The 115,343-nt window shown below is 28.6% G+C and carries 107 protein-coding genes, 1 riboswitch and 1 other annotated feature (2 of these 109 running past the window's edge); of the genes, 17 read left to right on the top strand and 90 right to left on the bottom strand.

Features of this window, described 5'->3' with window-relative positions; genetic code table 11:
• A protein-coding gene (locus tag T514_RS0107985) for a D-alanine--D-alanine ligase (RefSeq protein WP_027624303.1) crosses the window boundary here: on the bottom strand, positions 1–823 show its 5' portion. Its footprint begins 83 nt before the window's first position; only the first 823 of its 906 coding nucleotides appear in the window; it begins with the start codon at positions 821–823; its stop codon lies beyond the left edge, outside the window.
• Positions 824–999: 176 nt separating this feature from the next.
• Between T514_RS0107985 and T514_RS0107990 the strand changes: the two genes are divergently transcribed.
• The 3 genes from T514_RS0107990 (at position 1,000) to T514_RS0108000 (ending at position 3,667) form a co-directional block, all read left to right on the top strand.
• Positions 1,000–1,656, top strand: a complete 657-nt coding sequence (locus T514_RS0107990; RefSeq protein ID WP_027624304.1) for an ABC transporter ATP-binding protein — start codon at positions 1,000–1,002, stop codon at positions 1,654–1,656.
• Positions 1,653–2,414: an ABC transporter permease gene (locus T514_RS0107995; protein ID WP_027624305.1), complete on the top strand. Its 762-nt coding sequence runs from the start codon at positions 1,653–1,655 to the stop codon at positions 2,412–2,414. The genes T514_RS0107990 and T514_RS0107995 overlap by 4 nt, the downstream gene beginning before the upstream one ends.
• Before the next feature lie 107 nt (positions 2,415–2,521).
• The gene (locus tag T514_RS0108000) at positions 2,522–3,667 is read left to right on the top strand and encodes a 4Fe-4S binding protein (RefSeq protein WP_084284421.1); all 1,146 of its coding nucleotides are present in this window, start codon (positions 2,522–2,524) and stop codon (positions 3,665–3,667) included.
• A 161-nt stretch (positions 3,668–3,828) separates the two neighbouring features.
• Here T514_RS0108000 and brnQ read toward each other — a convergent pair whose 3' ends face one another.
• The 20 genes from brnQ to T514_RS0108100 all read right to left on the bottom strand — a co-directional run bounded on the left by brnQ (position 3,829) and on the right by T514_RS0108100 (position 29,856).
• Positions 3,829–5,133: a branched-chain amino acid transport system II carrier protein gene (gene brnQ / locus T514_RS0108005; protein WP_027624307.1), complete on the bottom strand. Its 1,305-nt coding sequence runs from the start codon at positions 5,131–5,133 to the stop codon at positions 3,829–3,831.
• Positions 5,134–5,235: 102 nt separating this feature from the next.
• Positions 5,236–5,503 (bottom strand) — a binding site (T-box leader).
• Positions 5,504–5,524: 21 nt separating this feature from the next.
• Complete coding sequence (locus tag T514_RS0108010; RefSeq protein WP_479723127.1) at positions 5,525–7,909, bottom strand: ATP-dependent DNA helicase; 2,385 nt, start codon at positions 7,907–7,909, stop codon at positions 5,525–5,527.
• A gap of 76 nt (positions 7,910–7,985) precedes the next feature.
• Positions 7,986–8,276 (bottom strand): hypothetical protein, encoded by a 291-nt coding sequence (locus T514_RS0108015; protein WP_027624309.1) that lies wholly within the window; start codon positions 8,274–8,276, stop codon positions 7,986–7,988.
• A 91-nt stretch (positions 8,277–8,367) separates the two neighbouring features.
• Positions 8,368–9,276 carry a hypothetical protein gene (locus tag T514_RS0108020; RefSeq protein ID WP_084284425.1) on the bottom strand — a complete coding sequence of 303 codons (909 nt, stop codon included), beginning with the start codon at positions 9,274–9,276 and terminating at the stop codon, positions 8,368–8,370.
• 39 nt (positions 9,277–9,315) lie between these two features.
• A complete protein-coding gene (locus T514_RS0108025; protein WP_027624311.1) occupies positions 9,316–10,494 on the bottom strand; it encodes an ROK family transcriptional regulator in 1,179 nt (392 codons plus the stop codon).
• Between the two features lie 198 nt (positions 10,495–10,692).
• Positions 10,693–12,228 carry a xylulokinase gene (xylB, locus tag T514_RS0108030; RefSeq protein ID WP_027624312.1) on the bottom strand — a complete coding sequence of 512 codons (1,536 nt, stop codon included), beginning with the start codon at positions 12,226–12,228 and terminating at the stop codon, positions 10,693–10,695.
• 115 nt (positions 12,229–12,343) lie between these two features.
• Positions 12,344–13,663 carry a xylose isomerase gene (xylA, locus tag T514_RS0108035; protein WP_027624313.1) on the bottom strand — a complete coding sequence of 440 codons (1,320 nt, stop codon included), beginning with the start codon at positions 13,661–13,663 and terminating at the stop codon, positions 12,344–12,346.
• Between the two features lie 34 nt (positions 13,664–13,697).
• Entirely contained in the window at positions 13,698–14,843 is a 1,146-nt protein-coding gene (locus T514_RS0108040; protein ID WP_027624314.1) for a sugar ABC transporter permease, read from the bottom strand.
• The gene (locus tag T514_RS0108045) at positions 14,833–16,365 is read right to left on the bottom strand and encodes a xylose ABC transporter ATP-binding protein (RefSeq protein ID WP_027624315.1); all 1,533 of its coding nucleotides are present in this window, start codon (positions 16,363–16,365) and stop codon (positions 14,833–14,835) included. Before T514_RS0108045 ends, T514_RS0108040 begins: the two co-directional genes overlap by 11 nt.
• 77 nt (positions 16,366–16,442) lie before the next feature.
• On the bottom strand, positions 16,443–17,501 hold the full coding sequence (xylF, locus tag T514_RS0108050) for a D-xylose ABC transporter substrate-binding protein (RefSeq protein ID WP_027624316.1): 1,059 nt from the start codon (positions 17,499–17,501) through the stop codon (positions 16,443–16,445).
• Between the two features lie 165 nt (positions 17,502–17,666).
• Positions 17,667–19,034, bottom strand: a complete 1,368-nt coding sequence (locus T514_RS0108055; RefSeq protein ID WP_027624317.1) for a response regulator — start codon at positions 19,032–19,034, stop codon at positions 17,667–17,669.
• Between the two features lies 1 nt (position 19,035).
• Positions 19,036–20,493 carry a sensor histidine kinase gene (locus tag T514_RS0108060; protein ID WP_207640924.1) on the bottom strand — a complete coding sequence of 486 codons (1,458 nt, stop codon included), beginning with the start codon at positions 20,491–20,493 and terminating at the stop codon, positions 19,036–19,038.
• 1 nt (position 20,494) lies between these two features.
• On the bottom strand, positions 20,495–21,484 hold the full coding sequence (locus T514_RS0108065) for a sugar-binding protein (protein WP_034868551.1): 990 nt from the start codon (positions 21,482–21,484) through the stop codon (positions 20,495–20,497).
• A 172-nt stretch (positions 21,485–21,656) separates the two neighbouring features.
• Positions 21,657–22,823, bottom strand: a complete 1,167-nt coding sequence (locus tag T514_RS0108070; RefSeq protein WP_027624320.1) for a glycosyltransferase family 4 protein — start codon at positions 22,821–22,823, stop codon at positions 21,657–21,659.
• Between the two features lie 182 nt (positions 22,824–23,005).
• On the bottom strand, positions 23,006–23,983 hold the full coding sequence (locus T514_RS0108075; protein ID WP_027624321.1) for a sugar ABC transporter substrate-binding protein: 978 nt from the start codon (positions 23,981–23,983) through the stop codon (positions 23,006–23,008).
• Positions 23,984–24,061: 78 nt separating this feature from the next.
• Positions 24,062–25,039 (bottom strand): ABC transporter permease, encoded by a 978-nt coding sequence (locus T514_RS0108080; RefSeq protein ID WP_242850571.1) that lies wholly within the window; start codon positions 25,037–25,039, stop codon positions 24,062–24,064.
• A 25-nt stretch (positions 25,040–25,064) separates the two neighbouring features.
• Positions 25,065–26,561, bottom strand: coding sequence for a sugar ABC transporter ATP-binding protein (locus tag T514_RS0108085; protein ID WP_027624323.1), 1,497 nt, complete (start codon positions 26,559–26,561; stop codon positions 25,065–25,067).
• A gap of 11 nt (positions 26,562–26,572) precedes the next feature.
• A complete protein-coding gene (locus tag T514_RS0108090; RefSeq protein WP_027624324.1) occupies positions 26,573–27,760 on the bottom strand; it encodes a hypothetical protein in 1,188 nt (395 codons plus the stop codon).
• Positions 27,761–27,792: 32 nt separating this feature from the next.
• Positions 27,793–28,728 (bottom strand): BadF/BadG/BcrA/BcrD ATPase family protein, encoded by a 936-nt coding sequence (locus tag T514_RS0108095; RefSeq protein WP_027624325.1) that lies wholly within the window; start codon positions 28,726–28,728, stop codon positions 27,793–27,795.
• Between the two features lie 3 nt (positions 28,729–28,731).
• Positions 28,732–29,856 (bottom strand): ROK family protein, encoded by a 1,125-nt coding sequence (locus T514_RS0108100; protein WP_027624326.1) that lies wholly within the window; start codon positions 29,854–29,856, stop codon positions 28,732–28,734.
• Positions 29,857–30,440: 584 nt separating this feature from the next.
• On the opposite strand from T514_RS0108100, the gene T514_RS0108110 reads away from it, so the two are divergent.
• Positions 30,441–31,115, top strand: a complete 675-nt coding sequence (locus T514_RS0108110) for a S41 family peptidase (RefSeq protein WP_027624327.1) — start codon at positions 30,441–30,443, stop codon at positions 31,113–31,115.
• A gap of 81 nt (positions 31,116–31,196) precedes the next feature.
• Here T514_RS0108110 and T514_RS0108115 read toward each other — a convergent pair whose 3' ends face one another.
• The 10 genes from T514_RS0108115 to T514_RS0108160 all read right to left on the bottom strand — a co-directional run bounded on the left by T514_RS0108115 (position 31,197) and on the right by T514_RS0108160 (position 40,370).
• Positions 31,197–31,901, bottom strand: coding sequence for a DUF1361 domain-containing protein (locus tag T514_RS0108115; RefSeq protein ID WP_027624328.1), 705 nt, complete (start codon positions 31,899–31,901; stop codon positions 31,197–31,199).
• A gap of 12 nt (positions 31,902–31,913) precedes the next feature.
• Positions 31,914–32,177: a late competence development ComFB family protein gene (locus tag T514_RS0108120; RefSeq protein WP_027624329.1), complete on the bottom strand. Its 264-nt coding sequence runs from the start codon at positions 32,175–32,177 to the stop codon at positions 31,914–31,916.
• Positions 32,178–32,417: 240 nt separating this feature from the next.
• Positions 32,418–33,095, bottom strand: coding sequence for a YfgM family protein (locus T514_RS0108125; RefSeq protein WP_027624330.1), 678 nt, complete (start codon positions 33,093–33,095; stop codon positions 32,418–32,420).
• A 77-nt stretch (positions 33,096–33,172) separates the two neighbouring features.
• Complete coding sequence (locus T514_RS0108130; protein ID WP_027624331.1) at positions 33,173–33,868, bottom strand: MgtC/SapB family protein; 696 nt, start codon at positions 33,866–33,868, stop codon at positions 33,173–33,175.
• A gap of 24 nt (positions 33,869–33,892) precedes the next feature.
• The gene (locus T514_RS0108135) at positions 33,893–34,969 is read right to left on the bottom strand and encodes an ABC transporter ATP-binding protein (protein ID WP_027624332.1); all 1,077 of its coding nucleotides are present in this window, start codon (positions 34,967–34,969) and stop codon (positions 33,893–33,895) included.
• Between the two features lie 20 nt (positions 34,970–34,989).
• Complete coding sequence (locus T514_RS0108140) at positions 34,990–36,693, bottom strand: ABC transporter permease (RefSeq protein ID WP_051541924.1); 1,704 nt, start codon at positions 36,691–36,693, stop codon at positions 34,990–34,992.
• 53 nt (positions 36,694–36,746) lie between these two features.
• Entirely contained in the window at positions 36,747–37,781 is a 1,035-nt protein-coding gene (locus T514_RS0108145; protein ID WP_027624334.1) for an ABC transporter substrate-binding protein, read from the bottom strand.
• 51 nt (positions 37,782–37,832) lie between these two features.
• Positions 37,833–38,648: an HAD-IIA family hydrolase gene (locus tag T514_RS0108150; RefSeq protein ID WP_027624335.1), complete on the bottom strand. Its 816-nt coding sequence runs from the start codon at positions 38,646–38,648 to the stop codon at positions 37,833–37,835.
• A 305-nt stretch (positions 38,649–38,953) separates the two neighbouring features.
• Positions 38,954–39,898 (bottom strand): SPFH domain-containing protein, encoded by a 945-nt coding sequence (locus T514_RS0108155; protein ID WP_027624336.1) that lies wholly within the window; start codon positions 39,896–39,898, stop codon positions 38,954–38,956.
• A gap of 13 nt (positions 39,899–39,911) precedes the next feature.
• Positions 39,912–40,370 (bottom strand): NfeD family protein, encoded by a 459-nt coding sequence (locus T514_RS0108160; protein WP_051541927.1) that lies wholly within the window; start codon positions 40,368–40,370, stop codon positions 39,912–39,914.
• 209 nt (positions 40,371–40,579) lie between these two features.
• Here T514_RS0108160 and T514_RS0108165 point away from each other — a divergent pair, with 209 nt between their 5' ends.
• A complete protein-coding gene (locus tag T514_RS0108165; protein ID WP_051541929.1) occupies positions 40,580–42,538 on the top strand; it encodes an NAD(+) synthase in 1,959 nt (652 codons plus the stop codon).
• Positions 42,539–42,748: 210 nt separating this feature from the next.
• On the opposite strand, the gene T514_RS0108170 is transcribed toward T514_RS0108165, so the two are convergent.
• From T514_RS0108170 to T514_RS0108180, 3 genes are all read right to left on the bottom strand, one after another.
• Positions 42,749–43,627 carry a radical SAM/SPASM domain-containing protein gene (locus T514_RS0108170; protein ID WP_027624339.1) on the bottom strand — a complete coding sequence of 293 codons (879 nt, stop codon included), beginning with the start codon at positions 43,625–43,627 and terminating at the stop codon, positions 42,749–42,751.
• A 390-nt stretch (positions 43,628–44,017) separates the two neighbouring features.
• The gene (locus tag T514_RS0108175) at positions 44,018–44,536 is read right to left on the bottom strand and encodes a peptidylprolyl isomerase (protein ID WP_027624340.1); all 519 of its coding nucleotides are present in this window, start codon (positions 44,534–44,536) and stop codon (positions 44,018–44,020) included.
• A 191-nt stretch (positions 44,537–44,727) separates the two neighbouring features.
• Positions 44,728–44,946 (bottom strand): helix-turn-helix domain-containing protein, encoded by a 219-nt coding sequence (locus tag T514_RS0108180; RefSeq protein ID WP_027624341.1) that lies wholly within the window; start codon positions 44,944–44,946, stop codon positions 44,728–44,730.
• Between the two features lie 302 nt (positions 44,947–45,248).
• Between T514_RS0108180 and T514_RS24160 the strand changes: the two genes are divergently transcribed.
• Both T514_RS24160 and T514_RS0108190 read left to right on the top strand, forming a co-directional pair.
• Positions 45,249–45,791: an RNA polymerase sigma factor gene (locus T514_RS24160; protein ID WP_084284433.1), complete on the top strand. Its 543-nt coding sequence runs from the start codon at positions 45,249–45,251 to the stop codon at positions 45,789–45,791.
• Positions 45,792–45,794: 3 nt separating this feature from the next.
• Positions 45,795–47,360 (top strand): DUF4179 domain-containing protein, encoded by a 1,566-nt coding sequence (locus tag T514_RS0108190; RefSeq protein ID WP_027624342.1) that lies wholly within the window; start codon positions 45,795–45,797, stop codon positions 47,358–47,360.
• A gap of 110 nt (positions 47,361–47,470) precedes the next feature.
• Here T514_RS0108190 and T514_RS0108195 read toward each other — a convergent pair whose 3' ends face one another.
• Both T514_RS0108195 and T514_RS24165 read right to left on the bottom strand, forming a co-directional pair.
• Positions 47,471–48,115: an HDIG domain-containing metalloprotein gene (locus tag T514_RS0108195; protein WP_027624343.1), complete on the bottom strand. Its 645-nt coding sequence runs from the start codon at positions 48,113–48,115 to the stop codon at positions 47,471–47,473.
• Positions 48,116–48,348: 233 nt separating this feature from the next.
• Positions 48,349–48,813, bottom strand: a complete 465-nt coding sequence (locus T514_RS24165) for an FMN-binding protein (protein WP_051541932.1) — start codon at positions 48,811–48,813, stop codon at positions 48,349–48,351.
• A gap of 172 nt (positions 48,814–48,985) precedes the next feature.
• Between T514_RS24165 and T514_RS0108210 the strand changes: the two genes are divergently transcribed.
• Complete coding sequence (locus tag T514_RS0108210) at positions 48,986–49,240, top strand: hypothetical protein (protein ID WP_156939842.1); 255 nt, start codon at positions 48,986–48,988, stop codon at positions 49,238–49,240.
• 1,103 nt (positions 49,241–50,343) lie between these two features.
• Here T514_RS0108210 and T514_RS0108215 read toward each other — a convergent pair.
• From T514_RS0108215 to ribD, 7 genes are all read right to left on the bottom strand, one after another.
• The gene (locus tag T514_RS0108215) at positions 50,344–51,027 is read right to left on the bottom strand and encodes an ABC transporter ATP-binding protein (RefSeq protein ID WP_027624345.1); all 684 of its coding nucleotides are present in this window, start codon (positions 51,025–51,027) and stop codon (positions 50,344–50,346) included.
• Between the two features lie 2 nt (positions 51,028–51,029).
• A complete protein-coding gene (locus T514_RS0108220; RefSeq protein ID WP_027624346.1) occupies positions 51,030–52,274 on the bottom strand; it encodes an ABC transporter permease in 1,245 nt (414 codons plus the stop codon).
• A gap of 2 nt (positions 52,275–52,276) precedes the next feature.
• Positions 52,277–53,368, bottom strand: coding sequence for an ABC transporter permease (locus T514_RS0108225; RefSeq protein ID WP_027624347.1), 1,092 nt, complete (start codon positions 53,366–53,368; stop codon positions 52,277–52,279).
• Positions 53,369–53,934: 566 nt separating this feature from the next.
• Positions 53,935–54,396, bottom strand: coding sequence for a 6,7-dimethyl-8-ribityllumazine synthase (ribH, locus tag T514_RS0108230; protein ID WP_027624348.1), 462 nt, complete (start codon positions 54,394–54,396; stop codon positions 53,935–53,937).
• Between the two features lie 46 nt (positions 54,397–54,442).
• Entirely contained in the window at positions 54,443–55,651 is a 1,209-nt protein-coding gene (locus T514_RS0108235; protein WP_027624349.1) for a bifunctional 3,4-dihydroxy-2-butanone-4-phosphate synthase/GTP cyclohydrolase II, read from the bottom strand.
• A 133-nt stretch (positions 55,652–55,784) separates the two neighbouring features.
• A complete protein-coding gene (locus tag T514_RS0108240; protein WP_027624350.1) occupies positions 55,785–56,435 on the bottom strand; it encodes a riboflavin synthase in 651 nt (216 codons plus the stop codon).
• A 228-nt stretch (positions 56,436–56,663) separates the two neighbouring features.
• Entirely contained in the window at positions 56,664–57,827 is a 1,164-nt protein-coding gene (gene ribD, locus T514_RS24170) for a bifunctional diaminohydroxyphosphoribosylaminopyrimidine deaminase/5-amino-6-(5-phosphoribosylamino)uracil reductase RibD (protein WP_084284438.1), read from the bottom strand.
• Positions 57,828–58,126: 299 nt separating this feature from the next.
• Positions 58,127–58,240, bottom strand: a riboswitch (FMN riboswitch).
• Between the two features lie 236 nt (positions 58,241–58,476).
• On the opposite strand from ribD, the gene T514_RS0108250 reads away from it, so the two are divergent.
• From T514_RS0108250 to T514_RS0108260, 3 genes are read left to right on the top strand one after another with little or no spacing between them, the layout of a single operon-like run.
• On the top strand, positions 58,477–59,799 hold the full coding sequence (locus T514_RS0108250; protein ID WP_027624351.1) for an amidohydrolase: 1,323 nt from the start codon (positions 58,477–58,479) through the stop codon (positions 59,797–59,799).
• The gene (locus T514_RS0108255; protein WP_027624352.1) at positions 59,799–60,620 is read left to right on the top strand and encodes a DUF3100 domain-containing protein; all 822 of its coding nucleotides are present in this window, start codon (positions 59,799–59,801) and stop codon (positions 60,618–60,620) included. Before T514_RS0108250 ends, T514_RS0108255 begins: the two co-directional genes overlap by 1 nt.
• Positions 60,621–60,622: 2 nt before the next feature.
• Positions 60,623–61,069 carry a LysO family transporter gene (locus T514_RS0108260; protein ID WP_027624353.1) on the top strand — a complete coding sequence of 149 codons (447 nt, stop codon included), beginning with the start codon at positions 60,623–60,625 and terminating at the stop codon, positions 61,067–61,069.
• 90 nt (positions 61,070–61,159) lie between these two features.
• Here T514_RS0108260 and T514_RS0108265 read toward each other — a convergent pair whose 3' ends face one another.
• The 5 genes from T514_RS0108265 to T514_RS0108285 form a co-directional block, all read right to left on the bottom strand.
• Positions 61,160–62,353, bottom strand: a complete 1,194-nt coding sequence (locus T514_RS0108265) for a membrane protein (protein ID WP_027624354.1) — start codon at positions 62,351–62,353, stop codon at positions 61,160–61,162.
• Between the two features lie 118 nt (positions 62,354–62,471).
• Positions 62,472–64,223 carry a sigma-54-dependent Fis family transcriptional regulator gene (locus T514_RS0108270; RefSeq protein WP_027624355.1) on the bottom strand — a complete coding sequence of 584 codons (1,752 nt, stop codon included), beginning with the start codon at positions 64,221–64,223 and terminating at the stop codon, positions 62,472–62,474.
• A gap of 150 nt (positions 64,224–64,373) precedes the next feature.
• A complete protein-coding gene (locus T514_RS0108275) occupies positions 64,374–65,720 on the bottom strand; it encodes a chloride channel protein (protein WP_027624356.1) in 1,347 nt (448 codons plus the stop codon).
• Positions 65,721–65,818: 98 nt separating this feature from the next.
• Positions 65,819–66,244, bottom strand: coding sequence for a YaaR family protein (locus T514_RS0108280; RefSeq protein ID WP_027624357.1), 426 nt, complete (start codon positions 66,242–66,244; stop codon positions 65,819–65,821).
• A gap of 107 nt (positions 66,245–66,351) precedes the next feature.
• Complete coding sequence (locus T514_RS0108285; RefSeq protein WP_027624358.1) at positions 66,352–67,518, bottom strand: WD40/YVTN/BNR-like repeat-containing protein; 1,167 nt, start codon at positions 67,516–67,518, stop codon at positions 66,352–66,354.
• 321 nt (positions 67,519–67,839) lie between these two features.
• Here T514_RS0108285 and T514_RS0108290 point away from each other — a divergent pair, with 321 nt between their 5' ends.
• Together T514_RS0108290 and T514_RS0108295 are read left to right on the top strand one after the other, a co-directional pair.
• Positions 67,840–68,955, top strand: a complete 1,116-nt coding sequence (locus T514_RS0108290; RefSeq protein ID WP_027624359.1) for an ABC transporter ATP-binding protein — start codon at positions 67,840–67,842, stop codon at positions 68,953–68,955.
• A gap of 14 nt (positions 68,956–68,969) precedes the next feature.
• Entirely contained in the window at positions 68,970–70,514 is a 1,545-nt protein-coding gene (locus T514_RS0108295) for an ABC transporter permease/substrate-binding protein (protein ID WP_034868560.1), read from the top strand.
• 255 nt (positions 70,515–70,769) lie between these two features.
• On the opposite strand, the gene T514_RS0108300 is transcribed toward T514_RS0108295, so the two are convergent.
• The 16 genes from T514_RS0108300 to T514_RS24205 all read right to left on the bottom strand — a co-directional run bounded on the left by T514_RS0108300 (position 70,770) and on the right by T514_RS24205 (position 94,150).
• Complete coding sequence (locus T514_RS0108300; protein WP_027624361.1) at positions 70,770–71,684, bottom strand: transposase; 915 nt, start codon at positions 71,682–71,684, stop codon at positions 70,770–70,772.
• A gap of 247 nt (positions 71,685–71,931) precedes the next feature.
• Positions 71,932–75,426, bottom strand: a complete 3,495-nt coding sequence (locus T514_RS24175) for a 5'-nucleotidase C-terminal domain-containing protein (RefSeq protein ID WP_051541936.1) — start codon at positions 75,424–75,426, stop codon at positions 71,932–71,934.
• Positions 75,427–75,624: 198 nt separating this feature from the next.
• On the bottom strand, positions 75,625–78,288 hold the full coding sequence (locus tag T514_RS0108310; RefSeq protein ID WP_027624362.1) for a cation-translocating P-type ATPase: 2,664 nt from the start codon (positions 78,286–78,288) through the stop codon (positions 75,625–75,627).
• A 428-nt stretch (positions 78,289–78,716) separates the two neighbouring features.
• Positions 78,717–79,238 carry a chromate transporter gene (locus tag T514_RS0108315; protein WP_027624363.1) on the bottom strand — a complete coding sequence of 174 codons (522 nt, stop codon included), beginning with the start codon at positions 79,236–79,238 and terminating at the stop codon, positions 78,717–78,719.
• Positions 79,239–79,775 carry a chromate transporter gene (locus T514_RS0108320; protein WP_027624364.1) on the bottom strand — a complete coding sequence of 179 codons (537 nt, stop codon included), beginning with the start codon at positions 79,773–79,775 and terminating at the stop codon, positions 79,239–79,241.
• 205 nt (positions 79,776–79,980) lie between these two features.
• Positions 79,981–80,763 carry a ComEC/Rec2 family competence protein gene (locus T514_RS24180; RefSeq protein ID WP_084284441.1) on the bottom strand — a complete coding sequence of 261 codons (783 nt, stop codon included), beginning with the start codon at positions 80,761–80,763 and terminating at the stop codon, positions 79,981–79,983.
• A 126-nt stretch (positions 80,764–80,889) separates the two neighbouring features.
• A complete protein-coding gene (locus T514_RS25630) occupies positions 80,890–82,413 on the bottom strand; it encodes a hypothetical protein (RefSeq protein ID WP_027624365.1) in 1,524 nt (507 codons plus the stop codon).
• Between the two features lie 93 nt (positions 82,414–82,506).
• Positions 82,507–83,280, bottom strand: a complete 774-nt coding sequence (locus T514_RS25635) for a DUF4489 domain-containing protein (protein WP_051541938.1) — start codon at positions 83,278–83,280, stop codon at positions 82,507–82,509.
• A gap of 109 nt (positions 83,281–83,389) precedes the next feature.
• The gene (locus T514_RS24195) at positions 83,390–84,232 is read right to left on the bottom strand and encodes a CsxC family protein (RefSeq protein ID WP_051541940.1); all 843 of its coding nucleotides are present in this window, start codon (positions 84,230–84,232) and stop codon (positions 83,390–83,392) included.
• Positions 84,233–84,355: 123 nt separating this feature from the next.
• Entirely contained in the window at positions 84,356–85,288 is a 933-nt protein-coding gene (locus T514_RS24200; protein ID WP_207640925.1) for a CsxC family protein, read from the bottom strand.
• A 467-nt stretch (positions 85,289–85,755) separates the two neighbouring features.
• Positions 85,756–87,225, bottom strand: a complete 1,470-nt coding sequence (locus tag T514_RS0108350) for an MDR family MFS transporter (RefSeq protein WP_027624366.1) — start codon at positions 87,223–87,225, stop codon at positions 85,756–85,758.
• A 312-nt stretch (positions 87,226–87,537) separates the two neighbouring features.
• Entirely contained in the window at positions 87,538–88,263 is a 726-nt protein-coding gene (locus tag T514_RS0108355; RefSeq protein ID WP_034868564.1) for a Bax inhibitor-1/YccA family protein, read from the bottom strand.
• Between the two features lie 87 nt (positions 88,264–88,350).
• Positions 88,351–89,652: a nitrogenase component 1 gene (locus tag T514_RS0108360; RefSeq protein WP_027624368.1), complete on the bottom strand. Its 1,302-nt coding sequence runs from the start codon at positions 89,650–89,652 to the stop codon at positions 88,351–88,353.
• Positions 89,618–91,810, bottom strand: coding sequence for a nitrogenase component 1 (locus T514_RS0108365; RefSeq protein WP_242850572.1), 2,193 nt, complete (start codon positions 91,808–91,810; stop codon positions 89,618–89,620). The genes T514_RS0108360 and T514_RS0108365 overlap by 35 nt, the downstream gene beginning before the upstream one ends.
• Before the next feature lie 279 nt (positions 91,811–92,089).
• Complete coding sequence (locus T514_RS0108370; RefSeq protein ID WP_027624370.1) at positions 92,090–92,932, bottom strand: CvfB family protein; 843 nt, start codon at positions 92,930–92,932, stop codon at positions 92,090–92,092.
• Between the two features lie 30 nt (positions 92,933–92,962).
• A complete protein-coding gene (locus tag T514_RS24205; protein WP_051541944.1) occupies positions 92,963–94,150 on the bottom strand; it encodes an MFS transporter in 1,188 nt (395 codons plus the stop codon).
• Between the two features lie 317 nt (positions 94,151–94,467).
• Between T514_RS24205 and T514_RS24210 the strand changes: the two genes are divergently transcribed.
• The 4 genes from T514_RS24210 to T514_RS0108395 all read left to right on the top strand — a co-directional run bounded on the left by T514_RS24210 (position 94,468) and on the right by T514_RS0108395 (position 97,742).
• Positions 94,468–94,890 carry a DUF2500 domain-containing protein gene (locus tag T514_RS24210; RefSeq protein ID WP_051541946.1) on the top strand — a complete coding sequence of 141 codons (423 nt, stop codon included), beginning with the start codon at positions 94,468–94,470 and terminating at the stop codon, positions 94,888–94,890.
• A 60-nt stretch (positions 94,891–94,950) separates the two neighbouring features.
• Positions 94,951–95,487, top strand: coding sequence for a 2'-5' RNA ligase family protein (locus T514_RS0108385; RefSeq protein WP_242850573.1), 537 nt, complete (start codon positions 94,951–94,953; stop codon positions 95,485–95,487).
• 295 nt (positions 95,488–95,782) lie between these two features.
• Positions 95,783–96,322 (top strand): sigma-70 family RNA polymerase sigma factor, encoded by a 540-nt coding sequence (locus tag T514_RS0108390; RefSeq protein ID WP_027624372.1) that lies wholly within the window; start codon positions 95,783–95,785, stop codon positions 96,320–96,322.
• A complete protein-coding gene (locus T514_RS0108395; protein ID WP_027624373.1) occupies positions 96,300–97,742 on the top strand; it encodes a DUF4179 domain-containing protein in 1,443 nt (480 codons plus the stop codon). The genes T514_RS0108390 and T514_RS0108395 overlap by 23 nt, the downstream gene beginning before the upstream one ends.
• Positions 97,743–97,792: 50 nt before the next feature.
• Here the strand turns inward: T514_RS0108395 and T514_RS0108400 are convergent, their stop codons facing one another.
• From T514_RS0108400 to T514_RS0108525, 26 genes are all read right to left on the bottom strand, one after another.
• Positions 97,793–98,194 carry a hypothetical protein gene (locus tag T514_RS0108400; RefSeq protein WP_034868567.1) on the bottom strand — a complete coding sequence of 134 codons (402 nt, stop codon included), beginning with the start codon at positions 98,192–98,194 and terminating at the stop codon, positions 97,793–97,795.
• Between the two features lie 12 nt (positions 98,195–98,206).
• Positions 98,207–98,968 carry an N-acetylmuramoyl-L-alanine amidase gene (locus tag T514_RS24215; protein WP_051541947.1) on the bottom strand — a complete coding sequence of 254 codons (762 nt, stop codon included), beginning with the start codon at positions 98,966–98,968 and terminating at the stop codon, positions 98,207–98,209.
• A gap of 13 nt (positions 98,969–98,981) precedes the next feature.
• Complete coding sequence (locus tag T514_RS0108410; protein ID WP_027624375.1) at positions 98,982–99,206, bottom strand: hemolysin XhlA family protein; 225 nt, start codon at positions 99,204–99,206, stop codon at positions 98,982–98,984.
• A gap of 96 nt (positions 99,207–99,302) precedes the next feature.
• Positions 99,303–99,437, bottom strand: a complete 135-nt coding sequence (locus T514_RS26075) for an XkdX family protein (RefSeq protein WP_169735811.1) — start codon at positions 99,435–99,437, stop codon at positions 99,303–99,305.
• Positions 99,430–99,903 carry a hypothetical protein gene (locus tag T514_RS0108420; RefSeq protein ID WP_027624376.1) on the bottom strand — a complete coding sequence of 158 codons (474 nt, stop codon included), beginning with the start codon at positions 99,901–99,903 and terminating at the stop codon, positions 99,430–99,432. The genes T514_RS26075 and T514_RS0108420 overlap by 8 nt, the downstream gene beginning before the upstream one ends.
• A 15-nt stretch (positions 99,904–99,918) precedes the next feature.
• Entirely contained in the window at positions 99,919–100,785 is an 867-nt protein-coding gene (locus T514_RS0108425) for a hypothetical protein (protein ID WP_027624377.1), read from the bottom strand.
• Positions 100,785–101,288, bottom strand: coding sequence for a hypothetical protein (locus T514_RS0108430; RefSeq protein WP_027624378.1), 504 nt, complete (start codon positions 101,286–101,288; stop codon positions 100,785–100,787). Before T514_RS0108430 ends, T514_RS0108425 begins: the two co-directional genes overlap by 1 nt.
• Before the next feature lie 11 nt (positions 101,289–101,299).
• Positions 101,300–101,917 carry a YmfQ family protein gene (locus tag T514_RS0108435; RefSeq protein WP_027624379.1) on the bottom strand — a complete coding sequence of 206 codons (618 nt, stop codon included), beginning with the start codon at positions 101,915–101,917 and terminating at the stop codon, positions 101,300–101,302.
• Between the two features lie 3 nt (positions 101,918–101,920).
• Complete coding sequence (locus tag T514_RS27150) at positions 101,921–102,820, bottom strand: hypothetical protein (protein WP_207640926.1); 900 nt, start codon at positions 102,818–102,820, stop codon at positions 101,921–101,923.
• Positions 102,821–102,823: 3 nt separating this feature from the next.
• The gene (locus tag T514_RS0108445) at positions 102,824–103,882 is read right to left on the bottom strand and encodes a baseplate J/gp47 family protein (protein WP_027624380.1); all 1,059 of its coding nucleotides are present in this window, start codon (positions 103,880–103,882) and stop codon (positions 102,824–102,826) included.
• Between the two features lie 371 nt (positions 103,883–104,253).
• Positions 104,254–104,436, bottom strand: coding sequence for a hypothetical protein (locus T514_RS24225; protein ID WP_034868569.1), 183 nt, complete (start codon positions 104,434–104,436; stop codon positions 104,254–104,256).
• A gap of 11 nt (positions 104,437–104,447) precedes the next feature.
• A complete protein-coding gene (locus T514_RS0108455; RefSeq protein ID WP_027624381.1) occupies positions 104,448–105,095 on the bottom strand; it encodes a hypothetical protein in 648 nt (215 codons plus the stop codon).
• 11 nt (positions 105,096–105,106) lie between these two features.
• Positions 105,107–105,487 carry a phage tail-collar fiber domain-containing protein gene (locus T514_RS0108460; protein ID WP_027624382.1) on the bottom strand — a complete coding sequence of 127 codons (381 nt, stop codon included), beginning with the start codon at positions 105,485–105,487 and terminating at the stop codon, positions 105,107–105,109.
• A gap of 1 nt (position 105,488) precedes the next feature.
• Positions 105,489–106,403 carry a putative phage tail protein gene (locus tag T514_RS0108465; RefSeq protein WP_027624383.1) on the bottom strand — a complete coding sequence of 305 codons (915 nt, stop codon included), beginning with the start codon at positions 106,401–106,403 and terminating at the stop codon, positions 105,489–105,491.
• Positions 106,404–106,410: 7 nt separating this feature from the next.
• A complete protein-coding gene (locus tag T514_RS0108470; RefSeq protein ID WP_027624384.1) occupies positions 106,411–107,733 on the bottom strand; it encodes an Ig-like domain-containing protein in 1,323 nt (440 codons plus the stop codon).
• On the bottom strand, positions 107,733–108,917 hold the full coding sequence (locus T514_RS0108475; RefSeq protein WP_027624385.1) for a baseplate J/gp47 family protein: 1,185 nt from the start codon (positions 108,915–108,917) through the stop codon (positions 107,733–107,735). The genes T514_RS0108470 and T514_RS0108475 overlap by 1 nt, the downstream gene beginning before the upstream one ends.
• A complete protein-coding gene (locus tag T514_RS0108480; RefSeq protein ID WP_027624386.1) occupies positions 108,910–109,341 on the bottom strand; it encodes a DUF2634 domain-containing protein in 432 nt (143 codons plus the stop codon). The genes T514_RS0108475 and T514_RS0108480 overlap by 8 nt, the downstream gene beginning before the upstream one ends.
• Positions 109,338–109,703: a DUF2577 domain-containing protein gene (locus T514_RS0108485; protein WP_027624387.1), complete on the bottom strand. Its 366-nt coding sequence runs from the start codon at positions 109,701–109,703 to the stop codon at positions 109,338–109,340. The genes T514_RS0108480 and T514_RS0108485 overlap by 4 nt, the downstream gene beginning before the upstream one ends.
• A gap of 2 nt (positions 109,704–109,705) precedes the next feature.
• Positions 109,706–110,701: an XkdQ/YqbQ family protein gene (locus T514_RS0108490; RefSeq protein ID WP_027624388.1), complete on the bottom strand. Its 996-nt coding sequence runs from the start codon at positions 110,699–110,701 to the stop codon at positions 109,706–109,708.
• Positions 110,698–111,306: a LysM peptidoglycan-binding domain-containing protein gene (locus T514_RS0108495; RefSeq protein WP_027624389.1), complete on the bottom strand. Its 609-nt coding sequence runs from the start codon at positions 111,304–111,306 to the stop codon at positions 110,698–110,700. The genes T514_RS0108490 and T514_RS0108495 overlap by 4 nt, the downstream gene beginning before the upstream one ends.
• 14 nt (positions 111,307–111,320) lie before the next feature.
• Positions 111,321–112,904, bottom strand: a complete 1,584-nt coding sequence (locus T514_RS0108500; RefSeq protein ID WP_027624390.1) for a hypothetical protein — start codon at positions 112,902–112,904, stop codon at positions 111,321–111,323.
• Between the two features lie 36 nt (positions 112,905–112,940).
• Positions 112,941–113,117: a hypothetical protein gene (locus T514_RS26545; RefSeq protein ID WP_156939848.1), complete on the bottom strand. Its 177-nt coding sequence runs from the start codon at positions 113,115–113,117 to the stop codon at positions 112,941–112,943.
• A gap of 23 nt (positions 113,118–113,140) precedes the next feature.
• On the bottom strand, positions 113,141–113,560 hold the full coding sequence (locus T514_RS24230; protein WP_034868573.1) for a phage tail assembly chaperone: 420 nt from the start codon (positions 113,558–113,560) through the stop codon (positions 113,141–113,143).
• 120 nt (positions 113,561–113,680) lie between these two features.
• A complete protein-coding gene (locus T514_RS0108515) occupies positions 113,681–114,118 on the bottom strand; it encodes a phage tail tube protein (protein WP_027624391.1) in 438 nt (145 codons plus the stop codon).
• 14 nt (positions 114,119–114,132) lie between these two features.
• Entirely contained in the window at positions 114,133–115,212 is a 1,080-nt protein-coding gene (locus T514_RS0108520) for a phage tail sheath subtilisin-like domain-containing protein (protein WP_027624392.1), read from the bottom strand.
• A protein-coding gene (locus T514_RS0108525; protein WP_027624393.1) for a phage tail terminator family protein crosses the window boundary here: on the bottom strand, positions 115,212–115,343 show its 3' end. Its footprint extends 321 nt past the window's final position; the window shows 132 of its 453 coding nt (coding positions 322–453); the start codon falls outside the window, past its right edge; the stop codon is at positions 115,212–115,214. The genes T514_RS0108520 and T514_RS0108525 overlap by 1 nt, the downstream gene beginning before the upstream one ends.

A 115,343-nucleotide genomic window follows, 5' to 3' on the forward strand; every position in this document is an offset into this window, starting at 1 on the left:
TAGGGAATAAACTGTTTTTAGTCATTCCTGGAAGAGTATTTATCTCTAAAACATATACTTCTCCATCTTTTATAATCATATCAATTCTTCCATAAACTCTCAACTTAAAACTTTCCCAGCACCTCTTACATATTTCCTCAACATTCTTTTGTAAAGGTTCTGGGAGTTCTATGGCATTTTCTTCTGCCCCATTATCATCATACTTTGAAGAATAGTTAAAAAATTCTTCTTTTGTCTTTATGGATAGTATAGGTAAAACCTCTCCATTAAGCATACAACAAGTTATTTCTTCGCCTTTTATATATTCCTCTATCATAACTTCTTCATCGTATTTTAAAGCTTCCTTTACCGCTTTATCTAATTCTTCTTTATGATTAACCAATGTTATGCCAATACTTGAACCACCATTATTAGGTTTGACCATAACAGGGTAACCCATATCCTCTATTTTAGCATAATTTATTTCTTCTTCTCTCCTTACCATAATCCATCTTGGTGTTTTTATATTTTCTGCAACAAACACTTTTTTACTTGTATCTTTATCCATACATAATGCACTACTTAATACACCACAACCTGAATATGGCACTCCTATACTTTCTAGAATTGCTTGAATCTGACCATCTTCTCCAAAACTGCCATGAAGCGCAATAAAAGCAAACTCTAAGCATTTTACTCTATCAATAAGTTCATATTTTGTATTTATAGGTATTGGTAAAATCTCATATTTATCTTTATCTAAACTTTCTATTATATACTTTCCTGTTAGGTAAGATACTTCTTTTTCGGTGGATATTCCACCCATTACAACTCCAATTTGCATATAAAAATCCTCCTTATATACATACTACCTCAGTTTTATTTTATTCATTAAGGGGGTATAATTAAAGTACCACTATGTATTTAATTTTATAACATAGTGGTAAACAATTTCAAAAAATTACTCCGCAACTCTTTTAGATAACCGAGTACAGAGTACAGGAAATGGGGTTGAAATTTATGTCACTATTACAGTTTTCTAACGTATCATTTTCTAAGGAAGGAAAAAACATATTAAAAAATTTAAATATCCACATAGAAACTGGAGATTACATATCCATTGTTGGACCTTCTGGCAGTGGGAAAAGTACTTTTTTAAAGCTATGTAATAATTTAATTAGCCCTAGTGAAGGAAATATTGTATTTAATAATAAAGTTTTATCTGAATATAATCCTATAGAGCTAAGAAAAAAAATTGCTTATTGTTTTCAAATGCCTTATTTATTTGGTGATACTGTAATGGATAATTTAATTTTTCCTTTTAAAATACGTAACAAAAAATTAGATATAAATAGAATAAAATATCTCTTCTCCTTATTTAGTATGGATGAGAAATTTATAGAAGAAAAGATATTAAATCTTTCTGGAGGAGAAAAACAAAGAATTGTCCTTATGAGAACATTAATGTTTAATCCAAAAATTCTTCTTCTTGATGAAGTTACTTCTGCATTAGATAGTGAAAATACCCTTATAGTTGAAAATATAATTAATAAATTAAATAATAATGAAACTACGATACTTTGGGTAACTCATAACAAAGAGCAGAGTACTAAATATGCAAATAAACTTTTAACTTTTGAAAATGGTGAAATTAAATCATTGGAGGTGCTAAGATGAGTGGAGGTGCTACTATAAATATTTTCTCACTTATAATTGCCTCTTCTTTGGTCCTTATTTCTTTGTTTTTTTCTTATTACCAAAAACTTAATTTAGAAAAAGAAACTATAATAGGAGTAATTCGTGCAATAATTCAACTTACAGTTGTTGGATATCTGCTTAATTTTGTTTTTGGATTGAAAAATCCTTTCTTTACAACCCTTTTACTTTTATTTATGACTATAAATGCTTCTTCTAATGCAGCTAAAAGAGGAAAAGGTATAAAGAATGGTTTTATTATATCCTTTATTGCTATATCTGTAGGAGAAATTATAACCTTATCTATACTTATTGCCGCAGGTACTATTAAATATGAAGCTTATCAGCTAGTTCCTGTTGGTGGAATGATTATAAGCAATGCAATGATTGCTATAGGACTTTGTTATAAACAACTTATAAGTAATTTTAAAAATAAAAGAGAAGAAGTAGAAACAAAGCTTGCTCTAGGTGCTGATATTCTTCCATCCTCCATTGAAATTATACAAGATGCAATAAAGACTGGAATGTTACCTACTATTGATTCTATGAAAACTTTAGGAATAGTAGCACTACCAGGTATGATGACAGGTTTAATTCTTGCAGGAACCTCTCCGTTACAGGCTATAAAATTTCAAATAATGGTTACGTTTATGATGTTATCTACTACCTCTATTGCTTCCTTTATAGCTTGCTATCTTGCTTATAAAGGATTTTTCAACGAAAGAAAACAACTACTATAATATTTTTCACAATTTCATCACAATTACCTCAAAGTTTAAACAAATAAATATTTTATTATTTAATCACAGTAAAAAATATTTATTAAAATAATTATTTGGAGGTATAAATGATGAAATTGAATAATAAGTGGAAATGGATAATATCAATATTCTTTTTAGGATTCTCTATTTTTGCAGGGAAAATGCATCAAATTAAAGGAGGTGGACCTGCCGGCAGCCCTTCCACTGATGCACTGTGTCCATTCGGTGGACTAGAAACCCTATATTCATTATTAACTAAAAATACTTATATAGAAAAGATAACCCCTTCTTCTTTAATTTTATTATTAGCAACTATATTACTTACTCTGGTTTTAGGAAGAGCCTTTTGTGGATATATTTGCCCTCTTGGTACCATTCAAAGCCTATTGAATAAACTAGCTAAAAAACTTCACATTAAACAAATTAAATTAAATTCAAAATTGGACCAAGCATTGAGATATGCTAAATATGTTGTTTTATTTGCAATATTATTTACAACTTATAAAGCTGGTTCTCTAATTCTTAGAGCCTATGATCCTTGGGCAGCATTCATGCACCTTGGCAGTGGAAGTGAAATATTTGAAGAGTTTTTAATAGGTATAATAGTTCTTATATTAATACTTGTTTCATCAATGTTTATAGAAAGAGCGTTTTGTAGATATTTCTGCCCTCTAGGTGCCACATTAGCTATATTTACACCATTTAGTGTCTTCAAAGTAAAAAGAAAATCATCTTCATGTGTTAGCTGTAAATCTTGTAGTAAGAATTGTCCTATGGGATTAGATGTACATTCCAAAACTACGCCTTCTAAAACTGAATGTATTTCTTGTGGAGAATGTATTTCATCATGCCATATAGAAAACACCTTAGAATTAAATGGAAAAAATTTAACTTTATCCCTAGCAAAAACTGCTGGAGTTATTATATTAATAGCTGCACTAGTTATTGGTTCCTCTGCAATTACAGGTAATTTTAAAACCTCTTTAACTAATTCTGAAGTTTTAAAAGAAAATAACTCTTTAAATGCTAATAATATAAAAGGATATATGACTATAGATGATATATGTAAAGAATTTAATGTAGATAAAACTACTGTTCTGCAAAAAGTAAAATTACCTCTAGATACTCCTACAAATATTCCTGCAAAAGATTTAAAAACAATTTTAGCTGACAAAGGCATAGATTTTGATGTTGATAGCATAAGAACTGCTGTAAAAGAACTTACTCAATAACCAAAGTGTAAATAATAAATTAAAAAGAATAAGTTTGGATAATTTTTCTTCATATTCATTACGAAAAATTTTAATTTAATATTTTCTGTAATGAATATGAAAGAAAATCTTCCTTATTTATTCTTTATTTTTTATCTTATCATTTGTTCTTAAAGCTCTCTCTAATTTTCTAAAGCTTTTTCTGAACAATTATCTTTTCCTTTAGTAATAATTAAAGAAATGATTAAAGCTATTGCTGTTGGTGTTAGCCAAGCAAATCCCATATTTGACAATGGAATAAATGCAATTATAGATTTTAATATAGCTGAGTTAATCCCCATAGATGGTAAGGTTTCAATTATACTAAATATCAAAGAAGTATATACAGTAACTTTAAATACAGAATCATTTCTAGACAATACCTTAAATAAAGTCATCCCTACAAGCGTAATAGATACCGGATATAATATACATAATACTGGAACAGATATTTTAACTATTTTATCCACTCCAAAATTTCCTATTATTATACTGACAACAGATATTACTATGGCATTTATCTTATAAGGTAATTTTCCATTACTTACATTTTCAAAAAAGCTTGATCCTGCTGTTATTAATCCAACTGATGTTGTAAAGCAAGCTAATCCCATTGCAATTCCTATAACTGCGCCTCCATATTGTCCTAATGTTCTACTTGATATTTCCAATAATAAAGCTGTTTTTGATATATCATTAGGAAGTGTATTACTAGTCTGCGCTCCTAAATACATTAATCCACCATATATTAACGCTAGTCCTAGTATTGCTACTAATCCTGATTTTATAGTTATTGATATAGCATCTTTTCCTTCATATCCTTTTTGAAGAACTGAAGATGTAATTACTGAAGCAAACATTAATCCTGCTAGAGCATCCATAGTTTGATATCCTTCTATAAGTGAGCTTGAGAATACAGATACAGCACCAGTATCTCCTATAGTTCCTATTGGAGATACTATTCCTTTAATTATTATTATAGAAAGAGTTATTAAAAGCGCAGGAGTTAAAAATTTTCCTATATTATCTATAACCTTTGAAGGTTTTAAAACAAAACATAAATTTAATACAAAATATAAAATCATAGAAACTAATGATGACATCCATGGAAATACTGGTTGTATGGTAATTTCATAAGTTGTTGCTGCTGTTCTTGGTATTGCAAGCATTGGACCTATAGCTAAAAAAATTGCTATAGAACATAGCACTGCAAAGCGTTTGCTTATTCTTCCTGCCATATCCTCAAAATTTCCATTGGTTTTAGTACAAGCTAATATTCCTAAAAACGGTAAACCTACTCCTGTTACTACAAATCCTAAAGTTGCTAAAAAGAATTGGCTTCCTGTTAATTTTCCTAAATAAGGAGGAAAAATTAAATTACCTGCTCCAAAAAACATAGCAAATAATGCAAGACCTATTACAAAAAAGTCCTTTGTAGTTTTTTTCATGAATAAAACACCCTTTCATTTATTAATTTTTGTCAAAAAGTCCCCGGGGAATATAAACAAATTATAAAATAAAAAAAGCCTTCCTTCCTCATAATAAACTATTATAAGGACGAAAGACTATATTTTCGCGGTACCACCTTACTTTTGGTTACATTGTAACCAAATCTTTTTTCAGGTCAATCTCTACAAACTATTACATTGGATGAACCCTAACCATGTATCGTTGGTATACGTCCTTATCTACTCGAAATCTTTCAATAAGGAAGCTCTAGAGCTAGTATTATATATTCACTTTAATACCAATTTTCAGCAAACATTGGCTCTCTGTAATTAAAGTATTGAATATTTTTCTCTCTGTCATTGCTTTTTAATTATTCTTAATATTAATTATTTATTGATTATTATATTCAAAATAACTAGACTTGTCAACATAAATTTCCCAAAATTCCTTTAACACTCTTTCCATCTGACAAGAATCCCTAATTATGATATTTTTCATCCATTCCTTAGGAAATAATCTTAGGTAACTCTTGCTTGTAAATCTATCATCTATAAGCAAAATAGCTCCTTTATCATTTTCTGATCGTATTACTCTCCCTGCTGCTTGAAGTACTTTGTTCATACCAGGATACATATAGGCATATTCATAGCCATTGTTATTCTTTTCATTAAAATAATTCATTATTATGTCTCTTTCAAAACATATCTGCGGGAGACCTACTCCTACTATAATAGCTCCTGAAAGTCTTTCTCCTTTAAGGTCAATTCCCTCTGAAAATATTCCTCCTAATACTGAAAATGCTAACAAAGTTTTTTCTCCATTTTCATCAAAATTATTTAAAAATTCCTCCCTTTCTTGTTCATTCATAGAAGAACCTTGAATAATTACTTTTATATTTTTGCATTGATCTTCAAATGCCTTCCATACCATATCCATATATTTATAAGATGGAAAAAACACTAAATAGTTTCCCTTTTTACTGCATATAAAAGCCTTTATATATTCTACTATTTTATAGATACTATTTTCTCTATTTCTATATCTAGTAGAAATATTAGAAGCTATCATAAGCGCCCTATTTTGGACTGAAAAAGGAGAGGGAAATCTCATAGAATAATCATCCTCTTCTCCTCCTAGTATATATTTAAAATACTTTATAGGAGTTAAGGTAGCAGAAAAAAACACTGCGGATTTTCCTCTTTTAATTCCTTCCCTCAATAATTCAGAAGGATCTAAACAAAATAATTTTATTATTGCATCTTTCCCTTGTTTTTGTACATAAGTTACATAGCTTTCACTGTAAAGCTCACTTATCCTTAAAAAAGCTAAAACATCAAAGTAAAGCTGCAATAATTCCTCATAGCCTTCTCCTTTTTCATTTCCCTTGAGCCATTCTTCACCTTCTTTAATAAAATTTCTTAAAAACGAATATATGTCTAAAGGCTCTTCCTTCTGCATATAAAAACCTTCTTCATTACAATTTTTACTCATATCTAACATATATGAATTTAATTTATTTAATATTTTATAAAGCTTTGGTGAAGAATCTTTTGTTAACTTTTTCCCTTGTAAAAAGTCTTCTTTTTTTAATTCTGCAGAAAACATATCTCTTCCTCTATCCACTAAATTATGGGATTCATCTATTAAAAATAAAAAATCCTCTTTTCCTGCATCAAAAAATCTTTTTAAATATACTCTAGGATCAAATACATAATTATAATCACAAATTACACAATCAGCCCAAAGGGTTAAATCTAAAGATAACTCAAATGGACATACTGTATACTCTTTAGCATAGTTTTCAATAACAGTTCTATTTATTAAATTTTCCTTTTTAAGTATTTCCATAATGCATTTATTTACCCTATCAAAATGCCCTTTTGCAAATTCACATTGATCACCATTACAATTTGCTTTATCTTTAAAACATACCTTATCCTTTGCAGTAATTGTTACAACTTTCATTTGTAGTCCATTATTCTCCATTTTATTAAAAGCTTCCACAGCTACAGAAGAAGTTATAGTTTTAGCAGTTAAATAAAATATTTTTGATATTAACCCCTCTCCCATAGCCTTTATTCCAGGAAAAATAGTGGATATAGTCTTTCCTATACCTGTTGGAGCTTGTAAAAATATATTTTTATTTTGAGAAATAGTTCTATAAACTGCTACTGCTAATTCTCTTTGTCCTGGTCTATAATTACTAAATGGAAAGTTTAAACTCTTTATACTTTTATCTCTTTTTTCTACCCACTTTCTAGTATAATCTGCCCAAATAAAATATTTTTCTATTAGTGAATAAAAAAAATCCTCCAGCTCCGTTAGAGAATATTGTTTTAATATGTATTTAATTTTGCCAGTATCAACCTGACAATAAGTTAATTGCACTTCTATATTATCTATAAAGTTTTCCTTAGCATATATATATGCATAACATTTGGCCTGCGCAAAATGAAGAGGATTATAATCTTCATCAATTTCATCTAAGTCCTTAGTAGTACTTTTTATTTCGTCTATTATTACTATATCCTCTTCTTTTATTATTCCATCGGCTCGCCCTTCTACTGTAATAAACATCCCTTTATATTCAATAGTTCTTTTTAACGATACTTCAGGTAGGTAATTATCCCCTTTATTTCTTTGTATCTTTTGATGAATTCTAGTTCCATCTACCGCTCTACCACTACCTATAAAAGTGGAACTCAAGTCTCCAGATCTCAATATAAATTCCACTAAATTTCTTACAGATATTCTAATTTCATTATTCATAAACATCAGCCTTTAATAATATTTTTTAATCTTTAAATTAATAATACACTTTTAGGACTGAACTTTTCAACTATATTTATATTTATAAAGCATTTTCACTTTTTAAAAACTTAATATTCTTACTTATTTGGGTTACATTTACTAATAAAGCTATTATACAAGCTATAATTAAAATAATACCTAGCTCATGAAGAGATAAAATACTTCTTCTATAATGAAAAATAAATGTTATAACTAAAATATTAAATATACTTTTTAGTATTCTAAAATAATGCTTTCTAATATCATCCTGAAAGTATTTAACTCTTACATCACATTCTAAGAATACCATTATGAATAATGAAATTAATAGAAATGATAAAAAATTAGCCATAAAAAAATCCTCCTTAAATATTTACTATAATTACATTATAAAGGAGGATTCTTACTACATTCTTATCTAAATCTTAACATTTACTTAAATTTTAATAGGTTATTTCCCTACTCACTATTTTATCTATTTCTTCTTCATTACATCCTGGAAAAGAAACATTCTTAACTAATTCCCATCTTTCAATATGAGTTAGCACTTCATTAGGATGAAGGGTTGTTAAAGGTGATAGGGTTTCCATTTCAGTCATAAATTCATTAGTATAGGTTTCATAAGATACTCCGAAATCAGGATATTGTTCTATTTTATTATGTTTAAATTTTTTAATAAACATATTATTATGATTAAAATAAGCCGCCCACCCATCTTCATTTGGTATACCTAATTTAAATGCTTCTTTTATATCTTTGTCTTGTTTTAAAATTATATACTTATCTCCAAAGTAAACACGAGAATCATTCATTTTAGAATAAGGCCATAATGCTAATACTCTATTAGGAAGCAATCCAGTATTCCTCTTAGGCTGAGCAATTACCTCTACTCCCCCTGGTGCCATAACTGTAAGAGCCCATGCTGCTAGTTGGATATCCCATGCATTTTTATTAGTTAATCTATGAATTATTTTAACATTACTTCCACTATCACCTAAAATTATTTCAACTTCTTTTTTTATTTGGGTCCAAGGCTCTACTTCACTTTCCAATACAACTCCATTGCCACTTTTTGTCCATTTTACTTCTTTATTATCTGGTATATATGTTCTAGGATTTTCCTCTGGACTATGCCATAATCTATGTCCCCCCAGTAAATACCACTGTTCACCAAAAACATTCATGGTAGTAGGATTATCTTCACAAAATTCATTTTCTCCTCCTATAAAACTATATCTTATTATTCTAGGTCCCATATCCAATGTAATATAAAGCTCTACCTCTTCGTTAGATATTCTTAAGCAATTTCCGAAACCTTTGTAATTAATCTCTTCTAACTTTACATTCATCATAAAAACATCCCCTTCTTAATTTTCCTTTTAATTTTTTCTCTAAATTATCTTACTTCCTAAAAAAAATAATTTATTATATGGAAGTAACGCTGCTCCTTTAATAGACGAATCTTTTTTTAGTTTAGATAGTAATATTCTATTATCTTTTTCATTATAAAATTTATTTTCTATAAATACTTTTTCATTTAAATAATTTAATAAGTTATCCTCGTATTCACTAATTTCACCACCAACAACCACATAATGTGGATCCAATGCTAAAATTATATTTTGAATTCCGATACTTAAATAATCTATATATCTTTTCCACACTTTAATTGCGATTTCTTCATTATTATCTAGTTTATTAAAAAATTCCTTTAATAGACTTATCTTTTCTGTTGAATTATTATTATAATAATTTAAAAGAGCTCTTTCTGATACATACATTTCCCAGCAGCCTTTTCTTCCACAATTGCACTCTATACCATTAGGTACAATTGTCATGTGTCCAAATTCACCTGCTCTTTTGTTCTTTCCCTTATATAAATTATCTTCAACTATTACGCCTACTCCTATACCTTCAGTTATAGATATGTATACTAAATTTTTCATTTCATTACCTATGCTTAAATTAATTTCTGCATAAGCAGCCGCATTAGCTTCATTTTCTATATATACAGGTATATTTATTCTGCTTTGAAATTTTTGAAAACATATATTCTTTACCATCAAGTTAGGTGCAATTTCTAATAACATTTTTTCTTCATTCACAGTTCCAGGTAAAGAAAATCCTACGCCTAGCACTTTGTATCTTTCTATTTTTGTCTCTTTTATAGCTATATCTATTTCTTCTTCTACTTTATCTAAAACTTTATTAAAATTTTGAAGACAGTTCATTTTAAAATACTTATCATATTGTATTTCTGAATCAAGATTTACAAGTATTATTCTTACATAATGTGGTTTAACTTCTACACCAAAAGAGTATCTAGCTGAAGAAATAAATTTCACAATAACTGGTTTTCTACCACCAGTTGAATCCCCAACTCCCGCTTCCTCTAAAATACCTTCTTTTATCAGTTCATTTACATTATTTATAATTGTTGGAACACTTATATTAAGCTTTTTTGATATATCCTGTTTGGTTAATTCTCTTTTTTTATATAGTAAATTTATTATTCTTTTCTTATTTGTAATTTTTATTGTTTCTTGATCTAAAATATTTAATTTAATCATATTACTCCCCTGTAAAATATATAAAATCATCATAAATTAATTTAAATTTTTTCTATAATTACATTATAATTCTATTTTTGTTCCTTTCAATGAACTTTATTAAGTTCATTAGTATATTATTAAAATTAAAGAAGCTGTTGGTTAACTATTTTCACCACCAGCTTAGAAATCTGTTTATTTACTATCTATATTTTCTAACTATTCATTGTCAATGTCATATAGAGATTTAAAATTATGTTCTAAAGATACATATAGATCTTTATATGCTTCATAATATTTTGTATATATATTATGATTTTCTTCTATAGGAGTTTGTAAATTTTCTCTAGCTATTACCTTATCACAAGCTTCCTCTACTGAAGAATATATTTCTGCTCCAACACCTGCAAGAAGTGCTACTCCTAATGCTGGTCCTTCACTTGAATTAATTGTTACAACTTCACTTTTAAACATATCTGATTGCATTTGTCTCCAAAGGGGACTTCTTCCTCCCCCTCCAGATGCCCTCACTTCTTTAACATCTATGCCTAATTCCTTTATGATTTCCATACAATCCTTTAAACTATAGCTTACACCTTCCATAACCGCTCTTAGCATATGAGCTTTTGTATGACGAGGAGTTAATCCAAAAAATACTCCCTTAGCATAAGGATCTAAATGTGGAGTTCTTTCTCCCATTAAATATGGAAGATAAATAAGTCCCTCACAACCTGGTAGTACATTTATTGCTTCCTTTGTCATAAGTTCATAAGGATCTACTCCCATAAGTTTTGATGCTTCCTTTTCTGAGTTGCAAAAGTTATCTCTAAACCATTTTAAAGATAGTCCTGCTCCCTGGGTTACCCCCATTACATGCCAAGTATTAGGCACCGCATGACAAAAAGTATGAACTCTTCCTAATGGGTCTATAGTAACTTTATCTGTATAGGCAAAAACTACTCCTGAAGTTCCTATAGTAGATGATACTATTCCAGGTTTTACAATACCATTTCCTATAGCTCCTGCTGCTTGATCTCCTGCTCCTCCAACTACTATGGTACCTTCTTTAAGTCCTGTAAGTTCTGCTACTTCACTTGTTACTTTTCCTGTAACTTCTTGTGATTCATATACTGGAGCTAACAGATCTTTATCTATTTGCAACTTTTCTAATACTTCTTTACTCCAATTTCTTTCTCTTACATTTAAAAGTTGCATACCACTTGCATCTGAAACCTCTGTTGCAAATTCTCCTGTAAGCATAAATCTTACATAATCTTTTGGAAGCAATATTTTATGTGCTTTTTCATAAATTTCAGGCTCGTTATTTTTAACCCACATAATTTTTGAAGCTGTAAATCCTGTTAAAGCTGGATTTGCTGTTATTTCTATTAATCTTTCTTTTCCTACCAAATTAGTTATTTGTTCACATTCTTTGCTAGTTCTTTGATCTGCCCATATAATAGAAGGTCTCAATACTTTGTTTTCTTTATCTAATAGCACAAGTCCATGCATTTGACCTGATAATCCTATACCTTTTATATCCTCACTATTAACTCCACTTTTTGTTATAACAGTTCTAATACTTTTTACTGTTGCCTGCCACCAATCTTCAGGTCTTTGTTCAGCCCAACCCGCCTTTGGTTGATAAAGTTCATATTCTTCTGTAGCACTGCTTATTGTATTCCCACAACTATCAAATAACACAGTTTTTGTGCCAGATGTTCCTATATCTATACCCAATAAATATTGTTTCATACTTAACGCCTCCCTTTTTAGTTCATAATTAAAAATTTTATAAATTGAATTAACAGTGAAAAGCTTGGAGGGGTCTAAGCTTCCCACTGTTTTCAATTATATTATATTGTATTTTTTATACCTCAGTTATATATTGATTTACTATGCTTTCAAGCATTTCCTGTCTTCCTGATACATTATTTATTTCTTTTAACTCTAAAGCATGTTTTTCTAATTCTTTAAATCCAACTTTTCCTTCTACAATATCTTTTCCTATGCCAGTATTATAACTTTCATATCTTTTATCTATAAAGTTTTCTAATACTCTATCTTCTAATAATTTCTGTGCAACCTTTAATCCCCTTGCAAATGCATCCATACCAGCAATATATCCATAGAATAGATCTGATGGTTCAAAAGAAGCTCTTCTTACTTTTGCATCAAAGTTAAGTCCACCTTTGTTTAATCCGCCATTTTTTAATATTTCATACATAGCAAAAGTTGTATCGTAAATATTTGTAGGGAACTGATCTGTATCCCATCCTAGCATCAAATCTCCTTGATTTGCATCTACACTTCCTAAAGCTCCATTAACTCTTGCTATATTTAATTCATGCTGGAAAGTATGCTGTGCTAATGTAGCATGATTAGCTTCTATATTCATCTTAAAGTGTTTCTCTAAGTCATACTTTCTTAAGAATCCTAAAACTGTAGCTACATCAAAATCATACTGATGTTTTGTTGGCTCCTTTGGCTTTGGCTCTATTAAGAACTGTCCATCAAAACCTATTTCTTTAGCATAATCTACAGCCATGTGTAATAATCTTGCGAAATTATCTAATTCTAATGTAGTATTTGTATTCAATAAAGTTTCATATCCTTCACGACCGCCCCAGAATACATAGTTTTGTCCGCCTAATTCTTTTGTAACTTCAATGGCCTTTTTAACCTGAGCTGCTACATAGGCAAAAACATCTGCATTAGGAGAAGTAGCTGCACCATGAACAAATCTTGGATTAGTAAAAGCATTAGCTGTTCCCCAAAGAACCTTTTTATCTGAATCCTTTAAAAATCCCTTTATATACTCTACTATTATATCTAAATTTTTATTAGTTTCTCTTAAATTACTTCCTTCTGGTGCAATATCTCTATCATGAAAACAAAAGAATTCCATTCCCAATTTGTCCATAAACTCAAAGTTCGCTCTTACTCTAGCTTTAGCTAATTCAATAGGATCTGTAATACCATCCCAAGGACGAATCATTGTTCCTGCTCCAAATGGATCAGCACCATTTGCAGTATAAGTATGCCAATAGGATACTGCAAAACGTAAATGCTCTTTCATTGTTTTATGTCCGATTTTTTCATCTGGATTATAATATTTAAAAGCTAATGGATTCTTTGAACCTTTTCCTTCATATTTTATTTGTGGTATATCTTTAAAAATCTCCTGCATAATAATATCCTCCTCATAATAATTAAATTTTAAATTAAGATTGTTTATTCTTGGAAGTTATATCTAACCAAACTGCAATTAATAATATTAAACCTTTAACTATATACTGCCAGAATGGTTGAGTATTTAACATACTCATTCCATTATCAATACTTGCCATAACTAGAGCTCCTACTAAAGCTCCACTTACAGAACCTGCTCCACCTGCTAAACTTGCTCCACCAATAACACAAGAAGCAATAGCGTCCAATTCAGCATTTTGTCCTGCTGCTACAGAACCTGCATTTAATCTAGCTGCTAAAAGAATTCCAGCTATAGCCGCCATTAATCCGTTAATAGCATAAATTATTAAAACACTTTTATTTACATTTATACCTGATAACTTAGCTGCTTCTCTATTACCACCAATTGCATATATTCTTCTTCCAAATACTGTATTGCTGCTAACAAATGAGAATATTATAGCAAGTACAAGCATTATAAATACAGGTACAGGGAAACCTTGATATTTATTAAGTATAACTATAAATAATACTGTCATTACAGTTATACCTGCTATTTTTGCAAAATCTAAAATTTTTGAAGGCATTTCTAATCCATATTTAATTTTTTTCTTTCTGCTATTTGATATTATTAAGATACTGGCTAATATGGCTAATATACCTACAACATAACCAAACATATCTGGAAAATAAGCTTGTCCCACTATCTTTAAATCTTTTGTCAACGGTGCTACTGTTTGCCCTTTACTTATTCCAACAAGCGCTCCTCTAAACACTAACATTCCTGCAAGAGTAACAATGAAGGATGGAACTTTTTTGTATGCTATCCACCATCCATTCCATAATCCTAAAAGCAATCCTAAAACTAACACTATTGCTATAGTAGTTATAGCGTTCATCTTATACCATACATTTAGTATAGCTGCAATTCCTCCTAATAGTCCTAGTAATGAACCTACTGATAAATCTATTTCTCCTAATATAATTACAAATACCATTCCAATTGCCAAAATTCCTGTTATAGACATCTGTCTTAAAAGATTAGATAAATTTCTTGGAGTTATAAAATTTCCATGAGTTGTAACAGTAAATATTATCCATATAGATACCATTGCTATTATCATGGTATATAATTTGGAATTAATTTTTATTTTTGTAGTTTCTTTTTTATTTTCCATTCTTGCTACCTCCTATAGCACATTCCATAATCTTTTCTTGAGTTAACCCTTTATTTATAAAGTCGCCTTTTAATTCTCCTTCATGCATTACAAGGACTCTGTCACTTATTCCTAGTACCTCTGGAAGTTCTGATGATACCATAATTATGGATATACCTTTCTTTACAAGTTCAAACATTAGTTTATATATCTCATACTTTGCACCTACATCTATTCCCCTAGTAGGTTCATCTAATATTAATATTTTAGGTTCTACTAAAAGATTCTTTGCTAAAACTACCTTTTGTTGATTTCCTCCACTTAGACTACCCACATTTAAATCCATACTGGAGGTTTTTATTTTTATTTCTTCAATGTATTTTTTTACATCTAATATTTCCTCATCTTTATTTATACAATTAAACTTACCTTTATAGTTAAGTATGTTGGCTATAGTTATATTGTTTCTCACAGACATATCGGCTATAATCCCATGTCTTTTTCTATCTTCTGGGACCATTGCAATACCATGCTTCAATGCATCACTTGGTCCTTTTATATTAAGCTTTTGTCCTTTTAGATAAGCTTCACCTTCATATTTACCAGGATAACTTCCATAAATGCATGAAACCAATTCAGTTCTCCCTGATCCTATAAGTCCAGCTATACCTAAAATTTCTCCTTTTCTTAATTTAAAGCTTAAATCCTTAACCTTCTTTATTTTCTTATTTACGCTATCATAGGCAACAAAATTCTTTACCTCAAAGAACTCTTCCCCTATTTGATGTTCTTCCCTAGGGTATAAATCCTTCATTTCTCTTCCAACCATCATGTTTATGATCTTTTCTTGAGTTAAATTATCAATAGATTCTGTGCCTATAGTTTTTCCATCTCTTATTACTGTAACATTATCTGCTAAAGCCATTACTTCATTTAATTTATGTGATATATATATACAGGTAACACCTTTTGCTTTCAATCTATTCATTATGCTCATAAGTACTTCAACTTCACTATCTGTTAACGAAGCTGTAGGTTCATCTAATATAAGTAACTTAGCATTTTTCGATAAAGCCTTTGCAATCTCAACTAATTGCTGTTGTCCTATACCTAACTCCTTTATTTGTGTAGCTGGATTTACATCAAGCCTTACCTCATCCAATAATTTTTTTGTCTTATTATACATTTCATTAAAATTAATAATTCCATGATTACTAATTTCTGAACCAATAAATATATTTTCACTAATTGATAATTCCTTAATTAAAGCCAATTCCTGATGAATAATTACAATTCCTAAATCCTCTGAATCTTTTATCCCATTTAAATTTATTTTTTTACCTTCATATATTATTTCTCCACCATAGTTTCCTGTTTTATAAATTCCACTTAAGACTTTCATCAAAGTAGATTTACCCGCACCATTTTCACCACATAATGCATGTATTTCTCCTTCTTTAACTTTAAGACAGACATTATCCAAAGCCTTTACACCTGAAAACTCTTTAGTTATATTATTCATTTCTAATATATATTTGCTCATATAAATTACCTGCCTTTTTATTCAATTTTTACTAAAAGGGAAATTAATCTTCCCTTTTAGTAAAATATAAACTTTAATTATTTTTTATTAACTTCTTCCATAGTATGGAATCCATCTTTTACTATTGTTTCTTTCATATTATCTTTAGTTACAGCTATAGGAGCTAATAATTTTGATTTAACATCCTTTTTCCCGTTGTTTACACTACCATTTGTCTCCACATCTTCACCTTTAGCCATCTTAACTGCCATTTCAGCTGCATTTGTTGCTAATGTTTTTATTGGTTTATAAACTGTCATTGTCTGCTTACCTTCAACTATTCTTTGACATGCTGCTAAGTCTGCATCCTGTCCTGAAATAGCTACTTTACCATCTAACTTCTGAGCTGCTAAAGCTTGTATTGCTCCACCAGCAGTACTATCATTTGAAGCTACAACTGCATCAATTTTATTGTTATTAGCTGTCAATGCATTTTCCATTATCTTTAAAGCTTCTTCTGGTAACCAATCTTTTGCCCACTGATCTCCAGCAACTTTTATCTCTTTTTTATCTATAAGTGGTTTTAAAACATTCATTTGTCCTTTTCTAAATAATTTAGCATTATTATCAGTTGGTGAACCTCCCATTAAGAAAAAGTTTCCTTTTGGAACTTGTTTAAGTAAAGCTTCTGCCTGTAATTCTCCAACTTTTACATTATCAAAGGAAATATAATTATCTACATCACAATTAGTTAATAATCTATCATATGCTAATACTTTTACTCCATTTTTATGTGCTTCTTCTACTATAGCACCCATAGCTTCTCCATTATGTGGAATTACAACTAGTACATCTATTCCTTGAGAAATTAAATTTTCTGCTTGTGAATATTGAGTTTGGTCATCTCCATTAGCTGATTGAACTAAAACCTCAGCGCCAAGTTCCTTAGCTTTTGCTGAAAACAGGTCTCTATCATGCTGCCATCTTTCAAGTCTTAAGTCATCAATACTCATACCTATTTTAATTCCTTTTTTACTATCTTTCTTTGCTGCTGTATCTGCTGTTTCTTTTTTACCTGAACAACCTGCTAATGCAGCTGTTGTAATAACTGTCATTAACGCTAATGTTATTACCTTAAAAAGCTTCTTACTTTTCATTTAAACTCCCCCTAATCAATTCTTTGATATTGTTTACAATTAAATTTTATCTATAACTTCCAACTTTATCTATGCACTTATTTGTCTAAAAGCTATACATATCTGTCCTCTTTTGCGGCAAAAAAGTGCTATATAGCATTACTTTGCTATATAGCACTTTTTTATCTAATATACTTTTACATTGGACTTATATTCTGTGGGACTAACTTTTTCTACCTTTTTAAACACTCTGCTAAAATAATTTGGATCATTATATCCTACTTTAAAACATATTTCTTTTATACTTAAATCTTGCTCTTTTAACATTTGTTTAGCTTTTTCAATTCTGATTTCTGTAATATATTCCGAATAATTTATCCCAATAAACTCCTTAAAGGTTCTACTAAAATAGTATGGACTTAAATTAAATTCATTTGCTACCTTATCTAATGTTATGTCCTTATAATAATTATTTTTTATATAATCTATAGATTTTAATAGTATATTTTTGCAATTATTTTCATCTTCCTTATATAAATCACACATATTATACTCTGTATGATTATTTCTTAAACTTTCATGTTCCTTAAATTGTTTATCTGTAATACATTTTTCATGTATTATTGCACTAATATCCTGAAAATGTTTTACATTTACATCAGATATAGTATGATTTACTGATACATATGCTTCTTCATAAGACTTTATTAAACTATCAATACCTCTATATTGTTTTCCTATACCTACACTTAAGGACACACCAAATTTCTCTTTAACTTCTTTTCTTATTTTTCTTCCAAAATTTATAGAATCAATTCTTACAGAATAATCATCTTCTATACCATTTTCTATAAATAATACAATATTCTCTGTAAAAGAGCCATTCGCTAATGATTTATAATACCTATTAACTAACTCCTTTATAAATTCAGTAATATCACTTTTCAACATTTTCTTTTCATCATAATTCATAGTTGCATAGTTATACTTTTTATTTAACTTTATAATCATAGCATAACCTAACTTAAAATCAATATCTAAACATTCCATGCACATAGTATAATCTATAAGATTTAAACCATTGCTTATTATTGAATAACTTAGTTCATTCTCAATCATAGGTTTTACATTATATATTTGTTCTTTTAGAATTAATTCTTTTTTCTTTTTAATCTTTTTTTCCTGTAAACATTCTATAGCCTTATCTATCTTTTCTAAAAAAACTTCTCTATTAAATGGCTTTAACAAATATTCTTTTACATTATATTCAATAGCTTCTTTTGCAAAGTTAAAATAATCATAGGCTGTAAGAATTATAAAATATGTATCTTTATGAATTTTTTTAATTTCTTTTATAGATTCTATACCATTTATACCAGGCATCTTTATATCCATCACAAAAATATCTGGCTTTTCCTTGTCTGATATTTCAATAGCTTCCCTACCATTTTTTGCTTCAAAAACATTTATATTAGCCCCATATTTTTTCATTAGAGTACTTTTTATAACCCTTCTCTCTAGCTGTTCATCATCAGCTATTAAAAGCTTCCACATATTAATTCACTTCCCCCCTTCTTATTTTTATATAAATGGTTGTCCCTTTATCTTCTTCACTTTCAATATGAAATACATCCTCATCATTATAAAAAAGCTTAAGCCTATTAATTACATTTTTTATGCCTATTCCAGTAGTATGCCCAATATGTTTTTCTTTGTCATCCTTCTTAAGAATTGCATTTAAAGTTTCAATATCCATTCCTTGTCCATTATCTTCAATTTTGATTATGCAAAAATTTTTCTCTTTATATACATCTATATCTATAACTCCCCCATCTTCCTTAGGCTCTATACCATGTATAAAAGCATTCTCAATTAATGGTTGTAATGACATTCCTGGAATTTTTATATTCTCTAAATCTTTGCCTACATTTATATTAAATTTTACTCTATCACCAAATCTAGTTTCTTGTATATACACATATTGTTTGATTATATTTATTTCATCTTTTAAATAAGCTTGATTATCCATCATACTTAAACTATATCTTAGAAGTTGAGATATAGAATTTATAAGCTTTTCTGTTTCACATGCCTCTTCTATTATCGCTGTTTGGGTAACACAATTTAACGTATTAAATAAAAAATGTGGATTTATTTGAGATTGAAGAACTTTAAGTTGAGTTTCTTTTAGCATATTTTCAACTTGAAGATTTATCATCTGTTGATCTTTTAATTTCTTCTCTAATATAGCATTTTCTTGTATAGTATTTATCAACTTATTAATATCCTTTACCATTGTTTCAAATCCTTCTCCAAGAATATCTATTTCATATATACCTGATTTATTTATCTTAACTATATCAAAATTACCCTTAGAAACTTTATTGGCATTTGTAACTAACTCTTCTATAGGATCAGTAATATCTTTTGAAAAAATAAAAGCTATCATTATACAATTACATGTTATTATAAAAAACAAAATAGTAGTTATTAAGTTATTAAGCTTATTTCTCTCATCTAATACCTTATACACATTTCTATTATAATTTAGATAACTATTGTGTAATTTATAAATATATTCATTACAGTATTCTGATATTTGTTTTGTCTCCACAAAATCATTATAAAACTTATCTGTCTTTTCGTATCGTCCAAATTTTTGTAACGCATCTATTCCCGATTCCCTATAGCTATCTAAAAGATTTTCTAAATCTCTTAGTATATATAGACTGTCTGTGTTTAAGTCTTCTTCTAAACTATTTATTTGCTTTCTAGCTTCATCGTAAAATTTTAAATATTCCTCATAATCACTTCGAGTTTTACTAGAAAAATACTTATCAAAATAAAAAGTGGAATTTGTTATGTTTTTTCCTACACTATCTATTACAATCATTTTGTTTATCATGTTGCTATACTTCTTTTCTACTGTTCTTCCCTGTAATATAGTATAAAAATTAATAAAAACCATACATATTACTATTATTAATATTAGTAGTAATAGCTTAAATTTCAAACTATTTTTGTTCACTATTCTGCTCACCCTCATATCTAGTATAATAATGTATATTTTTTCCACTTAAAACCAGCACATTTGTTAAATAATCTCCTTGTATATTTTTCCCTTGAAGGTTATCCATTATCATATTTACACTTCTATATCCCATTTCATAAGGTTTTTGAACTATTGCAGCACATACGATTCCTTTTTTTATATTTTCTATAGTTTCTGGTAAATCATCAAAGCATATTATGTTTATTTTTCCTGCCATATTCAAATCATTAACAGCTTTAGCAGCCCCTACTCCATCTAGAGCACTAGTACAAAATAAAGCGTCAATTTTCTCATTAGATTTTAATATCTTTTTAGTCCCTAACTCTGCTTCTAAGGCATATGATCCAGAAGATTCAATAGTTGTGATTTTGATATTAGAATATTTTTTTAAATAATCCGTAAATCCTTTTACTCTTTCTATTTGATTTTTAACTTCTTTTCCTCCCATAATTATAGCAACTCTTCCTGAAACCCCCACCCTACTTATAAGCTCTTCTGCCGCTTTTTCCCCAGCTTTAATATTATCTGTTCCAATGTAACCTAGTCTCTTACTTTTCTTTGCATCAGAGTCCACAGTAACCACAGGTATACCTTTAGCAACAGCTTTATTTATATAAGGAGTATATTCATCCTCATCTTGTACATAAGTTATTATTCCACTTACCTTTGAAGCTATCGCTACATCTATGAGTTTTATTCCTGTCTTTATACTAGCAGCCTGTGGTCCATTATATTCTATAACCGCTCCCCTTTCTTTAGCTGCATCCTCTGCCCCTTTTTTAACATACCACCAGTAAGGGTTTTGGTATACATGGGCCAATAACACTATTTTAGGCTTTAATTCGCTTTTTTTGGTATTGCATATTTCATTATTATTAATACGCCATAATAAAATTACAGAACAAAATACCATAGTACCTAAAAAAATTAAATATATCTTATTTCTTCTCATAAATATAGTCCACCTTTTAATGTAATAATTACTTTATATCAAATATATTTGGTATCTTACCCAATATATTATATATGAATTAGTCTGTTGATAAAAGCTTACCAACAGACTAATTCACTTCTGATCCTACGATATTTTATTTTCTTTTAAAACTTTATATAAATCTTTTCTCCTAATCTATAATCGAAAAATATGCTTTCTCTGTAATTTTTCCAACATCATTCCATGAATACTTTTTCTTCACATCTTCCATAGACTTCTTCCTAATCTTATTACATAAATCATGATTTTCTAATGCTTCACATATATTATAAACTAGACTTTCTCTAGATCCATTTATAAATTTGAATCCATTTTCCTCATGTTGAACTATCTCTGATAGTCCTCCAGTATCAGAGGCCACTACAGGACAGCCTCCAGCCATAGCTTCTAGAGCTACTATACCAAATGGTTCATAAAGAGATGGGATTACAGTTATATTAGATACATTATACAGTTTATTTCTTTCATCCTTAGTCAAATATCCAGGAAATAGTACTTTTTCACTTAATCCCATTTGAATAACTCTTTCTTGTAGTTCATCTCGTATAGGGCCAACACCAGCTATAACAAATTTAATATTATTGAACTTATGAATTATTTCTGGAGCAGTTTCTACTAAAAGATATACACCTTTTCCAAAAACATGTTTTCCAATAAAACAAATAATTTTTTCATCTTCTTTTGCATATTTTTTCCTGAATTCCTTTTTATCAAAGTTCAGTTTAAAATCCTCAGCATTCACACCATTAGGTATAACACAAATTTTATCTGATGGAATTTTAAAAAGAGTCTGTACTTCACTTTTCATATAATTACTACAAACTATTACCCTAGAAGCTTCATAAGTAAGCAACCATTCTGTAGAAGATATATATCTTTGCATATCTGTTCTTATACCATTATTTTTACCATGTTCAGTAGAATGAATAGTGCATATCATAGGAATGTTAAATGACCATTTTAATGTCTTTGCACTAAATGCTACTAACCAATCATGAGCATGTATTATATCAAACTTTCCAAGATTTCTTATAATTCTAATCCCCTCTTCTATCATAGCAAAGTTTAGTTGCATAACCCAATTAGTAAAATCTTTCGTATCTATTTTATAAGTGCTAACTCTATGAATAAAAACTCCATTATCTTCTTCTTCTATTGGTTCTGTTCCTTCCTCACAAGTAATTATATGAATCTCATGACCTAGCTTGCTTAATTTATGTGACAAGTTATATACATGATTGGAAAGCTCTCCCTCAGTTTTCGGTGGATACTCCCAACTTAACATTAGTATTTTCATAACCAATTCCCCCTAATCTATTATCTTTTTTATTAATCATCTTAATATTTCTTTTTACCTCATGAATATTTTACCATTTTTTCAATGATTTTTCTCCACCATTTATTTATATTGAATATAAATAAAAGCTACAGTAATTTATATACTGTAGCCCTTATTTATACTTAATATTTTTGCACTAATTACCATTCACCCTTAAATGAATCTACATTTGAAGTATTTACTTCCACCTGAACTATTTCTGTTAAAGGCTCTACTTTTTCACCTTTTAAAAACTTAACAGATGTTTCTATAGCTTTAGCACCTTCTTCAACTGCTGACATATAAGTTGTTGCATCTATTGTTTTATCCTTTATAGCTTGTAATCCATCTTTACTTCCACCTAGACCTATAACTTTTACTTTATCTTTTAATCCCGCTTCTTTTAAAGCTTGTCCAGCTCCTGTAGCTGAATTATCATCTTGACAGAATATTAAATCAAATTTTGTTTTTTTCTGTATTAAATCTTCTGTTATTTTTAATGCTTGCTCTTTTTCCCAATTTGATGTTTGAGTATAGACAACTTTCATATTAGAATTTTTCTTGATTTCATTTAAGAATCCTGCTCTTCTATTTCTTTGTGGATTAGTACCAGGTCTTCCTTCTATAAGAACTATATTTCCACCCTTTTCTCCTAACATTTTCATTGCTGTCTTACCACATAAAGCCCCTGTGTTAACTTCATTTTGTCCTACATAAGAAACTAGTCCTTCATACTTTCCAGTTGGATCTGTACCAATAGCATTAGTAAATGCAAGTATTGGAACTTTTGCATCATTTGACGCTTTAACAGCTTTCTCTGCTGCTATAGCATCAACACTACACAATGCAATTAAATCAACTTTTTTAGCTATAAAATCTTCTACTTGCGACATTTGCTTGCTAGCATCCCACTGAGCATCAGCATATTCAATTTCCACTCCATTTTCCTTAGCTGCTTTTTCAATACCCTCTTTAGTAGCTACAAAATATCCTGTTGGACCAGGAAGTAATACAGCTATCTTATACTTTTTCTTTTCCCCATCTTTTGTTGTGCTAGCAGATTTTTCACCACATCCCACTAAGCTTATAAGCATAACGAAAGTAATCATTATACTTAATAACTTTGTTATTTTTTTCATTTTAACCTCTCCTTTATATATGTAATTATATAATATAAGTTAATTTAAATAACTTATAAATAAATCTAAGAATTACATTTAATTTGATGAAAGTTTCTTTCTACTATATGCATCAAAGCCCACTGCTGATAGTATAATTAGCCCTTTAAAAATATATTGAAAATAAATATTTACTCCTAATAAATTAAAACTATTATTTATTACACTCATAAACAATACACCTATAACAGTCTTAAGAACACTGCCTTCTCCTCCAGTTACGCTTGTACCACCAATAACAACAGATGCTATAGCATCCATATCATAGCCTTCACCAGCTACTGGAGTTGCAGTATTCAATCTTGCAGCCAACACAATACCTGCTAAAGCTGCTAGTACTCCATTAATTATAAAAACTTTAATTTTACATAAGTCTACATTTACACCATTCAATCTACTTGCCTCTGGATTTCCACCTACAGAATAAACGTGCCTTCCAAACTTTGTTTTAGTCAAAGCTATGTATGAAATAATGACAATTATGAAAAATATTATTATAGGGATTGGCAACTTCATAAAATAACCATTTCCTATAGCACTAAATGCAGGTATATTTTGAGAAATAGGATATCCTCCTGTAAGAAATAAAATAATTCCCCTTACTATTGTTACCATACCCATGGTAGCTATTAATGATGGAATGTTAATTTTAGCTACAAAAAATCCATTTATTGCACCTATAATTGCTCCTGCAATAATAGAGCAAATTAGTGCAATAGGTAAAGGATAACTCATAGACAAGAATTTCATAGATATAGCTCCTGAAAGAGCTGCAACTGCGCCAACAGAAATATCAAAATTTCCAGATATTATAACAAAGGTCATTCCTGCTGAAATTATACCTATTATTGATGACTGTCTCAAAAGATTTAATATATTCTTTTGAGTAAGAAAAGCTGGAGTAGAAATACTTATTATAGTACAAAGAACAATAAATCCTATAATTACTCCATAATCTTTTAAATTAATCTTCCTAAATTTGTTATTATTCTTAACTTCTTTCATTAGTTCTCCCATAAAATCCACCTTCTTCGTTATTAAACTATACATTAAGAATAGAATTCATAATATCTTTTACTCCTATATTTTTGTTTTTTAACTCTTCTACTATTTCTCCATTTCTCATTACAAGAATTCTATCTGATACTCTTATTACTTCTTCCAAATCAGAGGATATAAATATAATACCTATACCTTTCTTTGAAAAATCTTCAACAGTTTTAAATATATCTTCTTTAGCCCCTATATCTATACCTTTTGTTGGTTCATCATATATCAATAAATCCATATCTTTATTTAACCACCTAGAAACTACTACCTTTTGTTGATTACCTCCACTTAACTTTTTTACATCATCTCCAACCTTAACTATTTTTATTCCCAATTCATTCACTGCATTTTCAGCAAATGAATATTCCTTTTTTTTACTTAAAAAAGCCCCTTGTTTCATAGTATCTAGCTGAACTAAAGTAGAATTTTTGTATATAGCATGATTTAATATTAACCCTAAATTTTTTCTATCCTCAGGAATAAGACCTATTCTATTTTTTATAGCTTCTTTTGGAGAATTAATTTTTGTTTTCTTTCCATTAACATAAACTTCACCAGAATCTATTTTATCTACTCCATAAATAGCATTAACTAGCTCAGTTCTTCTTGAACCAACTAAACCCGCTATACCAACTACTTCACCTTTATATACTTTTAGTGAAATATCTTTTAATATATTTCCTCTATTTAATTTTTTTACTTCTAAAATAGGTATTTCTTTGTAAGATAAATTATTGTTTTCTTTTTTTATAGATAAATTACATTGTTCTTTACCAGTCATAATTTCTACAATTCTAGCCTTAGTTAATTCTGATGTTTTGTATGTTCCAATCATTTTACCATTCCTCATAATGCTAGTTGAATCACTTATCTTTATTATTTCTTCCAATATATGGGATATGTATATTATGGTCTTTCCAGATTTCTTTAACTTATCTATAATGTTAAATAAATTAATCTTTTCATTATCTGTAAGAGAAGTTGTAGGTTCATCCATTATAATTATGTCTGAATCACAAGAAACAGCCTTCATAATTTCTATCATTTGTTGTTTAGCAATGCTTAACTTTGAAACTTTTATATAAGGATCAATATTAAAATTAAAACTTTCACTAATTTTTTTATATTCCTTAAGCATTAATTTTTTATCCAAAAACTTAAAGTTATTTAATTTTTCTCTTCCCAAAAACATATTATCTATAACATTTAATGTAGAAATTAAACTTAATTCTTGATGTATTATACTTATTCCCATATCCTTTGCATCATTAGGTGATTTAAAGTTTACAATTTTATTATTTAAATAAAATTCTCCTTCATTAGGTTTATGTACACCACCTATTATTTTTATTAATGTAGATTTACCTGCTCCATTTGCTCCTAATAACGCTCTTACTTCCCCTCTCTGCAAGGAAAAATTAATGTCATTTAATACGGTTACTCCACCAAATCTTTTATGTATACCTTTTAAAACTAATATATTATCCATCTTTTCACCTCTTATTTTCCCAAAAGCCTTATAATTTCCTCAATATTGTCTTTATGAGCAGATAGTAAATCCCAAGATAGCACAAAACCTTTTATATTTTCATATTTAAGCATCTCTATATTTTCACAAATATAATCTGGATAAACTTTAGCAATAGGAATTATTCTATTTATTTCAATACCAGGATAGATATCTATATTTAATTTATGCTTCATATCTTCTAATTCTTTTTTAACAAAGTTTAAATTAAATTTATTTCTATCATATTCATGAATATTTAATATATCTAATAGCATCTTCTCTGAGTCATCAATATTATCTTTATAAATACTTTCACTTATTAGTTTATTGAATTCATATGGAAGTCCTGCTGGTGCTTTAGTAACTCTATACATCATTGGCTTTATGAAATCCGCTATATATTGAAGTTTAGTCATATCTTGTCCAACAAAATATGAAAGAAATGGTGCATATGTATCTATTCCTATTTTCATATTTTTATTTTTAAAGTATTCATAGAGATTCTTTAAACTTTTAAAAACAATTTCGCTTTTAACATAAAAAAAGTCTTTCCATATTTCATTTTTAAAGCTGTATTCAATTTCATCATATTTAGTTATTCCAAAAGGTATGTTATCATAGAACTTCTCATAATTAATAAATTTATTCATTTCTTCTTTAAGTTTTTTTAAATCAATTCCCATTTTTTTATATTCATTTAGGCAATTATCACAAAAACAACTAAATACTCCTTCTATTCCATTTGAAAAGGATGGATATCTTATTTTATCTAAAAACACTCCATCAAATCCCACTTCTTCAAAATTGTCTTCAAATACTTCTTTAAAACTTTCGATATTTTTATTATTAGCTGGGCAATAAAATTCAAAATTCTCTCCTTGTTTAAGGGCATAGCTCTTTATTTTTTCCCCTCTCCAATCAACTACAGGAATTGTATCTTTTAAAATTCCTATTTCTGAAAATACAGGTATCCATAAAAATAATTCTATATTTTTACTATGGAAAAATTCTTTTGTCTTTAAATAAATATCCTTATTTAAGCTCCATCCCATTATTACCTTTGTAATATTAATCTTATCTATTAAAGCCTCCAATTTATTTTCAATTTCTTCATAACTTATATTGTTTTCATTAAATCCTCCTGTGAATATTTGCACAACTACTTCCTTATTAACCATTTTGTCCTTACCCCTCTATCAAAAATTAACTTCTACATTTTACTTTCATTAAGTCTTCTCAAGGCTAAATTAATTCCACCTATAACAGGCTCCTTATTTTGCACTATGAATGTTATATCCTCTTTCTCTATTCTGTTTTTAATTTCACTACATAATTTTTTTTGAAAAAATTCATTTTTTAAAACTCCACCCGAAAGTACAATTGTTATTTTGTTATCTTCGTTGAAATTCATTTTGTTATAAATTGAATAAGTTAACCCTGATAAGTAAGAAATGGCTTTATTAATAACTATGTTTGAAAGCTTTTCTCCATCCTCTCCACATTTAAGTATAATAGGAGCTAACTCGGCTATTTCATAATAATTAGTTATACTTGTTATATGTAGTGGCATATCTTTATAATCTGATATATTATAAAAACTTTTTATTTTATCAAAAACTTCATAATGATCATAGCAATCATCACAATATAAAAGTAATCTTTTAACAACTTCATTACTAATCCAATATCCAGAACCTAAATCACTAAAATTATATCCCCAACCGCCAGCTCTTACTATATTCTCCATACTATCTATGCCTAAGACTATAGATCCTGTCCCTGATATTATAACTATGCCTGGTTCTTTTCCCTCAGTAAAATATGCTAATACTCCATCATTACACAAGTATACTTTCTTTATATCAATACCAAGTCTAAGAATAATGTCTGCAAGTATTTCATAATCCTTACGAGAATCACAACCAGCAAACCCAAAAGTATAGTACTCAATTTCTTCTACTTTTATGTTTAACGTTAACATCAATTGGTTAAATCCATCCCTTAAATTATTATAAGTTTCTTCTACGCCAATGGATTTATAATTAGTGCAGCCAATATAAAACATTTCACTACTTTTTTTACTTAAATCACTTATAGCTAAAACAGTTTTAGTTCCGCCTCCATCTACTGAAACTACATACTTCATAACCTAAACTCCCTTAATATTTAGTAATGTAAAATTTGAAATTGTACATGACAAGCACATATTAATTACTCCCATTAAACTTGGTTCATCAGAATCTTCTATAATAATAAATTTAGGTATATTACATGTATAAATATATTTTCCTATTTCTTTTTTAATTTCTATTATCAATAATTCATCAATCATGTCTCCATTAATAGCTATAATTTGTGGATTAATAAGACATATTATATTAATAAATGCATTTGCCATGTTTTTTATTAAAAGTTCCTTCAACTTTAAAAAATCTTCATTATTATTTTTTTTCTTTATAGCACAAATAGCATTACACACAATTGATTCAAAATTTCCCATTGTTATCATCTTAGAATCATTATATTTTATATAGTCTTCTGTATATATATAGCTTAATTCTCCTGCAAAGTTACTCCAACCTTTATGAAGCTTTCCATTAATTATTATCCCTGAACCAATACCTTTTCCAATATATACATAAACCATATCATTGCATTCTTCTTTTAGGTTATTGTAATATACACCTAAAGTTGTTAGTTTAACGTCATTTTCAACAAATATCGGCATATCATACTTATTCTCTAGTATTTCCTTTAAATTAATTCCTTCCCACTCTGGTATATTAGGTATATTAGAAACATACCCTTCTCCATTTACTACACCAGGAACACCAATGCCTACTGCCTTAATCTCATGTTTTTTTTCACAAATATCTATTAAATAATCTATTGCCTTAAAAGTATCTTCTAAGGCTAATTGTTTAGTATCTAATTTTATGGGCATTTTACATCTATGTTTTATTTCCCCTGAAACATTTGAAATTGCACAAATATAATAATTATCTTTGAAATTAAGTGCTAGCACATATCCTATATCTCCATTAATCTCATATAATTGGGCCCTTCTACCTCCAGTTGAAATTCCTACTCCAGCACAATTTACAACTTTATCATTAGCTAGTACATCAACTAACTTATTTACTGTTGCCAAACTCAATTTTGTTATTCTAGCAATTTCAGGTTTTGAAATTGGTCCATTATTTTTAATAACATCTTTTATTAAATCAACATTTAATTTTTTTATAGTTTGTGGCTGACCAATATATCTATTCATCTTTTTTCATCCTTTTTCTAGTAAAACATACTTTATAAACTTTATTTATTAAGTCCATATATTTATTCTCTATAAACTCACAAATTCCTTCTACATATTTTATTTTTTTCAAAATTATAGTTTTATTACTGTATTTATGTAAACAATCCGCTCACATCTGTACTAAAAAATTTATATTCAATTATTTTATTATGTTTTACTTTCTTAAGTATCCTTGCCTACAATAAAATAAAAATAAATAATTGGATAAAAGATATAGATTATTTAGTTCTTCAATTAAATAAAACCCATCAAAATCATATCCTATCAATCTTTGGTGGTTTGGTAATGATTTAAGAGTTATAGGTATAGATAAAAAATATGATCAAGTTCTGGGATGTAAATTACTAAGGATAAATAGTATAGATATAAATGAAGTAATTAATGAAATAAACATCTTAATTTCTCATGAAAATAATCAATGGTTAAGAGCTATAAACTGTAATTATGTTTCAAATCCACAGATATTAAAATATTTTAATATAATAAATAATGACAAGGTTCAATTTACCTTTGAAGATTCTTCTAATAAAATTTTCTCCATAATGATTACTCCAGAAAAAATAGATAATGAGGACATATTAACAATATCAGATTTAAGACATGAACAACCTATATCAAAGCAGAAGCCCCAAGATCAATCTTTATACTACTGGTATAAATACATTCCTGAAGATAAAATATTATATTTTCAATACAATACATGTATGGATAAAGAAGGGGCCAAAAAAGCTGGATATAAAAACTATGATGACTTTGACTTTTCTGGATTTTCAAATAAATTTATGAATGCAGTATATGATAATGATTTTAATAAACTTATAGTTGATTTAAGAAATAACACTGGTGGAAATTCTTCTTTACTTTCAAATTTACTTGGCTATCTACCCAAAGATAAAATAGTAAATAAAAATGTATATATTTTAATTAGTAGAAATACTTTTTCAGCAGGTGTTTTAGCCATACTAACTCTTAAAAGTTGTTTTCCTCAATCAGTCATAATTGGTGAGGAAACAGGGGGGAATTTAAATACTTACGGAGATATTAAATCTTTTACTCTTCTTAATTGTAAAGCTAATTTAATTTGTTCTACTAAAGAATTTAGATTTTTAGATAATCTGAAAGGAGGACTAATTCCACAGATAACCATAGAACAATCCTTTAAGGATTATGAAAATGGTGTAGATCCTATTTATGACTTTGTTAGAAATTCTAAATAACATAATATAAAAGAGTATTGAAATTTTTACATTTCAATACTCTTTCATATTTAGAATATTTTCGCTGTAATTATCAACTTTTTACCCTACATCTATAATAAAATAATTTATTAAATATAGTGTAAAGCTAAAAATCCCAAATACCATTGTATAATATAGTGATTGATTATTTATATGACTTATTAATATTACAATAAAATTTTTAGGATTAACTATTACATCCCAACTATTCCATCGTATAAACCTTCCTAAATATATTGCAAAACCACTAAGTATATTAACTACTACAACAAATATCCAAGAAAAAAACTTATTAGAATGTTTTCTTATCAAATTTTGATTTAAATATAGAGATAAAAAACCAACTATATAACCAAGCCAAACTCCTATACCTATATTTATAAAGTCAAACCAAATACTAAAATCTTTATTATAAATAACTCTAGGAACATTTGAATATGGTTTATAATTAGGATTTGAAAAATAATATTTATTAGTTGAAAGATGAATATAATCTGTAGTTATATATGGAGAATTCGGATAAAATATTAACCATATTATACCTAGTGCAAATATAATAATTTTGTTACTTTTCTTTTTGCCTCCCTTATAACTTAAGTTATAAATTAAAATGGCTATTTCTAAAGGAATCCATGCTAAAATAACATTCCAAATCATATATATTTGCTTTAAATTCCCACCAAATAAAATCCAAATAAAATATAATAAAGTTATTATCATAAGATAATTTTTTATTCTTTTTATCTTATCAATACATTTACTCACATATTCCTCCTATTAAATATGCCTAGGACTCTTACATACTATTTCTATAGCTTCTGTTATTACTTTTATTGTATCCGCTCTAAATTGAGTATTTAACTCCTTTACCTTTGCATAAATATTACCTTTTTCTGTAGCTACGTATAAAGGTTTTAAGTTATTTAATGATAAAGCTTTTATATCCCGAATACATCTTTCACATTTGCATATGTTATCATACTTATCCAAAACTGTCGGTAAAAGAAACTCTACAACCTCTTCCATATAATTCTTCAACATTTATTTGCCTCCTATTTTATGCAGCATACTTACAAAAATTAATACTTTTATATCGAATGTATAATGTATAAAGAAGAATAGTTGAGGGTTATAGAAATCTTAATTTCATAACAAAATAAGATTTAATTAAATGCTTTTCTTATAAGAAAAGCTTCCTTTACCCCCAACTTTCTATTCTTAATTTTTACTTTTTTCTAATATTAATGGAGAAAAACTCTCTTTATTTATAATCTTAAAATTTTATTTTAAAGGAACTAATGAGTTTGATACTATATCCAATTCATATGCATTTCCTGTATTCTTATCTACATAATACCAACCAATTGTAGTTATATGATCTGGATGAGCTTCAAATGCTTGTATTACATAGTATTGAACTCCTTTTTTAGTCTCATCATGATCATATCTAAAATTTATATTAGTATCACTTTTTACATACTTTTTAACTATATCACAGGCACTATCTGGAGTTATAGTTTTGCTAGATTTATTTTCATCTTCTTTATTATTCTTTTTATCTAAAGCTTCGTATACCTTTCTACATTCTTCGATCTTTTTCTTAGCCTCTTCGTAAATTTTATCATCTTCTTTAGTTATTTTTTCAAATTCATTTATAGCCTCTAGATATTTTTTTTCATCCATTAATTTAACACCGTGATTATATATTACACTTGCTTCTTTAAGTTTTTTTGCTACTTCAATACTATTCTTTACTTTATCATCATTTTTATATGAAAGACTTTCTTGAAGCAATTCCAATGACTCATCATATTTACCTTTTTCCATGTACTCATTAGCAGTTTTAATAAGTCTATTATAGGTCTGAACACTCCTGTACCTATAAATACATAATCCTCCCAAAATAGTTGACATTACTACAATAATTATTATTAAAATTCTTCTATTTATATTATTCATAATCTCAAAATAAATATAGAGTATACACTTCTATACTTATTTTCCTCCTCTCAATCTTTAATTATTTATATATCAAATTAAACTATATCTATTTTAATAACTTCTTCCTTTCTTGTTAACTCTTCTATTATTATTTCCTTATTCATACACCTAGGTATTACTACAGTATATAAACTACTTATATATTGATCTTTTTCATCTTCGTCTAAAAATTCTATATTTTTTATTTTTATATTTTTCTGTTTAAAGTAATCATCCAAATTATGTGCCACTTTTGCTTCATCTTTATAATCTATTTGAAATTGTACGGAATTAAGCCTTGCTCTAAATTTTTCTTCTAATTTTTTTAAAGATACAAGTACTATTACCACATTTATAGCTGAAAGAATGCTTAGATAATAATATCCTCTACCTACAGCTAACCCAATACAACCTACTATCCAAATGCTTGCCGCTGTAGTAAGACCTTTTACTGAACCCTTTTCATGAATAATAGTACCTGCTCCTAAAAAACCTATACCACTTACAACCTGAGCTCCTAATCTCCCTATATCAGATTTTACAGCCGGTGCCAATTCATTATTAGCTTTTATCATAGCTGCTACGTATTCCATATCAAATGTCTGTATCATAGATATTACTGTAGCACCAAGGCAAACCAAAATATGGGTTCTAAATCCCGCTGGTCTATTTTTATTTTCCCTCTCATACCCTATAATACCACCTATTAATATAGAAATCATTATCCTAAGTAGTATTTCCCATACTTTCACATTGTAACACCCCCTTAGTCCATACTATGTTGTTATTTTAATATCTGAACACTGCCCATTATCTTTAAATAAAATAATTTTATTTAAAGTAAGACTAATTTCCTCTCCTTCTTTGAAATTTGAATCTATATCTGCTCTTATAATAGCTCTTATGACTTTTTTATTTACGTTTATTCTATAATCTACTGTGTCTCCTAAATAAAATTTTCCTATTATATTTCCCTTAATATCTCCCTTCTCTTTGTTTAACGAGATGTTTTCTGGTCTTACTGCTAATATAACATTGTCATTTATAACACTATGATATTTTATATTACATTCTAGTTCAGTTAATTGAACCTCTTCACAGTTTGATATTCCCTTAATAAAGTTAACTTTTCCAATAAAATCTGCCACGAATTCATTAGCTGGTTTTTCATATATATTATTTGGAACATCCACTTGCTGAATTATTCCCTTATTCATAACTATAATTCTATCAGACATTGCCATAGCTTCTGCTTGATCATGAGTTACATATATAACAGTCATATTAAGCTTTTTTTGAATTTCTTTTATTTCAAATCTCATGCTTTCCCTTAATTTAGCATCTAAATTACTTAATGGCTCATCTAATAGTAATAATTCAGGCTCTCCAACTAATGATCTACCTAATGCTACTCTTTGCTGTTGTCCTCCTGAAAGCTGGCTAGGAAATCTATCTGCGTATTGATCTAAATGAACTGTTTCTAAAGCCTTGTTTACTTTCTTTTTAATTTCATATTTAGGTATTTTCTTAATTTTTAATGGATATGCTACATTATCAAATACATTCATATGGGGCCATACTGCATAGGATTGAAATACCATTCCAATACCTCTTTTTTCAGGTGGTACAAAGACTTTATTCTTATCTGAACTTACTACACTATTTCCAATATATATTTCTCCTTCACTAGCTTTTTCAAATCCTGCAATCATTCTAAGCATAGTTGTCTTTCCACAACCAGAAGGACCAAGTATAGATACAAATTCCCCATCTCTTATTATTTCGTTAAAACAATTTACTGCTTTAACTTCTCCAAACTGTTTAGTTACGTTTACTATTTTTACTTGTGACATATTAATTCTCCTTTCATCTATTAAATTCCTATATCTCCCTTTGAAAGCTTACGAATTATTGCATTTCCTCCAAGCACTACTATTAAAACAAGAACTGATAATACTGATGCACTTTGAGGATCTGCATAAGTTTGAAGTTCATATAAAAGCACACCTATATTTTTTGTTTTGGCTCCATAAAGAAGGATAGACATAGATAACTCATAAAAACAAGGCATAAATATTAAAAACCATCCTGCAACTATGGAAGGAGATATTAATGGAAGTAAAATATCTTTGAAAGATCTAATCCAACTGGCACCTGAATTTAATGCAGCCTCTTCTAGTGAGGAATGTACTTGTGTTAGTGACGCAGATATAGTTCTCATAGACATTAATAGATATTTTATAATATAAGCCACAATTAATATAGTCATAGTTGAATACATGTTTATACCAAATCTTCCTGAGAAGGTCATAATTAAAGCCAGAGCTATAACCACACTAGGAGTGGATGAACCTATAGTTACTAAAAAGTCAGGTATTTTTCTTCCTTTAGCTTCTGTCTTTACTAATAAATATGAAAGGAACATAGAAATAATAGTACCTACAGTTGCAGCAATAACAGCTAATATTAAACTATTCTTAAAAGCCTCCAAATAAGCTGGATTCTTTAAAGCCTCAATCCAATTATTAACAGTTAAATTAGATAAAGTTATAGGTTTTGATAAAGATTTTATTAGAGAAGTTATGAATATTGATCCCATTGGTAAGAATACAGATATTATAGAATATATAATTACTAAAACAGTAATTGGCCATTTCCATTTCCCTAGATCTACTAAGTTAGGCCTTGTACTTTTACCTGATATGGTTACATATTCCTTTTTCCCTAATACCATTGTAGTTAAGAATAAAATTATATTTGAAGTAATCATCAAAGATACTGCTAAAGCAGTAGCTTCAGATATTCCTTTACTATTTCCCATATATACATAAGTTACTATTCTTGTAGTTAATACTTCAATTTTTGCAGGCATTCCAATAATAGATGGAATACCAAATGCAGAAGCCACAGATATAAATACCAAAAGTCCTCCAGCTAAAATACTTGGATACATTAATGGCAAAGTTACATCCCTTACAGTTCTAAGTGGAGATGAACCTGATACTCTTGCAGCCTCCTCTAAAGTTGGATCCATCTTTTCTAGTGCACGTGAAATAGTTATAAATGCATAAGGACAATAAAATAATGTAAATACCCACACCAAGCCTCCTACTCCATATATATCAAAAGGAGTCTTAGATAATTTAAATATCTTCATTAAGGCAATATTTAAATATCCAACCTTAGGATTTAATAGCTGTGCCCAAGCTATTGCTCCTACATAAGGCGGAATCATATATGTTGTAACAAAAAGAGTTCTAAAAAAATTTTTCCCTGGCAAATTAGTTCTTCCAACAAGCCAAGCTAGCGGAAATGCTATTATAATACTTAATATCATAACATAAAATGATATTTTAAATGTATTAATAAAAGCATTCCAATTTACAGCTTTAGAATATACAGATGAATAATTCCCTAGTTTTAGGGTGTTTTCAACAAAAAAACTTTTTATTATTAAATATAACATTGGAAGCACTTCAAATAATACTAGAAGTAATATAGCTAACAGTATTATTATCCATTTAACATCTATCCTAAATGATTCTTTTTCCGCCTTTAGATTAGGTACAGTTTGCATATTTAAATCCTCCTTTTAAATAAGGGTGAAGCAACCTTCACCCTTAAATAATCTTATTCTAATACTGTACTTCTAAATTTCTCTTTAACTTTTTCATTTTCCTTATTTAGCTTATTCCAATCTATTTTCATAGCCTTATCATAAAAAGTTTTTAATTCTGGTGCACCCTTTGGAGGATTTACATCTCCACGTACTGAATGCATCCACCCCTTAACTATAGCTTCTTGTCCTTCCTTAGATAACCACCAATCTTCTATAGCCTTTGCCGCTTCTGGATTAGGACCATCCTTCAAAATGGCTATAGGACTTGGAATAACTATAGTACCATCCTCAGGATATACAACCTTTAAAGGTTCTCCTTTTGCTGCAAGTTTTAATATGTTTTCTTCAAGAATCATTCCTGCTAAATATTCACCTGTAACTATCTTATTTTGTACAGCAGAGTTTCCTTCATCTACTTTCAACCCATTTTTCTTTAACTTATCAAAGTAGTCCCATCCATATTTATCTGATAAAACTGCTGCTGCTACATAAGCTGTACCTGATAAAAGAGGATTTGGCATACCTATTTTTCCATTCCATTTTGGATTTAATAAATCCTTAAAAGATTTTGGGGCTTCCTCAGGTTTAACCTTATCAGTGTTATAAGCTATTATCATATTTGAAACTCTAACGCCTGTCCAATAGCCTTCTTCATCTTTATTTAATTTAATATCTTTACGATTAGGAGCATCATATTTTAAAAGTAAATCTTTTTCTTTTAAGGATAGATAATAGGATGGATCTGCTACCATAAGTAAATCTGCCTGAATTTTTTTTGCTTCAATTTCTCCAGCCATCTTAGTCATTACTTTTTCTGTACCACCTTGAAACCATTGAATTTCTAGATCTGGAAATTGTTTATTTAAGGCTGGTTTAACGGTTTCAATAATGTCTGGATAGATAGAAGTATATATCATAACCTTTCCTTTTGGTCCCTTTGCTGATGAAGATGTGCCTTGATCCTTATTTCCACATCCCATAGCAAAGGTTGATAATAATGATGTGGCTAAAAAAACAGTTAATATTTTTTTTATGCCTTTTTTCATTTTACAGCCCCCTTTTTTAATTTAAAAATATATAAAGGATTAATATCCTTTCTAACAAATTTTTAAATTTAAATTAGATATGCTATTACCAAGATCCTTTATAGATGAAAATACATAATCTGCCTTAATATTTGACTTTTTATACATTTCTTCTGAAGTTTCCCCCGTAAACACAAGAATAGATGTTATTCCTGAATTTACTCCTGTAGCAATATCTGTATATAATCTATCCCCCACAATAGCTAGTTCTTCTTTATTTATTCTGTACTTTTGCATAACCGAATCTATTATATACTTATAAGGTTTTCCTATAATTAAAGGAAGCCTACCTGTGGCTGCTTCAAATAGTTTTATCATTGCTCCTGTATCAGGCATGTATTTTTTATTCTCGATAGGACAATTAAAATCTGGATGTGTAGCTATGTATGGTATTCCTTCTCTTATTAAATCACAAGCTATCCATATCTTTTCATAGGTTAAAGTAGTGTCAAATCCAAGTACTACATAATCTGGAGTTTCACTTCTATCCTTTATTACGGTAAAGCCATTTTGCATAAATTCCTCTTCTAAAGAAGGAGTACCCATTAGAAATATTTTAGCATTGCTTTTTTTATTTTTTAAATATATAACCGCAGCTTCTCCTGAAGTAAATACTTTTTCTTCGCATATATTACATCCCAATTTACTCAATTTTTGTTTATAAGTAAATTTATTTTTAGAGGAATTATTAGTTAAAAATACAAAATCCCTGTTAGTATCTTTTAATATCTGCAGAAATTCTAATGCACCAGGTATTAACTTATTCCCTAAGTAAAATGTTCCGTCCATATCTAAAAGAAAAAACCTAACATCTAATAAATTTTTCATAGTTCTCCATCCTATAATAAAATTACTGTTAGTTTAATATATTCTATAACTAAGGTTATTATTTATGTTTTATTATGACTATAAAGCAATGAATAATTATAAATTTATTACATTTTTTCTATATTTTAATTTTACCATATTGGTAAATATAGTCAATCAATTACTCTAAAAGTGGGATCACTTTTTTCAGAGGACAGAATACAGATTATGAAGGCCTTTCTTCCGTTAACACTACAGAAAAATTTTAAAATATTAAATAAAAAAAGAAAAAGTATGTCTTTTTAGAACACACTTTTTCTAAACTATTAAGCTTTATTTTTATTTAACAAATCTCCTACAGCAGCTATACTACCAAAAGAAGATAAAGTTTCATTTGGAAGTATAAGTTTGTTAGCAGGATTTTTAGCCATTTCTTGTAAAGCTTCTACTTGTTTTAAAGCTATAATTGTTTCATTTGTTCCAGAATCAAGTATGGCTTTATTAACCATCTCAATTGCTCTAGCTTGAGCTTTTGCTACAGCTTCTATAGCTTCAGCTTTACCATCAGCCTCAAGCACCTGTGATTGTCTTAATCCTTCAGCATGTCTTATATTAGCTTCTTTTTCTGCTTCTGCTTGAAGTATTTTAGCCTGCTTTTCACCCTCTGCTCTTGCAATATCTGATTGTTTTTGTCCCTCTGCTTGAAGTATTGCAGCTCTCTTATCTCTTTCTGCTCTCATTTGCTTTTCCATGGCTTGTTGTATTTCTGCTGGTGGAATAATATTTTTAATTTCAACAGAAAGAATTTTTATTCCATAAGCATCAGTAATTTGGTCTACTACCTCTAAAAGTTCATTGTTTATCTTATCTCTCCCTGATAGTACTTCATCCAAAGTCATATTACCTACTATATTTCTCATATTAGTTATTGTTGAGTACACTATACCTGATTTATAATTTTCAATATTATAAACCGCATCTTTAGAATTCATTACTTTATAGAATATAACATTGTCTATAGAAATTTTAACATTATCCTTAGTAATAACACTTTGAGGCTCTATATCCAATATCTGCTGCTTTGTTGAGACCTTTTTTCTTACAAAATCAGCAAAAGGAATAGTAAAGTGCCACCCTGGTTCCAATATTCTAAAGAATTGTCCAAATCTTTCTAGGATGTACACATATCCTGTATTAACTACTTTTATAGATGATAAAATTGCTGCTAATAATATTACAAGAATTGCCATTAATAATATTTTACCTACCATAATTAATTCCTCCTTAAATTTTCCTTACCAATAATTTATTACCTTCAATGCCAATAATTTTGGCCTTGTCTCCCTTTTTCATTACGTCACCCTGATTTTTTATAGTCCAGTATATACCATCAAGTTTTATCATAGTTTTTTCTATCACTTCATCGTCTATTATTATTTCCCTGCCAATATATCCCTCTTCCATAGTTGGAGTTCTTGACACGGTTTTATTTAATGTTTCTTTAGCCAATGGATATCCTATGCCCATAAATAAAGCACTAACACCTACAAATGTAATTAATTGTACTGTAAATGAATAGTTTAAAATTAGTGCTATTAGCGATGCTAAACATCCAATAGTAAACCACACAAAAAGTAAGTTACTGGTTATCAAGTCAATAGCTATACCTGCTATTCCTATTGCTACCCATAGTAGTATTGAGGCTGTAGTCCCTATGATAACCCCCTCCCTTCTAAAATACATAATCTAGTAAAAAATGTTTAATTATTTTAAAATTTTTAGTCATTGTTTAATATCATTATACACTATTTTCATAGAATTTTACACAGCTTCATCAATTTTATAAGATAGATTTAAGTATTAATATAGTTAATTGACAATTAACTTTTGTTAATTCATAATAGTTTTGTAAAACATATATAAATGTGAAATAATAATCGGAGGTATATTATATGGAAAACTTAGCAAAATCAAATAATTATATTCCTTATAAAGACTTTATAAATGTAGCTGCTGCTTGTCCTGTAACCAATGTATGTGATATAGATTTTAATTTAAAGAATATAAAGGAATGTATACAAAATTCATTAAATAAAGATGTAAAAATGATAGTTTTTCCTGAACTTTGTATCACCTCCTATACTTGCGGAGATATTTTTTTGAACAAACAACTTCTAAATCTTTCTTTAAAAGCTCTAGAAAATTTATGTAACTATTTAAAAGGTAAAGATATACTAGTTGCAGTTGGTGCCCCTTTAGTATATAGTGATCTTTTATACAACTGTGCTTTTATAATATATGATGGAAAGATACTAGGTATAGTTCCTAAAAGTTATATACCAAACTATACTGAATTCTATGAAAAAAGATGGTTCACAGAAGGCTTAGATGTGACAGATAAATATGTAAACTTATATTTTCAAAATAATGTTCCATTTGGCGTAGATTTATTATTCAAAAGTGGAAATTTTAAATTTGCCTTTGAAATTTGTGAGGACATGTGGGTAACTATTCCACCTAGTTCTTATTTAAGCTTAAAAGGAGCTAATATTATTGGAAATCTTTCAGCCTCAAACGAAATCGTAAGCAAAGCTATATATAGAAAAGATTTAGTAAAATCTCAAAGTGCTCGATGTATGGCTGCATACATATATGCTTCTTCTGGAATATTTGAATCTTCTACAGATTTACTATTTAGTGGACATTTACTTATCTCAGAAAATGGTACTATACTAGAAGAAAACCAAAGATTTCAAAGATATAATGAAATAATAACTTATTCTATAGATGTAGAAAAGTTAAATAGAGATAGATTAAAAAATGTAAGCTATAGAGACAACTCAAAATTTTGTCCTTTTAAAATACGTGAAATAGAATTTCAATTTAAAAACTTTAACAATTTTACATTTAATAGATTTATTGATAAACATCCTTTTGTACCTGGCAACGATAGCGAGAGAGAGACTAGATGTAAAGAAATATTTAATATACAAAGTTCAGCATTAGCTAAAAGAATTTCTCACACGGGACTAAAAAAAGCTGTTATAGGTATATCTGGAGGACTTGATTCTACTTTAGCACTACTTGTTACTGTAAAAACCTTTGATATGCTTAATATTGATAGAAAAAATATAGTAACTATAACTATGCCGGGCTTTGGAACAACAGATAGAACTTACAATAATGCAATAAATCTATGTAAAAATTTAAGTACAGATCTAAGAGAAATAAATATAGTAGATTCCTGCCTCCAACATTTCAAAGATATAGGTCATGACCCTAAAATTCATGATGTAACCTATGAAAATGTTCAAGCAAGAGAAAGAACTCAAATTCTCATGGATATTGCTAATAAGGAAGGTGCCCTTGTTATAGGAACTGGTGATTTATCTGAATTAGCCTTAGGATGGTGTACTTATAATGGAGATCATATGTCTATGTATTCCGTAAACTGTTCTATACCAAAAACTTTAGTTAGATATTTAGTAAGATATGTAGCAGAAAACCAAATAGATAAAGTAACTTCCGATATACTTTTAGATATTTTAGATACCCCTGTAAGCCCAGAGCTTCTTCCTAAAGATAAAGAAGGTAACATAACTCAAAAAACTGAAGATATAGTAGGACCTTATGAACTTCATGACTTTTTCCTATATTATTTTGTAAAAGGTACTGCTCCTGATAAAATTTTATTTCTTGGATGTAAAGCCTTTAAAGGAATTTACGATGAAGATATCATAAAGAAATGGCTAACTACATTTATTAGAAGATTTTTCTCACAACAATTTAAACGTTCAGCCATCCCTGATGGACCAAAAGTAGGTACCATAAGTCTTTCTCCTCGTGGAGACTTAAGAATGCCTTCTGATGCTAGCTGTAAGCTATTTTTACAGAGCATAGAACTTAAATAGGAACTTATAAAAATTTTCTACATTAATATTAAGAACAATTAAATAAAAAACTTTTCCTTTTAAAAAAGCACTAAATTAAATTTTAGCTTACCCTGTGGGTAAGCTTTCCTCATCTATTATTTAAAAAGGCTTTTTCAATTCTTCAATTTCCACTCTCAACTCTTAATTTAAAAATTCAGCTCTTATTCTTTTAATAAGTTTCTCACTTTTTTACACTCCAAATCTTTTTCTATATCCACACTTTCTACATAATTCCTCCACTGCTTCTCTCCTAGAAAATCCATTTAAAATATTATTAGCTCTATTGCTTTCTAATATTTGAGAAAAAGGGGTAGTATTTATATTTCCTAAGTTAATTACTCCCTCTCCATCTAGGCAACAAGGTACTACAGTTCCATCTACTAACACAGCTACTTGATTTCTAAGCCCATAACAAAAACCTTTTCCATCATCTTCTGCTTCTTTTAAATCCGGCCATTGAAATTCATAATCCTGATTTAAATATACTCTATCAGAAATTTTAATCCCTCCGCCAACAATGACCTTTTCTTCAATTTTATAGTTTAATTTAAATTCTTTTTCAATTGCCTCCAATAATTCATAATTTTTTTTCTTTCCAAAGCTTATTTCATTATCTTTATCTATATTCCATAACCTTAAAGCTATTATAATATTGGTATTATCAATAGCTTTCTTTGCAAATGAAAGAATGTTATTAATATATTTATCCTTATTTCTTGAACCTTCATTTCCATCAAAGCTATGTAATGAAAAGTTAATCTGCCTTAATGCTGGTTTCATAATTATTTTATCTTCAACTTTATTTATCAAAGTTCCATTTGTAGTTATATTAACCTTAAAACCTTTTTCATAGCTTAGATCTAGAAATTTATCTATTTCTGGATGAACAAAAGGCTCTCCTTTTACATGAAAATATATATAATCTGTATATGGCTTTATTTGATCTAATATGTTACTAAAATTCTCCACCTTCATAAACTCAGGTTGCCTTTTTGTTTGTGGGCAAAAGCTACAGGCAAGATTACATACATTTGTAATCTCTATATAAAACTTTTTAAATCTTTTCATTAGTTTATACTCCAATCTTATCTTTACTTCTTACTCTTACGTTACAACTATAATACCTGTGACCTATGCAAAAATCAACTATAAAAAATTGAGAGTTGAGAGTGAAGGTTTCCTTATTTTTTATTTGTTTTATAAATTCCCATAGAATAAATATAAGGGGCTATTGACAATTGTCAGCAGCCCCTTAACATCAAAATTTTTTATGCAATAAACAGAGTTCTAAGCTTCAGAAGGAGTTTTTACTCGCACTGAAGCTTAGAAATCGTTATCCAGGGACGTAGCCGCTCTTTACTCCCACTTTAAAAAAGATGGGAGTATTAGAGCGGATAGTCATCGGATAAAAAATTTTTTCCTTTATTCTTCATTCTCCACTATTCACTCTTCACTTCATTAAATAGTTTCTGGTTCCTTATATTCAGTTCCAAAAGTTTCTACTGTTACTTCTTTCATTACCTGTGGTTCTAATGGTTTATCTGAAAAATCTGTTGAAACAGATACTATTTTCATAGCTACATCTAATCCTTCTGTTATCTTACCAAATGCTGCATACTGTCCATCCAAATGAGGAGCATCCCCTACCATAACAAAAAATTGGCTACCAGCTGAATTAGGGCTCATAGATCTTGCCATGGATAAAACTCCTTCAGTATGCTTTAAATCATTTTTAAATCCATTAGATCTAAATTCCCCCTTTATAGAATAACCAGGTCCTCCAACTCCAGTTCCTTCTGGACATCCACCTTGAATAACAAAACCTGGAATTACTCTATGAAAAGTTAATCCATTATAAAAACCTTTTTTTATTAAACTTATAAAATTATTAACTGTATTTGGAGCAACTTCAGGATATAATTCTCCCTTCATTACATCCCCATTTTCCATAATTATAGTAACTATTGGATTCTGCATAATCATCTCTCCTTTTCTTGTAATACAAAGCTAATTATATTATTTGTAGTTATAATTTACAATAAAAATATCATTTATATTTTGCTATATAAAAACTATTTTATTCTCTAAATATGAAAATTGCCATAAACACTATTTTTACATAGCATTTATGGCAATCACTATATACAAATCCTTAAAGGATAGTTTGTCTAATGTACAATCAAATCATCTAATTTACAACATAGTATGTTCGCCAGTACAACAACTTTTTGTAAACTGGGGTTCTTCTTATCTCCTCTCTCAAGTTCTTCTAAATAAGATTTTGAAATCGAAGTTAAATACTTAGAATTCTTAGTTAGGTTCTCAACATCAGAAGCAGTATATCCTAATTTTAATCTGTACTCCCTTATTTTTTTCCCATCTAACATTTAAAGACCCCCTTATTTAATTATATAGGTTCCTTGACCTTATTATATCATGTTTACTCCTAAAATTATATATGTATTTTATAAAATTTATATTATAATTTGTTAATTTTATATAAACATACGTATCATTGCGAATTTTATTTAATTAGCATCCATTAATATACGTATGTATATATTAATAAATAGTTGTTATTGAAACTTTTACCATGGTTCGCTACTCTAATTAGTAGGCATATGAAATAAAATTATTTATTAAATTAATCTATGATTTTTTGAATATGCCTTAGAAAGGAAGTGAGGATATGGAAGTTAGAAATATATTAAACTTTACTAAGGGAAAAGGAACTATAGTAAAAAAAATTAAAACACAGGGCTTCTCCCCTATATATGACTTTGTCCAAAATAATAAAGACTCCTTATATAAAATAGCTTGGTCCTATGTGAAAAATCATCATGATATAGAAGATATTTTTCAAACCACAATTATTATAGTTTATGAACACATAGATGATTTAAAAAAAGAAGAATACTTTAAAAGTTGGTTTACATCTATTTTAATAAATGAATGTAAAAAACTTTTAAGAAAAAATAAGAGGATAATTGATGAAGACTATTCTTCCATTGGATATTCAAGTTTTTCACTAAGTGAAAATGAAATAGATCTTCAGATATGCTTAAATAAATTAGAAATAATTTATAAGGAACCTATAATCTTAAAGTACTATGGTGGATTTACTCAAGAAGAAATATCTAATACTTTAGATATACCTATAGGAACTGTAAAAAGCAGAATATATAGAGGGCTGAAGTTATTAGAAAAATATATGGAAGATAAGGAGGGCTAATTTATGGATTGTGAAAAAATAAAAGATTTATTTATAGATTATATAGATGGCACCTTAGATGAAGAAGCAAAATTATTAATCCAAAATCATATAAATAGCTGTACTAACTGCAAAAATGAACTTTATAAATTACAACAAATTCACACATCACTTAAAAAATCATCTAATAAAATAATTGCTAATGAAAATTTTATAGATAATATAAAAAATAAAATTGACAAAAGTTCTGTGGTAAATAGAAAAAAAATTAAAAGATTTAGAGTAGCTTTAATTGCTTGTATAATATTAACTTTATCTATCTTTACAGTAATAGCCTCTGAAGATGGATTTATAGAACTTATTAAAGCCGTTACAAAAGTAGAATCCTTAAATAAAAATGTTGAAAAAGGTTATGGAGATATAATTAATTCTTCTAGTATTGATAAAAATATAAAAGTAACTGTAAAATATGCAGTAGCTGATGATTTGGGAACAGCTATCTTCTATGAAATAGAAGATTTAGATAAAAACAAAAAATATACTATGGAGTTGAATAAAGAATCTTTTGATGTAAATAAATATTGGACTACTGATGTTATCGATGCTTCTGATAACTTTCCCACTTCAAGTTTATTTAATCTCTATAATGAAAAAAATAATATCTCTTCAGAAAAGCTGGCATTACCTGCTATAAAATCTTCTGAAGAAGAAATAAATTTAAAAATAAATAAACTTATTTCAAAAGATGATAAAAAAGAAATTTCAGGGAATTGGAGTTTTAACTTCAAAGTAAAAAAACACCCTATTAAAACCTACACTATAAATAAGGAAGTTAATATAGATGGCTATAATATAAAATTTACAACTATTAAAATCGCTCCTACTAAAACTCTTTTAGGATATGAAGTTACAAATAAAAAAGATGGTGAAGAATTCCGTACTTTAAATAATATTAACTTGAAATATAAAGATAAATATTTACCAACTACCATATTTGGTGGAAGTTATTCAAATTCCAGTGGAGAAATTCCTTTTGAATCAATATACTTTATGAATCCTGATAAGATAAGTATTAATATAAAAAATTATGTTATTGAAATCCCTAGGGAAGAAAGTTTTATTATAGATCCTAATAAACCCTTTCCACAAAAATTTAAATATTTAGGTAGCACACTAAGTGTAACTAACATGATTTATAAAGGAGAAAATTTATATATAGATATTAATTATGGTCTAGATAATAGAAAATTTGAAATACTATATTTTAAATATGATGTATTAAATAAAAACTATCAATTAAATGAAAAATATTCATTAAGAAGATTATTCTCTACATCTGATGGAATTTTTATGGATCAGTATAAAAATAAATATTCTTATTTTGAAGGTTTGAACATGATATTTAATAATACAAATAAAAAACTTTCCTTATATGTAACAACTTCCAAATCAGAAGGCAATATATATGACAATAAATTAAAGGATACACTAAAAAATGTAGAAAATTTAAATTTACCAATAAAAATAACTGTAGAAAGTTATACCAGCACTAACTTTATAGATAAAAAAATAAATGTAAAATTAAAGTAGACAAAATAGGGGCTGTCGCATTAAAAAATTTACATACAATATACTGTTTTGCAAGTTTGAAATTAACACAATATATTGTAGGATTTATTCTTAGTACGACAGCCCCATTTTTACACAGTTAACATGTTTTCAGCTCTTTCTTTTGCCTTTTTTAAAAACCTTTCTATACTTTCCTTTTCTTCCTTTGCCTTTTCCTCTGTCATTTCTCCTCTGCCAAGTCTATCACAAACTGCAAGTAGACCTATTTCATCTGCTGAAACTTGCTCTAACATTTTATCTAATTCACCAAAAGGCATATTTTTCGCTATAAATAATGGCTGCATATGCCATCTTACTAAAATGGAAACCTTTTTTATGAAATCTTTATCATCAGTGAACTCTTGTAAAAATTTTATGACCATCTCTGCTCCTACTTTATCATGATCATAGGAGGTTAGCCTTCCTTTTCTAAGCTTAGTAGTAGGAGCTTTTCCAATATCATGAAGCAAAGCAGCCCACATAAAAATCCGCTGATTTTCACTTAAATGTTTATTTTCCGCTGCTTTATCTAATACCATCATGGTATGCTTCCAAACGCTTCCTTCAGGATGGTGTTTAGGACTTTGTTCTACTTTTATTAAATCCCATAAAAAGGTCAATGGATATATATCTTTAAATTCTCCACTTCTAGCTAGAGTCTCAAAGTATAAAGAAGGTTTTTCATCCTGTAAAAGGTGTTTATCAAAATCTAAAAATATTTCTTTTTTATCTTTCATAATAATCTTCCTTTATTTTTTAGTTTCAGGAACAGGCTGCTGATTTTTATTTCTCTTTTTAGTTTCATAAGTTGGATTTTCATTTGGAGTAGGTCTCTTCATTCCTTTTTTAGCCATTTCAATTCCTCCCTTATATTATCTCACTATGAAATAGTATTTTAAATATATTTTTTACTTTTACTTATGTTTAATACATGGATAAAATAACTATAACAAATTTTATCTTCTCTATACTATTTTAATTGAATAATAACTTCTTTTTGATCTCCTTTTTTAGCATTTTTTAATGCAGCTTTTGCTAAATTTTTAAATTCTTGTGTTGAAACTGTAGCTCCCGATATATTATCAACTTTATCAATATCTCGCTTATTAACTAAATCTTTCCCTAATTTAGGGCAAAATTCATTTGGTGCTGTTTTTGAAACAGGCTTCATTTTTTCATTATATGTTTTATCCTGAGATTTTCTCTTATTGTCCTTATTTAAATAATCAAAATCTACATTATCAATTTTGCTGTTCTTAACTTGAACTTCTACATAACCTTTCCAGCCATATTTATCAAATTTGTCATAAGTAGCTTTATATTTTCCATCTTTATAAGTTGTAGTCCCTTGTTGTCCTTTATTTGTACTTCCACATCCAACTAATAATAATAAGGATAAAATACATAAAAATATATTCCTTAATATTTTTTTCATTAGAATTCCTCCCATATTAATTTATATAATAATTATATATTTATTGTTTCCTAATCTTTATTTCATATGAAACATTGCTTTAAGCAATACCATTACCATATGTATTATAAATTATAATAAGTCAAAAGGGCTTATTGGAGATATATTCTTTGAGACTCATAAAGTGTATGGTATGGAGACTAAGGAAGACAATTTATACATATATCTTGTTTCCTCTATTCAAGGATATGTTTTTACAGATGATAAATTAAAAACTGGTAGTGGTTCTTGTTCCCCAGTACGTTTAATTCTAAAAAAGGATGATCATAAATTTGTAGAATATAAAGAACCTCTAGATGGGATGGAATTAAATAAATCACTAAAAGAACTATTTCCTGAAAAATACTATAAATGGCTTCAAAGTATACAAACTCTCAAGACTTATTAGTTGCTGAAAATAAAAATAAGGCAATAGAATGGTTAAAACAACATGGTAAAAACAAAGATTCACTGATATTGCCATAAAAACATAATTTTCATGATAAATATTAATGAAAAAATACAAATGATAATACCTATAATATAGAATAGAATTATAATTATTTCACGTAGTTCACGATAATGCATGAAATTTTTTACATGATGAGAAACAAAATAATATATAAATGTAATAAAAAATACATATCTATTAGCCCATTAGTAGACATTATGTATTAAATTGCATTTTTGATTCATGCTATTCAACGCATTTTCATTGATATATAACTATTGATTTGTTAAATATATATATACCATCCAAGATTAATTGAGGACTAATCTTACCTCTTAACACTAAACTTTTAGTAACGACAATATTGTAAATTTATACATATGCCATTATATATATTTAAAAGTAGGCAATAATTATTACGGATATTATGATAAAAAATTTAAAATTGTTCGTTTTTCCAACATTTTTAAAATAATTTCATTAATATATGTTGATTTATTTTATAATCTTAATTTTTTAATATATGAGTATATTAGTTACATTTGTTTTTTTCTACTTGTGGTATTACTGGGGATATCATAATAAATTAGGGTTTAGAAATGGCTTAATTGTTCGCATTATAGAAGCACTTGATGGTATACTATGATTAATTTTATCTATATTAAACATAAAACAATCAGATGGACCATCCTTATGGTTTATGTATTTATGGATAGGGACTTTGAACTTTATAATGGAATATTTATCTTCTAGTAATATCTCTAACTTTATTCTTCATATGTCTATACCAATAGTAATATTACTCACTTCTATAGGTTAATATATTGGAAAAAGAGGATTTTTATTAAAATCAAAATAAAATTATTGCTTAAGCTGTTTACAATAATAAATTGTGAACAGCTTTTTGGGTTTGATGTTTAGTGATAATAAGAAACATTGTAGTTTTTAAAAACTAAGATCACAATAATTAAATCAAATAAATTTTCACACCATTATCACCATCGCAACTTTTTAAATTAGATATTAATAAATTGAAAAGCTCATCATATTTAGTTAAAATATCATTTAATTATAGTATCATTTTTTAAATAACCATCTTCTATTTTTATAATTCTATCACATTGATTAGCTATTTTTATATCATGTGTTACTATAATAATAGTTTTACCTTCTTTATTTAAGTTTTTAAAAATATCTAATACATTTTGACCAGTTTTCTGATCTAGTGCTCCTGTTGGTTCATCTGCAAGTATTACCTCAGGATCATTTACTATAGCTCTTGCTATAGCAACTCTTTGGCACTGGCCTCCTGAAAGCTCTGTTATATTTTTATTTATTTTATCTGTTAGTTCTAATTTAGAAAGTATATTTTCTATTATATATTTTCTATTCTTATAACTTGTTTTTGAATATTGTAAGGGTATTTCTATATTTTCAAATACTGAATAATCATTAATTAATGCAAAATGTTGAACTACAAATCCAAAAGTCTTATTTCTTATTTTAGCTAGTTCAATATTTTTTAAATTATCAACTTTTTTATTATTTAATATATAATCTCCACTGGTTATTTTACTTAGTGTGCCTATTATATTTAGTAAAGTAGATTTACCAGAGCCTGATGGGCCTATAATTGAAATTAACTCCCCTTTATTAATAGTTAAGTTTATATCATTTAATGCAGCTATTTTATTATTTTTAGAGCCATATATTTTATTTACTTTATTTAATTTTATAATTTCCATATCTATTCTTCTCCTTTAATTAGATGATCAATATCTAAATTAAATATTTTTATTAGAGGAATTATTGCTGATATTATAGAAATAAACATCATTATTATGAATAGAATAATAATGTTATCTATATTTATTAAAGCTCCATACTTACGATATATAAGAGTGAATGTTAGCGCATAGGAGGATAAAAATAAAATAAATATTTCAAGATATGAAATTATAGCAATATCACACAATGTACCTCCACTCATAATATGTATTCCATATTCAAATTTTCTTTTATTTATAGCTTCTAATAATGAAATGATAAATGTTGCACATACAAATATAATTATAGTTATAGAAGTTACAGATACTATTCTACGTTGTTCTTCAAGTACCTCTGTATCTTGTTTCATATATGAAGATAAATCACGTATACCTGGATAACTTACTCCTTTTATATTATTAAACATTTCTTCTATATTCTTTAAATTTTTATCTATCTCAACTTGGCTAGTACCTTTATCAAACAATATATAGTTCCCATTGAAAAGAGAGTAGAGATATAAACTAAATCGATCATCATAGATTGAGTCAGTAGAAATAATATAATTATTTAAATTTATATATCTTTTGTCTGGTTCACGTATATCACCTGGACTAAGCTGATCCTTCTCAAGAATTCCAATTATTTTGCATTTAAACTTTGATTTAAGCCAACGTATATCAAGTTCATCTCCTACTTTAAAATACTTACCATAATTTGCTCCAACTACAATTGGAATTTTATAATTTTCTTTTCCAACAAATTTAAATTCATTATCATTAAATAGCCTACCTTCTTTTACTTCTAAAGGATATGTGTTTAAATACTCTTTATTTATAGTCATATTGTTAGCAATAAAATATGTTTCATTATCAATTGTCCATTTTTGTCTAACTCTTTCAAATTCATTGTAATTATCAAAAACTTTAACATACAGAGTTACTAATACATTTTTTAAAAAAGTGTAATCAGGACTATTTTCTAATTTATTAAATGCTTTTTCCATAGAAGAAAAGTTAATATTCTTACTAACATGATCCACCTCTAGTGAATAGGCCAGCTTGTCCTTAAAAAATCTTTCAACTTTAGATGTTTCAGCGTTTATAGATTTGTTTAAATTTATATTTTCGTAAATAGAATAAAATCCAAAAGTTAACTGTAATATAATTAAAAATGAGTAAAAAAATCTTCTTGATAGTCCTTTAATTGCATATTTAATCTTCATAACTAAACCCGTCCTTTAATAAGTTCATTTATTTCAATTTTATTTATTTTCAACATTCCTATAAGTATAATAATTACACCTATAATAAATATAAATATAATAGAAACAAGAAGATTTATAATATTTGTGATGTTATATTGTATTTTAAGTACATGGGTGTATATTAAAATTTTATTAAATAAGAGGCATATAATTAGTGAGAACAAGGATACAATTGAATAATTTTTAATTATATGCAAAATAATATTTTTATTTGAGGCTCCATACATTTTTCTTATCCCAATTTCTAAAGTTATTTTATCTAACCAGTAGGATGTAGCTTTTATAAGACTTAAAATAATACATACTATTACAAGCGAAAAGTTACGTAATATAAATCGAGAATTTGATATAGCGCTTATTAAAGGAGTGGTACTTTTATCACTTTCAATTATTTTAACAGGATTATTACAGTCTTCATTTATTTTATTCATAATTTTATTTAAAGTATCCTTATCTTTTAAAAAACTATCTAAAATCCACCCTTGTAGTAATAAACCCTTATCTTTTTCATTAAAATCACACCTTAAATTATATAAAATACGTGAATCGTATAAAGTATCAATATGCTCCTCTCCAATTATGCCTATAACTAAAAACTTTTCATTACCTCTATATATATATTTTTTATTATTTTCAACCTCTATATTTCTAATTAATTTTTTACCTATTATTGCCATATTATCTTTGCTTTTAAAGTCATCTTTTGTAAAAAATCTTCCTTCTAACAAATTATACTCATTTTTATAAAAACCATTAAAGTATATACCAAAGGATGACGTTCCAGGGTAGAAAGCTCTACCACCATCATGAATTAAAACTATATCTTTATTGGATTGTATTTTTTTTAAAAAGTTTAACATATTTTGAGATGTAAAGTTTTTTTCATTGAAGTCAAATGTAACATTATTAATTGTTTTGAAGTTATTTGCTTCCATCATTGTTCTATATATTTTCTCTATATGAACTATACTTATTGATATAAAAATTAATATAGAGATAATACATAAACTTAAAAATTGAGTTTTTCTAAGAATTCTTTTCAACATTTTCATAATATGCCTCCAAAAGGTATTAAATTACCAATAAGAAAAATTAGATTTTTCTTATTGGTAATTTAATTTAAAAACTACGGCTAGTCGCGATGAATTGCATGCACTTCAGTGGCAGATAAATTTCCTGGTTTACATAAACTCGTGGTTTGAGCATAACCATTGCCTACCGCTTTTTTACCCCACTCACCACCCATTCTTATTTGAGTACTAATACTATGGCCATTGAGACCGCAGGCTGATAATGCATATGTTTGATTTGCATTTGTATTATGAGTTATTACAATAGTTACATCATGTACATCACTACCACCCTTATCGCATGCTGCATCTCTCTTTGTGTAATACTCATCTACAAAAAGACTATGTCTCCATAAGCAAATACTGGTGAAGATACCAGCGTAGCTATTAATCCTATGTATTGAATGTCATTTTAAGTGTATTAATGTCATTCAATGCATATTTATTGACATTAAACTATCTATTTGTTAAGGGTCTGTCACACTAAAAAAATTAGTGCGACAGACCCTTTGCTTTTACTTCATTACTTTTAAAATTTCAACTCTAAATTATAGTTCTTTTATTAAATTTGCCATTTCAATAGCAGTAACTGCAGCTTCGTAACCTTTGTTCCCTGATTTTGTTCCTGCTCTCTCAATAGCCTGCTCAATATTTTCTGTAGTAATTACTCCGAATATTACTGGTACTTCTTCATCTAAAGATACCTTTGCTATTCCCTTAGTTACTTCTCCTGCAACAAGTTCATAATGAGAAGTAGCTCCTCTTATAACTGCCCCTAAACATATAACTCCATCATATTTTTTAGATTTAGCCATTTTTTTAGCAATAAGAGGTATTTCAAAAGCACCTGGTACCCATGCTATTTCTACATCCTCTTCTTTTACTCCATGTCTTTTAAATGCATCTAATGCTCCACTTAAAAGCTTGCTACCAATAAATTCATTAAATCTTCCTACCACTATTCCAAATCTTAAACCCTCTGCAATTAATTTTCCTTCATACATTTTCATTTTTATTCCTCCCTAGAATTTTATATCTCTACTATATTTAAGTTTATTATTCATTATCTAATGTTAATAAATGCCCCATTTTTTCTTTCTTGGTTCTTAAGTAAAATTCACTTTCTTCATGACAGTGCATTTCTATAGGTACTCTATCTACTATTTCTATACCATACCCTGAAAGTCCAGATACTTTTTTAGGATTATTTGTCATAAGTTTAACTTCTTTAATGCCCAAATCTGCAAGTATTTGAGCACCTATACCATAATCTCTTAAATCTGCTGGAAAACCTAGTGCTATATTAGCTTCCACTGTATCCATACCTTTATCTTGAAGAGCATATGCTTTTAACTTATTTATAAGCCCTATTCCTCTTCCTTCTTGTCGCATATATACTAAAACTCCTCTACCTTCTTTAGCAATAGCTTTCATTGCTGCAGCATATTGATCCCCACAATCACATCTTATAGATCCTAATGCATCCCCAGTAAGACATTCTGAATGCATTCTAACAAGTACTGGTTCTTTACCACTTATATCTCCTTTAACTAAAGCCACATGATGTTCACCATTTAGTTTATTTACATATCCATATATAGTAAATTCACCATATTTAGTTGGCATTTTTGCCTGAGTTACTCTTTCTATTAATGATTCATTTTTTCTTCTATATGAAATAAGATCTGCTATAGTTATTATTTTTAAATTATGCTCTTTTACATACTCCATAAGCTGAGAAGTTCTAGCCATAGTTCCATCTTCATTCATAATTTCACAAATTACTCCTGCTGGATATAGTCCTGCTAATGCTGCTAAATCCACTGAGGCTTCTGTATGACCTGCTCTTTTTAATACTCCTCCATCCTTAGCTTCTAATGGGAATATATGTCCAGGTCTTTTAAAGTCTTCTTCTTTTGCTTGTGGATCTAAAACTTTTCTTATAGTAGCTGCTCTTTCAAATGCTGAAATTCCTGTAGTAGTTTCTTTAGCATCTATGGATACTGTAAATGCAGTACCATTACTATCTGTATTTTCCTCTACCATTTGTCCTATATTTAACTGTTTTAATCTTTCTCCTATTACTGGCATACATATAAGTCCTCTACCATACTTAGCCATAAAATTAATAGCTTCTGGTGTAACCTTTTCCGCTGCCATAATTAAGTCACCTTCGTTTTCTCTATCTTCATCATCTATTACAACTATCATTTTTCCTTCTTTTATATCTAAAATTGCTTCTTCAATAGTATTAAATTTAAACATAGTTAATATCCATCCTTTCAAAATTTGAGTTGAATTTTAAATTATAGATTTTCTGTAGCAAAGCGTAAGAAAATCTTCATTTACTATTCTCTCTTCATTCTTAATTCTTCACTTAAAAGATCCTAATGGTCTTTTAACAAAATCCATGCTGACTTAAAAAATTTAAATCTAATGTGGTTTTACTCTCTTCTTTAACATTAAAGCCTATTAATTTCTCTACATATTTTCCAATAAGGTCGCATTCTAAGTTAACCCTATCTCCAGTTTTTTTGCTTAAAAGAGTAGTTTCTTCTCCTGTATGAGGTATTATAGAAACCTTAAACATATTTTTATCCACATATGCTACAGTTAAACTCACACCATCAATAGCAATTGAACCTTTGTGAATAATATATTTTAAAACTTCCTCCTCTGCTTCCATAGAAATCCAAACTGCATTATCCTCTTTTTTAAACTCTTTTATCATTCCAGTACCATCTATATGACCACTTACTATATGCCCTCCCAATCTATCGGAAAGCCTCAATGCTCTTTCTAAATTGACTTTACTTCCTATAGATAAATTGTTTAGACTACTTCTTCTCATAGTTTCTGGCATAACATCTACTGTAAAGCTACTACTTGTAAAATTGGTCACTGTGAGACAAACTCCGTTCGTTGCTATACTATCCCCTAGCTTTACATCTTCTAACACTTTTTTAGCTTCTATAGTAATACTAGCTGACTTTGTTCCTCTATTTATCCCCTTAATTATTCCTATTTCCTCCACAATACCAGTAAACAAAACTTCCCACTCCTTTTATTCAGAGTATAGATTACAGAGTACAGAGATTATTGAAATTTTGCTACGCAAAATCATCTATTACTTATTATCTTTTCTATGTTATTTTTTTATTTCTTACTCTTTTCTCTACGCTCTGTTCCCTTTCATCTATTGTCTTCTCTCTATTATTTTTAACTCTTAGCTTTTCACTATTTTGTCCCTGATTCTATGATCTATCATCTATTATCTTTACTCTATACTCTTTGATCTATGATCTATACTCTTATGATCTATGCTGTTATGATCTGTACTCTGTTCTCTAACCAAGCTTCCTTCTATCAAAATATCTTCATCAAATCTAGTTATACTTATGTCTTTCAAATTTATAGCATCTTTCATAAACTCTATTCCATCTCCAGCTACAGAAGTTTTTGCTAAAGCACCTCCTATTATTTTAGGAGCTATAAAATTCATAACTTTATCTACTATTCCTGCCTTTAGTGCTGAATAATTTAAAGTTCCTCCTCCTTCTAAAAGTACACTATCTATTTTTTCTTCTCCTAATCTCTTCATAAGAAAATTCAAATCTACTCTACCTTCTTTAATAGGAGTAATTATTATTTCTCCTCCCAATTCTTGTATCTTACTCAAACTTTCCTTTGCTGCCTTTTCTGTAGTAGCAATTATTGTTCTTCCTTCTTCTTTAAATACTTTTGAATTAAGAGGTATTCTTGCAGTACTATCTACTATTATTCTTACCGGATTTCTCCCTTTTATATCCTTAAGCCTAGTAGTTAAACTTGGATTATCTTTTATTACAGTATCTACTCCCACCATGATTGCTGAAAGTCTATGCCTAATATAATGTACATATTCTCTTGATTTTTCATTTGTTATCCATTTAGAATCTCCTGTTACTGTAGCAATTTTTCCATCTAATGTACTGGCAGTTTTCATTATACAAAATGGTTTTTTTGTAGTTATATAATGTATAAATACTTCATTTAATTTTTTTGCCTCTTCCCCTAATAGCCCCACTTCTACTTCAATACCGTTATCTTTTAGTATTTGTATTCCATTTCCTGCCACTATCGGGTTTGGATCTACCATAGAAATTGTAACTTTCTTTATACCTTTTTCTATAATGGCTTTAGCACACGGTGGAGTTTTTCCATAATGAGAACAAGGTTCCAATGTAACATACATATGATCTCCTGTTACATCTTCCTTAGCACTATTAAAAGCATTTATTTCAGCATGCGGTCCTCCATAAGCCCTATGATATCCTTCTCCTATTATTCTTCCATCCTTTACTATAACCGCGCCTACCAGTGGATTAGGATTTACAGCACCTATGCCTAGCTTTGCCAACTCTAAAGCTCTTCTCATGTACTTTTCTTCCACATCATTCATCTCCCATATATAATTTGCCCTTCAGGAAAAATCTAAATATGAAACTATTTCTTTATTCATTGTTTACTATTTAAAATGAAAAAATCCCTGAAATTTCTTTCAGGGATTAAAAAATACAAACTTAAAAAATTACAACATAATTTTTAGTCAATAATTGCCACAAAACTACTAAAATAGCTTCTCTTCTCGCACTACAAAAAACTCAAATTAAAAATTTTTCATAATACCAATGAAAATAAATTCTATTTCTCTGTGCTCTATTATCTGTACTCTAAAAAATTACCACGTAAATTTTTCGCGCTTTCCTTCTTTCATCCAGACTTTACTGTCGGCCCTGGAATTTCACCAGATCTGCCTTTCGGCTGGCGGGCTTTACCGCCGGTATGGAATTTCACCAAACCCTGAAGGACTAATTTTATTTAATTTTCAGCTTAAGAATATCATTTTTTATTTATACTGTCAATTACTATTTTTAGAATATTTGTATTTATACGAATTTGAGCATATTATTGACATAATATACTCAAACATATAGAATGTACTTAGTACGTTAATTAAACACACTTGTTTTTAAAAGACAGACATATTTGAAAAATATTAATTTTTATATTATTAAAATAATTCTTTATTAAAAAAGGTGGGATAAATTATGACTGTAGAAGAACTAAAGAAATTGGTATGTGAAACCATTGATAAAAATTCTGATAAGCTTATTACATTGGCAAAAAATTTAGAGGAAACTCCTGAATTAGGCTTTAAAGAAGAAAAAACTGCTGAAAAAGTTTGTAATTTCTTTAAAGAATTAAATATTTCTTATAGAGATAAACTAGCTTTAACAGGTGTAAAAGCTAAATTAAAGGAAAACTCATCTGGTCCTAATGTGGCAATACTTGGAGAATTAGATGGAGTTATATGTTTTGATAGTCCAAAAGCTAATAAAGAAACTGGTGCTTCTCACACTTGTGGTCATAACCTTCAAATTACTACAATGCTTGGAGCTGCCCTTGGCCTTAAACTATCAGGAATTGAAAATGAACTAGCTGGTAATGTAACATTTATGGGTGTTCCTGCAGAAGAATATATAGAAATAGAATATAGACAAAAGCTTAGAGAAGAAGGGAAACTTCATTTCTTAGCTGGAAAGCAAGAACTTATATATAGAGGAGAATTGGATGATATAGATATGGCTATGATGATGCATTCTTTAAAGAATTGTCCTGAACCTACTGTAGCCATAGGAGAAACTAGTAATGGATTCCTGGGAAAAACAATAGAATATATTGGCCAAGCTGCCCATGCTGCTGAAGCTCCTCATAATGGAGTAAATGCTCTAAATGCTGCTATGCTTGGTATTATGGGAATAAACGCTTTAAGAGAAACCTTCAGAGATGAAGATTCAATAAGAGTTCATCCAATTATAACTAAAGGTGGAGACACTGTAAACAGTGTTCCTTCAGATGTAAGAATGGAAAGCTATGTTAGAGCTAATAATGTAGATGCCATGAAATTAACTAATGAAAAAGTAGATAGAGCATTAATTGCTGGTGGATATGCCATGGGTGCTAAAACTATAATTAACACAATACCTGGTCATCTTCCATTAAAATGTTCTAAACAGATAAACTCCTTATTTGAACAAAACAGCAAAGCTTTACTACCTGAAGATAAAGTTATAGATGCAGGTCACTTTGCTGCCTCTACTGATATGGGTGATGTTTCAAACCTTATACCTTCAATACATCCATTCATAGGGGGAGTATCTGGAGCTTTACATACAAAAGATTTTAATGTTGAAGATTATTATGGAGCTTGTATACTACCTGCAAAATTAATGGCAATGACAGTAATCGATCTTTTATATAATAATGGGGAAAAGGCTAAACAGGTTATTGACTCCTTTACTCCTACTTTTAAAAATAAAGAAGAATATATTAATTTCTTAGAAAACTGTTTTGAAAGGAAGGTTCAATAATGAAGAACTGGAAAAATCACGCATTAGTTCTTATATTAGTTATTATCGCCGAACTTATAGGTGTTATTAAATATCAATTTGGTCCTGGTACAATAGTACTTTTACCAATGCTTTATGCATTGATATTTGGAGTACTTTTATGCCCTAAATTCTTAAAAGTTGTAAATGATAAGGATATGAAAGATGCTGGAACTTTAATTACTGTATCCTTAATGCTTTTAATGGCAAGATACGGAACAATGATAGGACCTACTTTACCAAAGATAATAAAATCTAGTCCTGCTCTAATACTTCAGGAGTTTGGTAATGTTGGTACAGTATTTTTAGGAGTACCTCTTGCAATAATGCTTGGATTAAAAAGAGAAACCATTGGTGCTGCGCATTCTATAGCTCGTGAACCTAATGTTGCTTTAATTAGTGATATATACGGCCTTGAAGGCACAGAGGGACAAGGCGTTATGGGAGTATATATTTGTGGTACTGTTTTTGGAACTGTATTCTTTGGAATTTTAGCTAGTTTTTGTGCTGCTTATCTTCCATTGCATCCATATTCCTTGGCTATGGCATCAGGAGTTGGAAGTGCTAGTATGATGACTGCGGCAGTTGGATCTTTAAGTGCCATGTATCCTGATATGAAAGATACTTTAGCTGCCTTTGGTGCTGCAAGTAATATGTTATCTGGACTAGACGGATTATATATGTCACTATGGGTATCACTTCCTTTAACTGAATGGTTATATAAGAGATTTTATAAAGTAAAATATGGAGTAGAAGCTCCAAAGATAGAAATTTCAAAAGTAAATCCTTCTGAGGAGGCTTAATTATGAAGATTAAAGATTCTCTTTTTATATTAGTTTTAATAGGAATTCTTTCATTAGTAGGAAATATGATTGGTCCAAAAAATAATATTTTTGAAGCTATACCAGGAATGCTTATTTTAATCGGAATATCTATTGGAGGAATTTTCCTTGCTAAAATTATTCCAGGCAAAATTCCTGCTGTTGCATATATTGTTACTTTAGGATGTATTGTTACTTATCCTGGAATACCAGGTGCTGAAATGATTTCAAAATACATTTCAAAAGTGGATTTCTTAGCCCTTACTACACCTATACTTGCATATGTTGGTATATCTATTGGTAAGGACCTAGAAGCCTTTAAAAAATCTGGTTGGAGAATAGTAGTTGTTTCTATTTTCGTATTTACAGGAACCTACCTAGGCTCCGCTGTAATTGCTCAATTTATTTTAAAATTCTTAGGCCAAATCTAAAAATTTGATATAAAAAACCGTTTTTCTAAAAAAGGGATCTGATTCCACCTATTTATAATCAGATCCCTTTTTTATTTATCTTTTTAAAAATTATAATAAATTAGTAAAAATTCCTGCTATTATAACAGATGTTATGGTTACAGTTACAAACCCACCAACTATCATTTGAGGAAGCATATTGTCCATTAAATACTTTTTTTCTTCTTCATTATTAGCTAATGCTTTGGAAGCTTCTTCTGTTAAAACATAATTAGGTGGAAAACCATACAGAGCTGTTAGTGATGTTGCAAAAGCCATTTCTTTTGTCATTCCTAGAAGTTTTCCTACAAGTATCGAAGTTATTGCCATACCTATAACCCCTACTATAATTATTAAGAAAAGTGGACCTGCTATTTGTGCTAGCATTTGTGGAGTTGCTTTTGATAAAGCTCCAAATATATATACCATAAGTATAAACATTAAAAATCCAAAAGAACCCGATGCATGTAAAGAATCTCTATCTAAAAATCCTAATTCTTGAAGTATTATTCCAAAAACCAAACATAGTACAAAGGGAGATAATTTGTTGTTTGTTAGTGCTGCTACTTTAACTGCTAAATATGAACTAAAAGCCATTTTAGCAAATATGGTAGCCGTAGTATTATATTTAGCTGGTATAGGTGGAATTAATTTTTTATTCTCTGCCTTCTTTTCTATCACAGCAGACGCTTCTGCTATAGATTTCATTTTTTCATTTTCTTCCGTACTATTATACAACTTTAACAACCTCTTGCCTTCCCTTTTTAGACAAATTGCTGTTAATGGATACCCTGCAAATCCTTGCATTACATACATTACAATAGCTAATATTGATGCTAATTCAAGCCCTTTTTTTGCTGCTGCTTCCTGCATCATTAGTGCTGCTACAATTCCTCCTGTTAATGGTGGCAACCCTGATACTACATATTGCTTTCCGATTAATGGAATACATATTAGTAAGCATGCAACTATCATTCCTACTAATCCTGCTAAAGTAATCACTATAACTTTCCATTGCCTTATAAGTTCCGATACACTTATGATAGTTCCCATATGAGTGATACACATGTACATAGCTATTGAAGCTACTGGCATACCAAATCCAGGAATATCAATTAAGTTTTTAGGTAGACACGTCCAATATCCTGCTAGAAAAAGAACTGCTACTACAAATACTGAAGGTATCCACGCTTTTGTTTTAGTTCCAATAAAATCTCCCAAAGCAAAAATTATCCCGATAATTAAAAAGGCAGCTACTGGTGACATTTACATCCTTCCTTTCTTTAGGCATATTCAAAAAATATTTCAACTATTATTTATTTCATATGCCTTATTATATTTTTACTATGTTTGTACAATATTTTTACAAACATAGCTTGAAACTTTAATTCATTTCCTCCAACTTTCTGTAAAGGGTAGCTGTACTTATTTTTAATTTTTTAGCTATAACTTTTTTTGCTTCAGTATTATTTCCATAGTGATTAATAAATTTATTTATCACTTCCTTTTCATATGATGTTACCATTTCTTTAAGTCCCACTTCTTCTAAAAAATCTTCTCTATAATTAACTATCCTCTTCTTTATCACTGCTTCTCCTATTAATTCATCCTTTTCAAAATTGATAGCATATTCAATAACATTTTGCAATTCTCTTACATTTCCAGGAAAAGAATAGTTTAATAGAATTGCTTTACTACCTTGTGTGAATCCTTTAATAGATTTGCTATAAATTTTATTGAATCTATCTAAAAAATAAGTAGCCAATTCTATTATGTCTTCTCTTCTTTCTCTTAAAGGCGGTATATTTATAGGTATAACACTTAATCTATAAAATAAATCCTCTCTAAATTCTTTTTTCTTTATTTTATCAATTAAATTCTTATTTGTAGCCGCTATTATTCTACAATCTATCTCTATAGGTTTTATACCTCCTACTCTTACAATACTTTTTTCTTCTAATACTCTTAAAAGTTTTACCTGTAAATGTAGAGGCAAATCTCCTATTTCATCTAAAAATATAGTACCATTTTTAGCAGTTTCAAATTTTCCAATCTTTCCGTTAGGATTAGCTCCAGTGAAAGCTCCTTTTTCATATCCAAATAATTCACTTTCTATTAAATTCTCAGGTATCGCTCCACAATTTATAGGAAGAAATAATTCATTTTTTCTATCACTTTCTCCATGAATAGCTCTTGCAAATAGCTCCTTACCTGTACCACTTTCCCCCAAAAGTAACACTGGAGCGTTTCCTTTAGCAATATGCTTTGCCTGTTCTTTTACCTGAACAAAGTTTGGACTATTTCCTATAAGTTCTTCAAAACCATAGTTATCCCAGTTTCCACTTATTTTCAAAACAGATCTCTGCAACTTATTAAAATCCTTTAAAGTAATAACAGCACTTACCATTTCCTTATCCATATGTATAGGAACTAAAGACAATAAAAATTTATATTTACCTTCTTTTACTTTTATATTTACTTCTTCTTCTTCTAGTCTATAGTTTTTTTCTTTAAATTTATTTATAATAAACAGTGGCAATATTTCTTCAATATTTTCACCTATAATATTTCCTTTTCCTAGTTCATTTTTTATATACTCATTAACAGATAATATAGCATTATTTTTATCAATAATTATAATTCCCTCGTCTACAGAATCAATCACTGTTAGTAATTCAACAGATTTATATTTTAATTTATTTGAAATAGCATTTTCCTTAACACGTGAAGATATAAGCTCACTTAATCTTTTATCAAAATCCTTATAGCTTTCCTGTTTTTTTAGGAAAATATCTTTTTGTTTTTCCGAAAAGGCTATCATTCCTATGACTCCTTCAACTTTCCCCTCTATTATTATAGGAAAGCAAACTTCTGCCTTTTCCTTGCAATTACTATTTGCTTCACAAAGTAAACAATCCTCACACTTTACAGGATTACTTATAAAATAACTTTTCCCTGTTTCTATACATTTTTGAAAAACTGAATTTTTAGGCCCCTTTGATCCAATTTTATTTTTCAGTTTACCTGTACCTGCAATTCTTTTAAGGTTCTTATCCATGATAGTTACATCTATATCCACAATTGCTTTAACAGTTTCTGCTATTTCCTGAAGCTCGTTTTGTATTTTTTCTATCATCTATTAAATAACCCCTTTTTAATAAATTTCAATCTTATAGACTAGTATATTCAACAAAGTTCTCCAATATCCTTTCGTAGAGAAAAATAATAAAAAAACAAAAGTGGAAACTTCTTCACAATATTCATAAAAAACTATCCACATTTCCACTTAATTATTTATATTATCTTTAACAATTTTCTTTAAGATATGATTCTTAATTATAAAACGTTTATCCACTTTACCTATTTCACAATCTGTGTCCATAAAAAGTGAAGGGGTTTTACTCTTAACTATTATTTGGGTTGGATATATACTTTTATGCCCTACAATTAAATAAGAAATAACACAAACAATTGCTGCATACATGCCTACTTCGGAACCAAAAAGTTCCATAGACATAACTATTCCCGCAAGAGGAGTATTTGCGCAACTTGCTAAAAAAGATACCATTCCTACTGCTGCATAAAATGTTGCACTTCCATTTACTATATGTGACCAAACACTTCCCGCAGTTGCTCCAACATAAAGCATTGGAGTAAGTATTCCACCACTTCCTCCAGAACCTAATGTAATAGATGTAGTTAAAGTCTTCCACAAAGACGCAAAAGGACTAATAGTTTGTCCCTGAACTGCTCTTTCTATTACTTCTTCTCCTATTCCCATATATGCTTCACTGCCTGTAATTAAAACTACTAGTATTACCAATAATCCTCCTATTATCCCCTTCAATGGTGCATATATATTGATTTTTTTAAAACAATTCTCTATAAAATTTACAAATCTTATAAAAAACATTGCAAGCACACCTATAAAAATTCCAAAAACTATCATTCTCAGTAGCATTACACCTGTGCTAAATTCCTTCATATTTATAAAATATTGAATCAAAGGCTTTGTTCCTAAATATCTGCCAATAAAGAAGCTTACAAATGCGGATATAAGTGACGGGAATAGAGCTAGATATGAAAATTGCCCTATATATAAAACCTCAGCAGCAAACACTGCTGCTCCTACTGGTGAACCAAATACCCCTACAAATCCAGATGCTATACCACATACTACTACTCTTTTTCTATCAATATCATTTAATTTTAACATTTCTCCAATCTTAGATGATATTCCAGCCCCTATTTGAGTTGCAGGCCCTTCCATGCCAACAGAACCACCAAAAATTATAGTAATTAGAGTAGTTAAAAGTTTCACTGGTACAACTTTTATATTCATCTTTCCAGAGTTCTTATTTACTGCTTCTATAGCCTTTTCTGTACCATGTCCTTTAGCCTCAGGAGCTAACTTTAAAACTATGTAGCTACTTAAGAAAAAAGCTAATGGCATAAATAAATAATAATATTTATATCTATGAGTAAAACTTGAGGCTGTACCTACTAATTTAATAAATACTGCTGTAGCACCACCAACTACTAATCCTATTATTACAGATAAAAATAACCACTTAATCATACTGGCTATTAAAACATATTCCTCTAATACATCTTTTTTCATGCTTTTATTCATAAAATCACCTCCCTTTTTATATTAACATAATACTTATTTTATTTTCAAAAAAAATGGATAAGTAGCATTCTTGACTACTTATCCATATAATTTTTTCTTTATTTATATATATCCACTAACAATCCTGCTATTTCATCGATACTGCTTGCTACATCCAAATTTTCTTTTTGATCTCCTAAAAGCATTTGTGTAAGTTCCTCTAATTTTTGATCTACAGTTTCTACAGTAATAAAATATTGCGTCTGCCAAAAACTTATATCCTTTTTTATACTATACATATAGCTTAAAACAGACTTCAAATATTCCCTTATCATTTTTTTGTAAGCAGCTACATCTGCATAACACTTTGTTACTGCTAACCTATTCCCCTTCTTCTTTATTTCCTCAAACATTTCCTTTAATTCTTGTTCTGACTTTCTTTCCCTTGCAAAATTAAAACTCTGAGAAAAGTCCTTTTTATTTGTTATAGTCTTATTATCACTAGATCTAACTGGAGTGTTATTACCTACTCTAGATATTTCCATAGTTAACCCCTCACAATACCACTAAAAGTCTATTATACTATTATTATATATTATTTTGTATCAAAAAGCATGATAGATTAAATTATTTTTTAAATTTAATCCACTATTTACCTTAAAATCTTCCACGTTATTCCTTTATCTTTTGTAGTATATATTTTATTGTCTATTAACATAAAGCCATTATTTTTATTTACAAATTGTATCTTTTTATTTTTAAGTTCTATGTCACTTCTTATTTCCTGTAAATCCTTATCATCGTTTTGAAGTCTATATATTTTATTTCCACTGTTATCTTTGATCCATATTATGCCATCGCCATCTATACCATAATCTATTTCTATAAATGGCTTCATTTCAATAGGTATTGTAGGTATCCAGCTTTCCCCTTCATTAATACTCTTATAAAAAATTATTATAGAACTCTTCCCATTGTTTAATTCTACAGGTAGATACACTTTCTTACCTGACTTTGTAAACACAGGTGGATAAGTACTTAAAAGAGCTCCCTTAATGTTTTCATATCCCTTTGGAATTTGCAATTTCTGTAGATTCCAACTCACGCCTCCATCCTTAGTTTTATATACTATAGGATAAGTATTACTAGCTTTCGTAGTATACCATCCTAAATTTTTGTTCTTAAATTCCACTCCTGTAACAATTTTTTTCTCACTGCTTAATAAAGAACTACTTTCCATCTCCATAGGAATGTTATCATTATATATATTACTCCAGCTTTTTCCCCCATCTATAGTTTTATATAAACTATTTTCGATGCTATTTTTATCTTTAGCCGCTGCTAACATTACAAAAACATTATCCTTGTCTATTACTTTTATATAAATGCTATAGTCTTTTTCTTTTCCAAAATTCTTTAATCCTAGAACACTTTTATCCCAGCTTTTTCCTCTATCAATAGTTTTATAAATATTAATATTGTTTTCTTTTCTATATGCTATAAAAGCAATATTTTTATCCAAAAACTTATATGCTTTATCTCTATTATTCTTGCCATTAGTAGTTGACGCTAATATAGATTTTAAGAACTCATCTTTTATGTTGGTGTTATTCCAAGTCTTTCCTTTATTTACTGTAGTTAATACTCCTTCTTTGGCAATTGCCCAGCCATTTCCTCTATCTACCATATAAAAATCTAAAATATTATATTCATCAATTTCTTTCTCTTTGCTTTTAATTTTATTTTCTTCTGCCATTCCACAAGCTGTTCCAAAAGAAATTAAACTTATTATTAACAATATCCATAAATACTTCTTCATGTTTCCTCCTATTTTTCTCATTAAATAAAAACATCAGTTATTATAATTATTCCATATTTTACATTTTTTATTTAATATAAATATTAACTTTATATTAATAATAATTATATATTTATTGAACTACATAGGATTTTAATGTTATTTACAGTTATATTAAATAATATAACTATAATTTAATTACAGAAGCCTATATAAAAATATTTAATTATATTTAAATTTATTTAAATACAATTGAATTTCATCCAATTTTACAAGTAACATCTTTAGTGATATAATAAAGTTGTTACTTTTCCCGATAATTACAGACTAGGAGGTATGAAAATGATAGAATTTATAAATGTAAATAAAAATTTCAAAAATACAAAAGTATTAAATAATATAAACCTAAAAATTAATGATGGAGAATTCTTAGTACTTATTGGTCCAAGTGGTTGTGGTAAAACTACTTCCTTAAAAATGATAAACAAGTTAATAACACCTTCTTCTGGAACTATTTTAATTAATGGTGAAGATATATCTAAAAAAAATACAATAGATCTCAGAAGAAACATTGGCTTCGTCATACAACAAACAGGACTTTTCCCTCATATGACTATAGGTGAAAATGTTGAGCTAGTACCATATTTAAAAAAATGGCCTGAAGAAAAACGAAAATCTCGTTCAAAAGAATTATTAGATTTAGTTGGACTAGATCCTGATAAATATCTAAATAGATATCCCAGTGAATTGAGTGGCGGTCAACAACAAAGGGTTGGTGTAGCAAGAGCCTTAGCCACAAACCCAGATATAATTCTAATGGATGAACCTTTCAGTGCCTTAGATCCTATTACAAGAAATTCGCTTCAAGAAGAAATATTCAAACTCCAAGACGAACTTAAAAAAACCATTGTTTTTGTTACTCACGATATGGATGAAGCCCTAAAATTGGGTGATAGAATATGTATTATGAAAGATGGAGATATTGTTCAATTTGATACTCCTGAAAATATACTAAGAAATCCTTCTAAAGGTTTTGTAGAGGAATTCATAGGTAAAAATAGGCTTTGGGACAATCCTGAATATATTAAAGCTGAAGATATAATGATAAGAAACCCTGTAGTTTCTTCACAACATAGAACTTTACTTCAAGGAATTAAAATAATGTCTGATAATAAAGTGGACAGCCTACTTATAGTAGATAATCATGATAAATTGCTGGGAATAGTTACTTCAAAAGATGTAAGAAAACATATAAATTCTTCGGGTATTAAACTTAGTTCAATTATGAGTACAGATTTAGTTTATGCTAATAATGAAGACTCTATATCTAATGTGTTAAAAATAATGAATGAAAATAATGTAGGTTTTATTCCTATAGTAGATAAAGCGAATACTTTAAAAGGGCTAGTAACTAAAAGCAGCCTAATAACAGTATTCGAAGAAAAACTTTTAGAATAAGGTTGGTGACACTAATGAGTTTAAATAAATTTTTTGATTTTATATTAACAAAAAAGGCACAACTGTTATCTCTAGCTTTAAAACATATTCAACTTTCCGCATTAGCAGTAGTAATTGCTATATTAATAGGTATTCCTTTAGGTATATTAATATCTAAAAAGAAAAAATTAGCTCCTCCAGTTATAGGACTAGCTAACATATTACAAGCTATTCCTAGCTTAGCATTAATGGGATTTTTAATTCCATTTTGGGGAATTGGTGAAACCCCTGCTATAATTATGGTTTGTCTATATTCTCTTTTACCTATAATTAAAAATACTTATACAGGTCTAAGTAATATAAATCCAGCTACCATAGAAGCTGGAAAAGCTATGGGAATGACAGAAACTCAACTTCTTAGTATGGTAGAACTTCCTTTAGCTCTTCCAATAATAATGGCTGGTATCAGAATATCTGCTGTTACTTCTGTTGGTCTTATGACTATTGCAGCATTCATAGGAGCTGGTGGTCTAGGAAGTTTAATCTTTACCGGAATACAAACTGTGAATCCAGAAATGATCCTAGCTGGTGCTATTCCAGCATGTATATTAGCTCTTCTTATGGACTTTATTATTGGTAAAGTAGAAAAAATAGTAGATCCTAAAAATAAAAATAATAAAGGAAGTAAAAAAATTATTGGAATTACAACTATTGTTCTTATAATAGCCTTGATAGTTCCTATGTTCTCTGGAATATTTAAAACAAAGAATACTATTACAATTGGAAGTAAAAGCTTTACTGAGTCTAGACTACTTGGTAACATATACGCTATCTTAATTGAGGAAAACACAGACTTAAATGTAGAAAGAAAATTTGATATGGCAGGTACAGATGTGCTTTTTAAAGCTACGGATATGGGTGAGATAGATATGTATCCCGAATATACTGGTACTGTTCTAGTAAACATTTTAAAGCAAGATGCTGTATCAGATCCTGATAAAACTTATGAAATAGCTAAAAAGAATTTAAAAGAAAAATATAATATAGAATTGTTAAAACCCCTAGGCTTTAACAATACTTACACTTTAGCTCTAAAAAAAGACACTGCTGAAAAATATAATTTAAATTCTTTTTCTGATTTAGCTAAAGTAAGTAAAAGCCTTACCTTAGGACCTACTATGGAGTTTATAGGAAGACCTGATGGACTAGTAGGCTTACAAAAAAAATATAATATGCAGTTTAAAGAAGTAACAGGCTTGGATGCTGGTTTAAGATATAGTGCTATAACTTCTAACCAGATAGATGTAACAGATGCTTTCTCTACAGATGGATTGTTAGAAGCCTTTAAGTTAAAAGTTTTAAAGGATGATAAAGGATTCTTTCCACCTTACTATGCCGCTCCTATAATTAGAAGCGAAGTGTTAAAAAATAATCCCAAGTTAGAAGAATTATTAAATAAACTAGCTGGTAGTATAACTGATGAAAAAATGAGGAATTTAAATTATCAATGTGACAAATTAGGCAAAGATCCAGAAACTGTTGCAAGAGAGTTTTTAAAATCTCAAAACTTAATCAAATAGGGACGGTTAATTTTCTCCTATCATCTATTACATCTTTAAATTTACATTATAAAGTATAATTTTTTAACATTTACTTTTAATATTTTACTATTAATCAAGCTTAACTATAATTACATAATGATAGTTAAGCTTGTACATATTAATTATAAACACACAAATAAGACTCTTTATTAAAATTAAAAAATAAAGGATTTTGTTTTTAATAAATTTAGTTTTTAAACTTTTATATGATCATATATGAAAATAATTGTATGCCTATGCTGGTTGTTGCGAAATAAACTTATCTATTATATTCTTATACTTCTCCTCTGTAGAAATAATCTCAACCCCAACTGAACAAAGCTTCGATACCCTTGACTGTGTGATATTTCCTAGCACTTTGCATATATCACTACACCTATAGTTACAAAGACTCCTCATTAAAAGCGCTGCTAAAGCCCTTATAATCTTAGCATTTTTATTATTTTTTACGTAAAGCATCATTTCATTTATTCCTGTTTCTTTTGCTACAAACTTTGCTATTTGTTCCGGTTTAAAATTTCTTACTATTATCTTTCTCTCACTTCTGTATTCTGTTTTTTCTTCTTGAAATTCTAATTCTTGTTTTATTCTTTCGTCATCACATATATATACAAATTTAACATAGTTTTCTCTTGCCCTTTTTACATTTCCACTAAACATTTGCATTATAAATGCTTCATCTAAAAGATTAGTATTATCTTTTTCAATGCCAAGGTATGCTCTTAAACTTGAGTATTTATACTTTTCAGGACAATCCTCATATCCCCTTATACTTAATACATTATTATGAATATAAGCAGATAAAGTAATAAGATATCTATCTGAATTTACTATTTTACTCTTGAATCTATCCTGAAACAAATGTCCTTTCCTGTTATGAACACGATTAAATGTTATAGCATATTTAAAATTTAACCCATGCATTATTTTAGATATATCCGCTCCATTAGAGTCTATTATAAAATGACCATGATTAGTCATTAAGCAATATGCATATACTTTAAACTTAAATACTTTCTGATATTCTCTCATTTGGGATAAATATTTAATCTTATCGTCATGCTTCTTAAACAGTGGTACTTCTGTTATACTTTTCACCATTACATGATATATTGCATTATCTGCTTTTTTCCTTTCACATCTAGGCAAACAAACACCCCATTTCTCTTTATTATTTACATCATTGACCTGAAATGAGGTTGTTATTCAAAACATACTTAATTAAGTTAATTCTTATTAACCGTCCCTTAAAACTTTAAAACTTTAAAATAAAACTTTTAAAAAAATTAGGGACATTTAACAACTTTCAATAATTGTTAAATGTCCCTGTTTACTGATTATTTTATCTAAAGTACATAATATTTATTAACCGTCCCTAAAATATATAAAATAAAACCTAATTACCTGGTATTACTAATTGCTGCCCTACAAATATTAGATTTATATTTTGGAGCTTATTTTCTTCTGCTATCTTTTCATAAGGAACATTGTATTTTACACCTATTAGATATAGACAATCTCCCTCTTTTACTGTATATATAGTCTTTTTACCTGATGGCTTTAATTCAGGTTTTGTTGCTGGTTTAGTCTCAGGTTTAACTGATGATTTAACTCCTGCAGTTAAATATCCAGCTTTAGCTACTGAAAGGTTTTTAACCTGTTTTAACTCATTTATTAAAGCATCTCTTATTGGTAAATTAGTATCTTTTAGATTCTTAGCTCCCTTAAAGTCATAGTCGTCTCCGCCTACAGCCATAAAGTCATTAGTAACAACTGTATAATATTTGTTCATATCAACCTTTGAACCATCTTTTAAAGTCATTTCATATATTCTGTTTCCCAAAGGTTGTTTTAAATCATATTTAACTTTTAATCCTGAAATAGCTATCCAACCTATTTTCTTATTACCTATACCATTTTCTACAACTCTCTTTAGATCTGATCCCTTTATTTCCATTGTAAATAAAGTATTATCAAAAGGCATAAGCTCATATAATTTTCCTACAGTAATATTACCTTTTTCTATTGGACACCTAAGTCCTCCACCATTTGTAAGTGCAATTTGAGATTTAGTAGTTTTAGCCATTACATCGCAAACCCACTCACCTAGTAATGATGGTCCTTCAAATCTATCATGAGTTAAGTCTTTATCTGTGTTTCCTACAACTTCATCTAATTTAGATTTTGAGGCATCTTCATATTTTTTAGCTATAGCTTTTGATGCTTCATCTTCTGGTAAAGTTTTAACATCTGCTGATAAATCAACAAAAGCTGGTTCTATAGTTACCTTATTAGTTTTAGTATTAAAACCTACTTCTAATTTGGCATAAGCTCTACCATTTTTATTTCCTTGAACTACAGGTATTTTATTAACTTCTCCTGATACTGGCAAGTGAGTATGTGCAGAAATTATAGCATCTACTCCAACATTAGCTTTAGCAAGATCTGCTGCTTCACCTGTAATTTCATTTGTCTTTTTATCCTGGAAAGATCCTAAATGAGTTAAAGCTATAACAACATCAGCTTTGCCCTCTTTTAGTTCTCCACTTCTTAATTTTTTACTCCATTCTTTTGCAGCCACACTAGCATCCTTAAATTCATTATTTTCTACATTGGTTGGCTTAGTCTTAAATAGTGTTTCTGGAGTTGCAAGTCCTATAAATCCTACTTTTACTCCATCCATTTCTACTATTTTATATGGTTTTGCCCAGCCAACTGGTTTTCCTGTCTTCTTATCATATATATTTGATGCTAAGAAATCAAAGCCACCTTCTTTAGCCCAATTTGCTATTCTCTCAGTTCCCCAATCAAATTCATGGTTTCCTACTGCTGAAGCTGTTAATCCAATAGATTTTACCATTTCATTTACCGGAGCACCATAATTCAAATTAGAAAGAGCTGTTCCCTGATATAAATCTCCACCAGATACAACAATAGTATTTTTATTTTCCTTTTTGAAATTGTTTATAGCTCCTGCAAATTTAGCTATTCCTAAATCTTTTCCTGATTCTTTTACTACACCGTGATAATCATTAAAGGATACAATATTTACTATCTTAGTGTTTTTTGCGTCCTCTAAATTTTTCTCTGTGACTGCTGCAACATTTGGAGTTCTTCCATCTTTGGATTGAGGAATTTTTATTCTACCTTCATTTATTAATTTTACAGTTTCTCCTCTTTTGGTTGAATCCCAGTTATTTCCTGTAATCTTCCAATTGTTATTCATTTGTGGAGTTATTACTCCATTTTTCACCTCTAAAATATATTTTCCTATTAAATCTCTTATTGGAGTAGCTCCTACTGCATCCTTTTCTATAACTTTTGGTAAACTTCCATCTTTAAATATTGCATTCTTAGGATTTAAAAGATGTGAGCTTGCCCTATAATTATTAACTGCTAATTTAAGTACATCTGTATCTTTTATTGTTGTTCCATCCATTTTTCTTAAATTAACAATTCTGTTACCGGTTTCTTTAGAAATATCTATTTCATACTTAACACCAGAGAACATATCATAATTATATCCTCTTATATCTTCATTAAATGATAAAGTTAAATCTCCTGGTTTATAAGTATTATAATAACTTGCTGACCATTCCATATAGTCTTTCAACTGTTTTCCTGTTACTTCTAACAAATATAATGTATTATCATATTTATATATTAATGAAGTATCACTTTTCTTAATTTTTCCGTGCTTCATATTAGCATCTGACCTAAAAGCTGCTGCTGCTGCAACATCTGCTTTTGTATAATACATTTGTACTTCATTTATTAAATTAATCATTGCGGTTTCTTGTATCTGTGAAGTTGGTATTCCTTTCACTTCATCTTCTGGCACTAAATTACCATCTTTAAGTTCTCCGATTATCTTATTTGCATCATCTAAAGCTATTTTATGATATGGGTTTAACTTTGTTTCCAAATCTTTATCTGATTCATAATTTATAGCCTTAGTTTTACCGTCCTGCATCCATATAATTTTTGAAGTAACATCTTTAGCTTTATCATTTACTACATATTTTCCACCTTTTTCAGTAAGCTTTATATCTACCTTTGCTAATGTTTGTGCTAAATTTTTATTTTCAACTAATAAAGTATTATTATATCTTGTTCCTTCAACAGCTTTGTGTTCATGAGCAGCAACTATGGCAGCAAGTTCTGGACATGCCTTTGCAAGCTCTACTGCTGAAGAGTTCTTATTCCCATACTCTTCTCCTTCTGACATATGAACTACTGCTATTATAACATTTACTTTATCCTTAATTTCTGCTATTGCCTTTTTAGTTTCTTCTACAGGATCAGTAACTTTACAATCCTTTAGATTTTCTGAATCCCATCTTGTTATGTTAGGAGTAGTCATTCCTATAATACCAACTTTTAATCCTGCTTTTTCAACAATTTTATAAGGTACTCCTAATCTTTTTCCATCTTTTTTATAAACATTTCCACATAATACTGTACCTTTAAATTGAGAAATCACCTTGTCCAATGTTGGAATACCATAATTAAATTCATGATTTCCTAAAGTCCATGTATCATATCCAATTTCATTCATAGCTAAAAGCATTGGATGTATATTGCTCTTTAAAAATAAACTAGCTGAATTATCTTGAATAGTATCTCCGGCATCCACCAATATTGTGTTAGGATTTGCTTTCTTCAATTCTTTGATTGCTGTAGCAATTTGAGCCATACTACCTGATTTACTTTCCGAATTAATAGCATACTCGTAAGGTAAAAACTTTCCATGAGTATCACTTGTTGCAAGTATCTGTATATCTATAGTTTTAGATGCTGCAGATACATCAAATGGTGTAAAAAAGCTTAATACCATAACCAATGTTATAAACCATGATGTCCACTTTTTAAGCTTGCATTGTTTTAACATAAAATCTCTCCTTTCGAAAACCTTCCTCCCCTATATTAATTTCTCCTAAGTAAAATTTTGTTATTTATATTAATATTATACTTCCTTTACATTATACTGTAAACCTTTTATATTTATTCATTATCACATTATTATAAAATAAAATAGAGCCCTACATAAATGCAAGGCTCTAACAACAATCTCTAATATATTTAATTATTATCTTTCTTTAGCTCTTATAAATATTTTTGCTATTTCATTAACTATTAGAGGAATTATAGATAATATACCTACAAAGAACCAATCCCTTGGAAGTAAGTCAAATACTCCAAATATATTTCTTAAAACTGGTACAGTTATTACTACATCCTGTAGTAATATACCAAATAGTATAGATGCTATCAAATATTTATTAGTAAATAATCCAACTTGGAATATAGATTTACTTGGATGTCTTAAGTTTAATGAATGTATCAACTGTGATACACTAAGTACTACAAAAGCCATAGTTTGTGCATGAGTTAAAGCTGCATCTGGTATATCTTTTGGGAATAATGGAAATAAAGCAGTACTTCCTGTATAAACTTTTACTCCTACGACAAAGGCAGCTAAAGTTAAGAATCCAATAAGCATACCATTTAATATTAGAAACGCTCCTGTACCACCTGCAAATAAACTAGCTCTAGGATCTCTTGGTTTTTCCTTCATGACTTCTGGATCTCCTGGATCAGCACCTAATGATAATGCTGGCAAACTATCTGTAATTAAATTAACCCAAAGTAAATGCACTGGTCTTAATGGTGCTGGCCATCCCAAAAGTATGGCAAAGAATAATGAAATTATTTCACCTATATTACAAGATAGTAGAAATATTATAGATTTTTTTATGTTATTAAATATGTTTCTTCCTTCTTTAATAGCTGAAACAATAGTGGAGAAATTATCATCTGTTAAAATCATATCTGAAGCACCTTTAGCTACATCAGTACCAGTAACACCCATGGCTACACCAATGTCTGCCATCTTTAATGAAGGAGCATCATTTACACCGTCTCCTGTCATGGATACTATATTTCCATTAGCTTTGAATGCCTTAACTATTCTAACCTTATGCTCTGGTGAAACTCTAGCAAATACTCTTAAATTATTAACTCTTTTAGTTAATTCTTCATCACTTATCTTATCAAGCTCTGAACCAAATATAGCCTGTGACTCTTCTTCTGCTATACCAAGCTCCTTAGCTATAGCAAAAGCAGTATTTTTATGATCTCCAGTAATCATTATAGTCTTTATTCCTGATTTTTTACATTCAGCAATAGAATCCTTAACTTCCTCTCTTGGTGGGTCAATCATTCCTACCAAACCTACAAATACTAGATCCTTTTCTAAGGAATCTATTTCTATATGTTGAGATTTCTCCATTTTAAAAGCTGCTCCTAATACTCTTAAAGCATCATTAGACATAGCAATAGAAGCCTTAGCAATATTTTCTTTAATTTCTTCTGTTATAGGAACTATTTCTCCATTTATATATGCCTTACTACATAACTTTATTAAATTATCTGTAGCTCCTTTTGTCATTACATAATATTCATTCTCATATTTATTTACTGTTGTCATAAGTTTTCTATCAGATTCAAAAGGAATTTCATTAACTCTTGTGCGCTTTTCATCTAAATCTACTTTTATTAAATTATATTTAAATCCAGCCTCAAGTAATGCTATTTCTGTAGGATCTCCTGTTTTTGAGTCTTCAGAATAAGTAGCATCATTACATAATACTAAGTTTTCTAACAATAATTTATGAATTGGATTATCTATTTTTAATGTAGATATATCACCTAAATAATTGTCTGCATAAAATTTAGTTACAGTCATTTTATTTTGTGTAAGTGTTCCTGTTTTATCAGAACATATTACATTAACAGCACCTAAAGTTTCTACGGCTGGAAGCTTTCTTACTATGGCATTTTCTTTTATCATTTTTTGTACTCCCATAGCAAGCACTATAGTAACTATTGCTGGCAATCCTTCTGGTATAGCAGCTACTGCTAAACTTATTGCAGTTAAGAACATTTCAAACATATCTCTTTTTTGAATTATAGCTACTAAAAACATTACACCACATATTCCTAAAGCAGCAAATCCTAATATCTTTCCAAGTTCGGCTAATTTTTTTTGAAGAGGAGTTAGCTCCTGCTCTTGAGATTCAAGCATTTTTGCTATCTTTCCTATCTCTGTATTCATACCTGTACCTGTTGCGACGCCTATCCCTCTTCCATAAGTAGCAAGAGTAGACATAAACGCCATATTCTTTTGATCTCCTAAAGCAGTTTCATTACTATCTAAAACAAGATCTGAATTTTTTTCTACTGGTACAGATTCTCCTGTTAAAGCAGATTCCTCTACTTTTAAATTAGCAGTTTCTATAAGTCTTATGTCACAAGGAACATATCTTCCTGCATCCAATATTATTATATCTCCTGGCACTACTTCTTCAGATGGAATTTCTTTCAAAGCTCCATCCCTTTTAACTATAGCTTTAGGAGTAGACATCTTTTTTAAAGCCTCTAAAGCCTTTTCTGCTTTTGATTCTTGAATTACACCAATTACTGCATTTAAAATTATTACAAAGCCAATTATAATTGCGTCTGTAGTTTCTCCAAGAAATCCGGATACTAATGCTGCTCCTAATAAAATATAAATTAGTACATCGTTTAATTGTTCAAAAAACATCCTAATTAAAGATTTTCCTTCTTTTGCTGTTAATTGATTTAATCCGTATTTTTCCTGCCTCTTTATTACTTCTTCAGATGAAAGACCATTAATTACGTCAGTGGATATTTCTTTTATTACTTCATCTTTACTCTTGTCAAACCACATATAAATTCACCTCATTTTTTATTATTTGTCTAGGAGATTTAAATTATCACAATTTATTTTTTAATTTTTCCTTTTTTAATATTTCTCCCCTTTCAATACATCTTTAATCTTCAAGTAGCAATTGACAACCAAATTTTACTTATGTATTATTAAAAAATTCTTTTTACTTTTCATTAAATAAAAACCATTTACTATCAATCACTTACTAAAAAATTATATTTTTCTAAATTATATATTCTTTTAAAAATAAAAAAGACCTTTGTCCTATCTTATAGAAACAGGACAAAGGTCTTGCAAGCTCATTTAAGAGTAACTATCCGGGCGTGCTACGCCGTCATGACGAATAGTTATAAGGTTTGCTACTCCCCTTTGTTATATAAATTATAGCATATAGTCCACCTATATACAATAATTTTTTTATTATAAAACTAATAAAAAATTACTCCTAAAACTCCAGCTAAAATAATTACCAATATGGGATGGAGTTTTTTAGAAAGTAGTATACCCATTATTATAATTCCTATAATTATACTTTTTAAATCCTTATAAGCTCCCTTTGCTAAGGATAAAAATGCAGAAATAATAAGCCCTATCAAAGCTGGTCTCATTCCCATTAGAGCTGCACTTAATACTTTGGATTTCTTAAACTTTAGTATGTAATGGGTAGCTATTGAAACCAATAAGAAAGAAAAACTTATAACCCCTAAAGTAGCAAAAAAGCTTCCCCAAAATCCTCCTACTTTATACCCTACAAAGGTAGCAGAATTTATTGCAATAGGCCCTGGTGTCATTTGAGAAATACCTATTATATCACTAAATTCCTGATAACTAATCCACTTCTTATTATTCACTATCTCTCTCTCTATTAAAGGAAGCATAGCATATCCTCCACCAAAGCTGAAAGCTCCAATCTTTAAAAAGGACAAAAATAATTCAATTAAAATGCCCAACTACTCCACCTTCTTCCTATAATAAAAGTATCCATAAAAACCTGAAGCTATAATAACTATAACAGGATGAATATTAAAAAACATTATAAGAATAATTGTAACTGTAGCAATAAAAATATTCATATAATTCATTTTAACTGACTTAGAAAGACTGACTACAGCTATTAACACTAACATTGGAACTGCTGCTGAAATTCCATTAAACGCTAAATCTACATAATAATTATTCCTGAATTCCATAAAAAAAGAGGCTATAAGGAGTATTATAATAAATGATGGTAATACTGTGCCTAAAAGTGCCATTACAGCTCCTATTACTCCACCTATTTTATACCCTATAAATGTAGAAGTATTTACAGCCAAAGCTCCCGGAAATGATTGAGATATAACCAATATGTCTAAAAAATCTTCTTTAGTTATCCACTTCTTATTATCTACTACTTCTCCTTGAATAAGAGGAATCATAGCATATCCCCCACCAAAGGTAAATGTTCCTATTTTAAAAAAACTCCAAAACATAGTTAAAATTTTTTTCATAAAATACACCTCCACATTAAAAAATCTCTCTGAAATTTAGAACTCTGTTTATCAATATATTTATTATACTGTAAAAATTAAGTTAAGTTTATTATTTTGAGATTTGTTTATGAAATTGTTCGTAAAAGTGGTAAAAAATAAAAAGATGTGCTCCTATAAACTTAATGTATAGCACACCTTTACTTTATTATCCAAATTATTTTTCTTACTTAATTACTATATTTCCATTTAAATCTGTTCTTAAAATAGTTGTATTTATTTTTTTTAATCTATCTAATACTTCTTTTTGTGGACTTTCTTTTCCATTACAAGTTATTATAGATATTTTAGGATTAACTACGTTTAAAAATTCTTCACTACAACTGGTGTTTAGCCCATGATGAGGTATCTTTAATACATCACAGTTGTTTATTTCACTTTTGTATTTATTTATAACCTCCTTTTCTCTTTCATTTTCTATATCAGCTGAAAACAAATATTTGTTATTGTTGACTTTTCCTAATAGTACTATAGAATTATTGTTTTCTATATTCCTTTGATACTCATCTGCTACTATACCATTAATATTTATTCCGTCTTTAGTTATACTAAAATTTTCTGCTATATACTTTACTTGGGCACAACTTAAATATGCATATTTATATATAATATCCCTCATAGGATCGGCATGAGCAGGTATATATAATTTTTCAACCTTTTTAGCTTTAAGTATCTTTTCTAATCCTCCATAATGATCATCATGATAATGAGTAATTATTAAATAGTTTATTTTACTTATCCTTTCCTTATTTAAATATCTAATAACCTTATGTGAAGTAAGCTCTGTTCCAGTATCTATTAATATATTTAAGTTATTTCCTTTAATTAAAATACAATCACTTTGCCCTGTATCTAAAAAATGCACTTCATATTTTTCATTTGCATAAACTTTTGAAGTAAAAATAAGTATACATATCATTACAATAAATATTTTCTTTAACTTCTTCAAACGCAACACCTACCTTTATATTTTATCTTTAGTATTTGTATCAATAGTAAATTTATTTATTGTAAAACACTAAAAAAGGCTATCTACACATAAATGAAAAATTATCTCATATCAAGTGTAATAGCCTTATTTTTCTATATCATTGTCGTTATCCATATATGTATCTACTTTCTTCTCAGTTTCCTCAATTTCTTCTGAATTGTTAAAAGATGAATTACATATAAATGTACTTTGATTTTGTAATAAACTAAGTCCTAAACTTAATATGATTTTTTTTCTTATTATTTCAAACGAATATGTGTTAGTCAGTGTATTCTTTATAAGTTTCATCTTTTCTTTATTATTAGTTTCTAACATTTCTGTGCTATTTAAATCACAAAAAATTTTATTCTTTGGAAATTGTAAATACCCATATTTTTTTTCAATTATATTATCATAATTTTTATTAAGATGGATAATCTTTACTTCTATTTTATCTTTATTTACTTTAGGCAATTGGGGAGCATTGGAAAAATTAATCTTTGTTGAACATTTAAATGGTATCTCTATTGTTAACTTTTTTATATCTCCACTAATTCTATCTGTTTTTATACAGTTTGCAGTAGCATATTCTATATTTTCTTGTAATACTCCTTTTATGAAAAGTTTATCTGTACCAGTAATTAATTCACATTCCTCTAAAATAACTTCCTTATCTAGTGATTTTACTCCAAAAACTGGTTCTGGAAGATTAATAATTGCTTCTATAAAAATTTCTATTTTAAATTTAGATAGTACAACTGGAATATCAGCTATTGACGGCTTGAAATATAGATTCTTCTCTATGTCTTTATTATAATTACATTGATATGATGTGGCACTATATACTGTAGACTTACTAGACAATATAATAAATTTTCTTTCAGATGTGTTCTGGATTACCTCTTCATAAAATTCTTCTTTTTCCTTTAAATTATCATTCATACTATTAGGTGGTATATCCACTGCTATATCAATATTATTATTATAATTTATACTACTAAATGAAATATCCTCTAGACCACCAGTATCATTGTCATTATTTATGTCACTAGTTGGTATATCCTCTAAAACATCAATATTATTATCATTACCTATATCCATAGTTGGTATATCATTCACAACATCAATATTATTGTCATTACTTATATTACTAGTTGATATATCCTCCACAACATTAATATTATTGTCATTACCTATATCACTAGTTGATATATCCTCTACAGCATCAATGTTATTATCATTATTTATATCACTAGTTAGTATATCCTTTGCAACATCAATGTTATTATCATTATTTATTCTGCTATCTGGAATATCCTCTAAGATATCAATATTACTATCATTTTTTATATATTCTTTTGAAGTGTCTTCATTTATAATAGGCTCTTTTGAAATACATTTATTCAAATTATTTATTTCATTTTCCTTTTTATTATTTTTTTTACATTTATCTTCAATACTTATATCTAATGATGCACCTTCAGGTTCCCTAGTATCATATATACATTCAAGAGATTCACATAATAACATTGCCAGTCCTAGTAATATAAAATAATTATGATTTGCCTGTAAATTACTATTGTTACAATCACAATAGCATTTATTTTTATGCTTATGCTTTTTTGACATATAGTGCTCTCCTTATTATTGCTATTACAATTAATTAAAATTTTAATGGGAAATCCCTATAAATAGAGATTTCCCCTTTATTATTAAGTTTATTTAGCAGCCTGATTTAGCTATAACTGAAAGTGTTGGGCATTTTACCTCAACGATAGTCCCTGAAACCGTATTTACAGCATTAATTAATTTAACAGTATAGGTACAGCATCCTGGGCAACTATTACATTCACAGTGACTAAAACAGAAAGAACTAGTAAGTTGTTCATTTTCTGTATCCAGGCCACCTACAAAGGTCCAACTTCCGCAACATATCTCATTTCCTTCATCACAGGTCTTGCATAATTCAAAAGTTAATGTTACTGGCTCATCTGTTGTATCTCCACCAGTTATAAATTTAATAATGCTACAAAAATCAAATTTTATTACTGGATTCTTAAGGCAAGTTGTATCTATTGTTACGCATCCTAAAGATCTAGGAGAAAAATTATTAATTAATACGTTATTTCCTTGTCCTTGTCCGTTAGATACAGTTTTTGTTATTTCAGCACATGATCCTTGAGCACATTCAAAAAGTACTGGATATGGGCATGGATTTTTTGGACAGCAGTGCTCATATTTATGACGGTCGCAGCATTTATTGTCATAGTCGCATCTTCTGTCGTCATAATCGTGTCTTCTATCATCACAATAGCATTTTTTATAATCATAGTGGCATTTTCTATCATCGTAGTCGTATTTTCTGTCGTCATAGTCGCATTTTCTATCGTCATAGTCGCATTTTCTATGATCATACTCATCATATCTCTTTTTTTCATTGCATTCGCATTTATCGTAATCCTCTTTACATTCTGGTTGTTTATAATATAATTTCATAAAAATATCCTCCTTTATTATCTTACGGCCTATTATTTTCTACCTTTTGAAAAGTTTAAATCTTTTAATATAATATATGAGATATATAGTCAATGGTTACATACATTAACTAATATTCTTCCCTCTTTATTCTCCTTCCCCTCATGCCTTTTTTAGGTCTATAACATACTTCAACCTCTTCATAATCCTCGTGATCATCACATCTGCACTCTTCTTCCATTTCTACTTCACAATCTGGTTCAGGAATGAATACCTGTTGATTTTGCAATACTTTTAAGCGTACAAATACAACCATCTTCTCTGTAAAATCTTGGAAACATCTTTCTGTTGTAAAATTTCCACCACATTCTATATCACGTTCAAAAATGTCTGTTTCTAAAATTTTTGCCCACTCTAATTCACAGAAAATTGGTTCTTGAAATTTATTAAAGTGTATCCATGAATCTTCTGTATTATCTGGGCAATGCATGCTTTCGTCTAATACATTTGATTTCATTTTAAATGATTTTCCAAATATAGGTTTTTTGTCAAAACATATAGGAGTAACACATTTAAAAGGAACATTGAGTGTAGTATGCATTATATTTCCGCTTATACTAGTTCTATTAGTACACTCTACAGTAGAATACTGTATATTCTTTTGAACAAATCCACCTATAAAAAGTTTATTTGTATGAGGTACCAAATGGCATTGAGTAATACATACATGTTTATCTATGGTTTTTATATCAAATGCAGGCTCTTCCAATCTAATATCCGATTCTAGATCTATTTGAACCTTAATATTTGATAACACTACAGGTACTTTAACTACTATAGGACCAGGACGTCCATAGGGTTGATAGAACTCATTTGAACACTCTCCTAAAGTAGTTGAATCAATAACTCTGGATTCGCAACGTTGAGCTTGTTGATCATCTCTGCAATCAGCCTCTATATATTTCATAGGCATAGTTGAACCCCCTCTTTATAATCTTAAGTATATGAATCTTTAAGTTAATCTTAAAGCCCATATCTAATAACATAATATTCTAGTGAGTAAAAATTGCTACCAAATATATTCAACTTATTAAAATTAATCTGTATCAAGATTTTCAATAGGAATTTCTTTTCCCATCATACCTTTTTCAGGCTGAAAACCAACTTCTATATAGTTATATATATCACCTTTATTCTCCATATAATCAGAGGAACACTTAGTGTTACAATTATCTAACATAGTTACATCTCCATTAGGTTCTGGAATAAACACCTGTTGATTTTGCAATACTTTTAGACGAATAAATATAACCATTTTATCCACTAATTCATTAAATGTTTTTTCTTTTGATATATCATTATGATCAAAACATCTTTTATTTAAAATATCTGTTTCCAATATCTTAGCATCCTCCAATTCACAATAAACTGGCTCATATAGTTTGCTATAGTGAATCCAAGAATCCTCTTTATTGTCTTTCCCAAGCATATTTTTGTCCAAAACATTTAATCTTTTTTTATAGTTTTTACCGTACACTGGTTCCTTAGAAAATTCAATTTTTGTTACACATTTGAATGGAACATTTACTGTAGTATGCTGAATATTCCCACTAATACTTGTTTTATTTGTACATTCAATAGTAGAAAATTGTATATTCTTCTGTACATAACCAGCAATGAAGAGCTTATCTGTATATGGAATTAGCTTGCATTGAGTAAGAAAAATGTGTTTATCAATATTCTTAATATCTAATGCTGATTCTTCCAATCTAATCTCTGCCTCTACATCAATTTGCACTTCTACCTCAGATAAAACTACTGGTATTTTAGCAACCAGCGGTCCCGTGCGCCCCATTGGTATATTATATTTGTTATCACATTCTGCTAAAGTAGTTGAGTCCAATACCTTTGAATCACATTTTGTAGTACATTTTTCAACTTCATTATAATTGTTTTCTGAACTATTATTAATCCAATTGTCACTAATTATATTTTCTTGTGACATGTTATCCTCCATATCATTCTTCATATCAATAACATAATATTCATATGAGTTATAAATGCAACTACATTGTTTTATAAATTTATAGGTAGAATTAAAACATAAATATAACTAACTCTAAAGTTAGTAACTTACGAGTTAGTTATTTATCTATGCAATAAGGCACATTAAAAAAATAAACAAGTCAGTATGCTAGGCTATTTTGCATCATACTGCGTCATCAGAACCCACTGATAGCTCTACTAGCAGTGAAACCTGCTTCCTTGTCTGATACAAAATATCCGTCAATAATTGACTCATTATTTATTTTAATGTGCCTAATATTAATTTTCATGACACACTTAAATAAGAGATAATTTTCTACAATTTAGTGTAGAAAAATCATCCCTTATTTATTATTTATAATTTAAAGTTTTTTACACTGTATACGAAATGAAACCATCCTTATCTATGTTCTCTCTGTTATCTATACTCTGTGCTCTGTCATCTGTACTCTAAAAAAGTGCCTTTTCTTCTCCTTCTTCCTTAAGTCCACTAGGAAGCAAAAATGATAGCACTAAACAAATTAAACTTATCACTATTAATGCTATAAAAATAATATGCAATGCTGAATTTACTGAAAATCCTATATGTTTAGCAATAACATTGTTACTCAAATTACTTTCAGAATATAAATTAGTAGGATCTACTCCCGCAATCCCTATCTTATTAAAATATTTAACTATATTTATATTAAATATACTTCCGAATACGCTTATCCCTATGGTTTGTCCTAAAGTCTTAAGAAGAGAATTAGATGCTGTAGCTACTCCCCTTTTACTATAATCTACAGATATTTGAACCATTATTGTTAATATAGTAAATGCTCCTCCAAATCCAAATCCCATTATAAACACATACCCTATAAGTACTATTATTGGTGATGATGGATTTAATGTGGTTAAAAGGCTGCTACTAACTAATAAAATTAAAGTAGATGCAAATACCACTTTTCTTTCTCCATATTTAGGAATAGCCTTTGACAAAAGAATTGCAGATAAAAGCCAAGCAACAGACATAGGTGCCATAGATAACCCTGAAATTGTTGCTCCAAATCCTAACACATTTTGTATGTATAAAGGCATATATACATCAATTCCAATTAATATAGCTGCAATTAAAAAAGTGATTCCATTAGCAATTATATTAGTTTTTGTTAATATCTCAGATGGAATAATTGGTTCTTCAGCTTTACCTTCTACAAAATGAAATAAAAATAATAATACAATAGTAATGAATATAGCGATTAGTATTGATGAAGAAAGCCAGCTTCCGCTTTTTTCTACTAATAAAACTCCATATAACAGAGACATTATTGCACATGATAATAGTAAAGTTCCTAAATAGTCTATCTTATGTTTCTTAATTTCAAATTTCTCATTAAGATTTCTTTGAAGAAGTATTATAGATAGCAATCCAAAAGGTATATTAATGTAGAAAATCCAATGCCATGAAAGGCTTTCTAGCAAAAATCCTCCTAAAAATGGGCCAATTAAACTTGCTATCCCCCAAACTGTACTTAACCATCCTTGAACCTTAGCTCTCTCTGATACATCAAACTCATCTCCTACAATTGTATAGGTTACAGTAAATATTGCACCTGCTCCTATTCCTTGTAATGCACGAAAAGCTATAAGTTGGTACATATTAGCAGATAATCCACAAAGTGAACTACCTATTAAAAAAATTATTATACCTACAGACAGTGTACTTTTTCTTCCATATAAATCTGCTAATTTACCATATATAGGCGTAGAAATAGCTGATGTAAGTAAATATAATGAAAATACCCAACTTATTAGTTGGAATCCATTTAAATCTTTTACTATAGTTGGTATAGCTGTAGTTACAACAGTACCTTCCACTGCTGCTAAAAACATAGCTACCATTATTGCAATAATTATATTTTTCTTTTTTGAATCCATACTTTACCCTCTCTCTCTTACAAAAAACAAATTGGCTTTTACACTTAAAATAATGTGAACTAAGTTTCATTTTATTAATAAAACTCTCCTCTTAATTCAAAACATATATAATTATATTAGTTTTTATCTTTTTTGTCCAAAATTACTTAGGAATAAATACTTTTTACTTTAAAATAGCTAATATATTTTTTTATGAAATGCAAAATTTTTATTTTAAACTTTAAATCACTTTTTCATCAAAAAACAATTTTGGAAGGAATCCTCCTGGAGAAATTCCTTCCATTTAATATTATTATAACTTCATAATACTACTTAGTCATTTTCCTTTATTTTTACGATAAGTTCTAAAACTTTCAAGTATATCCAAACTAAAGTTACCGTTAATCCAAATGCTCCATACCATTCCATATATTTTGGTGCACCTGCTGCGGCACTTTGATTGATAAATTCAAAATCTACAATTAAATTTAATGCTGCTATTACTAAAACCACTGCTGTAAAAGCTATTCCTATAGGGCCATTTCCATGAATATATGGTACATTCACTTTAAATAAAGATAAAACAAATGTTATTAAATATGTTAATGCTATTCCCATAGTTGCTACAATAACATAATTTGAAATTTTAGCTCCAAATCCTGGATTAGATCTATAGATTAATAACATACTCATAGCTATAGCTATTGTTAATAATACCGCTGGAAACGCAATTCCTGAATAAAGCTGATTTACAGACAAAGATATTACTCCAAGTAAAACCCCTTCTGATATAGCATATATTGGTGCCGTTACTGGAGATACTTTTGGAACAAAGCTTGTTATAAGACTTATAACAAAAGCTGTAATAGCTGCTACCCCAATTAATGCAGTTTTATTGCTTGACATAGAAAAATTAATATAAGAAAATGTTGCACTTATTGTTACAAGCATTATTAATACAAATGCTTTAAGAGCTGTTCCATTAATAGTCATTTCTTCTTCATAAGAATTAAAATTTTCTCTTTCAAAACCCTTTTCTAATACTGAATTTGCTTTCATTTGATCACCTTCCTCATATATTAATTATACCTTATTATCTTAAATTTAATATTAAAATACTATTAATTTCATATTAAATTAACAAACCTAAAAAAGATTTATAAGTTGCACTCCATTTAATATGTGTTCTATAAGCATAAGAGCTCCAGATATACCTAAAATAGATTTTGGTAGGACATGAACATATCCAAGGGATGGAAGGCTTATTTCTACCCCAGTAAAATTCTTATTATCCCCTCTAAGCTGTAATATAGTATTTCCATCACAGAATACAATATTTCCAGTGTTTTCATGTATTAATCTATTTAAAGCTTTGGTATATCCTATATCCTTAAGAAAATCTCTTAGTTTTTCATAAAATATATTTTCCTTACCCGCTGTAATCTCAATGGATACAGGAATCATTCCTAAATAGCTACAAAGCCATTTAGTTAATGCATAAGCAGTAGAAGCCTCAGCTTTTATTGAAAAAGTTGCTCCTTTAGGAAGTCCTATAAAAGAAGTAACTCTAGATAAATAAAGATAACTTCTTCCCCTTGCTTTCTCAGATTCCTCTATAAATAACTCTTTATTCCCATTTAATTTTTCACATACATTATTTATAAGATTTTCAGTAGCTTCAAACCCTATAGGTAATCCTTCCTCAACACATATATAAGGTATGTTATACTTTTCCTCCATCCACTTAGCTAAATCTAATCCATACTCTGGATAAATAACTATATTATATTCTGCTTTTATTGCATTTTTAATATTTTCTGTAGTTTCTCCCGCACAAATATTTGATATTACATCTATGCCACAAAGTTTTAAAAGTCTTTTTATTTCCTCTATATTTCCTTCATAATATTTATTGTATATTGATATTCCCAAAAGATTCACCGTTTTAGGAATTACATCTTTTCTCTCCCCTAGCATGGAAGATAAAACTTTAATCATAGCATTATGAAATCCATGCTCAAATTCACCTGAAAATCCAGTACTCTCCATAGAAAAGTAAGGGATATCCCCTAATTCTTTTTTCATTAATCTATCTAAATCATCGCCAATCAAAGCTGCACCTGGCGAATTTACCACTGCTAACAGATTATAATCTCTCCCTTTTATATCTTTTAGCAGCCTAGTTAATTTATCTGAGCATCCATATACATAATCATATCCATCCACATATGTACATGGTATTCTTGGTTGTCCAAAATAAAATTCTTCTGGATGACTTAAAGGATCATAATTGGCTTGTGCTGGCATCTGGGCATCAGAAACAGCACTATGATATAGTTTGCATCCTGTAGGTCCATTTAATATTACCGCTGCATCTTTTATGCCTTCTATGGCAAGAAGGGCTCCAGTAAGACTATCTGGCATAATATTTGGAAAATAGTTCTTCATCTTTTCTCCACCCCTCTTTTAAATTTAATTTAAAAAGTCCTGCCCATCTTTTAACAAGGTTTAATCCACTAAAAAAGCCCACATCAGGACACATAGGAATAGTATCTATTACTGCTTTTTCATCAAGATTTGTTGATGCATAATTAGATATAATTATATCTGGTTTCAACTCTTTAATATCCTCTATTCTTTTTTCTTGGTCGTATTGAAGTTCTATATTTAACATGCTATCAAATCTGCTTTTAAATAAACTTTCACTGCAATAATTCAATACACATACCTTTACTATATCTATTTGGAGTTCTAATGCAGTTTCTAGTATCCAATCAAGTTGGTGATTATAAGTAATTATCATCATCTTTTTACCTTTTAAATAAGGTTTTATCTTTTGTATTTCTTCTCTATACTTTGTTTCATAATCTTTTATTAAATCTTCTACTAATTCCTCTTTATTAAAATATTTAGCTATGTCTTTAATCCACTGTTTGGTTTCTGAAAATCCTATTGGAAAAGGATTTTTAAAGAATCTAGCATCATATTCTTTTTGAAAAAACTTTTTCATTAATCGCCCCATATGATCTTCATAAGCTAATATATTTAAATCTGCCTTCATAAAGTTTTGTATGTCCTCTGCCTTAGTTTTGCATATAAATCTACAATTTACAGAAACTCCAATAGAATTCAAAAGTTTTTCAATGGTATTAAAATTTTTCTCTGTATTTCTTGCAATAAATTTTTCAGATAAAATATTTACTGTGTTTTCTTCCTTTTTTATATTGTTTTTTATAAGCCCTCTAGCTATTTCTAAATAGGCACTAATCATGCCTTGAAGATAGTCTCCTGTAATATTTCCATCAGTTTTTATAGGAATAATAGGCTTGTTTTCTGTACTCATTTCCTTTACAGAATCTACATCATCTCCTATAATTCCTGCTGGGCAAGTTGTTATTACAAATAATGCTTTTCCTTTGTCCCTTACCTCTTCTACTTTCTTTTTTAACTGATCTATACCACCAAATACCATTACTCCCTCATTCATTTCTGAACTTACAAGTGATGGGTTAATTTGTACTGGCATCAATTCTCCTCTTTCAAAAAATCCCCTTCTTCCTACTGAGGATATAGTTTGATAGGATATATGAGCACAACTTCTAGGTCCATGAGCAATGGTTACTGCATCCTCTATTTGTATTGCCACATTTACCGCTCCATTAAAAGCACATCCATGAAGAGGTTCTCTTAATAGCACATTTTTAGATAAAAATTCTTCAAAAGCATCCTCTTTTTCCTCTCCTTGTTCTTTTATTTTAGGAATATTTTCTTCCTCTTTTATAAAAGATTTAACTTTACTTTGAAGAACTACTTCTTCAAGCTTTTCATCTGTAAGAGGCAATGCCTCATAAAGTATACTATCTTTAATTATCTTGTCTGCTAAATTTAAAAATCCATTACTCACCTTTGAATCTTTAATTTCTACCAACGGTAGTCCAACTTTTTCCGAATAAGTAAATTCATCACTTCTAGGAAAGACTTCACAAATGGGCAGCTTAACTGCCTCTGCAAATCTTTTTATTCTTTCCTCTTCATGCTCTACACCTCTTTTGTTGAATATAAGTCCTCCAACTCTTTTCATGGTTCCATCATAATTCCTAAGTCCTCTTAATATATTATTGGCAGCATATATAGACATAAATTCTCCAGAAGTAACTATATAAACTTCATCTGCATATTCATGGCGTAGAGGTACTGCAAAACCTCCACACACCACGTCTCCTAGTACATCATATAAAACTATATCATACTGTTTATTCTTAACATGCAATCTTTTTAGTAAATCAAAAGTAGTCAAAATTCCTCTTCCTGCACACCCTACTCCTGGATTAGGCCCACCTGCTTCAACACAGTGTATTCCATTATATCCTTCCCACAAAATATCTCCTAATTTATACTTATCAGGTGCTGTGTCCCTTATATAGTCTAATACAGTATTTATTTTTCTTCCGCCAAGTAAAAGCCTTGTAGAATCATGTTTTGGATCACAACCAATTTGCAAAACCTTTTTATTCTTTTTAGAGAGCGCCGCAGACAAATTAGAGGATATGGTAGATTTTCCAATTCCCCCCTTGCCGTATATAGCAATTTGCTTCAAAATATCCACTTCCTTTTATTCTTTATAACTAAATCTTTAATCTTTCCTCTTAGTATAGCATATTTATAATCTGCCATTCTTTTATTAAAAATTTCTGGTATAAAATTTACATTCTTCCCACCATTATTAAAATATCCCCCTGCTTTTTAATCAGATGTAAACGGATTATTATCATCCAAAATAAAAAAACCGCTGATAAAACTAGTTACCAACGGCCTAATAATTTATATATTTTACATATAAGAGATATAAAACAATTATTTATTTTGATTTTATTGTATTAGATGTTTATTTTATAAGTTTTGTTCCTTCTTCATCTTGCTTAATCAAACCTCTTTTCATAAGTCCTCCTAGAGCTCTTTTGAAATAATTTTTACTTTCATGGAATACTTCTCTTATTTCATCTGGTGAAGAACTATCATTATAAGGCATAAAACCATTATGATCATTTAAATATTTCAGTATTTCTTCCTGAAGTTTATTTCTTTCTTCTTTACCTGTTATTCTTGGAGTAAGACCTACAGTTCCATCTTCATATATCTTTTTCACCTTAAGTTTTAAATTATCTCCCATATTTACATCCATAAAATATTCATTCTTTAACATTATTCCTTTAAATTTATTGTCTACAGCTACAATTAAATTTTCACTTCTATATTCTCCAACTATTGTACCTTGTACTTCATCTCCAACTTTATAATCTTCTCCTATTTCTAAGTATTTCTCTACATCAGTAGTAGCTGCAAGTCTATTTGTTTTATCTAAATAAACATAAAACAAATATTCTTTTCCTTCTTCTAAGTAAAACATTTTTTCTTTTAAAGGAACAAATAAATCTCTTTCTAATCCAAAATCCACAAAGCTACCAATTCTTGTGTTATCCTTAACTTTAAGAAAGGCTAAATCTCCTACCTTAGCTAATGGCTCCTTCATAGTAGCTATTAATCTATCTTGAGAATCTCTATATATAAATGCTGTAACCTTTTCTCCTTCTTCTAATTCGTCTCCCACTACATTTCCAAATGGTAACAATATATCATCCTTTGTATCTCCTGTTTCCGCATTTAAAAAGTATCCAGGTGCCCCTTTTCTAGCTATAGTTAATTCATTAAATTCTCCTACTTTTATCACAAGTTTCCCCTCCAAATATTTTATACTAATTTATTTGTTAATTAATAATTTTTCCATAAACTTAAATTTTAATGAAGATTTTTCTTCAACATAATTAAAATATATAATAATAAATATTAATGCTACTAAGCTTAAAATTCCACAAATAACAAAACTAAATCCTAAAGAAATATCCGCTGACTTACCAATGGCTATATTAACAGCAGATGCTATTACATCACTTATCATAGCATATATAGAAAGCATAGTAGCTCTATCAGCCGTTTTAATAGATTTATTTTGTATATCTAAGCTTAAAGGCTGCACTAAGGCAAAAGCCCCTTCTATAAAAGCTATTAATATTATAGTAATTATAGCACTCTTTGAATAAGCTAACAAAAATGAAGCTATTGTTATTATAGATATTAAAGAATTAAACACTATTCTATGTCCAAAATTCTTACTTAATTTATATGATTTAGCAGATGCTAAACATATTATTTGCATAAAAGCCGTTAATAATCCAAAATATCTTACATCTATACCTATATTTAAATATTTAGGACCATTAAGAAATACACATATAGAATGAGTGATTTCTGATGTTAAAGCAATCGCTATTATAAAAATAAATTTTTTTTTATTTTGCACTACATTTTTAAAACTATTTTTTATACTAATATTCTTTTTATCATATTCCACATCTTTAATAAAAAAGATTAATACAAAGGCTGTTCCATAAGGAAATATGGTACATAGTACTGGAATATCTAAACTCTTTTTTAACATAAAAGTAGATAAAAAAGATGCTATAAAAAGCCCACTTGCACCAGCTGCACTATACAAGCTAAAAGCCCTTTCTGATTCCTTCTCTCCTACTGATAAATATATTAAAGCTGAATCACAACCTGATATTCCCGAAATACTCATAGAAACCACAATAGTTTCTAAAAGGAATCCATAAAAATCATAACTTTTATAAAATATTATCTTTGATATAAAAAATAAAAGGTATGATAATATAAGGGTTCTTTTATAGCCAAATTTATCACTAAAATATCCCCAAGGTATTTCTAAAAGAATCATAGATAAAGTAAATATAGATTCTAATAAAAATATCTGATATAAACTAAGTCCCCTATATTGTCTAAAAATAGTAGCTATAGGTCCATAAAATACAAGTCCTTGCAAAAAAGCTACAATACACATTATATATAAATTCTTTCTATAATTATTCAATTTGATACACCTCTAATTTTTATATAGCACAAAAAGACCTTGGTTAAAGGTCTTTTAAAAAACCACTTTCGATGTATCAAATATCCGCCATACTTCATATCCCCATTTCAAAATTACTAATTTACATCAGTATAACACATTTTTTAAATGAATCGCTATCAATATTTTTATTACATACCTAGTCCAAATAATGTTACCATATTATATCAAATAAAAATACAATATTTACAGGTTAAATTTTTAATACATTGGAAATATTTGTCCAATTAAAATATAATGATATTATATACTATTATTTTATTTGAGGTGAATATGTTATGCCTTTTTATGGATTTGATGATTTGTTATTTTCTATTTTCCCTATAATATTCTTCATAATATTTGGCTTTATGGTTTTCTCCATGATAAAATCTTACGTAAAAAATTCTCAAGCTCCTATAATAACTGTAGAATCGAAAATAATAGGAAAAAGAACTAACGTCTCTCACCACACTCATAATGATGCTAATAATAATATATCCCATTCTACTTCTACTACCTATTACATCACATTTCAAACTGAACATGGTGAAAGACTAGAACTATCTTTAAGCGGACGAATGTATGGTTTGCTTGCTGAAGGAGATGTAGGTGATCTTACTTATCAAGGAGAATGGTTTAAAGATTTTAAAAGAAAAAACAATTCACAAAGCTTTAATAATAACTCCTATGAAGAAAATAAAGATTATAGGGAATACTAATAAAAAAATGCATACACTTTTTTAGAGTACAAATTACAGAGTATAGAGCACAAATAAGGAGTGATTTTATTGGATAGATTTGTTATAGTTTGCTTACTTAAAGGAGAAACTCTTAAATTTCATGAAAAATTAGTAGAAGATGTTTGTTATAAGTATAAAGTTAAAAGACAAAAACTGCCTGCTCATTTCACAATAAAGGCACCTTTTGAAACAAATAATATAGAAGAAATAGAAAAAGTTATAGAAAAATTTGTAGAGAGTAAAAATAAAGAAAAAATCTTAATAGATGGTTTTGATCATTTTAGAACAGATGTAGTATTTATGAAAGTTATTCCTTCTAATGACGCTCTAAAACTTCATGATGACTTTATTGATGAATTAAAAAAAATTCCTTGGCTTGGTTGGAAAAAACATGAGGGAAAGGGAAAAACCTTTCATTGCACCATAGTAACCCGAATTATGGAAGATAAATTTAATCCTATATGGGATTATGTGAATAATTATAATCCACAGTTTAATACCTATTTTGATAACATATCCATACTTAAATGGCAAGACTTTAGGTGGATAACTTATAGAGAGTATACTCTTAAATAAAAAAACAAGTTGAGAATTGAGAATTGAAAGTTATAGAAGCTTTTCTGGGAAGAAAGGCTTCTTTTTCTTTAATTATATTGCAACTTTTTTAGAGCACAGAGTATATTCTTCTCTCTTCACTATTCACTAAAAATCACTCTATTTTTCATCTATACTCTTTGATCTATTATCTATACTCTGAAAAAAATCACTCATATTTTTTCTATATCGTGAACCAAAAGTAATACTTACGTATCTATATAAGTGTTAAGATAATGATACATAATACCGCGGTATTAAATTTAGGAGGGTTTACATGGAATTACTAGAAGAAGTCAAATTAGCCCAAAAGGGACATAAAGATTCTTTTACAAAATTAATAAGATATTATGAAAGGTACTTTTATTCAGTGTCTAAATCTATTTTAGATAATGATGAAGACTGTGCAGATGCTATTCAGGAAACTATTTTAAACTGTTATAAAAACATATATTCTTTAAAAAATCCTGAATATTTTAAGGCATGGTTTACAAAAAGTCTTATAAATAATTGCTATAAAATACTTAAAAATAATAAAAAAATAGTCCCTTTAAATGAAATTTACGAAAAATCTTCAGATTGTAAGGATTACGAACTAATTGAAATAAAAGAAGTAATCAATTGTTTAGAAGATGATTTAAGATATATTACTCATTTATATTATTTTGATGATATTTCTATAAAAAATATTAGTAAAATTCTTCAAGTTCCTGAAGGTACAGTTAAATCTAGGCTTTCTAGAGCAAGAAATAAAATATTTAATAGTTTAAAATTAGATAGGGAGGGTGTATGCTATGAAAGAAGACTTAATGGATAAATTAATAAAAGATAAATTTGATAAATTTAAGGAAAATGATTTAAATAATATAGATATCCCAGCTATTTTTCATAACAAATTAGAAGATGCATTAGCTTCTTTGGAAGATATAAAACCTAAAAAGAAAAATAATATTAAAAAAGGAATGGTAGCTGCCTCAATAACATTAACTTGCTTAGCTGCTGTAGCTTTTTCTGTACCAACTTTAGCTAAAAATATTCCTGCTATAAATAATATTTTAAATGGAAAATCTGTATTTGATTCTAAAGAAAAGAATCCCTCTAACTTTGGATTAGATAATCCTAATTTAAAGGAATATACAAATGAAGTTAATCAATCTGTTAAAAGTAGTGGAATAACTATAACAGTAAAAGAAGCTACCTGTGATGGAAATAAAGTATTTTTAGGATATGTGATTCAAGGTGAAAAAGATATACCTATGGATTCTTGTGGAAAAGGCCCTGATATTTTCTCCGGACATGCTACTACCATAGATGGCAAGAGACCTACAAGCGGTGGTTATGATTTTAAAAAGATAGATAATAAAACTTATGTTATGAGAGAAGAAATTGATATCTCTCCTTCAAATTTAATACCTGATAAATTTAGACTTACCAGTAAATTTACATTGGTCTCTGGAATCAAAGGTGTGTGGGATTTTGACTTTATAGTATCTCAAGAAAGCTTTAAAAATAAATGTAAAACTCTCAATGTAAATAAGCACTATACTATAGACAACAATAAATTTACTATAGAAAAATTATCTTTAACTCCAGTAAGTTCTGTATTAAATATGACTGCTAAAAGAACAGGTTTAAATAACCTATTTAATAAAACAGATAATAACTTTTTTTACAATCACCAAATTTTAGTTACAAATGAGAAAGGTTATTGCTTAAAAATTCCAGCTTCTGGATCTAAAAGTGATAAAAATTATTCTGAAGCTCATATTGAATTTGTTCCTGAAGAAATTAATACTGCTAAATCCATTAATATAAAAGTATTAAAAAAATCAATAGATTTTATGGAACCCAAACATTGTAAAGTTAAATATGGAGTTCCTATAAAAAATACATCTTTGCCTAAGAAAATAACTACAGAAAAGTTTGGAAGCATTACCATAAATAAAATTGATATGACTGATAATAAACTCACTTTTAAGCTTAAACTTGAAGGAGATTACTCACCTTTATTATTAGAAAACATTTGGTTATGGAACAATAAAAAAGGGTTTAATGAAGAAAGTGCCTATAGAATTTTTTCTTTCAATAAAAAATTTGTAGATGGAGAATATATACTTGAAGAAAATATTGGCAAGGACTTTGTTTCTGACTATAAAGATCTTACAATAGTAATATCTGATCCAAGCGAATATTATGAACCTTTAAAGGGATATGAAACTAAAATAAATATAAAATAAAAAAAGGTTGAAGAGGTACATATTATTAGTACTTCTTCAACCTTTTAATATTAATTTTCATATCTATTATTATCTATAGATGCTGATTTTAACAAATTTAAGCTTTTAATTTGACTATTTATTTCTCCTACAATAGCTTCCCTAAAGTGATTTAAATCTTCCTCTTTTAAATTAGGTATTTTTTTAATAAGCATTTCATCAAATAATTTTCTTTTTTCTTCTGCTGATTCAGGAATAAATTTAAACTGTTGCTCAACTGCAAAATAGATGCTTTTAGCAATATTATAAGTTTTATTATATTGTTCTAGTCCTATTTTTTCTATTAGTTCTTCTCTTTTCTTATTTAAATAATCCACACTTATAGTAATTAAATAAGTAATAGTTAATCCTAATATGGACAATATAGATTTTATAACTATATCTACAACTCCATTTATTAATGTACTACTCATAAAAATTCCCCCTTAAATTAAGTCCTTATATCCTTTTGTTCTTGTAAAAAGCCTTATGTGATTTCCTTCCTTTTCATCATCTTGAAGGGATATATAGTTATACTTATCTAAATGAATTATAAGTCTCCCCTTTTCTGGAACACTCTCTATATATCCAAGTCCATTAGTTCCTTTCCATGTAATATAACAATTATCTGGAATACTATGATCTATAGGAGGAATAGTTACATCTTTTTCGTTATTAGAATTTTTTATATCTACTATATGCCCTGTTATTCCCTTTATAATTGCAGCTGCTAAATTATATTTATTATAGATTTGGCAATCAGATTTGCTATCACAGAAAAAGCTTTCAATAAGTATTGCAGGCATACTTGTATATCTAAGAACATACAAATCATTTCTATATTTTGCTCCTCTATTTCTATAGCCTAACTTAGATATCTCATCACATATCCTATCTGCATAAACCTTTCCACTACTACTGATATACTCTACTTCGCAGCCATTAGCTTCTCCATTAAAAGCATTTAAATGTAATGATACAAATAAATCTGCTTTATAGTAGTTTGCCATATTAACTCTATAAGCTAAACTTTGAATTAATGACAATTCTTTCTGCATAGGTGTCACATTATAAACTGTATGACCTAATTTTTTTAATCCTTCTACTACCAATGGCCCAAATTCCCTAACTGTAATTTCTTCATTTTTGCATCCTTCTGCTCCTCTGTCTTGCCCAGTTCCATGACCAAAATCTATTGCTATTTTCATCTAATCACCTTCTTTATTTAAATGTTATAATTGTACTGATTATTCCTAAAATAATAGCTCCAGCGATTGTTCGCCAGAGCCATTTTAAATTATCTTCTATTTCAGCTATGTCTTTTTCATTTTGACAAGCTTTAATATAAGCCATATCTGCCTTTTCTTTAGTACTATTATAACTATCTATTTTAGTTTCAATTCTTACTATTCTTTCTAAAATTTCTTGCTGTATATCTTTGTCCATATCTAACCTCCAGTACTTTAAAATTAGGCAAAATAAAAAGACCTACTAGGTCGATGCTTGATTTATTGTTATTTTGAGTTGTGTCGTAGTAGTTTTCTATTGTGTAATAAATTCTTCCCCTGTAATAGTTTTAAATTCTTCTTTGCTAATTACATTCCATTTTGTGGCTTCTTTTAAATCTTCTATTTTTAAATAACCACAACCATAAAATAAATTATAAAAATTAAACACTTTCTTCACCGCCTTGTAATTGATTTATTTTTATATTTAAAATATTAATTTGCTGTGCTAATTGAGATAACATAGCATCTTTTTTCTTATTTTCTATTGTTAAATTCGATAACATTTTTGTAAAAGTTTCTTTTTCAATATTATCTTGTTCTGTTTCTTTAATTCTAAATTTATCATAGATCATATTATCTATTGTTATTTCTTTTTGCTTATTCAATATTTCTTCAAAATTTTCTTCTGTTATAGCTGTAAACCCTTGTTCAAAAGGGGAAAAGGGTTGTAAAATAATTAAATCATTTATTTTTAAAATATAATATTTTGCATTTTCTATATTAGTCGAGTTATTAATAACAGTATTATTAAATTTTTCATCAAAACCATGTAAAGTATATTCTATTTGTATACTATTTATAAATGTATCCAATTCTTCTTTTGTACAATTTATTTCTATATCTTTATATAACATAACAACACTCCTTACTTAATTAGCTATCAAATACGATTTAAGAGAGCTTAAACCGTAAACATTATATTGAGGTAGCATTAATCTTTTGCATGGTGAATATTCCGATAAATATAATTTATTATTCAAAACAAAATGCCCTAATGCTCCTGAAAAATTATAAGGAAAATAATGTGTATACCATTCATTATTTATAAATTCAAATAAAGCACTTTTATTATAAGTAAAAAATCTATCTTTTACATAAAAAAACTGACTATATTGCATATCTAATGGAGGATTTTTAGAACTATAATCGTTACTTGTTGTATTATTTGAAAGATCAACTATATAAATGTCTGCAATATTATTTTGATATAAATATATTTTATTGTTATGATAAAACGGAACTCCATTTCTTGCATAGTTGCCTACAAATACCGGAAGTTCGGTAAAGGTATTATTTATAATATCATATTTATGGATTACTTCTCTAAAATTAGAAAAAACAACAAAATACAAATTTCTATCATTGTCATGTGTAAACCTTAATTGTGCAGTACCGAATGTTGTTTCATTAGAGCTTGATGTACCATCTGAAATATTATATTTCCATATTTTAAAACTTGAAATATCTTGATAATACATAACTACATAATCACCGATAATAGAAATAACTCGTGCAGATGTATTAAAATCACTAAAATTAGTTTTAAAATCGAATACATCTGTAAAAGCACCATTAATGTATTCTTTTAAAATATACTTTGAAACTACAAAAAGCCTATTGCCTTTATATACTAATCCTCCAAAACCAGTAACTGGTATTTGATCTGTATCGTCGAAATAAGGATTGATAAATTCAAATCTTAGTTTATCAGCTAAAGTATATCCTATAGTATCCATTAGCTCACCGCCTTTGTAATTGTTTTTAAATTATTAGTACTATCATAGTTTAGAGTTTTAGTTATTGTAGTTCCTCCAGCATTTTCTATAACACTTATAAGATTAGTATTACTGTCATAGTCTAGTGTTGTAGTTTTTACTATTGTAGTACCATCTTTCTCTATAACTTTTTTTAGCAATCCATTTTCCTCTATAAGTTCTGTAGTTCTCGTATCAATCTTTAATGTCAAAGCTTTTACTTTATTAATAGATTGATTATTCTGCCCTAACTTCATATTTTCAGCCAATTGCGTCTCAACTGAAGCTCCAGAATTTGTTTTTATCTCTGCTGCATTTAATACAACTGCACCTATTTTCCCATTTACAGATTTAACACTTCCAGCATTACTTTCAACTTCTTTCACTTTTTTATCTAATATATCAGCATTGTAATTAAGATCCTCAATGTTAACTGCATCATTTCCATCTGGTTTTCTTAATCCATAATTAGCTGTAAGTTTCATTTCTATCCCTCCTATTCATAGACTCTTATTTCATCCCATGTTTTATTTTTAATTTTATCCCATACTAAATTTAATTCCTTAATTTTATTCCAAACAGTGCATGTATACTGAAAATCATAATATAAATGGGATGGTTTTATTAAATTTAGCATGTCTTTAAACGCAGCTAGGTTTCTTGGAATTCCTTTTACACCTATAAATTTAACTATAAAATAATTGTTTTCCGCATGTTCTATTATTTCTACCTCTCCACCACTGAAAGTTTGAGCAACTTCTTTTATAAATTGCTTTGTAATGGTTCCTGTTCCTCTTTTTTTAGCTTTTAGAATCTCTCTTCTTTCTTCATAGGATTTATTTATATCTGTAGATAATGCATATTCTTCTTCCCATAGACTTAATCCCCAAGTGGCAGTATCTATAAAACATTGTTTAACTAAATCTTCTTTTTGCCAATTTAATAAGGCTAATTCATATCCTACTGCATTATTCCATACTTTAAATTCTTTTACCTGTCGTAAAGCTGGTGGTAAATATGCTAATAAATCTGGTCTATATAATTCAATTTCTTCTTCTGTTATTGCAAATTCATTTCCATACTGGTTAGTACCATACTTTATAGAGCCATACACTTATTACACCCCCTTTAGGTTATTCCAAGTTACGGAACCTTTTTTCATGTAGGTATCGTCGTGATTATGTTGAGCTGGTGGAAGTGATGTAGGTTTATTCCTAAGGCTATTATAATCCCCACTAAATGCAACATAATGAAGTCCTGTAATCATAGAGGATGGATGTGTTGATGGGTGTATATAGTTATTGGCATTATCTTGTATTGCTGCAAGTTTTCCCTTCTCTAATAGAGTATAATCTTCTGAAGAAAGATTTTTTCCCTGTATTTTATCAACTTTACTACTTAGTAAATTCATTATTGTTGCAGCAAAGTTAGGGTCATTTCCTAGTGCATCTGCAATTTCTTTAAAAGTATCTAAAGTTTCTGGTGCTGTACCTATTAAGTTATTTATCTTTTGTAATACTTCCTCTTTAGTAAATATATTATCTTTATCAGCTTTTTTTAATAATTCTGTATCTACATATGTTTTATCGGATTTACTTTTTTCAAGTAAGTTAGTGGTATTTTTCAAGTTCCTTACTTCTAAATCATTGAAATCTTTATATCTATCTATTTCTTTTTGAGTATTTGCAATGCTTTGTTGAACAATATTAATATCCTCTGCCTCAACTGTATCTCCTTGTGTTTCATAGGTAATATATACTTTAGATGTTTTAGAAAATATTTTTATTATCTTTTTCCATGGAGCATTACTTGGAGTTGATAGTATAAAATTTTCTATTTTTTCACCTGTTAGCTTTGATGCTGTAAAAACTCTTACACTAGAACTAATTACATTGTCATGTTTAAGTTCTTCCTCATATATTCCATCTGTTAAAGTAACTTCTTCTTCAATGCTGTAAGTATTGCCATTTATCTTATCTAACTTATCATTAAATTTATCTATTTCTTTGGGATACATTATCTACACCTCCAAAGTTATATGTCTTAATACAGGTATTTCTTCATCTTCAAGTCCTATATTTTTTATATCACCATTAATTTTAAAATTCATATAATCTAAAACCCCTGGTACATTTAAAAGTAAATTACTTGATTTTGCATAACTTACATAGGTATCATTAAAGGCTATTTCTTTAAACAAATTGTTGATTTTACATATAAATTCTTCTTGAACCTGTGCTATATTGTAATTATTAGCTAATGTTATACTTGCACTTATGTCGATAGCTTTTTCCTTTGCCCCTATAACAGTAACTTTCGCTCCTATAGGTCTATTTTTTTCTATATATTCATAGGCTTTTTTAATTAAATTTTCCGTTGGTGCTTTCTTGTTTTCATCTACAATAACTATCTTTACTGTTCCATTCCCACTCCAAAGTGGAAATACTTTTGCTCCTCCAACTCCTGGTACCTCTAAAGCCCATTGTTTATAATGATTGTCATTTCCAGATGTAACTGGTTTTTGTATCTTGCTAAAATATCTGTCTGCTAAACTATTATCATCTTCTATATCAGTTCCCCCTTCTGTGGAAGCTTCATTTGTTACTTTTGCAACTCCTAAAATTTGAACTGGAAGTTCTTTAATAGTGTTAGCTGCTACTACATATATAGACCCTACTTCTAACGCCTGTATAGGAATAATTGCTTCTCCATTAGTAATAGTTCCATCCTTTAAAGTTTTAAATTGTAATCCTAATTCAGTTTGCACTATGGTTCCTGCTGGAATATAAGTATCATCAATCCCCATAAAGGTTTCTTTTCCTAAGGCATAGGTTCCTGTTTTTCTAGAAATGCCGCTTTCCAAGGCTCTCATTTCTATTTCCTCACTATATCCATTTTTGATAGCACTTTTTATAAAAACTCTATTTAATATTTCATCTAGTTTAGTTTTAACCTGTGCTAATTCCTGACTTATAGGAGAAAAAACATCATAAAAAAAAGAACCTTGTGATTTATTTAGATCATTTGGAACTTTATTAAGCATTCTATTTCTTATTTCTTCATCGGATTCTTTATACAAATATATTCACCTCCTAGTAACAACAGTTCTAGCAATTATGTGCTAGAGCTGTTGTAAATAATATTGTACTCTTGTCTAATCAGCCTTATATACTTGCCTACATTACTTCAATTTCTATTTGATACAATTTTAATTGAAATCTATTGTTCTTAAATTCATATATTTACAAATATTTTTTTATAAATGGATTAGATTTTAAACTCCTGCTGCGTTTTTTAAAATTTAATCCTCTATAGCCTTTCTATAATCTTTGTTAGTTACATTCATAAATTACATTTAGTATTTGGGTTTAACCCTTTATTAACTATCCTCTCTGCACATATTATCAGTATTATTTCATTCACAATTATAAAATACTTCCATTCAAATTTTCATCTACTTGAGACAGTAATTGATTTTCTAAAATTATTTTCATTGTAACCATAAGATAAATCTAAAAAACTTATTTTTTTAGGTCTTAATCCTTCTTGAAAATCTCCTTCTCTTTCTTCAAAAGTTCCATTTAACACTTTACCTGTTGCCTTATCAAAAATTATTCTTTTTCCTATCTTCAAAGATACTTCTCCTATTCTATGGCTATATAAAATATATCCGCTATATTCATAGTTGAACCACCTTTAGACTTATTAGTAAAATCTGCTTTATAATAAAACCCATTTTCATTTATATATATAAGTAGATCTCCAAAAGTAGCTCTGTCTTCCATACATAAATCCTTTATCTGCCTATATTGCCTACCTCCATCAAAAGAAGTAAAACCATTTCTAAACCAAAATTGTGATGCAACATCTTTCCATGCTATAATTATATATGATGGAACAAATGCCAAGCCAGTAACTCTACCAACCTCTTGCCCATCTCTAATATTTTGAGTTTTTTCTAAACTTCCACGTACCCACCTTTTTCCTGTACTAATCTGTCCTATTTTATTTGCCAATACTGAAAATGTATCCGTAGGACTTGCAGATACACCTTTGGCAGTTACAGCATTAGCAACTGCTTTTTTACCATCATTGGCAAATTGAAAAGCCTCGTCAGCTCTCTTTTTAGCACTATTAACTGTATTTTGTACTGTACTTACATTTGCTGATACAGTAGATATTTGTGAATTAAGGCATTTATCATTCTCAATTAATTTATCTAACCTTTTATTAAATTCTTCTGCATGTCCTTTTGTACTAGTAGTAAATTTTTCTATACTTTCGTTAAACATTTATACACCTCCTAAAATTCATCATCAATTTCAAATATCATTTCCATGTCTGCATCTTTATATTTATTGCCAAAAGTTTTTATAGCTACTATATCTCCATCTGCATCAACTAATCCCATTTCATTTATATTTTTATCAGCAATTTCATTTTTAAGCAGTTTACATGAATATCTACAAGTAGTAGATACAGGATAGCTATGTCCATCTATGGGTTTTCTTAACAGTTCATGTTTTAAACTATTATCTGAACTATTTGGAGGTACAACTTTACCATCTTTGCCAATACCTCCATCTCCGAAAACCATATGAGTAATTTTAGATAAGACCTTATCGCCTGCTCTAGCCTTCACCATTTTTTCTCTTGCTTTATTTGTTGTTACTGCATTTGCCATATTATAATTCCTCCCTTTTTATTTCTGAATTTAGTATTTTCGTACCATCTAAATTGTACTTTCCGTTTAAAAACCATAAGTTTTTTTCTATTGTCAGTGTGTTCTTTGTAAAACTTTCATTTTGTTTTATTTTAAAATTAATCTTACTTTTAACTACTGTATTATTAAAAGAGTTTGAAGAAAATTTATTAACTAAAAAAGAGCTTTTAAAAAGCTCCGTAGTGTTTAAGTTTTCTTTAATAAAAAATCCTAATATTGATTTAAAATATTCTGATGTAATTATATTAAAGATATTATTTGCTTTTACGGTAATAGGGTCTTTAGGATAGTTTTTATAACCATCTAAACTATATTGTCCATTTAATAACCAGCCACCATCTAAAAGTAATGGCACATTACCTCTAAAATTTAAAAATAATCTATTAACTACTTCACCTTCAAATTTCTCTTTATTTTTTAATAACATTACTGTAAATATAAAAAAATAAACTAAATGTGCCGGCTTAATTTCTTCTATTAATTTACTTAATCCTTTTGTATATGAATCAATATTACATCTTATAGCAAACATATATTTATTGAAATAATATATAATATCAGATCCATTATCTTTAGTGTAACTTTTTATTATTTCTCTAAGTTTATTCTTAGTAATCATATTGGTTGATGAAAATTTAGTTATAATTAATTCTCTTCGAAGTTCTAATGGCTTATCTCTATTATTGATGCCACAAAATTTCTCCCAAAAATCAATTCCCCATGTACAAGTTTCAGGAAATAACTGTCTTTCTAAATCACTTGTATCTACATTTAATTTATCTAATTCACTTCCTATAATTTTAAGGTTATAATCAAAAGTTTTATCTTGTAAAATAAAAGATGGTATATAAGTAGTTAGATTATTATAGCTACTCATATATCACCTATATAATAACTTCAGCTTTAAAACCTTTAATTAATATAACCCCAGTATTACTAATCTTATTAATTAGAAAGCGAATATTGATTCCCCATTTATCAGCAGTTTTTATATTATTTTCAAAAACATATTCCTTACCACTTTTAACTGCATTGGTAGCTTCCTCCCATGTTGGAACTAAATCATATGCATTATTAGTTACTTCCACTTTAATCTCATTTCCATCAATACCATTCCATTCCGGTGTAATTAATATACTTTTTCCTTGTCTATCTATATCAATTACTTTACTTAATTGTATCTGGATTGATTTTTCATTCTTAGTAAAAGTATATTGACGTATTACTATATTGCCTTTGTCATGCACTTTTATTGTTATTGTATGCTGTCCATTTTCTAATTTGTAGAAAGTAGAATCTTGAACTGCTACTGTATATTCAATATTTTTTACTACATCAAATTTACGAAGGATTAAATCATCTAATCGTTCTTCTACTGTAAAAGTATTAGCTTCTGGATTGTCACAGGTCATTGTATATTTAACCCCAAAGGAGCTATTTTTAAGCCCTATATCTTCATTCTTACCGCTAATTACTGGTGCAATGTATATCTTATTAAATGCACACATTCTCGTAGCTTTGTTGCCTGCACTATCCTCTACTTCAATCTTTATTGTATGCTGTCCATCTGTAAGTGAATAGAATATTTTGTCAGGTATAGTACACTTATATTCTGTATTTTTATTAGCTGTAAATGTTTTTAAATTAATCCCATCTATCATTTCCATCACTGTAAAACTTGTATCATCTGTATCATTTATACTATATTTAATATCAAATGGAGAATATTTATTACCTATATTGCTATCTTTTCCACTTATAATAGGTGGCATATTAACAGGCCCTTTCTTAACCCACCAGAAGCCAACTTTTGTGCCGTCATCTGGATATGTTCCATTTTCCGCTATAATAGTTTCTACATAAGTCCCTCTTTCTTCCCTAGAACTTCTGCGTGCCCTTTCACGATAAGCATTAATAGTTAAATTATTAAGTCTTGTATCTCCTAATATTCTTATAAAAATAATATATCTTTCATTAAATTCATTAAAATATTGGGTATATACTCCTTGATCATTTTCTCCCTCTACAACAGAAATTGTTATAGGTGAAAGACCTTGAAAGTTGAATTTACCATCTTGAAAATTATAACTAGCATATCCATTTGTAGAATATGAATCAGAAATATTTTGTACATCAAATATATCTCTTGTAATTGGTGGATACCACTCTCCATAATACGTTTGAATTGTATATTTTTCGTATCTCATCAACACTTTATACCACCCTCTTTCGGAGCATAAATTCCATGTTTAAGAATTACATTATCTAGACTAGCAAAGCTTTGTATAACTACTATTTTATTTAATGCACTTGGCACTGTAGCATTACTGTCTTCTCTATAATCTATATTTCCTAAAATAGGTTTACTCTCATCATCCATAAATACATTTCTAATGTCTTCATTTAATAAAATATATGAATAATCTTTTACATATTTAGTGTTTGTTATAATTGATTCAATGTCTTTCAACTTTATTACAGTACCTGGTAAACATTCAACGAAATAATTATTAATGTTTTCTTCGATATTTTTCATAGCAATATCCATATTGTCACTAGTTAAATTAACTATGCTTATATTTGCAGCTCTTAATACGGAAGTAGCAATTGTTACACTAGCCCCTATTGGTGCCTTACCTTCTCCTTCGCCACTTTCAGGATCTATATATTTTTTTACTTTGTTAAGTAAAGCATTATCTATAGGTTCTCCATTTTTACCATATAGCACTACCCTTACAGTTCCTGGCCCATTCCAAAGAGGAATTACTTTAGCATTTTTAACTCCTTGAATTTCTTTAGCCCAATTTATATAGTCTTGCTTATTTCCACAAGCTGGTGGAGATTGTGCTTTTTGAAGTAACCTATTACGTAAACTTTCATCATCTTCCTTTTCACTACCACCTTCTACAGCAGTAGCATTATAAACCTTGCTTATACCTAAGATTTGTACTGGTAATACTGTTATTGTATTTTCTGGTACTCTGTATAGTTCTCCTTCTTCAACCGCTTCTATGTTAGTAACTACTGTTCCTTCATATACAGTTGCATCATCTAATGTAGAATATTGTAAGCCATTTACGGTTTGAACTAAAGTTCCTTTTGGAATCAAAGTTCCATCTATACCTTCAAATATAAATTTTGTGCATTTTGCCTTTTTACCTTTTTTTCTAAACACTCCATGTAGAGCTGCTAACTTTTCTAAAAATTCTCCATATGAAGTCTGTGGAAAAGCTTTTTCTAAAATATCTTCAAGATTTCTTTTGTTTTCTGCTAATTCTATACTTACAGCAGAAAGATTATCATAAAAAAAAGAACCTTCTCCTTTAAATAAATCATTAGGTAATTTATTTAACATACGTTCTAATATTATCTGTTCATTTTCACTATACATTTATATTCACCTCTCCATATATAGTGTCTACTACACAATTAATGGTTACTTTAACACCATCAACTTCTACAAGTATATTATTAACAGCTATTATATATTGATTAACAATCAAGCATTCTTCCAGATATCTCTTACCTTCACTTTGTAGCACTTTTTTACTAAATGTTTGTCCTATCAAATTCTCAAATTCATGCCCATAATCCCAAGAATATGCCAAATATCTAAATCTAGGAGTATTCAAAGCTTTATAAATCCATACCTTCAATGCTTCTTTTCCTTCTAAAACTTTCATTTTACCATTTTCATATATAAATTTATTTTCTTCAAAATCCCAAGCATATTCCTTAAATAAAGGCAAAATATTTTCTTCAGAACTTTTTATAATATTATCTATATCTAAATTTATTTCTGGTAATATACTCATAGTGTCACCACCCTTGCAAGTATTATATAAATTTGTCTATCCTGTGTAGAGAGCATAGCTATTTTATCATCTTTTTTTAGCCCATCTTTATATATTATTTCTCCCTCTTTTATGCCTACTTCACTTACAGAATGCTCTCCTGCTGTACCTTCTGCCCTAGAACGAGGAATTGTAATTTTTCTTTTATACTCATTTACTAAATAATCAGCTACAATAAAATTATTTTTAGTAAGCTGCAAATTTCCTACTTCTACTATTAAAGGATTACTAGATATAACTTTACCAATTTCAATAGAAGGAGGGTTATAAGCCGCTCCTTTCTCCTTCATAATATTTACTAATTCAACGAATGGATCCTGCATGCCTACCCCTCCTTTATATCCATTTTATTTTCATAATTTAATGTAAGATTCATTGTATATTTTCCTGTAGCAACCTCCCAAGTATGAGTATCGGCATCTATATAAAGAATATTGGTTTGTAAATTGTCTAAATAAAATATTTTAGTATTTACTGCATATCCCGTTCTACAGCTCCAGTTACCTATAGATTCAATGCTTACATCTCTATCTACTCCATGGAGCATAGTTTTAGCCATAGCATATGGACTTTTTCCATCTTCCTTTTGACAGGTTCTTTGCAATATTCCAAAATAAGAAAATAACTTTGAATCTTCAACTTTACCTATAAATTTTCCATTATCATCATATATCATTACTCTATTTACCATACTTGACATAGTATCTTTATATTCAAGTCCTAAAACAGTATTTGTTTCACTATCATTTCTAGTACTATTTATTACAAAGTCAGTTACAACTGCTCCTTTTTCTATTACACTTATTTTTGTATCATCTGCAACAAGCATATACTTCTTTCCATTTTGTTTATATATTTCTGTATATATTCCCATAATAGCTTCATAAGCACTTTGATCTGATATAAGTCTTGTTATTGGAATATTTATATTAGGTATTCTATTAAAATTAATTCCTAAATCCTTTATTATTTTCTCCACAGCTTTAGATGCAGGCATTTTATTAAAATTATAAGTAACTGTATTTTGAAGCAAATAAATAAGATAGTCAAAAGCAGTAAATTGTATTTCTTGACTAGAAGAACTTAAACTTCTATCAAAAACTATACCCGAAAAGATTTTTTCTCCATTTAAAGTTACCCAAACCTTTGTGCCTGGATTGATTTGGGTTGTCTCATGATTTCTATCAAATATGCTGTAAAGCAAACTAACTTCTAATCTTCTAGAACATTGCTCCTTATCTCCTGATATTGAAACTGATTTGCAAAATGGCGTTATATCTGTAATATACTTTTTATTGTATTCCGCATAAATTTTAATCATAAATAAAGAACCGTCCCTATTTTCATGTTTCTAGGATTTTTAATACCATTTTTTCTCCCTAAATAATCAGCTTTATTACCATCTCCATAAAAAGATTTTGCAATTTTCCATAGACTATCTCCTTGTTTTACTACATACACTTTTGGGGTATATTTATTAACCATTCTTTTATTTGCATTGTCCATTCCACCATTTACAGCTTTCACTAATGGATTTATTCTTTTAAATTCTTTAAATTCAATAGTAAAATATACATCTCCAGTACCATCTTTTTCACCATATGTGAAATTTTCAATATAAAATATTTTATTTATATCTGTATCAGTTATAATAAACCTTACTTGCCCTTTTTCCATAATTTCTTTTATAAGAGCTATACACTCATATGGTTTAGGAAAAGTGTGATATTGACAAAAATCATAATCTTGATTGGGTAAAAAACTCCTTAAAGTAATTGTATCAAGTCTTCTCTTACCCAAAAGACTTACTTCTCCAATATCTTCTACAACAACTGTAGTATTAGAGTTTCCAGCTGATATCTCAAAACTTTCAGGTGGTACTGGAAATTGAAAACTAATATTATCTTGCTTTATCCAAAATTCCATGTATCTACCTCCTGTTATACCATATTAATGCTAGTGGTTTTTAATTTTCTAGCTAAAGCATTAGCTATTCTATCAATATCAGCATCTTCTCTAATAACTATTGTATCCGCCAGCTTTGGTATAGAAACATTATTTCCCATCATATTTCTTGATGTTCTACTATCAAATACCTGTGCTCCACTTGGAAGATCTATAAGCTCAGGACCATTTTCACCAACCCAAGTCATTCCGCCATTCCAATAACTTGTACCTAATGCATTTTTACCAACTTTACCTTTAGGATTACTTGTACTACTATTATCTTCGCCTTTTCCTGTTACCTTAGCAACGATATCTATAACCCCTTGTATTGGATTTGATAAAAAGCCTGTTACAGCATCCCATACCTCCAGTACTATTCCTAAAAGCTTCCCTATAACTCCAATCACTTTTTCAACAACTGGACTTATACTATCTATAGCTTTTTTTATAACACTAACAGTTGGTTCTAATTTATCTCTTATTCCTCCCCAATTTTCAGTCCATGCTTTATAAAGAAGTACTACTATTCCTATAATAAGTGATATAACTCCTACTATTGGATTGGTTAATACCATAGAAAATACCTGACCTACTGACTTAATAATCCCCTTACATGCTATTTTACTAATATCTCTTATTTGTTTAAACCCAGTTCCTACATTTTTAAAATACCTTTTAAAAATATTTCCTGATGCATTAATTTGACTATTATTACTTCCCGAATTTAAAACTCTTCCAATATTTAATCTAGTGTTTTGCATAGTACCTCTTGCTGCCTGTAAACCATTAGTTGTTGTCCTTGATGCCCCACTATATCTCTGTCCTATATTGTTTACAATTCCCTGAGTAACTTTATTAGGATTTCCTTTTATTTTTCCTCCATTGTTAACTTTAACCCCAGGCATATTCTTCAGTTGACTTCCATTTATTCCCATAGCTTTAAGTTGATCCTTTACTTCATTTGCTTTTCCTGCATTTACTTTCATTATAGTATCCATAACTTCTGAAAAACTTTTACCTGTGGCTGCAGAAGTATCCGCTGCTGCTGCTACAACTTTTTTATAATCTAATCCTGCGTTTTTAGCTTGTATAATACCTTTCATTAATTCTTCTTCTGAAACAGATGAATTCTGATTACTAATCCATTTTATAGCTTTTTTACTTTGATTTTTACTACCTAAGGAATAAGTCAGCATTTCTCTATTTCCCTCATCATTTTTGGCTGATCCAATGGTATTATCATATACAGTCTTAGTATTCTCTACTATGTCTTTATATTTATCTTCATCTTCTTTTTCTTCTTTTAATTCACTTACTTTATTTTTTATGTCAATGGTAACTTCACTATTTTCTTTTAATTCTTTAATTTTTTTTATAACTTCTTGTATCTTATCAATAGTTGCATCCATATTATGATTTATTTTTGTTTCTATTTTAATTGATGAAAGTTCATTTAACTTGTCTTTCACTCTATCTATTTCATCTCTGAATATAGATGTTATATCAATAATTTGCTTCATTGCTTCCAAATATGAGCTATTATCTAATTTTAATTTTACATTTAGTTCTCTGTTCAAAATCTCACCTCACTTTATTAAGTGATATAATTATTTTTATATTATAGTTACTGGGAATATTGCCACTTCTTTATCTTTTAAATCATTAATGTCTTTATATCTTTCATCTTGTTCTTGTATGACAAAAGATTTTAGTATAAGCTTATCGCCAATATCCATATTCCAATAATCTGATGGTTTGATTATTCTCTTTGTTTTCCAAAGGTAATACATTATTTTAACTTCCCCATCAGATTCTATAAGTTTTTTACTGCTTCAACTACACCTTTACCAAAACCACTTAAATCATTTATCTCTTTATAAAGCGCTGAGATTTCTCCCGGCTTATCATTAAACATAATTTCTAATAGTTCATTAGGAGTATGTGCTTTAAAATGTTCCATAAGCTCCTTTGATTTTAAATTTGGTTCTTTTATTCCTTCTAGCACTGTTAATAACTGTATCTTATTTGTATCTATATTATTTATTTCATCATCCTCTAAAGATATACAACTTTCTTGAATAGAGTTATATACAGACATTGGAACTGCCTGCAATGTAAATATTATTTCTTCTCCAAAAGCATCACTTAAACTTTTAATTTTAACCTTTCTTGTTGGCCTTTTTATTTTACTTATATCTGATTTTAATAATAAATCTACAACATTTTTATTCATATTAGTTCCTCCTCATATTTATGTGATGGCTACCTGCCCTAATGCTTTACATAAGGACAGATACGCCTCTAAATAATTTCTTTTAAACTAAGTTATCCATAGGATAAAAATAGAACCAGGTTACATTTCTGGTTCTATCCAATCATATATTTCATAATCTGAAAAAGTAAATGGCATACTATCTTCTATTATTTTCTTAGCTTCCCAACCTGCCAATTTAATTTCATCAAAAATAGCATCCTTTATTACTATTCTTTCTGCACCTAAACTATCTGGGTCTGATAATTTTGACATTATTGTACAAACTACCATTCTGCCTTCCTTTATTGAATCGGCTAATTTTTTTATCATTCTTGAATTAACCTTTTGCATTTTTAGTGTTCCTTTTCCTTCGAATCCTGTAACTTTATATTTTTTTCCCATAGATTTGCACATTTTTACTTCTTCTTTTGTTAAGGTTACCTTTGCTTCTAATCCTATAACCTCTCCGATATATTCACCATCTATCCAACATTCACCGTGAGTTCCTGATATTGTTTTTTGAGCATCATAAGCCATATTATATTACCTCCTTAAATAGAAACATTTATATTAAAATCTTCCATAGCATCTGTCCATTTCAAATTTGTTGCTATGAATACTTTATCTTTTGTATTAGCTTCTTTTATTTCTTGCTGCTTCATCTCATCTACATCTATTCCTATAGATTTCAAATAAAACTTTTGAGCATATACATCTACGAAAACCTTATTATAGTCTGTAGATGAGTTATCTAATAATCTTTCTAAAGCCAACTGATCATTATAAGCTTGTATAGCAGTTATAAGCAAAATTTTATTATCATAAGTATTAGCATATTTTCCTAAGTAATTATCTTCTACAGTTCGCTTTATATCATCATGCCACATGTCATTCTTATCAACTATTAATATCTTTTTAAAGTCTTCTCCCTTATCTCTAGTTGTAGTAGTCAAACTATTCACAGCTCTTCCTACTTTTACTTTTTCTCCATCATTTATTAATATGAATTTTCCTGAATCGATAGCTTTATCAAATTCCTCCTTAGTTAAATGAGGCACATCTTCAACCTCAGGTAATGCAAAATAAGTAGCACTCATGGTTAAAGGCATACCAGCCAGTAACCCTGCTATTCTTGAACAATACTGTGCAGCAGTATATATATTATTTCTAACCTTTATTTCATCTGTATCAAAATTAATTATTCCCTCATTATCTGCATTAGTATGAGGTAAAACTGCTTTCACTTTTATATCTTTGTTATCTCTAAGTCCTTTAATCCAAGCAACTATTTTAATAGAGTCTTCTTCAGATACATTTGGTAATGCTAAATAGTCCCATTTTACAGTTTCTAAGTAATCTTGAGCTTCTTTGTAATCTGCTGACTCAACAGGCAAAACATATACTATAACTTTCTTTGGAGCTTTAACTCCTCCTAAGAAGGCTAATTCTATTTGCTCCTTATTTTCAGCAGATAGCTCTACTGGAATATCTTTGATATCTGTAATAGTGATATCCTTTTTATTTAATTTAGCATTATCTTTAATTATTAAGGCAACTACTCCTCTTTCTCCGCGTTGAATAGCACTATTAGCCTTTGATTTAAAAATTATATTTATATTGGGTAATCCCATTAAACTTCACTCTCCCTTATATTTATTTCTTTCATTTTATCTACATTTTTATAGATTCTATTCCACTCATCTTCTCTAAATCCAATTTTACTTAAGCTAAGTTGTAAAAATATATCTTTATCTTTTGTATA

The sequence above is a fragment of the Clostridium lundense DSM 17049 genome, from assembly GCF_000619945.1.
In the GTDB taxonomy this organism is placed as follows: Bacteria; Bacillota; Clostridia; order Clostridiales; family Clostridiaceae; genus Clostridium_AO; species Clostridium_AO lundense.

Excerpts from the sequence above, each read along its gene's own strand:
- T514_RS0107990 (WP_027624304.1), top strand. The coding sequence starts at position 1,000 with ATGTCACTATTACAGTTTTCTAACGTATCATTTTCTAAGGAAGGAAAA.
- T514_RS0107995 (WP_027624305.1), top strand. The coding sequence starts at position 1,653 with ATGAGTGGAGGTGCTACTATAAATATTTTCTCACTTATAATTGCCTCT.
- T514_RS0108000 (WP_084284421.1), top strand. The coding sequence starts at position 2,522 with ATGATGAAATTGAATAATAAGTGGAAATGGATAATATCAATATTCTTT.
- brnQ (WP_027624307.1), bottom strand. The coding sequence starts at position 5,133 with ATGAAAAAAACTACAAAGGACTTTTTTGTAATAGGTCTTGCATTATTT.
- T514_RS0108010 (WP_479723127.1), bottom strand. The coding sequence starts at position 7,909 with ATGTTTATGAATAATGAAATTAGAATATCTGTAAGAAATTTAGTGGAA.
- T514_RS0108015 (WP_027624309.1), bottom strand. The coding sequence starts at position 8,276 with ATGGCTAATTTTTTATCATTTCTATTAATTTCATTATTCATAATGGTA.
- T514_RS0108020 (WP_084284425.1), bottom strand. The coding sequence starts at position 9,276 with ATGATGAATGTAAAGTTAGAAGAGATTAATTACAAAGGTTTCGGAAAT.
- T514_RS0108025 (WP_027624311.1), bottom strand. The coding sequence starts at position 10,494 with ATGATTAAATTAAATATTTTAGATCAAGAAACAATAAAAATTACAAAT.
- xylB (WP_027624312.1), bottom strand. The coding sequence starts at position 12,228 with ATGAAACAATATTTATTGGGTATAGATATAGGAACATCTGGCACAAAA.
- xylA (WP_027624313.1), bottom strand. The coding sequence starts at position 13,663 with ATGCAGGAGATTTTTAAAGATATACCACAAATAAAATATGAAGGAAAA.
- T514_RS0108040 (WP_027624314.1), bottom strand. The coding sequence starts at position 14,843 with ATGGAAAATAAAAAAGAAACTACAAAAATAAAAATTAATTCCAAATTA.
- T514_RS0108045 (WP_027624315.1), bottom strand. The coding sequence starts at position 16,365 with ATGAGCAAATATATATTAGAAATGAATAATATAACTAAAGAGTTTTCA.
- xylF (WP_027624316.1), bottom strand. The coding sequence starts at position 17,501 with ATGAAAAGTAAGAAGCTTTTTAAGGTAATAACATTAGCGTTAATGACA.
- T514_RS0108055 (WP_027624317.1), bottom strand. The coding sequence starts at position 19,034 with ATGTGGAAGCTTTTAATAGCTGATGATGAACAGCTAGAGAGAAGGGTT.
- T514_RS0108065 (WP_034868551.1), bottom strand. The coding sequence starts at position 21,484 with ATGAGAAGAAATAAGATATATTTAATTTTTTTAGGTACTATGGTATTT.
- T514_RS0108070 (WP_027624320.1), bottom strand. The coding sequence starts at position 22,823 with ATGAAAATACTAATGTTAAGTTGGGAGTATCCACCGAAAACTGAGGGA.
- T514_RS0108075 (WP_027624321.1), bottom strand. The coding sequence starts at position 23,983 with ATGAAAAAAATAACAAAGTTATTAAGTATAATGATTACTTTCGTTATG.
- T514_RS0108080 (WP_242850571.1), bottom strand. The coding sequence starts at position 25,039 with ATGGGAGAACTAATGAAAGAAGTTAAGAATAATAACAAATTTAGGAAG.
- T514_RS0108085 (WP_027624323.1), bottom strand. The coding sequence starts at position 26,561 with ATGGATAATATATTAGTTTTAAAAGGTATACATAAAAGATTTGGTGGA.
- T514_RS0108090 (WP_027624324.1), bottom strand. The coding sequence starts at position 27,760 with ATGGTTAATAAGGAAGTAGTTGTGCAAATATTCACAGGAGGATTTAAT.
- T514_RS0108095 (WP_027624325.1), bottom strand. The coding sequence starts at position 28,728 with ATGAAGTATGTAGTTTCAGTAGATGGAGGCGGAACTAAAACTGTTTTA.
- T514_RS0108100 (WP_027624326.1), bottom strand. The coding sequence starts at position 29,856 with ATGAATAGATATATTGGTCAGCCACAAACTATAAAAAAATTAAATGTT.
- T514_RS0108110 (WP_027624327.1), top strand. The coding sequence starts at position 30,441 with ATGATTACTCCAGAAAAAATAGATAATGAGGACATATTAACAATATCA.
- T514_RS0108120 (WP_027624329.1), bottom strand. The coding sequence starts at position 32,177 with ATGTTGAAGAATTATATGGAAGAGGTTGTAGAGTTTCTTTTACCGACA.
- T514_RS0108125 (WP_027624330.1), bottom strand. The coding sequence starts at position 33,095 with ATGAATAATATAAATAGAAGAATTTTAATAATAATTATTGTAGTAATG.
- T514_RS0108135 (WP_027624332.1), bottom strand. The coding sequence starts at position 34,969 with ATGTCACAAGTAAAAATAGTAAACGTAACTAAACAGTTTGGAGAAGTT.
- T514_RS0108140 (WP_051541924.1), bottom strand. The coding sequence starts at position 36,693 with ATGCAAACTGTACCTAATCTAAAGGCGGAAAAAGAATCATTTAGGATA.
- T514_RS0108145 (WP_027624334.1), bottom strand. The coding sequence starts at position 37,781 with ATGAAAAAAGGCATAAAAAAAATATTAACTGTTTTTTTAGCCACATCA.
- T514_RS0108150 (WP_027624335.1), bottom strand. The coding sequence starts at position 38,648 with ATGAAAAATTTATTAGATGTTAGGTTTTTTCTTTTAGATATGGACGGA.
- T514_RS0108155 (WP_027624336.1), bottom strand. The coding sequence starts at position 39,898 with ATGGTAGGTAAAATATTATTAATGGCAATTCTTGTAATATTATTAGCA.
- T514_RS0108160 (WP_051541927.1), bottom strand. The coding sequence starts at position 40,370 with ATGTATTTTAGAAGGGAGGGGGTTATCATAGGGACTACAGCCTCAATA.
- T514_RS0108165 (WP_051541929.1), top strand. The coding sequence starts at position 40,580 with ATGGAAAACTTAGCAAAATCAAATAATTATATTCCTTATAAAGACTTT.
- T514_RS0108170 (WP_027624339.1), bottom strand. The coding sequence starts at position 43,627 with ATGAAAAGATTTAAAAAGTTTTATATAGAGATTACAAATGTATGTAAT.
- T514_RS0108175 (WP_027624340.1), bottom strand. The coding sequence starts at position 44,536 with ATGCAGAATCCAATAGTTACTATAATTATGGAAAATGGGGATGTAATG.
- T514_RS0108180 (WP_027624341.1), bottom strand. The coding sequence starts at position 44,946 with ATGTTAGATGGGAAAAAAATAAGGGAGTACAGATTAAAATTAGGATAT.
- T514_RS24160 (WP_084284433.1), top strand. The coding sequence starts at position 45,249 with ATGGAAGTTAGAAATATATTAAACTTTACTAAGGGAAAAGGAACTATA.
- T514_RS0108190 (WP_027624342.1), top strand. The coding sequence starts at position 45,795 with ATGGATTGTGAAAAAATAAAAGATTTATTTATAGATTATATAGATGGC.
- T514_RS0108195 (WP_027624343.1), bottom strand. The coding sequence starts at position 48,115 with ATGAAAGATAAAAAAGAAATATTTTTAGATTTTGATAAACACCTTTTA.
- T514_RS24165 (WP_051541932.1), bottom strand. The coding sequence starts at position 48,813 with ATGAAAAAAATATTAAGGAATATATTTTTATGTATTTTATCCTTATTA.
- T514_RS0108210 (WP_156939842.1), top strand. The coding sequence starts at position 48,986 with ATGGAGACTAAGGAAGACAATTTATACATATATCTTGTTTCCTCTATT.
- T514_RS0108215 (WP_027624345.1), bottom strand. The coding sequence starts at position 51,027 with ATGGAAATTATAAAATTAAATAAAGTAAATAAAATATATGGCTCTAAA.
- T514_RS0108220 (WP_027624346.1), bottom strand. The coding sequence starts at position 52,274 with ATGAAGATTAAATATGCAATTAAAGGACTATCAAGAAGATTTTTTTAC.
- T514_RS0108225 (WP_027624347.1), bottom strand. The coding sequence starts at position 53,368 with ATGAAAATGTTGAAAAGAATTCTTAGAAAAACTCAATTTTTAAGTTTA.
- ribH (WP_027624348.1), bottom strand. The coding sequence starts at position 54,396 with ATGAAAATGTATGAAGGAAAATTAATTGCAGAGGGTTTAAGATTTGGA.
- T514_RS0108235 (WP_027624349.1), bottom strand. The coding sequence starts at position 55,651 with ATGTTTAAATTTAATACTATTGAAGAAGCAATTTTAGATATAAAAGAA.
- ribD (WP_084284438.1), bottom strand. The coding sequence starts at position 57,827 with ATGAATGATGTGGAAGAAAAGTACATGAGAAGAGCTTTAGAGTTGGCA.
- T514_RS0108250 (WP_027624351.1), top strand. The coding sequence starts at position 58,477 with ATGACTGTAGAAGAACTAAAGAAATTGGTATGTGAAACCATTGATAAA.
- T514_RS0108255 (WP_027624352.1), top strand. The coding sequence starts at position 59,799 with ATGAAGAACTGGAAAAATCACGCATTAGTTCTTATATTAGTTATTATC.
- T514_RS0108260 (WP_027624353.1), top strand. The coding sequence starts at position 60,623 with ATGAAGATTAAAGATTCTCTTTTTATATTAGTTTTAATAGGAATTCTT.
- T514_RS0108265 (WP_027624354.1), bottom strand. The coding sequence starts at position 62,353 with ATGTCACCAGTAGCTGCCTTTTTAATTATCGGGATAATTTTTGCTTTG.
- T514_RS0108270 (WP_027624355.1), bottom strand. The coding sequence starts at position 64,223 with ATGATAGAAAAAATACAAAACGAGCTTCAGGAAATAGCAGAAACTGTT.
- T514_RS0108275 (WP_027624356.1), bottom strand. The coding sequence starts at position 65,720 with ATGAATAAAAGCATGAAAAAAGATGTATTAGAGGAATATGTTTTAATA.
- T514_RS0108280 (WP_027624357.1), bottom strand. The coding sequence starts at position 66,244 with ATGGAAATATCTAGAGTAGGTAATAACACTCCAGTTAGATCTAGTGAT.
- T514_RS0108285 (WP_027624358.1), bottom strand. The coding sequence starts at position 67,518 with ATGAAGAAGTATTTATGGATATTGTTAATAATAAGTTTAATTTCTTTT.
- T514_RS0108290 (WP_027624359.1), top strand. The coding sequence starts at position 67,840 with ATGATAGAATTTATAAATGTAAATAAAAATTTCAAAAATACAAAAGTA.
- T514_RS0108295 (WP_034868560.1), top strand. The coding sequence starts at position 68,970 with ATGAGTTTAAATAAATTTTTTGATTTTATATTAACAAAAAAGGCACAA.
- T514_RS24175 (WP_051541936.1), bottom strand. The coding sequence starts at position 75,426 with ATGTTAAAACAATGCAAGCTTAAAAAGTGGACATCATGGTTTATAACA.
- T514_RS0108310 (WP_027624362.1), bottom strand. The coding sequence starts at position 78,288 with ATGTGGTTTGACAAGAGTAAAGATGAAGTAATAAAAGAAATATCCACT.
- T514_RS0108320 (WP_027624364.1), bottom strand. The coding sequence starts at position 79,775 with ATGAAAAAAATTTTAACTATGTTTTGGAGTTTTTTTAAAATAGGAACA.
- T514_RS25630 (WP_027624365.1), bottom strand. The coding sequence starts at position 82,413 with ATGTCAAAAAAGCATAAGCATAAAAATAAATGCTATTGTGATTGTAAC.
- T514_RS25635 (WP_051541938.1), bottom strand. The coding sequence starts at position 83,280 with ATGAAATTATATTATAAACAACCAGAATGTAAAGAGGATTACGATAAA.
- T514_RS24195 (WP_051541940.1), bottom strand. The coding sequence starts at position 84,232 with ATGCCTATGAAATATATAGAGGCTGATTGCAGAGATGATCAACAAGCT.
- T514_RS24200 (WP_207640925.1), bottom strand. The coding sequence starts at position 85,288 with ATGAAGAATGATATGGAGGATAACATGTCACAAGAAAATATAATTAGT.
- T514_RS0108350 (WP_027624366.1), bottom strand. The coding sequence starts at position 87,225 with ATGGATTCAAAAAAGAAAAATATAATTATTGCAATAATGGTAGCTATG.
- T514_RS0108355 (WP_034868564.1), bottom strand. The coding sequence starts at position 88,263 with ATGAAAGCAAATTCAGTATTAGAAAAGGGTTTTGAAAGAGAAAATTTT.
- T514_RS0108360 (WP_027624368.1), bottom strand. The coding sequence starts at position 89,652 with ATGAAGAACTATTTTCCAAATATTATGCCAGATAGTCTTACTGGAGCC.
- T514_RS24210 (WP_051541946.1), top strand. The coding sequence starts at position 94,468 with ATGCCTTTTTATGGATTTGATGATTTGTTATTTTCTATTTTCCCTATA.
- T514_RS0108390 (WP_027624372.1), top strand. The coding sequence starts at position 95,783 with ATGGAATTACTAGAAGAAGTCAAATTAGCCCAAAAGGGACATAAAGAT.
- T514_RS0108395 (WP_027624373.1), top strand. The coding sequence starts at position 96,300 with ATGAAAGAAGACTTAATGGATAAATTAATAAAAGATAAATTTGATAAA.
- T514_RS0108400 (WP_034868567.1), bottom strand. The coding sequence starts at position 98,194 with ATGAGTAGTACATTAATAAATGGAGTTGTAGATATAGTTATAAAATCT.
- T514_RS24215 (WP_051541947.1), bottom strand. The coding sequence starts at position 98,968 with ATGAAAATAGCAATAGATTTTGGTCATGGAACTGGGCAAGACAGAGGA.
- T514_RS0108410 (WP_027624375.1), bottom strand. The coding sequence starts at position 99,206 with ATGGACAAAGATATACAGCAAGAAATTTTAGAAAGAATAGTAAGAATT.
- T514_RS0108420 (WP_027624376.1), bottom strand. The coding sequence starts at position 99,903 with ATGTTATATAAAGATATAGAAATAAATTGTACAAAAGAAGAATTGGAT.
- T514_RS0108425 (WP_027624377.1), bottom strand. The coding sequence starts at position 100,785 with ATGGATACTATAGGATATACTTTAGCTGATAAACTAAGATTTGAATTT.
- T514_RS0108430 (WP_027624378.1), bottom strand. The coding sequence starts at position 101,288 with ATGAAACTTACAGCTAATTATGGATTAAGAAAACCAGATGGAAATGAT.
- T514_RS27150 (WP_207640926.1), bottom strand. The coding sequence starts at position 102,820 with ATGTATCCCAAAGAAATAGATAAATTTAATGATAAGTTAGATAAGATA.
- T514_RS0108455 (WP_027624381.1), bottom strand. The coding sequence starts at position 105,095 with ATGTTTAACGAAAGTATAGAAAAATTTACTACTAGTACAAAAGGACAT.
- T514_RS0108460 (WP_027624382.1), bottom strand. The coding sequence starts at position 105,487 with ATGGCAAATGCAGTAACAACAAATAAAGCAAGAGAAAAAATGGTGAAG.
- T514_RS0108465 (WP_027624383.1), bottom strand. The coding sequence starts at position 106,403 with ATGAGTAGCTATAATAATCTAACTACTTATATACCATCTTTTATTTTA.
- T514_RS0108470 (WP_027624384.1), bottom strand. The coding sequence starts at position 107,733 with ATGAGATACGAAAAATATACAATTCAAACGTATTATGGAGAGTGGTAT.
- T514_RS0108475 (WP_027624385.1), bottom strand. The coding sequence starts at position 108,917 with ATGTATAGTGAAAATGAACAGATAATATTAGAACGTATGTTAAATAAA.
- T514_RS0108480 (WP_027624386.1), bottom strand. The coding sequence starts at position 109,341 with ATGAGTATATTACCAGAAATAAATTTAGATATAGATAATATTATAAAA.
- T514_RS0108485 (WP_027624387.1), bottom strand. The coding sequence starts at position 109,703 with ATGCAGGATCCATTCGTTGAATTAGTAAATATTATGAAGGAGAAAGGA.
- T514_RS0108490 (WP_027624388.1), bottom strand. The coding sequence starts at position 110,701 with ATGATTAAAATTTATGCGGAATACAATAAAAAGTATATTACAGATATA.
- T514_RS0108495 (WP_027624389.1), bottom strand. The coding sequence starts at position 111,306 with ATGGAATTTTGGATAAAGCAAGATAATATTAGTTTTCAATTTCCAGTA.
- T514_RS26545 (WP_156939848.1), bottom strand. The coding sequence starts at position 113,117 with ATGTATTACCTTTGGAAAACAAAGAGAATAATCAAACCATCAGATTAT.
- T514_RS24230 (WP_034868573.1), bottom strand. The coding sequence starts at position 113,560 with ATGAATAAAAATGTTGTAGATTTATTATTAAAATCAGATATAAGTAAA.
- T514_RS0108515 (WP_027624391.1), bottom strand. The coding sequence starts at position 114,118 with ATGGCTTATGATGCTCAAAAAACAATATCAGGAACTCACGGTGAATGT.
- T514_RS0108520 (WP_027624392.1), bottom strand. The coding sequence starts at position 115,212 with ATGGGATTACCCAATATAAATATAATTTTTAAATCAAAGGCTAATAGT.